Source organism: Pseudoalteromonas sp. B131b (assembly GCF_037162545.1).
Lineage (GTDB): Bacteria > Pseudomonadota > Gammaproteobacteria > Enterobacterales > Alteromonadaceae > Pseudoalteromonas > Pseudoalteromonas fuliginea.
On sequence record NZ_JARLUZ010000002.1, the window covers coordinates 403,701 to 519,043 of the forward strand.

91 protein-coding genes and 16 pseudogenes (2 of these 107 cut by a window edge) are annotated in these 115,343 nt (G+C 38.0%); 59 read left to right on the forward strand and 48 right to left on the reverse strand.

Translation table 11 applies throughout. The features are described 5' to 3' along the window. The 10 genes and pseudogenes from phrB to P4S65_RS19810 all read left to right on the forward strand — a co-directional run. Nucleotides 1–787: pseudogene (phrB, locus tag P4S65_RS19765) on the forward strand (deoxyribodipyrimidine photo-lyase) (it extends 607 nt beyond the left edge of the window). A gap of 1 nt (nt 788) precedes the next feature. Continuing rightward, on the forward strand, nt 789–1,217 hold the full coding sequence (locus P4S65_RS19770) for a nuclear transport factor 2 family protein (RefSeq protein WP_096794583.1): 429 nt from the start codon (nt 789–791) through the stop codon (nt 1,215–1,217). Between the two features lie 2 nt (nt 1,218–1,219). Beyond that, entirely contained in the window at nt 1,220–1,930 is a 711-nt protein-coding gene (locus tag P4S65_RS19775; protein WP_096794584.1) for an SDR family NAD(P)-dependent oxidoreductase, read from the forward strand. Next, on the forward strand, nt 1,927–3,183 hold the full coding sequence (locus P4S65_RS19780; RefSeq protein WP_337121009.1) for an NAD(P)/FAD-dependent oxidoreductase: 1,257 nt from the start codon (nt 1,927–1,929) through the stop codon (nt 3,181–3,183). Before P4S65_RS19775 ends, P4S65_RS19780 begins: the two co-directional genes overlap by 4 nt. Further along, nucleotides 3,176–3,912: pseudogene (locus P4S65_RS19785) on the forward strand (DUF1365 domain-containing protein). Before P4S65_RS19780 ends, P4S65_RS19785 begins: the two are co-directional and overlap by 8 nt. A 39-nt stretch (nt 3,913–3,951) precedes the next feature. After that, nucleotides 3,952–5,213 (forward strand): annotated as a pseudogene (locus P4S65_RS19790) (class I SAM-dependent methyltransferase). Next, nucleotides 5,191–5,689 (forward strand): annotated as a pseudogene (locus P4S65_RS19795) (DUF2878 domain-containing protein). Before P4S65_RS19790 ends, P4S65_RS19795 begins: the two co-directional pseudogenes overlap by 23 nt. 54 nt (nt 5,690–5,743) lie before the next feature. Continuing rightward, nucleotides 5,744–6,231: pseudogene (locus tag P4S65_RS19800) on the forward strand (chalcone isomerase family protein). A 1-nt stretch (nt 6,232) separates the two neighbouring features. Beyond that, on the forward strand, nt 6,233–6,772 hold the full coding sequence (locus P4S65_RS19805) for a DUF3833 domain-containing protein (protein WP_096794590.1): 540 nt from the start codon (nt 6,233–6,235) through the stop codon (nt 6,770–6,772). Between the two features lie 206 nt (nt 6,773–6,978). Next, on the forward strand, nt 6,979–7,254 hold the full coding sequence (locus P4S65_RS19810) for an HU family DNA-binding protein (RefSeq protein ID WP_002962474.1): 276 nt from the start codon (nt 6,979–6,981) through the stop codon (nt 7,252–7,254). A gap of 91 nt (nt 7,255–7,345) precedes the next feature. Here P4S65_RS19810 and ilvN read toward each other — a convergent pair whose 3' ends face one another. Together ilvN and P4S65_RS19820 are read right to left on the reverse strand one after the other, a co-directional pair. Then, nucleotides 7,346–7,843: an acetolactate synthase small subunit gene (gene ilvN / locus P4S65_RS19815; protein ID WP_007376319.1), complete on the reverse strand. Its 498-nt coding sequence runs from the start codon at nt 7,841–7,843 to the stop codon at nt 7,346–7,348. Continuing rightward, complete coding sequence (locus P4S65_RS19820) at nt 7,843–9,567, reverse strand: acetolactate synthase 3 large subunit (RefSeq protein ID WP_337121010.1); 1,725 nt, start codon at nt 9,565–9,567, stop codon at nt 7,843–7,845. The genes ilvN and P4S65_RS19820 overlap by 1 nt, the downstream gene beginning before the upstream one ends. 487 nt (nt 9,568–10,054) lie before the next feature. On the opposite strand from P4S65_RS19820, the gene P4S65_RS19825 reads away from it, so the two are divergent. Continuing rightward, on the forward strand, nt 10,055–13,075 hold the full coding sequence (locus P4S65_RS19825) for an immune inhibitor A domain-containing protein (RefSeq protein ID WP_337121011.1): 3,021 nt from the start codon (nt 10,055–10,057) through the stop codon (nt 13,073–13,075). A gap of 67 nt (nt 13,076–13,142) precedes the next feature. Here P4S65_RS19825 and P4S65_RS19830 read toward each other — a convergent pair whose 3' ends face one another. From P4S65_RS19830 to P4S65_RS19855, 6 genes are all read right to left on the reverse strand, one after another. Next, nucleotides 13,143–14,150, reverse strand: a complete 1,008-nt coding sequence (locus tag P4S65_RS19830; RefSeq protein WP_007376316.1) for an isocitrate dehydrogenase — start codon at nt 14,148–14,150, stop codon at nt 13,143–13,145. 387 nt (nt 14,151–14,537) lie between these two features. Further along, the gene (locus P4S65_RS19835; protein ID WP_337121012.1) at nt 14,538–16,226 is read right to left on the reverse strand and encodes a hypothetical protein; all 1,689 of its coding nucleotides are present in this window, start codon (nt 16,224–16,226) and stop codon (nt 14,538–14,540) included. A gap of 17 nt (nt 16,227–16,243) precedes the next feature. Next, nucleotides 16,244–16,621 (reverse strand): DUF3192 domain-containing protein, encoded by a 378-nt coding sequence (locus P4S65_RS19840; protein ID WP_007376313.1) that lies wholly within the window; start codon nt 16,619–16,621, stop codon nt 16,244–16,246. Between the two features lie 69 nt (nt 16,622–16,690). Continuing rightward, the gene (gene xni, locus P4S65_RS19845) at nt 16,691–17,464 is read right to left on the reverse strand and encodes a flap endonuclease Xni (RefSeq protein ID WP_096794594.1); all 774 of its coding nucleotides are present in this window, start codon (nt 17,462–17,464) and stop codon (nt 16,691–16,693) included. A 10-nt stretch (nt 17,465–17,474) separates the two neighbouring features. Beyond that, nucleotides 17,475–18,818 (reverse strand): nucleotide 5'-monophosphate nucleosidase PpnN, encoded by a 1,344-nt coding sequence (gene ppnN, locus P4S65_RS19850; RefSeq protein ID WP_007376311.1) that lies wholly within the window; start codon nt 18,816–18,818, stop codon nt 17,475–17,477. 74 nt (nt 18,819–18,892) lie between these two features. After that, on the reverse strand, nt 18,893–20,428 hold the full coding sequence (locus P4S65_RS19855; protein ID WP_096794595.1) for a GGDEF domain-containing protein: 1,536 nt from the start codon (nt 20,426–20,428) through the stop codon (nt 18,893–18,895). A gap of 204 nt (nt 20,429–20,632) precedes the next feature. On the opposite strand from P4S65_RS19855, the gene P4S65_RS19860 reads away from it, so the two are divergent. Both P4S65_RS19860 and P4S65_RS19865 read left to right on the forward strand, forming a co-directional pair. Beyond that, complete coding sequence (locus P4S65_RS19860; RefSeq protein ID WP_337121013.1) at nt 20,633–22,420, forward strand: M61 family metallopeptidase; 1,788 nt, start codon at nt 20,633–20,635, stop codon at nt 22,418–22,420. Nucleotides 22,421–22,569: 149 nt separating this feature from the next. Then, nucleotides 22,570–24,741 carry a S46 family peptidase gene (locus P4S65_RS19865; RefSeq protein ID WP_337121014.1) on the forward strand — a complete coding sequence of 724 codons (2,172 nt, stop codon included), beginning with the start codon at nt 22,570–22,572 and terminating at the stop codon, nt 24,739–24,741. Nucleotides 24,742–24,846: 105 nt separating this feature from the next. On the opposite strand, the gene map is transcribed toward P4S65_RS19865, so the two are convergent. After that, nucleotides 24,847–25,623, reverse strand: coding sequence for a type I methionyl aminopeptidase (map, locus tag P4S65_RS19870; protein ID WP_337121015.1), 777 nt, complete (start codon nt 25,621–25,623; stop codon nt 24,847–24,849). Beyond that, on the reverse strand, nt 25,616–25,822 hold the full coding sequence (locus P4S65_RS19875; protein ID WP_024596935.1) for a ParD-like family protein: 207 nt from the start codon (nt 25,820–25,822) through the stop codon (nt 25,616–25,618). Before P4S65_RS19875 ends, map begins: the two co-directional genes overlap by 8 nt. A 210-nt stretch (nt 25,823–26,032) precedes the next feature. On the opposite strand from P4S65_RS19875, the pseudogene P4S65_RS19880 reads away from it, so the two are divergent. Continuing rightward, nucleotides 26,033–26,206 (forward strand): annotated as a pseudogene (locus P4S65_RS19880) (S46 family peptidase); the annotation flags it as partial. Between the two features lie 617 nt (nt 26,207–26,823). Here the strand turns inward: P4S65_RS19880 and P4S65_RS19885 are convergent. Continuing rightward, complete coding sequence (locus P4S65_RS19885) at nt 26,824–26,982, reverse strand: hypothetical protein (protein ID WP_337121016.1); 159 nt, start codon at nt 26,980–26,982, stop codon at nt 26,824–26,826. 866 nt (nt 26,983–27,848) lie between these two features. Here P4S65_RS19885 and P4S65_RS19890 point away from each other — a divergent pair. Beyond that, a complete protein-coding gene (locus P4S65_RS19890; RefSeq protein WP_033029709.1) occupies nt 27,849–29,120 on the forward strand; it encodes an O-acetylhomoserine aminocarboxypropyltransferase/cysteine synthase family protein in 1,272 nt (423 codons plus the stop codon). A 34-nt stretch (nt 29,121–29,154) separates the two neighbouring features. Here the strand turns inward: P4S65_RS19890 and P4S65_RS19895 are convergent. From P4S65_RS19895 to hisG, 10 genes and pseudogenes are all read right to left on the reverse strand, one after another. Next, nucleotides 29,155–29,345: pseudogene (locus P4S65_RS19895) on the reverse strand (DUF1289 domain-containing protein). 2 nt (nt 29,346–29,347) lie between these two features. Continuing rightward, entirely contained in the window at nt 29,348–29,902 is a 555-nt protein-coding gene (locus tag P4S65_RS19900; RefSeq protein WP_096794602.1) for a hypothetical protein, read from the reverse strand. A 119-nt stretch (nt 29,903–30,021) separates the two neighbouring features. Beyond that, nucleotides 30,022–30,636, reverse strand: coding sequence for a bifunctional phosphoribosyl-AMP cyclohydrolase/phosphoribosyl-ATP diphosphatase HisIE (gene hisIE, locus P4S65_RS19905; RefSeq protein WP_096794603.1), 615 nt, complete (start codon nt 30,634–30,636; stop codon nt 30,022–30,024). Further along, nucleotides 30,627–31,406 carry an imidazole glycerol phosphate synthase subunit HisF gene (gene hisF / locus P4S65_RS19910; RefSeq protein WP_007376298.1) on the reverse strand — a complete coding sequence of 260 codons (780 nt, stop codon included), beginning with the start codon at nt 31,404–31,406 and terminating at the stop codon, nt 30,627–30,629. Before hisF ends, hisIE begins: the two co-directional genes overlap by 10 nt. Beyond that, nucleotides 31,388–32,122, reverse strand: coding sequence for a 1-(5-phosphoribosyl)-5-[(5-phosphoribosylamino)methylideneamino] imidazole-4-carboxamide isomerase (locus P4S65_RS19915; protein ID WP_096794604.1), 735 nt, complete (start codon nt 32,120–32,122; stop codon nt 31,388–31,390). The genes hisF and P4S65_RS19915 overlap by 19 nt, the downstream gene beginning before the upstream one ends. Before the next feature lie 33 nt (nt 32,123–32,155). Further along, entirely contained in the window at nt 32,156–32,746 is a 591-nt protein-coding gene (gene hisH, locus P4S65_RS19920) for an imidazole glycerol phosphate synthase subunit HisH (RefSeq protein WP_002960265.1), read from the reverse strand. Beyond that, complete coding sequence (hisB, locus tag P4S65_RS19925; protein WP_008138596.1) at nt 32,743–33,804, reverse strand: bifunctional histidinol-phosphatase/imidazoleglycerol-phosphate dehydratase HisB; 1,062 nt, start codon at nt 33,802–33,804, stop codon at nt 32,743–32,745. Before hisB ends, hisH begins: the two co-directional genes overlap by 4 nt. Further along, the gene (hisC, locus tag P4S65_RS19930) at nt 33,801–34,910 is read right to left on the reverse strand and encodes a histidinol-phosphate transaminase (protein ID WP_096794605.1); all 1,110 of its coding nucleotides are present in this window, start codon (nt 34,908–34,910) and stop codon (nt 33,801–33,803) included. Before hisC ends, hisB begins: the two co-directional genes overlap by 4 nt. Continuing rightward, nucleotides 34,900–36,201: a histidinol dehydrogenase gene (gene hisD, locus P4S65_RS19935; protein WP_008138593.1), complete on the reverse strand. Its 1,302-nt coding sequence runs from the start codon at nt 36,199–36,201 to the stop codon at nt 34,900–34,902. Before hisD ends, hisC begins: the two co-directional genes overlap by 11 nt. Before the next feature lie 5 nt (nt 36,202–36,206). Beyond that, entirely contained in the window at nt 36,207–37,106 is a 900-nt protein-coding gene (gene hisG / locus P4S65_RS19940) for an ATP phosphoribosyltransferase (RefSeq protein WP_007376294.1), read from the reverse strand. 419 nt (nt 37,107–37,525) lie between these two features. Between hisG and P4S65_RS19945 the strand changes: the two are divergent. Next, nucleotides 37,526–37,761, forward strand: a pseudogene (locus P4S65_RS19945) (hypothetical protein). 89 nt (nt 37,762–37,850) lie between these two features. Here P4S65_RS19945 and P4S65_RS19950 read toward each other — a convergent pair. After that, nucleotides 37,851–39,707 (reverse strand): cytochrome c/FTR1 family iron permease, encoded by a 1,857-nt coding sequence (locus P4S65_RS19950; protein ID WP_337121201.1) that lies wholly within the window; start codon nt 39,705–39,707, stop codon nt 37,851–37,853. A 283-nt stretch (nt 39,708–39,990) separates the two neighbouring features. Beyond that, complete coding sequence (locus P4S65_RS19955) at nt 39,991–41,274, reverse strand: cation:proton antiporter (protein ID WP_337121017.1); 1,284 nt, start codon at nt 41,272–41,274, stop codon at nt 39,991–39,993. Between the two features lie 514 nt (nt 41,275–41,788). Here P4S65_RS19955 and P4S65_RS19960 point away from each other — a divergent pair. The 5 genes from P4S65_RS19960 to P4S65_RS19980 all read left to right on the forward strand — a co-directional run bounded on the left by P4S65_RS19960 (nt 41,789) and on the right by P4S65_RS19980 (nt 49,065). After that, on the forward strand, nt 41,789–43,981 hold the full coding sequence (locus tag P4S65_RS19960) for a M4 family metallopeptidase (protein ID WP_008138583.1): 2,193 nt from the start codon (nt 41,789–41,791) through the stop codon (nt 43,979–43,981). A gap of 89 nt (nt 43,982–44,070) precedes the next feature. Beyond that, nucleotides 44,071–45,933: a M28 family metallopeptidase gene (locus P4S65_RS19965; protein ID WP_337121018.1), complete on the forward strand. Its 1,863-nt coding sequence runs from the start codon at nt 44,071–44,073 to the stop codon at nt 45,931–45,933. A 106-nt stretch (nt 45,934–46,039) separates the two neighbouring features. Next, the gene (locus P4S65_RS19970; RefSeq protein ID WP_008138579.1) at nt 46,040–47,956 is read left to right on the forward strand and encodes an ATP-dependent DNA helicase; all 1,917 of its coding nucleotides are present in this window, start codon (nt 46,040–46,042) and stop codon (nt 47,954–47,956) included. Between the two features lie 9 nt (nt 47,957–47,965). Further along, nucleotides 47,966–48,667 carry a tRNA (adenosine(37)-N6)-threonylcarbamoyltransferase complex dimerization subunit type 1 TsaB gene (gene tsaB / locus P4S65_RS19975; protein WP_149606784.1) on the forward strand — a complete coding sequence of 234 codons (702 nt, stop codon included), beginning with the start codon at nt 47,966–47,968 and terminating at the stop codon, nt 48,665–48,667. A gap of 68 nt (nt 48,668–48,735) precedes the next feature. Continuing rightward, a complete protein-coding gene (locus tag P4S65_RS19980; protein ID WP_337121019.1) occupies nt 48,736–49,065 on the forward strand; it encodes a hypothetical protein in 330 nt (109 codons plus the stop codon). Between the two features lie 98 nt (nt 49,066–49,163). Here the strand turns inward: P4S65_RS19980 and P4S65_RS19985 are convergent, their stop codons facing one another. Then, the gene (locus P4S65_RS19985) at nt 49,164–50,453 is read right to left on the reverse strand and encodes an alkaline phosphatase (protein ID WP_337121020.1); all 1,290 of its coding nucleotides are present in this window, start codon (nt 50,451–50,453) and stop codon (nt 49,164–49,166) included. Nucleotides 50,454–50,844: 391 nt separating this feature from the next. On the opposite strand from P4S65_RS19985, the pseudogene P4S65_RS19990 reads away from it, so the two are divergent. The 3 genes and pseudogenes from P4S65_RS19990 to rnd all read left to right on the forward strand — a co-directional run bounded on the left by P4S65_RS19990 (nt 50,845) and on the right by rnd (nt 54,645). Then, a pseudogene (locus P4S65_RS19990) lies at nt 50,845–51,695 on the forward strand (alpha/beta hydrolase). A 115-nt stretch (nt 51,696–51,810) separates the two neighbouring features. Then, a complete protein-coding gene (fadD, locus tag P4S65_RS19995; protein WP_033039982.1) occupies nt 51,811–53,463 on the forward strand; it encodes a long-chain-fatty-acid--CoA ligase FadD in 1,653 nt (550 codons plus the stop codon). Between the two features lie 51 nt (nt 53,464–53,514). Further along, the gene (gene rnd, locus P4S65_RS20000; protein ID WP_007377620.1) at nt 53,515–54,645 is read left to right on the forward strand and encodes a ribonuclease D; all 1,131 of its coding nucleotides are present in this window, start codon (nt 53,515–53,517) and stop codon (nt 54,643–54,645) included. A gap of 155 nt (nt 54,646–54,800) precedes the next feature. Here the strand turns inward: rnd and minE are convergent, their stop codons facing one another. From minE to minC, 3 genes are read right to left on the reverse strand one after another with little or no spacing between them, the layout of a single operon-like run. Continuing rightward, nucleotides 54,801–55,064, reverse strand: a complete 264-nt coding sequence (gene minE, locus P4S65_RS20005) for a cell division topological specificity factor MinE (RefSeq protein ID WP_007377619.1) — start codon at nt 55,062–55,064, stop codon at nt 54,801–54,803. 1 nt (nt 55,065) lies between these two features. After that, nucleotides 55,066–55,875, reverse strand: a complete 810-nt coding sequence (minD, locus tag P4S65_RS20010) for a septum site-determining protein MinD (RefSeq protein WP_007377618.1) — start codon at nt 55,873–55,875, stop codon at nt 55,066–55,068. Nucleotides 55,876–55,880: 5 nt separating this feature from the next. Then, nucleotides 55,881–56,585 carry a septum site-determining protein MinC gene (gene minC / locus P4S65_RS20015; RefSeq protein WP_007377617.1) on the reverse strand — a complete coding sequence of 235 codons (705 nt, stop codon included), beginning with the start codon at nt 56,583–56,585 and terminating at the stop codon, nt 55,881–55,883. A 155-nt stretch (nt 56,586–56,740) separates the two neighbouring features. Here minC and P4S65_RS20020 point away from each other — a divergent pair, with 155 nt between their 5' ends. Together P4S65_RS20020 and P4S65_RS20025 are read left to right on the forward strand one after the other, a co-directional pair. Beyond that, complete coding sequence (locus P4S65_RS20020) at nt 56,741–57,028, forward strand: YcgL domain-containing protein (protein ID WP_008134235.1); 288 nt, start codon at nt 56,741–56,743, stop codon at nt 57,026–57,028. Beyond that, nucleotides 57,021–58,037 (forward strand): lytic murein transglycosylase, encoded by a 1,017-nt coding sequence (locus P4S65_RS20025; protein ID WP_008134237.1) that lies wholly within the window; start codon nt 57,021–57,023, stop codon nt 58,035–58,037. The genes P4S65_RS20020 and P4S65_RS20025 overlap by 8 nt, the downstream gene beginning before the upstream one ends. A 40-nt stretch (nt 58,038–58,077) precedes the next feature. On the opposite strand, the gene P4S65_RS20030 is transcribed toward P4S65_RS20025, so the two are convergent. Then, the gene (locus P4S65_RS20030) at nt 58,078–58,623 is read right to left on the reverse strand and encodes a GbsR/MarR family transcriptional regulator (protein WP_033015088.1); all 546 of its coding nucleotides are present in this window, start codon (nt 58,621–58,623) and stop codon (nt 58,078–58,080) included. A 207-nt stretch (nt 58,624–58,830) separates the two neighbouring features. Between P4S65_RS20030 and adhP the strand changes: the two genes are divergently transcribed. Continuing rightward, nucleotides 58,831–59,841, forward strand: a complete 1,011-nt coding sequence (gene adhP / locus P4S65_RS20035) for an alcohol dehydrogenase AdhP (protein WP_337121021.1) — start codon at nt 58,831–58,833, stop codon at nt 59,839–59,841. A 71-nt stretch (nt 59,842–59,912) separates the two neighbouring features. On the opposite strand, the pseudogene P4S65_RS20040 reads toward adhP, so the two are convergent. Continuing rightward, a pseudogene (locus P4S65_RS20040) lies at nt 59,913–62,332 on the reverse strand (TonB-dependent receptor). Between the two features lie 319 nt (nt 62,333–62,651). Continuing rightward, nucleotides 62,652–63,927 (reverse strand): annotated as a pseudogene (locus P4S65_RS20045) (Xaa-Pro dipeptidase). Nucleotides 63,928–64,081: 154 nt separating this feature from the next. Here P4S65_RS20045 and P4S65_RS20050 point away from each other — a divergent pair. From P4S65_RS20050 to P4S65_RS20120, 15 genes and pseudogenes are all read left to right on the forward strand, one after another. Further along, the gene (locus P4S65_RS20050; protein ID WP_337121022.1) at nt 64,082–65,923 is read left to right on the forward strand and encodes a DUF885 domain-containing protein; all 1,842 of its coding nucleotides are present in this window, start codon (nt 64,082–64,084) and stop codon (nt 65,921–65,923) included. Nucleotides 65,924–66,021: 98 nt separating this feature from the next. Next, the gene (locus P4S65_RS20055) at nt 66,022–66,534 is read left to right on the forward strand and encodes a YcgN family cysteine cluster protein (RefSeq protein ID WP_337121023.1); all 513 of its coding nucleotides are present in this window, start codon (nt 66,022–66,024) and stop codon (nt 66,532–66,534) included. Continuing rightward, complete coding sequence (locus tag P4S65_RS20060; protein WP_337121024.1) at nt 66,534–67,046, forward strand: RNA methyltransferase; 513 nt, start codon at nt 66,534–66,536, stop codon at nt 67,044–67,046. Before P4S65_RS20055 ends, P4S65_RS20060 begins: the two co-directional genes overlap by 1 nt. Before the next feature lie 363 nt (nt 67,047–67,409). After that, nucleotides 67,410–68,302 (forward strand): annotated as a pseudogene (locus tag P4S65_RS20065) (substrate-binding periplasmic protein). 291 nt (nt 68,303–68,593) lie between these two features. After that, nucleotides 68,594–69,846, forward strand: a pseudogene (locus P4S65_RS20070) (sugar MFS transporter). 932 nt (nt 69,847–70,778) lie between these two features. Then, nucleotides 70,779–71,867 (forward strand): GGDEF domain-containing protein, encoded by a 1,089-nt coding sequence (locus P4S65_RS20075; RefSeq protein WP_033029660.1) that lies wholly within the window; start codon nt 70,779–70,781, stop codon nt 71,865–71,867. Nucleotides 71,868–71,875: 8 nt separating this feature from the next. Further along, nucleotides 71,876–72,489 (forward strand): annotated as a pseudogene (locus P4S65_RS20080) (DsbA family protein). A 231-nt stretch (nt 72,490–72,720) separates the two neighbouring features. Then, nucleotides 72,721–73,473 (forward strand): DUF3450 domain-containing protein, encoded by a 753-nt coding sequence (locus tag P4S65_RS20085; RefSeq protein WP_096794623.1) that lies wholly within the window; start codon nt 72,721–72,723, stop codon nt 73,471–73,473. Nucleotides 73,474–73,483: 10 nt separating this feature from the next. Further along, the gene (locus P4S65_RS20090) at nt 73,484–74,851 is read left to right on the forward strand and encodes a MotA/TolQ/ExbB proton channel family protein (protein ID WP_008139039.1); all 1,368 of its coding nucleotides are present in this window, start codon (nt 73,484–73,486) and stop codon (nt 74,849–74,851) included. Between the two features lie 3 nt (nt 74,852–74,854). Continuing rightward, a complete protein-coding gene (locus tag P4S65_RS20095) occupies nt 74,855–75,382 on the forward strand; it encodes a MotA/TolQ/ExbB proton channel family protein (RefSeq protein ID WP_007377600.1) in 528 nt (175 codons plus the stop codon). Nucleotides 75,383–75,433: 51 nt separating this feature from the next. Beyond that, nucleotides 75,434–75,844 (forward strand): ExbD/TolR family protein, encoded by a 411-nt coding sequence (locus tag P4S65_RS20100; RefSeq protein WP_007377599.1) that lies wholly within the window; start codon nt 75,434–75,436, stop codon nt 75,842–75,844. A 9-nt stretch (nt 75,845–75,853) separates the two neighbouring features. Continuing rightward, a pseudogene (locus tag P4S65_RS20105) lies at nt 75,854–76,458 on the forward strand (energy transducer TonB). Between the two features lie 51 nt (nt 76,459–76,509). Beyond that, nucleotides 76,510–77,850: a tetratricopeptide repeat protein gene (locus tag P4S65_RS20110; protein WP_096794624.1), complete on the forward strand. Its 1,341-nt coding sequence runs from the start codon at nt 76,510–76,512 to the stop codon at nt 77,848–77,850. Between the two features lie 304 nt (nt 77,851–78,154). Beyond that, on the forward strand, nt 78,155–80,950 hold the full coding sequence (locus P4S65_RS20115) for a hypothetical protein (RefSeq protein ID WP_337121025.1): 2,796 nt from the start codon (nt 78,155–78,157) through the stop codon (nt 80,948–80,950). 74 nt (nt 80,951–81,024) lie between these two features. After that, nucleotides 81,025–83,658, forward strand: a complete 2,634-nt coding sequence (locus P4S65_RS20120; RefSeq protein WP_007377595.1) for a TonB-dependent receptor domain-containing protein — start codon at nt 81,025–81,027, stop codon at nt 83,656–83,658. A gap of 92 nt (nt 83,659–83,750) precedes the next feature. Here the strand turns inward: P4S65_RS20120 and P4S65_RS20125 are convergent, their stop codons facing one another. Next, on the reverse strand, nt 83,751–84,170 hold the full coding sequence (locus tag P4S65_RS20125; protein ID WP_007377594.1) for a hypothetical protein: 420 nt from the start codon (nt 84,168–84,170) through the stop codon (nt 83,751–83,753). A 267-nt stretch (nt 84,171–84,437) separates the two neighbouring features. Here P4S65_RS20125 and asd point away from each other — a divergent pair, with 267 nt between their 5' ends. Beyond that, nucleotides 84,438–85,577 (forward strand): aspartate-semialdehyde dehydrogenase, encoded by a 1,140-nt coding sequence (gene asd / locus P4S65_RS20130; RefSeq protein ID WP_008139027.1) that lies wholly within the window; start codon nt 84,438–84,440, stop codon nt 85,575–85,577. A gap of 253 nt (nt 85,578–85,830) precedes the next feature. Then, entirely contained in the window at nt 85,831–86,955 is a 1,125-nt protein-coding gene (locus P4S65_RS20135; protein WP_337121026.1) for a DUF748 domain-containing protein, read from the forward strand. Between the two features lie 88 nt (nt 86,956–87,043). On the opposite strand, the gene P4S65_RS20140 is transcribed toward P4S65_RS20135, so the two are convergent. After that, a complete protein-coding gene (locus P4S65_RS20140) occupies nt 87,044–87,853 on the reverse strand; it encodes an ion transporter (RefSeq protein ID WP_007377591.1) in 810 nt (269 codons plus the stop codon). Between the two features lie 100 nt (nt 87,854–87,953). On the opposite strand from P4S65_RS20140, the gene P4S65_RS20145 reads away from it, so the two are divergent. The 5 genes from P4S65_RS20145 to P4S65_RS20165 all read left to right on the forward strand — a co-directional run bounded on the left by P4S65_RS20145 (nt 87,954) and on the right by P4S65_RS20165 (nt 90,156). Beyond that, complete coding sequence (locus tag P4S65_RS20145) at nt 87,954–88,166, forward strand: hypothetical protein (protein ID WP_007377590.1); 213 nt, start codon at nt 87,954–87,956, stop codon at nt 88,164–88,166. Nucleotides 88,167–88,183: 17 nt separating this feature from the next. Beyond that, the gene (locus tag P4S65_RS20150; RefSeq protein ID WP_007377589.1) at nt 88,184–88,465 is read left to right on the forward strand and encodes a hypothetical protein; all 282 of its coding nucleotides are present in this window, start codon (nt 88,184–88,186) and stop codon (nt 88,463–88,465) included. Nucleotides 88,466–88,534: 69 nt separating this feature from the next. After that, complete coding sequence (locus tag P4S65_RS20155) at nt 88,535–88,726, forward strand: YwbE family protein (protein WP_007377588.1); 192 nt, start codon at nt 88,535–88,537, stop codon at nt 88,724–88,726. Next, nucleotides 88,726–89,244 carry a DUF4240 domain-containing protein gene (locus P4S65_RS20160; protein ID WP_007377587.1) on the forward strand — a complete coding sequence of 173 codons (519 nt, stop codon included), beginning with the start codon at nt 88,726–88,728 and terminating at the stop codon, nt 89,242–89,244. The genes P4S65_RS20155 and P4S65_RS20160 overlap by 1 nt, the downstream gene beginning before the upstream one ends. A gap of 441 nt (nt 89,245–89,685) precedes the next feature. Further along, nucleotides 89,686–90,156 (forward strand): hypothetical protein, encoded by a 471-nt coding sequence (locus P4S65_RS20165; RefSeq protein WP_007377586.1) that lies wholly within the window; start codon nt 89,686–89,688, stop codon nt 90,154–90,156. 18 nt (nt 90,157–90,174) lie between these two features. Here the strand turns inward: P4S65_RS20165 and P4S65_RS20170 are convergent, their stop codons facing one another. The 3 genes from P4S65_RS20170 to P4S65_RS20180 all read right to left on the reverse strand — a co-directional run bounded on the left by P4S65_RS20170 (nt 90,175) and on the right by P4S65_RS20180 (nt 92,335). After that, nucleotides 90,175–91,434 carry a Y-family DNA polymerase gene (locus tag P4S65_RS20170; RefSeq protein WP_337121027.1) on the reverse strand — a complete coding sequence of 420 codons (1,260 nt, stop codon included), beginning with the start codon at nt 91,432–91,434 and terminating at the stop codon, nt 90,175–90,177. Further along, the gene (locus P4S65_RS20175; protein ID WP_337121028.1) at nt 91,422–91,835 is read right to left on the reverse strand and encodes a S24 family peptidase; all 414 of its coding nucleotides are present in this window, start codon (nt 91,833–91,835) and stop codon (nt 91,422–91,424) included. The genes P4S65_RS20170 and P4S65_RS20175 overlap by 13 nt, the downstream gene beginning before the upstream one ends. 80 nt (nt 91,836–91,915) lie before the next feature. Next, on the reverse strand, nt 91,916–92,335 hold the full coding sequence (locus P4S65_RS20180) for a MarR family winged helix-turn-helix transcriptional regulator (RefSeq protein ID WP_007377583.1): 420 nt from the start codon (nt 92,333–92,335) through the stop codon (nt 91,916–91,918). A gap of 134 nt (nt 92,336–92,469) precedes the next feature. Between P4S65_RS20180 and P4S65_RS20185 the strand changes: the two genes are divergently transcribed. The 3 genes from P4S65_RS20185 to P4S65_RS20195 all read left to right on the forward strand — a co-directional run bounded on the left by P4S65_RS20185 (nt 92,470) and on the right by P4S65_RS20195 (nt 95,655). Continuing rightward, a complete protein-coding gene (locus P4S65_RS20185; RefSeq protein WP_337121029.1) occupies nt 92,470–93,213 on the forward strand; it encodes a siderophore-interacting protein in 744 nt (247 codons plus the stop codon). A 141-nt stretch (nt 93,214–93,354) separates the two neighbouring features. Continuing rightward, nucleotides 93,355–94,344, forward strand: coding sequence for an LLM class flavin-dependent oxidoreductase (locus P4S65_RS20190; RefSeq protein ID WP_337121030.1), 990 nt, complete (start codon nt 93,355–93,357; stop codon nt 94,342–94,344). A 297-nt stretch (nt 94,345–94,641) separates the two neighbouring features. Beyond that, nucleotides 94,642–95,655, forward strand: a complete 1,014-nt coding sequence (locus tag P4S65_RS20195; protein WP_337121031.1) for a patatin-like phospholipase family protein — start codon at nt 94,642–94,644, stop codon at nt 95,653–95,655. 93 nt (nt 95,656–95,748) lie between these two features. Here the strand turns inward: P4S65_RS20195 and P4S65_RS20200 are convergent, their stop codons facing one another. Beyond that, complete coding sequence (locus P4S65_RS20200) at nt 95,749–96,180, reverse strand: Lrp/AsnC family transcriptional regulator (protein ID WP_007377579.1); 432 nt, start codon at nt 96,178–96,180, stop codon at nt 95,749–95,751. 171 nt (nt 96,181–96,351) lie between these two features. Here P4S65_RS20200 and P4S65_RS20205 point away from each other — a divergent pair, with 171 nt between their 5' ends. The 4 genes from P4S65_RS20205 to P4S65_RS20220 all read left to right on the forward strand — a co-directional run bounded on the left by P4S65_RS20205 (nt 96,352) and on the right by P4S65_RS20220 (nt 101,034). Further along, complete coding sequence (locus tag P4S65_RS20205) at nt 96,352–97,422, forward strand: ornithine cyclodeaminase (protein WP_337121032.1); 1,071 nt, start codon at nt 96,352–96,354, stop codon at nt 97,420–97,422. Beyond that, nucleotides 97,419–98,330 carry a citrulline utilization hydrolase CtlX gene (gene ctlX / locus P4S65_RS20210; protein ID WP_337121033.1) on the forward strand — a complete coding sequence of 304 codons (912 nt, stop codon included), beginning with the start codon at nt 97,419–97,421 and terminating at the stop codon, nt 98,328–98,330. Before P4S65_RS20205 ends, ctlX begins: the two co-directional genes overlap by 4 nt. Nucleotides 98,331–98,451: 121 nt before the next feature. Further along, the gene (locus P4S65_RS20215) at nt 98,452–99,858 is read left to right on the forward strand and encodes an alanine/glycine:cation symporter family protein (protein WP_337121034.1); all 1,407 of its coding nucleotides are present in this window, start codon (nt 98,452–98,454) and stop codon (nt 99,856–99,858) included. A 126-nt stretch (nt 99,859–99,984) separates the two neighbouring features. Further along, nucleotides 99,985–101,034, forward strand: a complete 1,050-nt coding sequence (locus P4S65_RS20220) for a patatin-like phospholipase family protein (protein WP_337121035.1) — start codon at nt 99,985–99,987, stop codon at nt 101,032–101,034. 88 nt (nt 101,035–101,122) lie between these two features. Here the strand turns inward: P4S65_RS20220 and P4S65_RS20225 are convergent, their stop codons facing one another. From P4S65_RS20225 to P4S65_RS20270, 10 genes are all read right to left on the reverse strand, one after another. Then, entirely contained in the window at nt 101,123–101,578 is a 456-nt protein-coding gene (locus tag P4S65_RS20225) for a hypothetical protein (RefSeq protein WP_337121036.1), read from the reverse strand. A gap of 567 nt (nt 101,579–102,145) precedes the next feature. Then, nucleotides 102,146–102,553 (reverse strand): hypothetical protein, encoded by a 408-nt coding sequence (locus tag P4S65_RS20230; protein ID WP_337121037.1) that lies wholly within the window; start codon nt 102,551–102,553, stop codon nt 102,146–102,148. Next, nucleotides 102,554–102,970 (reverse strand): hypothetical protein, encoded by a 417-nt coding sequence (locus P4S65_RS20235; RefSeq protein WP_055012696.1) that lies wholly within the window; start codon nt 102,968–102,970, stop codon nt 102,554–102,556. It abuts the gene before it with no gap. A gap of 191 nt (nt 102,971–103,161) precedes the next feature. Further along, nucleotides 103,162–103,347: a hypothetical protein gene (locus P4S65_RS20240; protein ID WP_337121038.1), complete on the reverse strand. Its 186-nt coding sequence runs from the start codon at nt 103,345–103,347 to the stop codon at nt 103,162–103,164. A gap of 79 nt (nt 103,348–103,426) precedes the next feature. Then, nucleotides 103,427–104,608, reverse strand: coding sequence for a zonular occludens toxin domain-containing protein (locus P4S65_RS20245; RefSeq protein WP_337121039.1), 1,182 nt, complete (start codon nt 104,606–104,608; stop codon nt 103,427–103,429). Between the two features lie 2 nt (nt 104,609–104,610). After that, nucleotides 104,611–104,928, reverse strand: a complete 318-nt coding sequence (locus tag P4S65_RS20250) for a DUF2523 family protein (protein ID WP_337121040.1) — start codon at nt 104,926–104,928, stop codon at nt 104,611–104,613. 1 nt (nt 104,929) lies between these two features. Next, on the reverse strand, nt 104,930–106,507 hold the full coding sequence (locus tag P4S65_RS20255; RefSeq protein WP_337121041.1) for a hypothetical protein: 1,578 nt from the start codon (nt 106,505–106,507) through the stop codon (nt 104,930–104,932). A 112-nt stretch (nt 106,508–106,619) separates the two neighbouring features. After that, nucleotides 106,620–106,754, reverse strand: a complete 135-nt coding sequence (locus tag P4S65_RS20260) for a hypothetical protein (RefSeq protein WP_337121042.1) — start codon at nt 106,752–106,754, stop codon at nt 106,620–106,622. 252 nt (nt 106,755–107,006) lie between these two features. Continuing rightward, nucleotides 107,007–107,330 (reverse strand): hypothetical protein, encoded by a 324-nt coding sequence (locus tag P4S65_RS20265; RefSeq protein ID WP_337121043.1) that lies wholly within the window; start codon nt 107,328–107,330, stop codon nt 107,007–107,009. 39 nt (nt 107,331–107,369) lie between these two features. After that, the gene (locus tag P4S65_RS20270; RefSeq protein ID WP_337121044.1) at nt 107,370–109,361 is read right to left on the reverse strand and encodes a replication endonuclease; all 1,992 of its coding nucleotides are present in this window, start codon (nt 109,359–109,361) and stop codon (nt 107,370–107,372) included. Between the two features lie 374 nt (nt 109,362–109,735). On the opposite strand from P4S65_RS20270, the gene P4S65_RS20275 reads away from it, so the two are divergent. Next, nucleotides 109,736–110,086 carry a DUF3693 domain-containing protein gene (locus tag P4S65_RS20275; RefSeq protein WP_337121045.1) on the forward strand — a complete coding sequence of 117 codons (351 nt, stop codon included), beginning with the start codon at nt 109,736–109,738 and terminating at the stop codon, nt 110,084–110,086. 92 nt (nt 110,087–110,178) lie between these two features. Here the strand turns inward: P4S65_RS20275 and P4S65_RS20280 are convergent, their stop codons facing one another. Further along, nucleotides 110,179–110,742: a YSC84-related protein gene (locus tag P4S65_RS20280; RefSeq protein WP_007583197.1), complete on the reverse strand. Its 564-nt coding sequence runs from the start codon at nt 110,740–110,742 to the stop codon at nt 110,179–110,181. 148 nt (nt 110,743–110,890) lie between these two features. Here P4S65_RS20280 and P4S65_RS20285 point away from each other — a divergent pair. Then, a pseudogene (locus P4S65_RS20285) lies at nt 110,891–112,101 on the forward strand (tyrosine-type recombinase/integrase). Continuing rightward, entirely contained in the window at nt 112,101–113,300 is a 1,200-nt protein-coding gene (locus tag P4S65_RS20290) for a cation:proton antiporter (protein WP_008138990.1), read from the forward strand. The pseudogene P4S65_RS20285 and the gene P4S65_RS20290 overlap by 1 nt, the downstream one beginning before the upstream one ends. A gap of 140 nt (nt 113,301–113,440) precedes the next feature. On the opposite strand, the gene ydiJ is transcribed toward P4S65_RS20290, so the two are convergent. After that, on the reverse strand, nt 113,441–115,343 hold the 3' portion of the coding sequence (gene ydiJ / locus P4S65_RS20295; protein WP_337121046.1) for a D-2-hydroxyglutarate dehydrogenase YdiJ. 1,145 nt of this gene lie beyond the right edge of the window; the window shows 1,903 of its 3,048 coding nt (coding positions 1,146–3,048); the start codon falls outside the window, past its right edge — the gene reads right to left on this strand; the stop codon is at nt 113,441–113,443.

Consider the following 115,343-nt stretch of genomic DNA (forward strand, 5'->3'; position numbering starts at 1 on the left):
TACCGTGGTCGATAACTTTATATGCGACAAACTTACAAGTTACGACGACCAGCGTGATATTCCTAGTGTAAAAGGCACATCGGGTTTAAGCCCGTATTTAGCACTAGGTATTGTAAGCACAAAGCAGCTGCTTATTAATATTCAGCAGCGTTATCCTGATATTTTAACTACATCAAAAAGCAAAACGTTTACGTGGATTAACGAGCTTGTTTGGCGCGAATTTTACAGGCATTTAATTGCTGAATTTCCGAAGCTTTCGCGTGGCGATAACTTTAACGAAAAGTATAACGCTGTAGTGTGGCGTAAAAGCGAAAGCGATTTTAAAGCATGGTGCGAAGGGCGTACAGGTTACCCGTTAGTGGATGCAGCAATGCTACAACTTAAGCAAACCGGTTGGATGCATAATCGTTTACGAATGGTTGTTGCAAGCTTTTTAACTAAGCATTTATTAATAGACTGGCGTGAAGGTGAACGCTTTTTTATGCAGCACTTAATTGATGGCGATTTAGCCTCAAATAATGGTGGTTGGCAGTGGGCTGCAAGTACGGGCTGTGATGCTCAGCCTTATTTTAGAGTTTTTAATCCTATCAGACAAAGCGAGCGCTTTGATCCAACGGGCAAGTTTATCCGTAAGTATTTGCCAGAGCTTGAAAACGTGCCAGATAAACACATTCATTTTCCACACACTTATTTAGCCGCAACAGGCAAAGATAAGGAATGTTACTGGCCAGCAATAGTTGATCATAAAGCGGCACGAGAACGTGCACTTGCTGCATTTAAGGTGTGATATGGATAACCAGTTACCAGTAGATAAATTTGTTGAAATATACCAACAGCTTAATAGCACTAATCTTGATTTATTGAGTGATATTTACTGCGACAACATACAGTTTATAGATCCGATGCATGAAATTAACGGCATTGTAGAATTGCGCAGGTACTTTGCTAATTTATACAGCAATGTTAAGCATTGCCAGTTTGATATTAGTGATTCGTTTAATAGCGGTAACAATGCTTTTATTTATTGGACTATGCATTATGCACATCCAAAGCTCTCATCAGGTAAAACTATTTCGGTAGAAGGTCATAGCAAGCTTATTTTTAAAGATGGCAAAATTATCAAGCACAGAGACTACTTTAATGTGGGCGAGTTGTTATACAAACACATTCCTTTACTTGGTAGCGTTATAAAGCTAATTGATAAAAGGACAGGTTAATTATGATCACACTTATAACGGGTGCTACATCAGGTATTGGCGAGCAGCTAGCAATTAAATATGCGCAGCTAGGAGACACTGTTATAGCTTGCGGACGTAATAGTGAAAAGCTCGCCGAGCTTGCTAAATACGACAATATTCAAGCTTGTAAATTTGATGCAACTAACCTGCAAGATATAAAAGAGTCTACTATTGGCTTTCCTCATTTTGATCGAGTTATCTTAAACGCCGGTAACTGTGAATATATAGATGATGCGCGAAATTTTGATAGTGCATTATTTGAACGTGTAATAAACGTCAATTTACTTTCTATGGGGTATTGCCTTGAGGCGTTACTCCCTAAAATAAATCCAGGCGGCCAGCTTGTTTTAGTTAGCTCAAGTGTTACTTATCTTGCGCTACCTCGTTCAGAAGCTTATGGTGCATCAAAAGCGGGTGTAAGTTATTTAGCAAAAAGCTTAGCTGTTGATTTAAATGATGTTGATGTGACTTTAGTTCATCCAGGTTTTGTAAAAACCCCGCTCACTAGTAAAAATGATTTCCCGATGCCTATGGCCGTTACCGCTGAAAAAGCCGCTGACTACATGATTAAGGGTATTCAAAAACGCCGCAAAGACGTTCATTTCCCTTATCGTTTTACACTTATATTAAAAGCATTACGTATTTTACCACTCCCACTTTGGCTTAGAATCGCAAAAGGATTAGCCCGTTGAAAAAAATAGCAATAATAGGAACTGGTGTATCTGGTTTAACATGTGGGCATTTGCTTCACAAACATTACGATGTAACCGTATTTGAAAAAAATGATTACATAGGTGGCCACACTGCAACAGTTGATGTTGATGTAAGCGGCATCAAATACGCAATAGACACAGGCTTTATTGTGTTTAATGACCGAACTTACCCATACTTTGAAAAACTGCTAAAGCGTATTGGTGTCAATAAACAAAAAACAGAAATGAGCTTTAGTGTTCACAACGAAGCCACTGGTTTTGAATATAATGGCCATACGTTTACAAGTTTGTTTGCACAGCGCCGTAATATTTTTAGACCAAAATTTTGGCGTTTATTGTACGACATTGTTAGGTTTAACAAACTGTGCAAAGCAATGCATGAAAAAGGTGATTACCAGTCTGATCAATCATTAGGACAATTGCTTAACGATAACCAGTTTAACGACTTTTTTAAATACCATTATATTCTTCCTATGGGCGCGGCTATTTGGTCTACCAGTATTAAAGAAATGGAAAACGTAGGCGTTGAGTTTTTTGTTAAGTTTTTCTTTAATCATGGGCTTTTAGATGTAACCAATAGACCACAGTGGTATGTAGTACCAGGAGGCTCTCGTCAGTACATTAAGCCGCTGATCAGAGGCTTTGCCGACAAAATTAACCTCAATACAAATATTAAATCTGTTACGCGTCAAAATGATGAAGTAACAATAGAGTTTGCCAATGGTGAGCAAAGTAAATTTGATAAAGTAATATTTGCTTGTCATTCAGATCAGGCGCTTGCACTACTTGGTGATGCTACGGAGCAAGAAAAGTCAGTATTGGGGGCAATAGCTTACACTGAGAACTCAGTGGTGCTGCACACCGATACAAACCTTTTACCAGATAGAAAAGCGGCATGGGCAAGCTGGAACTACCTACTTAATAACAACACTGATAAAGCAGCTGTTGTTACTTACCAAATGAATATTTTGCAAGGTATACAATCGGATACACAGTTTTGTGTAACGCTTAATCATCTTGAAGGAATAAGCCAAAGTAAAATTTTGCGCGAGTTTACCTATCATCACCCTGTATTTAACCAAGAATCTATTGCTGCTCAAAAATTAAAACACAGTATTGATGGGAACAATAATAGTTATTTTTGTGGTGCTTATTGGTACAATGGCTTCCATGAAGATGGTGTACACAGTGGTGTAGATGTGGCTAAACAGCTTGGGGTCGAATTTGACTAGTGCAGTTTATTTAGGCGATGTAAAACATCGCCGTTTTGCTGTTAAAGAACATCGTTTTAGCTATCCTTTGTATATGATGTGGGTCGATCTAAACAATCCTCAGCAATTAAATGGTGTACATAAAAACTTAGGTACATCAGGCTTAAAAGCCTTAAAGTTTAACGAGGCAGATTACCTTCAAAGTTTATCAGCTTCTGACCAATCTCCCATTATTGAACGTGCTCATAAGCAACTTTCTTCATTAGGTATAAAGGAAACATTTACTCATGTTTATATGCTTGGGCAACTACGCTGTTTAGGGGTTTATTTTAGCCCTGTTAATTTTTACTTTTTTGGTAATAGCGATAATAGCTTTACGTATATGATTGCTGAAGTAAGTAATACACCGTGGAATGAACGCCATTACTATTTAGTCTCCCTAGAAAAAAAGTGAACTTTAAGAAGGTTTTTTCCGTATCACCTTTTATGAATTTAGATATGAACTATCATTGGCATATTCGACAGTCGCCTGATAAAACATTGATACATATTGAAAATAAACGAGATGAAGTATTATTATTTGATGCAACACTTCGTTTGAAACGTGCAGAGCTTACTAATCAAGAAGTCAGTAAGTTACTAAAACGTTTTCCGGCCATGACGTGGTCGATATTTAAAGGTATTTACCATCAAGCGCTAAAGTTATTTATAAAGCGAGTGCCTTTTTTAGGTCACTCAGGTAGGCCATAAAACATATACAGATAGTTAGAACAATAAATAGGTATTTTAATGGATAAAGTGTCGAGCTTAAATTGTGAACAAAGCACTAGTTGGTTAACTAACATATATAAAAAATTAGTAACTAAAGCCTTTTCGTCAATTAAAACTGGTCAAATAGTTTTGATTGAGGGAAACGAAAGAACTATTTTTGGGGATTCATCTTCAGAACTAAAAGCAACTGTTACAGTAAATGATAAAGCAATGTATAAAGCATTTGCTCTGTCAGGCAGTGTTGGCGCAGGCGAAGCGTATATTTTGGGTCACTGGTCTTGTGACAACTTAACTTCATTTATAGAGATATTTGCTATAAACGAAAAGCAACTCGATGAGTTTGAAAAAAATTCGCATTTTTTAGTAATATCGCACACCGATTTAATCACATAAAAAATAAAAATTCAGAATCGGGCTCTAAAAAGAACATTGTTGCTCATTACGACTTAGGTAATGATTTGTACGAATCATTTTTAAGTAAAGAAATGCTTTACTCAAGTGCTGTATATCCTACTAAAGAAGCAACACTTGAAGAGGCGCAGCAATACAAGCTTAAACGCATTTGCGAGCAAGTTGAGCTTCAAAAAAATGATTCAGTAATTGAAATTGGTACAGGGTGGGGGGCTTTTGCTATATATGCAGCCACACATTACGATTGCCATGTAACTACAACAACCATATCTGATGAGCAACATGATTATGTAGCTAACAAGATTGTTGAGCTTGGTCTTGAGAATAAAATAACATTACTCAAGCTCGATTACAGATTACTAAAAGGTAAATACGACAAGCTTGTTTCTATTGAAATGATAGAAGCGGTTGGTCATGACTATTTACCTAGCTTCTTCACTCAGTGTGGTGAGCTCTTAAAAGACGATGGCGCAATGCTCATTCAAGCTATAACTATTGGCGATCAGCGTTATAAGCACTACTTAAAAAATTCTGACTTTATCCAACAGTATATTTTTCCGGGCGGATGTTTGCCATCACTTAACGAAATGAGTGAGCAGATTAAAAATAATACCGACATGGTAATTCATACTGTTAATGATATTGGTGCTCACTACGCACGAACATTAGCAGATTGGCGAACTCGTTTTATAAAAAGCTGGCCAGATTTGGACCGTTCAAAATTTGATGAACGCTTTTATCGCTTGTGGTTATTTTACTTTGCTTATTGCGAAGGTGCGTTTAGAGCTAGAGCTACAAGCACAGTGCATTTAATGGCACGTAAACCGAGGTTTATGAGCGATAACGATGATATTGCGCTCGGTTATTAATTTTTTTATTTCAAGCAGTGTGGTTTTTATCATTGCTGCTTGAGGCTAATTCGCTATTTTTTAGCGGATTAATTATTGTTTTAATGTTTTGTTTGTCAAAGCAGAAAAAACAAGACACCTTACTACTAATTAAAGCCCTACCTTTAGTAATGTTGTTAGAGTTTATAGCGGTAAAGTTAGGCTTGTTAGAATTTAAAGTTTATCCCTTTCCTCTATGGCTCGCCTTTTTATGGGTTGCATTATTACTTTCTTTAAACACCTCAATGATCTTTTTAGGTAGGTTAAAACTTTGGCAGGCCTTTTTAGTATGCATGGCTTTTGCGCCAGCAAGTTATTGGGCTGGAGCACGCTTTGAAGTAATAAGTTTAGGGTTCCCTTTATGGCAATTCTGGCTCGTTTACGGGGCGCTTTGGTCTACAGTGTTTACTGCTATTCTTTTTATAAACCAAAAAATCAAGTTATTTATCAATCGCTGATCTTCCATAATTTCTATTTCGTAACATTACCCATTGACTCAAAGGAAGCTTATTTTGAAATCTTTACTAAAGGCAGTTACTTTTTATTTGCTTACAACTTCAATTGTTTTAGCTAACACACAATTCAATAAAGTAGGCGAAGCACGAATGGAGTATTTATTTTGGGATGTATATGACGCTGTGCTATTTACCCCTTCAGGTAATTACAGCGCAGGAACACATCCTATTAAGTTTAAGCTTACCTATTTACGCGACTTTGAAGCTAAAGGAATAGTTAAAGCAACAAATGAGCAGTGGGAACATCTTGGAAAAAAGAGCTAGCTGATAAATATGACAGTAAATTATTGTCTATTTGGCCTGATATAAAAAAGGGTGACTCACTAACATTAGTGACAAATGAGCAAGGTATGAGCACTTTTTATCATAATGATGAAAAAATGGGTGAAATTGATGAACCTCAATTTTCGAGTGACTTTTTAGCTATTTGGCTTGATGAAAAAACCTCTGAGCCAAAACTACGAAAGCAACTATTAGGGAATTAATATGAATATATTAAACACGTTAAAAACAGCATTGATCTGCTCATCAGCTCTACTTTTAATTAGCTGTTCAGCGCCAAATGTTGAACATTATAAAAACACATCGCCAAATTTCGACTTTAAAACATTTTTTAGTGGAAATTTAAAAGCCTATGGCGTTGTACAAGACTTTAAGGGCGAATTGACCCGCAAGCTGGTTGTTGATATGAATGCAACGTGGGATGGTAACCAGGGCGTTATTGAGGAAGATTTTGTTTACGATGATGGTGAAACACAAAAACGTATTTGGAAAGTAACGCTTAATAACGATAACAGCCTAACGGGCACTGCTGATGATGTTATTGGTGTAGCTAAAGGGAAAAGTAATGGCAGTGTATTTCATTGGAACTATAATGTTGAACTTGCATATGATGACAGCACTTTAAACGTTAATTTTGACGATTGGATGTACTTGGTTACACAAACGCGCTTGATAAACCGCACATCTATTGTTAAGTTTGGTGTCGAGGTCGGGGAAGTGACCTTAGTTATCGAAAAAATATAGTTTATTATGTTGCCTAAGTTGCACCAAAATTGTACTTAAATTAAGTTGTTGTTAACTCAACATGCTGTATTTTACCGAGAATTATTTAAATTTTATGTGTTTTTGAAGATTTTAAACAAAAAATGCAATTTGCTGTTGCTAACTGTTTAAAAATGCATAAAGATAGGATTTGCGAAGGCAAAATAATAACGAATAGGAATCTAACAATGAATAAAGCTCAATTAGTTGAAAAAATTGCTACTGATGCAGAAATCTCTAAAGCTGCCGCTACTCGTGCTCTTGACGCGTTTACCGGTGCTGTAACTTCTTCTTTAAAAGAAGGTGATTCAGTAGCGTTAGTTGGTTTTGGTACTTTCTCAGTAAAAGAACGTGCAGCTCGCACTGGCCGTAACCCACAAACGGGTGCTGAGATCCAAATCGCAGCAGCAACTATCCCAAGCTTTAAAGCAGGTAAAGGTCTTAAAGACCAAGTAAACCCTTAATAGGTTTAACAAATTAAATAAAAAAAGGGCTAATTAGCCCTTTTTTTTATCTATTAAAAAGCCAAATTTCAATGGCTTAATTATAGGTAAGTTATGCTTTTAAGGCTTTATCGCCTCTTCCTATGCCTACAGCACCTGAGCGCACAACTTCAATAATGTCAGTTTCATGTCGCAACGTATCTAAAAATGATTCTATCTTATCTGTGCTACTAACAAGTTGTAGGCTGTAACTTTGACGTCCCATATCTAAAATAGCGCCTTGGAAAACATCGACCACACGGGTTACTGCAGCACGGGTTGATTCATCTTGCGCGAATACTTTAACTAATAAAAGCTCGCGTTCGATGTGACTCATCTCGGTTAAATCTATAATCTTTAATACATCAACAAGTTTATTAACTTGCTTTGTTATTTGCTCAACAACACGGTCATCACCCATGGTGGTAATAGTGATACGCGATAATGATTGATCATCAGTTGTACCTACAGTCAGGCTATCAATATTGTATGCACGTTGTGAAAAAAGCCCAACAATACGTGATAGAGCACCGGGTTCATTTTCTAATAATATAGATAAAATACGACGCATTATGCTTTTACTCCTTTACGTAACCACATCTCATCAATGCCACCTAATTTAATTTGCATTGGATATACATGCTCTTTTTCGTCGACAAGAATATCTAAAAAGACTAAGCGGTCGTTTATGCTCATCGCCCTGTCAATTGCAGGTTGTAGTTCATCAAGCGTATTTACTTGAATACCTACATGTCCGTAGCTTTCAACTAACTTAACAAAATCAGGGAGGGAATCCATGTAAGATGATGAATGGCGTCCGCCGTAAACCATATCTTGCCATTGACGTACCATACCTAAAGAGCGGTTATTAAGTGATACAACTTTTACCGCAAGGTTGTACTGTAAACAGGTAGATAGTTCTTGGATATTCATTTGAATAGAGCCATCACCTGTAATACATACAGATTCTTTATCCGGAAAGGCTAGCTTTACACCCATTGCAGCAGGTAAACCAAAGCCCATAGTGCCTAGGCCGCCTGAATTTATCCACTGACGAGGATGTTTAAATGGGTAGTATTGCGCTGCAAACATTTGGTGCTGACCAACGTCAGAACTTACGTAAGCATCGCCATTAGTGGCTTTATAAACAGCTTCTATAACGGCTTGTGGTTTAATTTTTTCGCTATCAGTGTTGTAGCTTAAACATTTTTGTTCGCGCCAGCTGATAATTTGACGCCACCAATCTTCTTGTGCGCTGCGGTCGATTTTAATTGGGCTTTTATCGATACCTGCTTGTAGTTGCTCCAGCACCGTTGCTAAGCAACCCACAACGGGAATATGCGCTTTGATTGTTTTAGAAATAGAGGTTGGGTCTACATCTACATGTACAATTGTGGCATTAGGGCAAAACTTTTGAACATTATTAGTTACCCTGTCATCAAATCGGGCACCTAATGCCAAAATAACATCGGCGTTAGCCATTGCTTTGTTTGCTTCTAGTGTACCGTGCATGCCTAACATACCGACAAAGTTAGGGTGCACACCTGAAATACCACCCAATCCCATTAGTGTGTTTGTAATTGGCGCATTTAACGATTCAACTAAGTGTGTTAATTGCTCTGACGTGTTTGAAATAACAATGCCGCCACCCGAATAAATAACAAGCTTTTTAGCTTCTAAAATGGCAGTAACAGCTTTTCGAATTTGCTTAGAGTGACCTTTAGTATTAGGACTGTAGGTTCTAAGTTCTGTTGTTTGAGGAAATTCGTATTCAAACTTAATCGCAGGGTTTAGCATGTCTTTAGGGAGTTCAACTACAACTGGGCCTGGACGACCTGTACTGGCTATATAAAAGGCTTTAGCGAGTATTGCAGGGATCTCCTGCGCACTTCTACAATTAAAGCTGTGTTTAACTATAGGGCGAGAACAGCCAACAATATCAGTTTCTTGGAATGCATCGTCACCAATTAAATTTGTAGGTACTTGGCCTGATAATACAACCATAGGAATTGAATCCATGTAGGCCGTTGCAATACCTGTAATACAGTTTGTAGCGCCAGGGCCTGAGGTTGCAAGCACAACACCCACGTCACCAGTTGCTCGTGCATAGCCGTCGGCCATATGCGTAGCAGCTTGCTCGTGACGCACAAGTATGTGTTCAATATCATCTTGTTGAAAAAGTGCATCGTATAAATCTAATACTGAACCACCGGGGTAGCCAAATATGTATTTAACCTTTAAATCTTTTAATGCCTGAACAACTAGTTCAGAACCATTATATTCTTGTTTGCTCATCCTCATTCCTCTGTGCGCTTTTTATGCATAAAAAAACCCCCGCGTAGTGCGAGGGTTTTTAAAAAGCAGTATCACCTTTTAATACATCCCCGCTGGGCTTATAACTAAGACCAGTACGAGTACGACTAAAAGATTAATGTGTGTGTTCATAGTTTTTACTCTACTTAGCAAAACACTGCTTTTAAATTAAAAATTCTGTATAGGTTTATTTTTAAGGGTTTTGAGCCTTTATGTCAACCTTGAAAGCAGTTTTTTGCATTTTAAATTCGTTTTGTGGCTTTTTTTAATTTAAATCTGCAGAAACTCTGTGTTTAACTGAGTTTACTAGCAGAAATTATGCACTTTAGGTTGTGGGTTCGATTTTAGATATAAAAATAGTGAGAGACCATTAACTTTTATTGCATATGTTAACTATATGTTTTTATCGCCTGTTTAAATTCCTATTATTAGGTATGATTACTACATAATTATGTTTGAGGAAGACACAGTGAAAAAAGTGATGTTAATTGCGCTTTTAACTACGCTATTAAGCCCAATAGTGGCAGCTAATAATATAAGTCCGCATGATGTTGGTATAACTAACGAAGAACGTATTTTATATTGGCTTAAAAAAAGAGACCAAATATCTTCAAGTGAGTTAGATAGTTCATTTAAGTCATATATGAGTAATAAAGAAGCTGCCAATCACTCAATTAAAAATGGCTTTAGGCAATTTAAATCCTCCTCCAACGTTTTTTCAAACACAAATAAACAGCAGGTTGCTTTTTCAACGTCACTAGTGCCAGATCAAAGTGTTAATGATGTAAAAGTGTTAGCTATCTTAATTGATTTTCCTGATCTAAAACATGACGACAATCAGCTTGTAGAGCAAGACACCGACATGTTTTACGCTGAATATTCAACTGAGCACTATCAGCAAATGCTTTTTAATACTCAAGGTTATACGGGCCCTGATGGACAAAGCTTAAAAACGGCTGCTGATTATTATAAAGTGGCTTCGGGGAACAGCTTAAACTTTAACGGACAGGTGTATGGCTGGGTAACCGCTGATAGCAATGCAAAAATATATGGTGAGCGCCAAGGCAGTACACGGGATATAAATGCACCCGCTTTAATTAAAGAGGCTGTGGAGAAGGCGGTTGCAAAGTTTAATATTAATTTAGCGGATTATGATTTAACCGATTTAGATGATATTGATGGCGACGGTATTGTTAATGAACCTAATGGCATCATTGACCATGTAATGATTTTTCATTCAAGTATTGGTGAGGAAGCAGGTGGCGGTTACCTAAGCACCGATGCTATTTGGTCGCACCGCTACTATGTGTTTGATGAAAATAGCGGGCCGAGCGAGATTGCAGGCAGCAATATTAAGCTCTTTGGTTATACCATTAACCCTATTGATGCAGGGATTGGTGTGGTAGTGCATGAGTTTGGACATGACTTAGGATTATTGGATGAATACGACTTGCAATCTAACACGGTAGGTGAGCCCGTCGCGTCTTGGTCAGTTATGTCGACAGGAAGTTGGGCTGGTTCGCCAAGAGGCTCAGAGCCGGTTATGTTTAGTCCTTATGCGCTTGAGTATTTACAAAAACGATACCGGGGTAACTGGGTTAACCAGCTTACGCTTGATATGGATGAGATAGAGGCTAACTCACAGCAAACATTAATTAATACTGCGAGTACTTCACAACTGCAAAATCAAATAAAAATAACACTGCCACCAAGGCTCGAAAAATTTAGAGCTCCAGTAGAAGGTGATTTTCAATACTATTCAAATACGGGCGACAATATTAGCAACAGCTTAGCGAATACAATAGCGCTACCAAGCACAACTGAGACACTTACTTTAAGCTTTATTGCTTATTACAGTATTGAGCGCGATTACGATTTAGTTCAAGTAAAAGTAAATGGCGAGCCAATCGCGAGTAATTATACGCAAGCGCTTAATCCATACTACGGTGATATTGGTCCGTATATCTCAGGTGATTCATTTCTTAATAGTGATGCTAAGCAACCTAACGGCTATTTAACCCATAAGTTTGATTTATCAGCTTATGCTGGGCAAACAATTGATTTAAAAATTGAATACATAACAGATGCGAACACACATTATTATGGTTTTATTGTTGATGATATGCGCATTGAGCAAAGTGATACTTTAATTTGGCAAAATAATGCACAGGATCAAGTTAACACTGAGTTTAATGGCTTTGAAAAAATTGGTAATTACACATATGCATCACCATCACATTACTATTTACAATTGCGTTCATACACAGACGTTGACAGTAGCTTACAAGCAGAGCAGTACTCACCGGGGTTATTATTGTGGTACAGCAATGAATCTCAAGCAGATAATAACACTACCGAGCATCCAGGCAGTGGTTTTGCATTAGTGGTAGATGCCGATCAGCGCTCAATAAATAAAGGCAGTACGCAAACTCCGGCTGCTTCAGCAATTCAAATACGTGATGCTGCTTTTAGTCTATACCAACAAAGGGCAGGATTAGGTGATGATGATTTATCAGCTATCACCCAGTTCACTGATAAAAACGATTATAGCTTTTCAGCACAAAAACCATCGGGTGTTATGCTTCCACAGGTTGGTTTTGGGTTTAATATTATAAATCAGTCAGCTGATAGTGAAGACATAGAAGTAGAGCTTAATTACGATGTCACTAAGGGTATTAATTTTACCAAAACAGGTTTAACCGTTAATTTTAATGTAGAAGGTTTTGCACTCACGCCTTCGGATACATTTACGTGGAATTTTGATGATGGTAGCTCAAGCATAGAGTTAACCCCTACTCATGAATACCAAGACTATGGCACTTACAACGTTGAGTTTATGGCAAGTAATGGTACTTCAGATCAAGTAGCTGTAGTTCAAGTTACACTAGCTGAACCATTATCTGTAAATGAAATTGAATATGAAATAAACCAAGGAACTTTAACAGCTGAGGCTTCGCTTACAGGTGGGGTCGCACCGTATACTTATAATTGGCAGCTAGGGGATGGAAGTACTTTAACGACGCAATCGCTTACTTATAATTATTTATACTCTGGTGATTACCAAGTAACGCTTACAGTGACAGATAACGAAGGCACGGAGCAAACTAAAGCGATTGATGTAACTGCAACTGTTCCGCTTAGCATAAACGCAAACGCTACCGTTAGTGATTTAAGCGCACAATTTAATGCCCAAGTAACCGGCGGCTTTAATAGTTATACTTACAGTTGGGATTTTGGTGATGGCAGTGCGTTATCAAATTTACAAAACCCAATACATACTTATCAAACTGACGGGACATATAACGTAACGTTGAATGTTACTGATACTCAAACCAATGATACTTTTACTAAAGAGTTATCTGCTACTGTGCAAAAACAACAAAGTAGTTCGGGTTCAAGTGGCGGATCACTTTCAGGTTTATTAGGATTACTACTTTTGGGCTTATTTAGGTTTAATACTAACTTGCATAAATACACTAGGTTAGTATAAACGTAGTTAGCAAACATAAAAAAGCCCGCTAAATTAGCGGGCTTTTTAAATTAATAACAAATATTAATTATAAACGGTCAATTACTGATTGAGTGAAATCAGTTGTACCGTGGCTGCCACCTAAATCGCGAGTTGTACGGTCGCCTGATTTAATTACATCAGCAACAGCACTACGAATACGCTCTGCTGTATCGCCCATATTTAAATGCTCAAGCATTTGAATAGATGCTAAAATTACAGATGTTGGGTTAGCTAGATTTTTGCCTGCAATATCAGGCGCGCTACCATGTACAGCTTCAAAAATTGCAGCGTCTTCACCAATGTTAGCACCAGGTGCCATACCTAAACCGCCAACTAAACCAGCACAAAGGTCAGATAAAATATCACCAAATAAGTTAGTCGTAACAATTACGTCAAACTCTTCAGGTGTCATTACCAGCTTCATACATGTTGCATCAACAATCATTTCATTTGATTCAATTTGTGGGTAACGCTCTGCTACTTCACGTGCTACTTTTAAAAACAAACCAGATGTTGATTTTAAAATGTTAGCTTTATGAACGGCAGTTACTTTTTTACGACCTTCGCGTACCGCTAGCTCGTATGCAAAAGTTACGATTTTTTCTGCGCCTTCACGCGTAATTATCGATTTTGCTTGTGCTTCATTACCGTCTTCACTTACTACTTGGCCAGCACCTGAGTACATACCTTGGGTGTTTTCACGAATAGTAATGATATCAATATCGTCGTAACGCGCTTTAGTACCAACAAATGATTTAACTGGGCGTACGTTAGCGTATAAACCAAATTGCTTACGAAGCGTTACGTTAATAGACGTAAAACCTTCACCTACAGGCGTAGTTAAAGGACCTTTTAATGTGATTTTATTTCTAGCAATGGTATCAACCGTTTCTTGCGGAAGTAACTCACCTGTTTTTTCAAGTGCTGCAAGGCCTGCATCAACAAATTCATAATCAAAGTCGCAACCTGCGGCTTTTAATATTTCAAGTGCTGAGTCGATAATGCTCGGACCGATGCCGTCGCCTTTGATCACTGTGATGGTTTGTTTGGCCATTGACTTTTCCTTTAAAGATTTTGATTTGCACATAAATTATTACTCTGAGAGAGTAACAGCTTGTTAGGTCATTTATGTGAATGGGATTGAAAATTGTAAGGGCGCATTTATACCAACTTATCGCCCATTTTGCTAGTTTATACTACAAATACTGGGTATAAATTGTATTTATAATGGAAATAAAAAGACTAAATAACCTGAACACAGAACAAGATATTTACTAACATATTGAACCATAATGATATTTAAAATTATTTTTCTAGCCAGAGATTTTCAATGAAAAAAGGCGAATTTGCGCGTCATTAGCTTGCTTATTGCAAGTAGATTAAACGCAGTTAGCGTCAGATTTAATCCCTCAAATTGATTAAGTATTATTACGGATTGGTATTAAATAGTATTAGATAAGGCAAGCTCTTGGAGCTGTTCATTAAATAAGTGATGGTTTTCCCATTTTTGAGTAGTTAATTGCTGATCTAATATTTTCTGTTGCCAAGTGCTTAGCTTTAGCTGCGGTTTAAATACGGTTTGTGTAAGCGCCTTTATTGCTACCCATAGTTTACTGCGTTCGTTGAGCTGCTTTTTTGGAAGATGTTCAGCTTCCAATAATGCGATTGCCCAAGGGTTATCACTTAATAGTAATGTAAGTTGTGCTTTTAGCTGCTCAGTGTCTAATGAACTAACACCAAAAAAGGCACTAATAGGCGTATTCAATGTGGTGTTAAGTGTTTCATCAATCATTATTTTTCTAGATATATGTGTACTGCATTGTGTTAATAAAAAATAAGCATAGCCATAAAGAGGAAGTGCGATATGTTCAAATTGAATCATTTTATTTTTACTAACAAATAGAGCAATAATTTCTACTATGCACTCTAGTCGCGTTAAAACAAATTGTTGTAAAGGGTGAGGAGTTACCTTAACCAGTTGCTCAAATATAACTCGCTGAATAATTGCAGGGGCGTTAAAATAACCAACCATAGATAGACTATGTTTCAAATTTTTAGCTGCTTGATGTTCATTATTATAAGGTTTTACAGCCTCACATAGATTTTCTATTACATTAGGATAAGGCGCCATAATTTGGCTTAACGCTTTGTAGCTGTATTCATGCTGTAACTTAAGACGACTAATTAACTCTATCAAAGCTAGCGACCCATTATTTAGTATATTGGCAGTGGAAGTTATATGCTCACTGTCCCATACACTAATTTGGATACGTGAATCATTTGATTGCCACTGGATAGCGTTGCTGTTTAGCAATGCCTTGACTCTATACCACGCTATTTTATTTTTATTCTCGACGTTTATTAGTATATGACGCTGCTGATTGTCGCTGGCCAAATACACCATTAATTGATCATTATATATAACTCGGCTACCCGGTAATAATGGGCCTATATGTGCGATTAAAAATTTTATTAGCTGTTGCGCAAATAGGTTAGGTGTACGTATATATAAATCGCCAAGAGCTTTAAAAAGACTAATATGTTGTTTAGAAGGGCTATAAGTAATGTTCATTGCAATTATATTAGCGATAGCAACAAGCGTAATGCCACCATCATAAAGCATTATTTTTGGTGTAGTGACTAATGCTTGCTTGTACTTAGTTAGTTTTGCAAGAACTTGCGTTATTGGTTTTGCTGAATCACCGCCAGTTAAGATTATTTTAGCGGTGAGCTGGTGGCGTAATTGCCATATTCTTTTATCACTATCACTAAACTTTAACTGTTTGGAAAGCTTGTTTAGTTGCTCACCCACACATAAGTGATCAACAAGTGCAGCACAGATATATAATTCACTAAGCTGATTATTGTATTGCTGGCTTTTACACAAAGCAGCGGTTAAAACACATTGATTGATAACCAAATTAACAGAATAACTATATTTAGGGTTAAATACAGCACACCTAGCTTGTAAAGCTACAGGGTATTGCTCATATAATTCTCTGTATTGCTCAGAAAGTTTACATACTGCAGGGTAGACTGTCTGCCATTGTTTTTTTACATTATATAAAGTTAAAAATAGTTTTGTATTTTCAAGTAATTGGTTTAGTTTGACAGAAATAGGCTCATTCATTATGCCTTCACCTAGTTTTAATCCTGATATTTTTTATAAGCACTAGGCCCCCACAAAATAAGTTGACCATTTTTAAATAACAGTCCGGTACATTCATCTATGGTTGTTATGCCATCGGACGTTTTATGTTGCGTGCGATAAAAAATGATTTGAAGTACTTCATCACTATTGCGTTTTGCAAAAGTAAGATCTGGGCTGCCTAAGTAGTCAAGTACACTATTAATAGTAGTAGGCTGCTCTAGTGAAAGCTTTTCGATATAACGTTTATTAAATGCTTCGCGGTCTTGCCAAATCATCGCTTGGGGGTCATCTTTATAAAAAGTGATCACCAATGTTGCTATTAGCGCATATAGCCCTAAACCTAGAATTAAATACCTAAAAAACTTTTTCAACATTATTTACTCTGGTCACAGAATCTAATAATAGTATACGTATTGTAATTAGCACACGCTATAAACATGCGACTAACTAAGCCTTAATTGCTTTAAACTAAAACCCAAGTTTATATCCGTGCGTAAACTAACCAGTTGTTTTGAGATTACATACATATCCATATTTGCTTCTAGCTTTTTATGAATACTTGGGCTTAGTAATTTATCTTCTAGCGCTTGCTCAACAGTATTATAATTATTAATAAGTTGTTGAGCCGACTTTATCCCTATGCCTTTTACGCCTGGAATATCATTGGTTTTATCACCAGCGAGTGCCCAAAAGTCTACTAACCTACTTTGTTGAACCCCAAAACGTTCTTTTATACTGTGCTCATCAAGATATTGCTTTTTAAAGTAATCATAAATAGTTATGTATTGACCTAAATGAGGTAAGAAACCTTTGTCAGTAGATACAATTGTGTTGCTTACATTATTCGTTGCAGCTTTGCACGCAAGGGTGGTAATAATGTCGTCAGCTTCGTCATTAATCGGTTCAAATACTACAATACCTGTTTCTTCAATGGCTGTTTTGAAATGTATTAATGCATCTTTCAAAATTTGTGGCATTGGCGAGCGTGAATGTTTGTAATTTTTATAGAAATGGTAACGCCAACTTCTGTCACCATCAAACACAGCAATAGCATGCGTGGCGTTGGTAGTGTTTAGTAGTTTTTTGCATGCATGAGCTACTCTAGCACAACATGCTTCGATCATTTGATCATCACTGTGGTGTTTTTGGTTTACGTCAACCGCGTAAATGCGCCTAATTAGATTAAGCGCATCTATAAGAAGTAAATGTGGTTTCAAATTATTAAACTCATGCTTTTATTTCATAACATGGAGTGTACTTACTACCAGGGAGTTTCATACGTCCTTGGTCAACAAATGCCTGAAGCAGTTTATCCATATCTTTCATCAAAGCGGGTTCACCGCTTAAAATATAACGGCCATTTTGTTTAATCGCTTTTATACCTTCGTCTTTTACATTGCCGGCAACAATTCCTGAAAATGCTCGTCGTAAATTAGCTGCTAATAACTGTTTTGGTTGATTAAGGTGTAAATCAAGACCAGCCATATTTTCATGGGTTGGTGCAAAAGGTTGCTGAAAATCGTTATCAATCTTTAGCGTCCAGTTAAAGTAATACGCATCACCTTCGCTTTTACGATAATTGCGTACATCAGTCATTGCTGACTTTAATGTTTGTCCAACTAATTTAGGGTCATCAATAATTACTTCAAATTTGTTGAGCGCTTCTTTACCTAATGTCATTTCAACAAATTCGCACAGTTCTTTAAAATAAGCTTCGCTTTCTTTTGGGCCCGTTAAAATCACAGGCATGCATTGTTTTGCGTTGTCAGGATGTAACAATATACCTAATAAATACAAAAGCTCTTCTGCGGTGCCAGCTCCACCAGGAAAAATAATTATAGCGTGAGCGGTGCGTATAAATGCCTCTAAACGCTTTTCTATATCAGGTAAAATTACCAGCTCATTTACAATTGGGTTCGGTGGTTCAGCAGCAATAATACTTGGTTCAGTCAAGCCTAAGTAACGATTATCTTTAATGCGTTGTTTCGCGTGGCCAATGGTGGCTCCTTTCATAGGGCCTTTCATTGCGCCAGGTCCACAGCCTGTGCAAATATTTAAACCGCGTAAGCCTAATTCGTATCCCACTTGCTTAGTATATTTGTATTCTACTTCATTAATAGAATGTCCGCCCCAACAAACTACCATGCTAGGCTCGCTATTTACGCGCAATGCATCGGCATTTCTTAGCATGTCAAACACCATATGAGTAATGGCTTTTTGTTCTTTAAGATTTTTTTCGTATTTTTGACATATAAATAAAATATCGCGGATAACAGAGAAAATATGTTCGTGAATACCGGTGATGATCTCACCATCTACAAAAGCAGTTAAGGGTGGATTTTCAAGCTCAATTTTAATCCCGCGTTCACGGCTCAATAGGCGTATATCAAAATCTTGATACTTATCATAAATTTCGTTGCTGGCGTCCGTATGACTCCCTACGTTTAGCACAGCAAGTGCACAATTTCTAAATAGTTTATAGCGCTCGCTAGTGGATGATTGCTCTAATAAATCAACTTCTAGTTGTGACAATAAATCTAAAACCCCAGTTGGGTTTAATTGTATTAGCATCGGCGTTCTCCTTACTATTCTTTTATGTAAATTACCACTTCGTGATATCTTTTATTTAAAATAAAAATATCACATTATTTACTTATACAAAGACGATCCCGACCTGTATTTTTCGCTTCATAAAGAGCATCATCTGCTCGGTCAAAAGCGATTATAGGTGTATCGCCTTTCTTTAACTGAGTAACACCTAGAGAAATAGTTATTTCAATTTGTTTATCTTTAAATTTAAAAGGAATACTTTTAATTATCTTCCTCAGTTTATCAAGAGGGGCCGTAGCATTTATGAGCGAAGTACTAGGCATAAGTAAAACAAACTCTTCACCGCCATAACGGGCAATAAAATCTGATTTTCTAACAGATTTTTGTAGTGCTTTGGCTATAACTTGTAGTGTTATATCCCCAGCAGTATGACCAAATCTATCATTAATGGATTTAAAATGGTCAACATCAATCACCGCAAGAGTGACATCCGATGACTGAACATTAAATAGGTGTATTTCATGGTTGTAACGTTCATCAAATGCAGCACGATTAGGCAGTTTTGTTAAACTATCCAATAGACTTTTAAAACGTTGTTCGTTTAAGCGTTTTTTATATTTTGTTAGTTTGCTTTCAAGGCTACCAATACGACCATTAATTTCATCAAAGCTAGAAACCAGCATTTCTCTGTCAGTGCGTTCAAGTTTTTCTTTTGCAATAAAGTCTTTACTAAGCGATTTTAATTCGTTATCAACCAACTCTTTTAAAGATGATATAGAAGTTGCATTTTGTGTTTGCACATTAAGATTTTTAATTTTACTTTCAATGTTTTTATTTAAAATATCAAACTCAACTCCCATCGATTTTGAGTGTTTACTTGTTGATACAATCGAATGATGTAAATCTTCAAGTGTTTGGTTTAAAGAAGATAAAAAGCTTTGTGCCGATTTACGCTCTTTATTAATATTCTTTACAATAACACTAATTATATTAATAGAAGCCTTTAACAGTGCATCTAACGTGTCGCTTTCTGTAATACAATTTTTTATGTATTTAATTTCTTCAGTTGCTTCGTCTTCCAACACTAATTCGTTAGCTAATTTTAGTAATTCTTGTGCAAGCTCAGGTGTTGCAGTACATTCATCGTCAGACGCAGGTTCTAGTTTGAGACTTAATGTTTGATGATAAAAAGAAATTAGTTGGTCAAGTAAAGGTATAAAATCATGGGTAGAGTGCACTTGATTAATTTCGTGATCTAATAAATGGCGAAGTGTTCTACGTGTATCCTCTGGTAACCCTTTTGTTTTTTGCAGTTGTTTACCAGCATTCTGTACGCTGCTATACAAATCTCGTTGTTGGGAGAGTTGCACTGATTCTTGGTTTTTTAATAAAACAATTGTTTCACTTATCAATGGCGATAGATCTTCAAAGCTGACACCTTTAATGAGTGCAGCCCTGAACTTAGCAAGCCTATTGTCTAATTCAGTATCAAGGCCTTTACAACTCAATGATAATTTAGCTGAGAAATCAGAAAGAGTGTCCACCTGATATTTACGCGCGTCTTCAACAGCCATTCGGGCGTCAATTGCTTGTTTTAGTTTCTTATCTGTAGCGTTAGATTTATCAGACACCTAAGCTTACCGCCATCGTATTAGTTATATTATCTTCAGTTTACAACAAATTTTTGTTATGTGTAGTTATCTAACTAAAAACTTAGTAATTTTAGTAAGCTAATGCGTATAAACTCATGTACAAGACTCTTTATCGTATTTAATTCACATTTAAATCCGAGCTTGTTAATCTAGCTAATAATTAAGTTTCTATTAAGAGTTTTTATGAAAAAGTTATTAGCTTTATCGATTGTAGCTGCATGTTCTACTTCAGCTTTTGCTGATGTAAATTACGAATTAAAAATATCTGAACCACAGCATCATTTGGGTAATGTAAGTGTTGAATTTCCAAAATCAGCACAATCTCATATCGATGTAAAACTTCCTGCTTGGCGTACCGGGCGATACGAAATTTTAAACTTAGCCAATGGCGTACGTTACTTCAATGCAAAAGATGAAGATGGCAAAGAGTTAACGTGGGAAAAAATTGACCATAGTACATGGCGTGTACATCTTAATAAGCCAACAGAAGTTAATGTTGATTATCAAGTGTATGCAAATGAACTAGGCAAACGCGCCCGTCATATTGACGACAGCCATGCATTTATTGATGCATCAGGCTTTTTTATGTTTAGCGAGTCGTTTCGTCAAGAGCCAGTAACAGTCAATTTAGATATACCTAAAAAATGGCGTTCTGTATCAGGTATGGATAATTTAGAGGGTAAAAATTCATTCAAAGCAGCTAACTACGATGTGCTTGTTGATTCGCCAATAGAAACAGGTATAAATCAATTACACACATTTGAAGTAGATGACCGCGAATATGACTTAGTTGTATGGGGCGATGGTAACTACGATGTAGATTTAATGCTTACAGATCTGAAAAAGCTAGTAGCGACAGGTAATGTAATTTGGGATGGCTATCCGTATGAACGTTATGTATTTATGGTACATGCAACGTCGGGAGCGGGTGGTGCAACTGAGCATTTAAACTCTACTATTATACAACGCCCACGCGATCGATTTGGTAGCCGAGAAGATTACTTAGGTTTTATAAGCACAGCCGCACACGAATTTATTCATACATGGAATGTAAAAGCATACCGCCCACAGGGGTTAGTGCCGTACGATTACACGAATATGAATTACTCTAAACTACTTTGGATCGCAGAAGGTTCAACAAGTTACTTTGAAGATCATTTATTAGTGCGCTCAGGCATTCAAACAACAGATGAATTTTTTAAAGTAATGAGTAAAACAATCAACCGTCATTTACAAACACCGGGCCGTGAAGTGCAAAGCGCAAGTGAAACAAGTTTTGATAAATGGATTAATCAAGGTGGCGATCACGCACGTAACTACAGCACCAATATATATTCAGAAGGTTCGTTACTTTCACTTGCTTTAGATATCGACTTACTAGAAAAAAGCCAAGGTAAAATAAGCTACCGCGATGTGCACAAAGCACTTTATAACAATCATAAAATGCCAGCAGGGTTTACAGACGTAGATGTGCTTAACATTTTAAAAGATTTAACAGGGCGTGATTACTCAAGCTGGTGGCAAAAAAATGTAGAATCGCCTGCAAGTATCAACTTTGATGAGTTACTTGCTAAAGTGGGCTTAAAATATGAACGACCAGAAAAAGCAAAAGCGCTTGCGAGTATTGACGCCACCGCTAAAAATACCGGTGAGTTACTAACACTAAGTTACGTTCGTCGTGGCGGAAGTGCATGGGAAGCGGGTTTAACTACCGATGATAAAATTGTTGCTATAAATAAGCATCATGTAGGTAAAGATTTAAAAACGAGCCTAGAAACATTTAAAGCAGGCGAGAAAGTAACCGTTGACTATATTCGTCGCGATGCTCTTGATAGCTTAACATTAGTATTATCAGAAGATTTTGATAAACCTAAAAAAGTGGTTGCTAATAAAGACGCTACGCTTGAACAAAAAGCGCTATTTAAAGCGTGGATAGGTGTAGAACACCCTGCAGATGTAAAAAAAGACTAAAAGTGATTTAAATCTAGTTTAAATACATTAATTTAAAGTAAGGGAGTGTGTGCTCCCTTTACTTTGTTATTTATCCATCTTAGTAATGGCTCAATTATTTAATAAGTAAATCGGTTACTATCGAACAAACAAATAAAAAGGATTCTATAATGCGTTTAAAACCTATTGTAGCTACATTAGCAGCCACATTTTCTTTATCACTTGCAAGTAGTGCCATAGCCGACGAAGGCATGTGGCAACCACACCAACTTCCAGAATTAGAATCAATTTTAAAAGCCAAAGGGCTTGAAATTGATGTTGAATCTATTTCTAAATTAACCGAATTCCCAATGAATGCGGTAATTAGCCTAGGTGGCTGTACAGCATCGTTTGTATCGCCTAAGGGTTTAGTTGTGTCAAACCATCACTGTGTTTATGGCTCGGTGCAATACAATTCAACACCTGAAAACAACATATTAGAAAATGGCTTTTTAGCTAAAAGCCCTGCTGAGGACTTACCAGCAGCGCCGGGTTCACGCGTATACGTCACAGAAACAGTTACTAATGTGACTGACAAAGTTAGTAAAGGTATTGAAGAACTAAGCGGTAAAGCACGCTACGACGCAATAGTAAAAAACGAAAAAGCGCTAGTAGCCCAGTGTGAAGCCGACGAAAGCTACCGTTGTAACGTGTATTCGTTTCATGGTGGTTTAGAGTTTTACCTAATTAAGTCACTTGAAATTAAAGACGTACGTTTATCTTACGCACCAGCTATGGGCGTAGGTAAATACGGTGGCGATATAGATAACTGGATGTGGCCGCGCCACACAGGAGACTTTGGTTTTTACCGAGCTTATGTAGGCAAAGATGGAAAACCAGCTGAGTACAGCGAAGACAACGTACCTTACGTACCTGACTCTTACCTAAAAGTAAGTGCCAAAGGCGTGCAAGAAGGCGACTTTGTAATGGTTACAGGCTACCCAGGGCGTACTAACCGCTACCGCATAGCAACAGAGGTAGATAACGTATTTAACGACAGCTACCCTAAAGCACGCGTTCATAACTCAAAATACGTGTCGCTTATTGAAGAAAACTCAGAAGACGGCAGTAAAGCGCGTATTGCTTACGAAAGCACCATTGCAAGTTATAACAACTATATTAAAAACTATGGTTCGATGATCGAAAGCTTCAAAAAAGGTACTATGCTTGAGCGCAAAAAACAGTTTGAGCAAGACCTAACACAATGGATCAATAGCGATAGTGAGCGTAAAGAGCAATACGGAAGCGTATTAGGTGAGCTATCTGAGCTAATTGCACAATCACAAGAGCACAGTGAACGCGACCGAATGTTAGGTTATGTACATCGCTCACAAATGATCAGCACAGCACGACGTTTATACCGCCTAGCTTACGAAAAACAAAAGCCAAATAGCGAACGTGAATCTGGTTATCAAGAACGTGATTTACCTCGCATTAAAGCGGGGCTTGAGCGTATGAGCCGCCGTTATGATAGCAAAGTAGATAAAGCTATTTTACTGCACTTTTTAGAGCTGTATGCAGCACTTCCAAAAGAAGAGCGTTTTAGCGAAGTTGATAACGTATTTAAAGTACAAAATGGGTTTGATAAAGCAACTCAAAGCGCGTTACTTGATAGCATGTATGAGCAGTCAAGACTCGATAATGCCACTGTTCGCAATTCATTATTTGAGCAATCGTTTAGCCAGCTAAATCAAAGCCAAGACCCATTTGTGCAGTATGCTAAAGCCATATTTAAAGTAATGAAAGCACAGGAAGATAAATCAAAAGCACTTGCAGGTAAATTACAAGCAGCTCGCCCAGAGCTAATGAGCGCAATCATTGCGTTTAACAAAGCTAAAAACAAACCTGTATACGCCGATGCCAACAGCACACTCCGTGTTACCTATGGCACCGTAGGCGGCTACTCACCTCAAGACGGCTTGGTAGCAACACCTTTTACCTCGCTTGAAGGATTACTAGCTAAAAACACCGATGTTGAACCATTTAATGCACCTAAAAAGTTACAAGAGCAAATTAAAGCCAAGCTTTACGGTGATTACACGGGCGGCATGAATACAGTACCAGTAAACTTTTTATCAAATGTAGACACTACCGGTGGTAACTCAGGTTCGCCAACACTTAACGGCAAAGCAGAGCTTGTTGGTTTACTGTTTGACGGTGTTTACGAAAGTATTATTGGTGACTGGGATTACAACCCTGAGCTTAATCGCTCAATCCACGTTGATTCACGCTACATGCTGTGGGTAATGGATAAAGTAGATAATGCACAAAACTTATTAGACGAAATGACAATCGTAAAATAAGTAATTAGTGAGATAACAGAAGGGCGCTTACTGTAAAGGAAGCGCCTTTTTTATTAATCATAATGGGTTACGGTTTGTATACGTCAGTAGCATAACTTAGTTTTGCTAAGCACGCTTCTCTTCATCGCGAAGTGTTAAAACTTCGAAGCCCGTTTCTGTTACTAGAACGGTATGTTCCCACTGAGCAGAAAGTTTCTTGTCTTTTGTTACGACTGTCCATCCATCTTTTTTAGTTTTTACCTTCTTGGAACCTTGGTTGATCATAGGCTCTATAGTAAAGGTCATACCTGCTTCAAGCACTAACCCTGTATGAGGTTTACCATAATGCAAAACTTGCGGCTCTTCATGCATTTCTTTACCAATACCATGACCGCAATATTCACGTACTACACTATAACCAGAAGATTCAGCGTGCTTTTGAATAGCATAGCCAATATCACCAAGCTTTGCTTTTGGCTTTACCACCTTAATACCTTCCCACATAGCATCATAAGTCGTTTTAACCAATCGTTTGGCTTCTGAGCTTGTCGCTGCAAAAGTATACATTTTACTTGAATCACTGATATAACCATTTTTCTCTAAGGTAATATCAATATTTAAAATATCTTTGTTTTTTAATTTATAAATATTATTGGGTACACCATGGCACACTACGTCATTAACAGATGAGTTCAATGAATACCGATAGCCATATTGGCCTTTACTGGCAGGACGAGCATGTAACACATTGGTAATATAGCTTTCTACTTTAGTGTCTATATCTAACGTAGTTATGCCCTCGCAAATAAAATCATCAAGCATTTTAAATACCTGAGCTAAAAGCTTTCCTGACTCTCTCATGAGCTCAATTTCTGCATCAGTCTTTATTGTTGCTTTACTCATGCAAAAGATCCTGAATAGTAAGCTTTTCTTTTATGAGTTGTTTTTTAATTATTTCATGGTAGGTAAGTGTCGGATTTAACTCAGCAAGCATGCCTATTTTAATCCAAAACTCTGCTTGTGAATTGATAGATCTGGACATGATATTACTCGATTTTCTAATTTCTTCATGCAGCCCATCTGATATTTTCACTATTCCCATTATATATACCGTATATGATTTATATGCAAATCGTATACATTGAGGGTTGTTATGTCAACATAGATCTTTTACAGTATGTTTTTGCTCACTACCCTTTGTGTTTATATTTAATTATACGGCTAGCACTTTTAAACTGTATTTTTAGGTTAATGAATTTAATGATTATAGTATGCCTGTAGGCAGGAGTTTACTTCGCTCAAAATAATGATTGTTAACTTTTTATTAAATGATGACCCAACAGGTGGTAACTCAGGTTCGCCAACACTTAACGGTAAAGTAGAGCTTAATCGCTCAATCCACGTTGATTCACGCTACATGCTGTGGGTAATTGATAAAGTAGATAATGCACAAAACTTGTTAGACGAAATGACAATCGTAAAATAAGTAATTAGTGAGATAAGAGAAGGGCGCTTACCGTAAAGGAAGCGCCTTTTTTGTTAGGGCTGGATTAAAACCGATTAATAAATTTTTCTTCTTTATACAGGAGTTTAACTCGCACAAATATAGTAAAACCGTAAAGCGCGGCATAAAGCACTGCCCACCAATATAACGTCAGCCCTGTAGGCTGGAGTTTAACTCGCACAAATATAGTAAAACCGTAAAGCGCGGCATAAAGCCCCGCCCACCAATATAACGTCAGCCCTGCAGGTGGGAGTTTACCTCGCGCGCAGTAAAGCAGAAACGCAAAAACTCGGTATAAAGCAGCGGCTACGAGGGCGTTCAAAATTCTGTGTCATCCTAATTCTTTTGTTTGGCATTCTATCTAAAATAACTGAAAATCTAAGTTAAGATTTTCCATGACTCTTAGCGAGAGACTGCCGCTGAAATACAAGCTGTCTTTCGCCAATGTTATAAGTCATGATGCCGCAATTTCTAACAGATGCTTATAGATAGATGTCCTATGTTCACATTGAGTTTTTAGTCTTGCAATCCATGCATCCAACTGTTTTGTAGGTTGAGTTTTAAAGTTTACCTCAATATGTAAGTTCGAAAGAGGCTGATTAAATATTAGAAATAGGTTTACTATTTTTTAACTCTTCATCTAAGATATAAAGCTCATCAAAATAATTACGATAAGCTTCTGCAAGTAGTCTATGCTGGTCATCCAGCGATCTAAATTGAGATGTCACCCCATCGGTCAGAAATTCTGATCTTTTCAACGTGCCATCTTTTACAAATCTTTCTTTTTTATCAAGCAGAATGTTTAGCTCTACTGTGGCTTTGATACATTGATTGTTTTGTTCTTTGACTTTTTCGAGAACTTCGATTGCTAATTTGAATTTTATTTTAAAGCGCTCTGCCTTTTTCCAACTTTGTAATCCTATACAGGCGACGATTAATGTAGATAAGGGAAATAATACTTCACATAGAAGCTTTAAGTTTGCAAGTATATTTGTCGCTGACCAAATACTGTTACCAAGAAAAAACGGTAATCAATACCAGCATGTAAGAAAGGGTGATTTGCCAGTTTTTGTCATTTTTACTACCAAGTGCGTCATGATGTATTAGGGTCTGTTGATCTTTGCGGATTAAAATTTGTTCAAATTAGGGGCTGTTTAATCGCGGCGCGAGGTTTGTAACCTAGTGGGCTAAGTAAGAACCGAGCAACAAGGAGTAAATAGCCCCTAGGAAGAACCCTTTGGGCAGCGCCTGTTTGGCATTAATGCTGCGTTATCGCCCATTTATGGGGAATAGCCACACTACATAGGCTCTGCCTTGCCTAAATACCAAACAGACTGCTGCAAATTTAACCTTGAAAGATCAACAGACCCTAGTCTCTTGTCAAAATAAATTTGGCTATAAGCCACTAAGTTACTTTATACATTTTTTCATTGAGCTAAGATTCTTTACTCAATGCGAATAAATGGATTCACATCTTGCATTTTGCACACTGCTGCGTGCTTTCGCCCGCTAATCACCGCCTTTAACTTAAATCAAACCACCTCAACACCCTTTAATATATTTCATGTGCATTTTATAACCAAGAAGTGCTAGGTTAGTGGTAAATTAATTGAAGGAAATAATTATGAAATTAGAGTCATTAGCACTGCACCACGGTTACGAATCTGAGGCTACGACCAAATCGGCAGCCGTGCCTATTTATCACACTTCTTCTTATACATTTGACAATACGCAGCATGGTGCTGATTTATTCGATTTAAAAGTACCTGGGAATATTTATACCCGCATAATGAACCCAACCAATGCCGTACTTGAACAACGTATTGCCGCGATGGAAGGGGGCATTGGTGGGCTGGCTGTTGCCTCTGGGATGGCTGCTATTACGTATGCTATTCAATGCTTGTGCGAAGTAGGCACTAATATTGTAAGCACCAGCCAAGTATATGGTGGCACGTATAACTTATTTGCACATACCTTACCTAGGCAAGGTATTGAAGCACGCATGATTAAAGCCGATGACTTTACCGCGTTCGATAATGCAATTGACGACAACACTCGCGCTGTTTTTTGTGAATCTATTGGTAACCCGGCAGGTAATATTGTTGATATTGAACGTTTAGCACGTATTGCACACAGCAAAGGTGTGCCGCTTATTGTTGATAATACCGTGGCTACGCCGTATTTATGCCGCCCATTTGAGCTGGGCGCCGATATAGTGGTTCACTCACTGACAAAGTATATAAACGGGCACGGTACTGCTATTGGCGGCATGATTGTCGACTCAGGTAAATTTGATTGGAAAGCGAATGCCACGCGCTTTACAATGATGAACGAGCCCGATCCGTCGTATCACAATGTGGTTTATACCGAAGCTTTTGCTGAAGCTGCATTTATTGGACGTTGTAGAGTAGTGCCACTTAGAAATACCGGCGCAGCGCTTGCCCCTAAAAACGCATCTGACATTTTAATCGGCCTTGAAACCTTAGGCTTAAGAATGGATCGCCACTGCGAAAATGCACAGCACCTGGCTGAGTATTTAGAAAATCATCCAAAAGTGCTTTGGGTTAATTACGCAGGGCTTAAATCAAGCCCGTATAACGAAATGAGTCAAAAAATTACCAGTGGTAAAGCATCGGGTATTTTAAGCTTTGGTATTACGGGTGGCCTAGAAGCGGGTACTCGTTTTATTGATGCGCTAAACATGATTTTACGCTTAGTTAATATTGGCGATGCCAAGTCGCTTGCGTGCCATCCTGCGTCAACTACACACCGCCAACTAAATGATGAAGAGCTTGCTAATGCGGGTGTAAGTCGCGATTTAATCCGTTTGTCAGTCGGTATTGAAAACATTGCAGACATAATTGCCGATGTAAGCCAAGCGCTCGATAAAGCATAACGTTAATTTAAAGCCTTGAGGTATCGAGGCTTTATTATGTTTTTCTTATATCAACTCGTGGTGTTTCTAAAATCGCTTTTTTTCATCTTCAGATAATATTATCCAATCAAATATTTCTTCGTTGGTACGCCCACAACCGGTGCAGTAACCGCTGCGCCTTTCGCATATTCCTAGGCAATCAGTTTTAAATTTAGACGATTTTTTGTTTTGATTTAATTGGCGCATTGTTAAAGTCCTAATGGTGGTGCAATTTCAAAGCGAGAAGAAAACCCATTACCTTCTTGATTAGTAGCAAGTGTAATGACAGGGGTTTTAGTATCAAGGACAAAGGTGCTGTAAATTGAACTTGCTGTTTCTTTTTGGCTTTCAAACCAGCCTGCTTTGGTTAAGCATTGGCGTAATTGCTTAGCCAGTTTTTGATGTGACTTTATTGTTTGCGTTTGTGTTTTAACAGGTGTTTGGCATTGGTAGCTTGCTTGCCCTGACTTATTTAAAGTAACCGTACAGTTTGCTCCAATCATATGAGTATTAGTACGCCATTGATTAGTAAACTGGTTATTTACTTTATCTGTTTTGATTGAATTAAAACCAGACTCATAACCATTTAATAGGTTATTTATGGTGCTGCATTCACCGGGTGTTACTGTGGTTTTTACAGACTGATTCGTTGTAGTAGTGGTTGTTGTAGTTGTAGTCTGATCAGTTTTGCTTGTACAGCCCGCTAAAATAAACGCGGTAACTAAAATAAATGCGACGAAGGAAGGAGTAATATAGTTTTTCATAGTTCACAGTAACCGATTAATTGAGCCTTGCACTATACCATATATAATTTACTCAACTAAAAGCGAAAAACAAAAAGGCCCATAAAATATGGGCCTTTTGTAATTTGCTTTAGCAAGTGCTATTTATGGCGACCTTGCAAGCATTTAACTACATCTTCAAGGGCTAAGCCTTGGCGTTGTAGTAATACTGTCAGGTGATAAATTAAATCAGCAGATTCGTTTGTTAGCTCATCGTTATCGTGTTTCATAGCGGCAAGGGCAACTTCTACGCCTTCTTCACCTACTTTTTGACAACTACGGCTTAAGTCTTTTGCAAATAATGAGGCAGTGTAGCTTTTTGATGGGTCGTCATTTTTACGCGCTACAATCACATCTTCTAATTGTGCTAAAAAGCTTAAACTTGGTTTTGCTTCATCACCAAAACAGCTTTGTGTGCCTAAGTGGCACGTTGGGCCTTCTGGATTGGCAAGTACTAAAATTGAATCGTAGTCACAATCTGTATGCACAGATACTACGTTTAAGTAGTTTTCTGATGATTCACCTTTAGTCCATAAACGCGATTTTGAACGCGAGTAAAACGTTACCTTATTGGTATCAAGCGTAACAGCGAGTGCTTCGCTGTTCATAAAGCCTTGCATTAAAATAACACCCGAGCGGGCATCTTGAATAATAGCAGGGATCATGTCACTTTTAGCGAAATCGACTTGAGCTTGGTTTTGTTGTGTTACTTGCATAATCTTGCTGCCACTTGGTTATCTGTTAAAAATTGTTTTAGTTCGCCAATGTTAATCACATTTTTATGAAAAACGCTGGCGGCTAATGCACCATCTACTTTGCTTTGTTTAAATACATCAACAAAATCTTGCATACTACCCGCACCGCCAGAGGCGATTAAAGGAATATCACACAGCTCGCGAATTTTACTTAGTTGCTCGTTGTCGTAACCGTTACGAACGCCATCTTGGTTCATACAGTTTAATACAATTTCGCCTGCGCCTAGGTCTTGTACGCGTTTAACCCATTCTTGTGTTTTATAGCGCGTACGGCTTGATGCATTAGGATCGCCGGTTAATTGATACACTAAATACTCGCCGGTAATTTCATCAAAAAAGCTGTCAATGCCGACTACAACACATTGCTTACCAAACTCATCGTGTAATTCTTTAATAAGTTCAGGGCGCGCAATAGCAGGGCTGTTGATGCTTATTTTATCAGCACCGCGTTCTAAAACACGCGCTGCATCAGCCACTGATTTAATACCGCCCGCTACACAAAATGGAATATCGATATTTCGTGCAATACTTTCTACCCAATTTACATCAAGTAGGCGTTTTTCAACGCTTGCACTGATTTCGTAAAAAACCAGTTCATCGGCGCCAGCTTCGCTGTAGGCTTTAGCCATTGTTAAAATGTCGCCAACAACTTCATGGCCTTTAAACTTAACGCCTTTAACTACTTGGCCGTCTTTAACGTCTAAACACGGGATTATGCGTTTTGATAACATGCCAGTGCCTCCTCAACGCTAAATGCACCATCAAGCAATGATTTACCTAAAATAACGCCGCCCACACCGAGCTCTTTAAGCTTTTTAATGTCATCTAGTGAGCTTACGCCACCTGAAGCTTGCACTTTGATTGTGCTGTTATGGCGAGTTAAATCTTCATATAATTCAAACGATGGACCCGTCATAGTGCCGTCTTTACTGATGTCCGTGCATAAAAAATCGATAACACCTAAGCTCACATAAAAATCTACCAGCTCAAGTAAACCAAATTCAGATTCACTTAACCAACCGTGCGTAGCAGGTGCCCAGCCCGTGGATGTTTTATTTACATCAAGAGCAATTACAAAATGCTCTGCGCCAAATTGTTCAATCCAGACTTTTACTTGTTCGCGTTTTTCTACTGCCATTGAACCAATAACCACTTGGTTTGCACCGGCTTTAAGCCAATCACTTACATCTTGCTCTGAGCGAATACCGCCGCCCACTTGGTACGGTACGTTAAGTGCTTTGGTCGCAGCTTGAATATGTTTCCACTGCTTTTTACTTGGATCGCGTGCACCTTCTAAATCAACAAGGTGTAGTTTACCTGCGCCACTGTCGGCGTATTCTTTTAAACGCGAGCCAAGTTCGAAAGGGTAAAACTGTGCTGTGTCGTATTTTCCTTGGTACAAGCGCACAATTTGATTTTGTAATACGTCTAATGCTGGAATAATCACAAATAATCTCTTTTTTGTTAGTTAATGGGCAGCTTACAACTGCCAATCAACAAAATTTTGTAATAAACGTGCGCCAACTTTTGCGCTGCGCTCTGGGTGAAATTGCATGCCTGCGTAATTGTCTTTAGCAACAATGGCTGAAAAGGTTTGACCATATTCGCCGCTCACTAATGTGGCGTCGTTTACGGTGTGCGCAAAGCTGTGAACAAAATACACTTGCTCATCGAGCGTCAGCCCTTTAGTTAATGCATGCTCTTTGTTAACGCTTAAGTTATTCCAACCCATATGCGGCGACGTTAAATTGCCTACATCAAGCGCTTTTACTTGCCCTGGTATTTTACCCAAGCACTGTACGTTACCTTCTTCGGTACTTTCGCACAGTAACTGCATACCTAAACAAATGCCCATAAGCGGGCGCTGGTATTCATTTATAGCTTGTTGCCAGCCGTTATCTACTAGGCGTTTCATAGCAACCGACGCGTGACCTACACCTGGCAATATAGCGCGCTCAAAACCCGCTAATTGCTCTGGTGATGTAATTACTGTTGGCGTTTGGCCTAAGCGTTCAAACGCAAAGCGTACTGAATTAATATTGGCACAACCGGTATTAATTATGGCAATCATAAACATCCCTTAGAGCTGGCTGTTTGTTGGGTCGTGTCTTGTGCCACTGCCATACGAAGAGCACGTGAAAACGCTTTAAATAAGCCTTCTACTTGGTGATGACAGTTACCATCGCTTACCGATAAAATAAGGCTAATGGCGGCGTTATCACTTAAGCTTTTGAAAAAGTGCTCAACCATTTGCACGTCTAAATCGCCTGCTTTTTCGCGGCTAAAGTTAGCGTTTAATACAAATGATGCACGACCCGATAAATCAATTTGTGCTTCAGCTTTACATTCATCCATAGGAAGCGCAAAACCATAGCGCGCAATTTGCGATTTAGTACCGAGGGCTTGTTTTAGTGCAACACCGAGTGCAATACCAATGTCTTCAACAAGGTGGTGCTCATCTATGTGTAAATCGCCTTTGGCTTTAATATTTAAACCAATGTTTGCGTGAGTACGGATTTGATCAAGCATGTGATCAAAAAAGCCAAGGCCGGTGTCTATGCTGCCATTTTTAGTTTGATCTAAGTTTATGGCTACATCAATTTGGGTTTCTTTGGTGTTGCGTGTAACACGACCTTCGCGGTTTGCGGTGGTCAATTTAGTTACTATGGCACTCCAATCGCCGTCGTATAAAATACCTTCACAACATAAGTTTTGTGCAAGGCCAATATCGGTCTGGCGATCGCCAATAACAAAAGAGCGCGCTAAGTCTACTTTGCCAGAGCGCATAAGCTCGGTAAGTAAGCCCGTTTTAGGTTTACGGCAATCACAGTTTTGCTCGTCAAAGTGTGGGCAAATTAATACTTCGTCAAAGCTAATGCCTTGGCTTTGCATTATGTCCATCATTTTGTCTTGTGCTATGTCAAAATCAGCAGTAGGAAAGCTATCTGTGCCTAAACCATCTTGGTTAGACACCATTACTAAACGGTAACCTGCCGCTTGTAATTGTAATAACGCAGGAATAACACCAGGTAAAAATGCTAGCTTTTCAAGGCTATCTACCTGTTTGTCGGTAATTGGCTCTTCAATAATAGTGCCGTCGCGGTCTATAAATAAATAGGGGTTACTCATGATACTTCGTTTCCTGCTAAAGATGCTGCGGTAGCCGGCGTTTGTAAGCCATCTAACCAAATTTTTACTTGTTCAAGTTCTTGTTCACTGCCAATTGAAATTCGTAGCCAGTCGTCTTCACCGTATAGTGTAAAAGCGCGCATAACCAAACCTTGCTCAAGTGCAATTTTAAAATAGTTTTTATCGGCTAATTTTAAAGTAACAAAGTTACCTTCACCAGTGAGAATTTTTAATGCAGCAGGGGAGGCGTTTAGCCAATCTACCAACTTAGCTTTTAAGCTATTTAAAATAGTAACTTGGCGGCGCATTGATGTAATTACATCGGGTGCAATTGCTTGCGCTGCAATACTTGCTACAACACCAGATACCGGATACGGCGCAATGACTTTACGAATTGGCGCTAGTGTTGCTGCTTGTGCAAGCGTAAAGCCCGTTCTGAGCCCTGCTAGCGCAAAGGCTTTAGAAAGCGTGCGCAAAACCACTACATTACTAAACTCATTAATAAGTTTTGTGGCGCTTTGCTCTGGGCAGAACTCTATATAGGCTTCGTCAACAATAACCAGTGCTTTACCCATAAGTGCTGTTGCAATCGCTTTTACTTTATCAAGTGGTGTTAGGCTGCCCGTTGGATTATTTGGGTTACAAATAAATACCAGTTTTGAGTTGCCCACTGCCTCAACTATTTCATCAACACTGCCACTTAATAATAATTCTTGGGTAAGCGCGTTAATACTAACGTTGTGTGTATCGGCGGTAACTTTGTACATACCGTAGGTTGGTAAAAATAGCGCAATACTATCTTTAGCTGGCTCACAGTATGTGCGCACTAAAAGCTCAATGCCTTCATCTGCGCCGCGCGTCATTAATACATTTTCGCTTTCAAGCTCTGTATAAGCGGCGTAACGGTCAATAACCAGTTGCGGTTGTGGGTCGGGGTAGCGATTTAAATCCTCAATACTCAGTTCAAGATTTTTAGCATACGGGCTTTCGTTAGCATTTAGCCACGTAGTACCGGTTAGCTTTTCACTTTTTGCAGAGCTGTATGCAGCAAGGGCTGCAATATTCTTAGGTAATAAGCTAGACGCTTGTGCGCTCTCATTGCTCATTTTTAATTGCCTCTAAACGAATTGAAACCGCATTAGCGTGGGCATCAAGGCCTTCTGCATCTGCAAGTGGTAAAATTGCTTTTGAAAGCTGCGTTAAACCACTTTTAGTAATTGTTTGCACTGTGTATGTACGGAAAAAATCAAGCAAATTTAAACTCGAGTAAGTTGCACTGTAACCATATGTTGGTAACACGTGGTTAGTACCCGATGCGTAATCGCCTGCAGATTCTGGTGTGTAGTCACCTACAAATACTGAGCCTGCATTTTTAACTTTATCTAGGTAAGGTGTTGCAGCGCCTAGTTGTAAAATCAAGTGCTCTGGGCCGTATTGCGCCGATACGTCAAATGCTTGCTCAACTGAATCAACCAAAATAAGTGAAGAATTAGCGAGCGCTTGCTCGGCTGTTTCTTTGCGGCTCAAATTAGCTAACTGGCGTGTAAGTGCCTGCTGAGTTTGTTCTATAATACTTTCGCTGTTACATAGTAAAATAACTTGCGAGTCTGCCCCGTGCTCTGCTTGAGAGAGTAAATCGGCGGCTATAAATTCTGGGTTTGCACGTTCATCTGCAATAACTAATACTTCAGAAGGACCTGCTGGCATATCAATTGCCATACCTGGGATAGTTTGCGCAACGAGCTGTTTAGCCATTGTTACGAAGCTATTACCTGGGCCAAAAATTTTGTTTACTTTAGGAACTGATTCGGTGCCATAAGCCATTGCTGCAATTGCGCCTGCGCCACCACTTTCTATCAAAGTAGTAATGCCACATAACTTAGCTGCATATAAAATAGCAGGGTTAATTGCTTTGTCACCTTGTACCGGCGTAGCTAGTACAACGGTTTTAGCGCCGCTTAACTGTGCTAATACACCTTGCATAATAACCGACGATGGCAGTGGAGCACTGCCACCGGGTACATAAATACCGACTGCTTCGATGGCTTGATATTTCAGTTCACATACAACGCCTGGTTGGGTCGATAATTTAATATCTTTTGGCAACTGCGCTTCGTGAAAACGTTTAACGTTTGCATAAGCGGTATCAATTGCGTATTTAAGCTCTGCACTTAGTGCTTGCTCTGATGCGTTAATTTCATCTAGCGGTACACGCAAACGTGGGTTAGCTCTATTATCAAACTCTTTGGCCATGCTAAGTAAGGCCTCATCGCCTTGCTCTTTTACATTAGCTAAAATAGTTTTGCATATTGCTTCAACCTTTGCGCTTACAGAAACTGCAGGGCGCATTAGCGCCGCGGCTTGTACTTGTGAAGATTCCTCATTCCAACGAAGCATGGTACTTACTCCATCATTTTTTCAATTGGCATAACTAAAATAGAGTTAGCGCCTAGGGCTTTTAACTGCTCCATTGTTTCCCAAAATAATGTTTCGCTGCTTACCATGTGCAGTGCTACGTATTCTTCATTACCAGCAAGGGCAAGTAGAGTAGGTTGACCAGAACCAGGTAAAATTTCACAAATTTCATCAAGTTTATTTTTTGGTGCGTGTAGCATGATGTATTTGCTTTCTTTAGCTTGTCTAACACCACGTAGGCGCGGCATAAGCTTATTGATTAGTGCTAGTTTGTCAGCGTCTTGCAGATCTTTATTTTGAATTAAACATGCGTTTGATTCTAAAATTGTATCACCTTGAATTAAGCCGTTAGCTTCAAGTGTTGCGCCAGTAGATACTAAATCACAAATTGCATCAGATAAACCTGCACGTGGTGCTACTTCAACAGAGCCAGTAAGCATTACTGTACTTGCGTTGATGCCTTCGCGCTTTAACCACTGAGTTAAAATTTCAGGGTAGGTAGTTGCAATACGTTTGCCTTCAAACCAGCTCTTATCGCGAGCGCCTAGCTCTTGTGGCCATGCAAGTGCAAGACGACAGTAACCAAAATCTAGTTTTGAAAGTTTGTTTACTTCGCTGGGAACACCTTGACGTTCACGTTCTGCTTGAACTTCTACTAGTACGTTTTCGCCAACTATACCTAAGTCACATACACCGTCCATTACTAAACCCGGAATATCGTCATCGCGCACACGTAGTACGTCAATTGGCATATTAGTTGAGTGTGCAATTAAGCGTTGTTCACGAAGGTTAAGTTTAACACCTAACTGTTTTAGTAGATCTTGACAATCTTTAGATAGGCGGCCGCCTTTTTGGATGGCGATACGTAGACGATTACTGTTGTTCATTATTCATTTTCCTTTAATTTAAAAACTAAAAACCCCGAGAGGAACCTCAGGGCGAAAATGAATCAATGTTATTTGAATCGCCAGAGGTTCCTTTTAGGAATAACCTCTCAGCGAAAGACCTGACAGGTTATTCCGGTGAATGGTGGTGATGATGTACTGTTGTCAGGTTTAAGCGCATTTTTTGTCCTATGTAACTGCCCGTAAGTTCGCAAACGTGCAGTTGTTATTTGTTTAAATAAATTTCGCATTCATAAAAACATAAACGGCCATATTATGGCAAGTTTTTTTTAGCTTAATTAAAGCATATGTTATAACTGTCGATAATATTAAGATAATAAGCGCAATTTTAGCGAATAATTGTTTGTTTATCATTCAAATTTAGCATTTTGATAATCAAACAGTTAAATAAGGAAGTACGTATGGATATCATGATCCCTTATTTAGGAAGAATCACCAGGCTAGAAGTTGAGTCAAAAGGCGCTTTCCATATTGCGGGTGTGCAAAGTGGATCGGCTACTGAAAAAGTTGAACTAGAGAATAAAAAAAGGCGTGAGTTACAGAAAAAGAAAAAGCTCAATATGCTTGATGATCAAAGTAGTAAAAAAAGTCTAACGTAGACGATGACGAAAACCCCCATTTAGATACATGGGCATAGGTTACAGTTAATAGGTAACAGTTACTTATATATTGCTAGAGTTTAAAAAGGGAAGTCTATAAATAGGCTTCCCTTTTCTGTTGAACTAATTAGTTTTGACTTTTACTTTTTAATAGATAAAAGCTAAATATTGCAAACACACATACCTGAGCCACAATACCTTGCCATGTCGATTTTATACCAAGCCATGCTATATCAAAGCTTATTGGTAGCGACGCAATACCTATTATATCGGCCTCTTGTAATGCAATAACGGCTTTGCCCATAAGCACAAACGAGAGTGCAAATAGTAGGTAAGTGGTAATGGCAAAAAACTTAGCCACCGGTAATTTAATTGAGTATTTAATTAATACCCACGTAATAATAGCCAGTATTGCTATAGCTATCGCAAAACCCGATGCAATAGATGAATATTGAGCAGGTGAGCTTTGCGTTAATAAAGACTGATAAAACAATACGGTTTCGAATACTTCACGGTATACGGCAATAAAAGAAAGCCCCGCTAATCCCCATAATGTACCCGACTCAAGGCGCTTATCTATATTGTCTTTTATGTATTTTTGCCATTGCTGCGCACTTGTTTTACTGTGCATCCATACGCCAACATACAGTAAAATTACAGCGGCAAACAATGCGCCAACACCTTCCATTACTTCGCGGCTCGCACCACTTATTTCTATTAATGTTTGCGCAGCAGCCCACGTTAAACCACCAGCAATAAGTGCTGTTATCCAACCAATATGTACATATTTTAGCGCATCTTTGCGTTTAGTTTTAATAAGCACAGTCATAAGGGCAATGATAACTAAGAGTGCTTCTAAGCCTTCTCGCAGTAATATAACTAAACTTGCTGAGAGTAGCGCGCCGTCAGTTAGCTTAGTTTCGTTTAGCATGCTATCTGCTTTAGCGAGTTGAGTTAGTGCGGCACTTACTTTTTCGGCAACAACAGCCGTATCTTTTTCGTTTTTGAATGTTTGGCGCAGGTTCATCAGTTGTACTTCGATGTTTTTACGCAGTGTTTCATCGTAGGCATTTAAGTTGTTTTCAACAAGCTCAAAGCCATCTAAGTATGCGCTAATTGCTAAATCACTTGCTTGTGAGTAATTGCCTTTAGCATGTGCGGCTTGCGCTGCAAGTAACTGCGTGCGAGTAACTGTTATCGGATTTTTGTTAGCGCTAAATAATTGCTCTGGATTACCACGAAGCCATTTAACGTAATGTGCTTGTGCTTCACTTTGACCTGCCGATAATTGTGCGGGGTTTAGGTTTACAATCTGCGAAGCGGTAATGTTTTGTTCTACAGTTTGTGGTTTTTGAACATCTTTAAATGCCAAGCTACCTACATAAAAAGCTAAAGACCATCGTTGTTGTTCATTAAATTGGGTAAAAGCAACCATAGGTGTGTCGTCAATGCCGTTACTTACAGCGTCAAACAACCCCATTAAAGAGCGGTTTGTTGCGCGTTCTTCATCGGTAAAGTTGGTAGGCTCTGGCGATAAGTTTTTTGCAAGCGGGCCGTCGCCTTGACCATTTGGGCCGTGGCACATTGAACAGTTAGCAGCAAAAAGCGCTTTGGTTTGCTCAACGGGAAGTAGTGATGTAGGTAACGATAGTTGCGGCATAAAGGTAAGTAGTGACTCACGAAGTGCTGAGCTTGCTGCACGTACATCTACAACACTCGATTTATTAGCAATCGCTGTATGCAGTGCTTTAGCTTGTGCCTTTACTGTATCAAACTCATTGGTTTGGCTTGATAGTTGTCCAGCTTGCTCAATAATGACGTGCGAAAATTCAGTCATTTCTTGATATTCGTCAGGGTCAAGTATTTCACCATTTCCAACAGCTGCCACGTAATCTACACCTACATACTCTGCAAGCTGTGCAATTTGTTTTATTTTTGTTTGCTCATTAGGTGAGGCCGACACATTAAAGCTTGCCATAGCCATTATAAAAAGCACAAAAAAACAATGAAATTGATGTTTGCCCAGAGATACAAAATTAAAAAACACGTGAGAATTATTTTTGGACATTGAAAAGCCCTACAGAGGAAAAGCCAAAATTATAATTGTTTTCATTTGTATTTCAAGCGGATTAATTTAAACAAAGCAGATAAATAAAAAGGATAACAATTTATAGAACTTTAAAGTGTTTTTGTAACACGAGAGTAACAGTAACCAAGTGATTTATATAATAACTTGGTTACTGATTTGATTGCTCACAAAGCATTTATTACTTTGCTTGCTCAGCTGACTTAATGCTGCTTTGAATAAGCGGCGAGATAGTTAAACCTTGTACAATAATAGAAAATATAACCACAACGTAAGTAACAATAACAATAAGGTTGTGTAAGTCAGAGCCGCCTACAAAAACTTGCTCGCGAGGGATTGCTGCCGCCATTGCAAGTGCAAGTCCGCCACGTAAACCACCCCAAGTTAATATTTTAACACTGTGCTTGTCGTAAGTTCTAAAGCGTTTAAAGATAATAAACGGTGCTCCAATACTTATAAAACGCGCTAGTAATACAGCCGGTACCATTAACAACCCTAAGCCAATTTCCCCGATTGTAATAGGCATAGTCACAATTAGCATACCTATTATTAAAAACAGTAGGGCATTTAAAAAGCTATCGGTTGCATGCCAAAAATCTTTTACGTAACGAGTATCTTCAGGCCCCGTGCGCTCGGTTGCTTTAGTACGAGTAATGTTACCCATTAATATGCCGCTCGTTACCATGGCAAGTGCGCCTGATATTTCCCAAATATTTGCAGCAGCAAAACCTGCAGTAGGAATAGTTAAGGTTATCAATAAACGAATATTTACATCGCGGCTGTTAATAATTAAAAAGTGGCCAACCAAAGCGATAACCAAACCAAACGCAATACCGCCTAGGGCGTCTACAAAAAAGAGTGCTGCTATATCGCCAAATTGTGCATCGGTGCCATAAAAAGCAACCGAAAAAATGGTCGTAAATATTACTAAACCAATACCGTCGTTAAATAGCGACTCACCTTCTACTTGAATTGAGATTCCTTCTGGCGCTCGCATTTGTTTAATAATAGCAAGTACAGCAATAGGGTCGGTTGGGCTAATAAGCGCACCAAATAATAAACAATAAATAAAAGGCACTGGCCAGCCAAGAAAAGCAAATAAGTAAAAGCTTAAGTAGCCAACAATAAAAGTAGAAACAAGAGTGGAAAACAGTACCAACACCGTTATTTCCCAGCGTTGTTTTCTAAGTGCTAACAGGTTTATTTCCAGTGCACCTGCATAAAGCAAGAAACCTAACATACCTTTGAGGAGTAATTCGTTAAAGTTAATACTCGAGACGATTTTTGTCATTTCTAGTGCGTTTTGATCGCCTAATAATTTTACTGCAACAATCAAAAGTAAAGAAATAACAACCGAGCCTGTAGTTATTGCAATAGTAGTTTGCATTTTGAGGATGTACTGATTTGCAAAAGCAATAAAAATAGCAAGTGCAGAGAGAAAACAAATGAGGTACCAAGCATTCATTTAATAACCTTAATTAACGAGAAAAACATATTGTTAAGCGGAATCTAAACATGCCTATGTTACTCCCGAGATATAGCTATGTCACAGTGTTTGTTAGACAATTTGTATTTTTAATAAAAATAGTTTTGGTAAATAAGAAATTAAAGATGTTAAAGCTTCAGCCGCGCCTTTAAAAATAGGTTTGTTTTTTAGGCCCTTTGTTAAATTTAATAGTGTTTGTATTGTAAAAATCACTTTATTAAATTTATACACTTAATTGTATTATTTTTATTTCAATATGTTACTCAAAGTAAATAAATGTTTACATTGTGTTAATTAAATGTTTTTAATATTTGGTGGGTTTTTATTAAGCTGTTGAATTAAAGGCTTTTAATTTATTTTTTAATACTTTAATTGTAAATTTTTTGTTTCATTTTCAATTGTATGATTTGTAGCCTAGGATTGCTTTAATCGGGAACAAGATGTACCGATTAATAAAAGTATATTCAAACAAATAAACAAATGGAGCGTAAACGTGAATTTATCAAAAATCACAATAGCAACACTTGCTGCCTTTACTTTGGTACAAGCAACAAGCGCAGTAGCTGCAAATAAAAAATATTTAAATCAACAAGCAAATATAAATAATTCAGCACAAAATGGTGTGTCTTCTGTATTGATGGTTAGCCCTGATCAGTTAGTAGGTTTAGAGGCAGGAAATGAGCTGGTTGTATTAAAAGAAATAAAAAGTAATAACGGTGATACAACTCGTCGTTATCAACAAGTATATAATGGATTACCGGTAATTGGAGATACGGTGAGCTTGACGTTTAACAATAATGGGCAACTTAAACGTGCTCATGGTGCTGCTGTATATGATATATCAAGCGATATTGACACAGTTACTCCAAAGTTAAATCAAAAATTGGCAGTAGCTAAGGGATTGCAAAAATCATCTGCAGCGATAAAGTCTGTTGGCTTAGAAAAACATAATGAAAAATCACAATTAGCCATTTGGGTTGATGAGCAAGGTGAAGCGCATTTGGTTTATGAAGTGTCTTATGTTACTTACGGAAGTAACCCATCACGTCCATATCAAATCATAGATGCAAATTCTGGAGATGTACTTTTTAGCTTTGATAACCTTCAACATGCTGATGCGACAGGCCCAGGTGGTAATCTAAAAACTGGGAAATACATTTATGGCACTGATTTTGATAGCTTAAATGTAAGTCAGACAGGCAATAACTGTTCAATGAATACCACAAATGTAAAAACCATTAACCTAAATGGTGGTACTAGTGGCTCAAGTGCATATTCATTTACATGTCCTGAAAACACCTTTAAAGAAATTAATGGTGCCTATTCGCCACTTAATGATGCACATTATTTTGGTAACGTAATTTTTAATATGTATAACGATTGGATTGGTACGCCGCCGCTTTCATTCCAACTGCAAATGCGAGTTCACTATAGTAGTAACTATGAAAATGCATTTTGGGATGGCAGTGCGATGACCTTTGGTGATGGCCAAAATACGTTTTATCCACTTGTTAGCCTAGACGTATCAGCTCATGAAGTAAGCCACGGCTTTACTGAGCAAAACTCAGGTTTAGTTTACAGTGGAAAGTCAGGTGGTTTAAACGAAGCATTCTCTGATATGGCTGGTGAAGCGGCTGAATTTTACATGAAAGGCACAAACGATTGGTTAGTTGGTAAAGATATATTTAAAGGCAACGGTGCTCTTCGTTACATGAATAATCCAACACAAGATGGTAGATCAATTGATAATCAATCAAGCTACTCTTCAGGAATGGATGTTCATTATAGTTCTGGGGTGTTTAATAAAGCATTTTATAACTTAGCAACTACATCTGGTTGGGATACTGAAAAGGCATTTAAAGTGATGGCACGTGCAAACCAATTATATTGGACTGCAAGCACTAACTGGGATCTTGCTGGTAACGGCGTTATGGATGCAGCTTGTGATTTAAATTACGATCCAAGTGCTGTTAAAGCAGCTCTAAGTGCTGTTGGCGTAAACTCTAATTTAAGTTCGGGTAGTTCATGTGGCACAACCACTCCGCCAGCGGAAGATGAAGCGTTATCTAATGGCGTTACTCGTACTGGTATAAGTGGCTCAGCTAAAGAGCAGTTGTTTTTTACACTTGATGTACCAGCGGGTGCTAGCAATTTAGTATTTAATACTAATGGCGGCTCTGGTGATGCAGATTTATACGTACGATTTGGAAGCAAACCGACACTTAGCACTTATGATTGCAACAGTACAACTTCTACAAGTACTGAAAGCTGCTCTATAGGTAGTGCTCAAGCGGGTACATACTACGTTATGGTAGAGGCATGGAATGCTATTTCAGGCGTTTCATTAACAGGTAGTTATGACGGGTCTACTGGCGGAGGTGTTTCGCCAATTAACCGTACAGAAAGCAATGTGAGCGTTGCTTCAGGTGGTTGGACACGCTTTACGCAAAATTTAGATGCAGGGTATTCTTCACTCGATATTTCAATGGCCGGTGGTTCTGGTGATGCTGATTTATATGTAAATTTTGGTTCAGCATCTAGTACTAGCTCTTATGAGTGCCGCCCATATAAAAATGGAAACGTTGAAACGTGTACGATAGAAAATCCTCAAGCAGGTACATGGTATATAGACTTACAAGGTTATAGCGCGGCAAGCGGTATAACATTAAGTATTTCAGCCAATTAAGTTAATTTCTAGGGAGCATTCGCTCCCTTTTTTATTTTTCAAAACTCCCTCGTCTCAAAGGCATTACTCGACTTAAAAGGTATCAATTAATGAAACACGCGATAAAAATTATGCTATTCAGTGCTAGTACTTTATTACTTACCCAACCCTCATACGCACAAGACACTGAAAGTGTTTGGGTAACGATAGATCCCGTTGCAGCCAAACATTATAAACAGGTTCAAAACTCGCTTAAACCAAATGATGAATTATTGAGTATACAAGATACAACATTACAAACAGTGAATTTGTTAAAAATAAGGCCTGCAAATATTGCTCATTTAAGTGAGTTTATGCATGATAATTATCATCGCTGTGGAGGGTTTGTTGCTCATGATTCGTTAATCGAGGCTAATGAATACACTCAGCAGTTAGCTGCCGTTCAAAATCAAAATCTAAGTGCGTTAGCTGCTACATATAGCATTGACAATCCGCAAACAACTCAGCAATTAATAAATAGTATTAGTCCAAATAATTTGACGAACACAGTTAATTCGATGAGTAGCTTTTATAATCGCTATTACACGGCTCAAACTGGGGTAGATGCCTCACAATGGCTAAAAGATTACTGGCAACAGTTAGCAGCTACGCGTAATGATATAAATGTTGATTACTTTACTCATAGCTGGGCGCAGTCGTCGGTCATTGTTACTATTGCAGGAGATGAAGAGGCTGATGAAATTGTCATTATTGGTGGGCATTTAGACTCAATTAATCAATCAAATCCAAGCAACGGTCGCTCACCAGGGGCTGATGATAATGCATCGGGGATTGCTGTATTATCTGAAGTGTTAAGATCGATTGTTGAAAATGATTATAAACCGCAAAAAACAATTCATATAATGGCTTTTGCTGCAGAGGAAGTTGGTTTAAGAGGTTCAAAAGATATTGCTTCATCTTATAAATCACAAGGAAAAAATGTGATCGGCATGGTGCAATTTGATATGACTGGAAACAATGGCAGTAGCGAAGATATTGTAATGATGACTGATTACACTACAAATGCTCAAAACCAATTTTTAGGTCAGTTAATTGATACCTACTTACCTAACATTACCTATGGTTTTGACCAATGTGGGTATGGGTGTTCTGATCATGCATCATGGTATCAAAAAGGCTTTGCAGCATCAATGCCATTTGAATCTAGGATGGCTGATATTAATCCGCTAATTCATACACAGAATGACGCTAATTTTGATGCTGACCACGCTAGTAAATTTGCAAAACTTGCTGTGAGTTATTTAGCTGAAATGGCAAAAAATGCTGGTGATATAGTGCCACCAGCTAATAATGAGTTACAAAATGGTGTTGCAGTTTCTGGCCTTGCAGGTGATGCTAAAGCGCAGCTTATCTATACGCTACAGGTACCTAATAATGCAAGTAACTTAAACTTTACTACCTCAGGTGGCAGCGGTGATGCAGACCTATATGTTAAATTTAATACAGCGCCTACATTAGAAAATTTTGATTGTAAAAGTACAACATCATCGAGCAATGAAAGTTGTGATATTGCGAGTGCCCAAAACGGTATTTATTACGTTATGGTAGAAGCATGGAACGCTATTGCTAATGTTTCTCTTATTGCCAGTTATAGTGAAACAACAGCGATTGAACCCATTAATCGAACAGAAACTGATATTAGTGTTGCTACGGGAGATTGGGGGCGGTTTACACAAGACTTAGAAGCTGGGTATTCCTCTTTAAATATAACTATGGCTGGTGGCTCAGGCGATGCCGATTTATATGTAAATTTTGCCAGTCAATCAACTGAATCTGTATATCAATGTAGACCGTATAAAAATGGTAATGCTGAAACGTGTAGTATTACCAACCCACAAGCGGGCAAGTGGTATATTGACTTAAAGGGGTACAGCGCAGCTAGTGGAATAACCTTAACCATAAATGCGCAATAATAACTAATGGGAGCTCTGCTCCCTTATTTATATACTCAAACCGATTACTTAATTACTTGCCCTTGATGTTTAGCTTACGTAAAATCCCGCTATTATTTATTGTAAAGTGATTGGTATTATCAAACAACTGTTTAGCGCAACCGGGCCTTTGGCGTTGTCTTTAGATGGATACACTCCTCGCCAACCTCAAATAGATATGGCTGTCGCCGTTGCTGATGCATTAAAAAACAGTTCGCAATTGGTCGTTGAAGCCGGTACTGGTACGGGTAAAACGTTTGCATATTTAGCCCCAGCACTTAAATCAAAAGGTCGAACGATAATATCGACAGGCTCTAAAGCCCTACAAGAGCAGCTGTACCATCGCGATTTACCTCAATTAGTTAAAGCGCTCAGCGCCTCTAAAAAAACGGCCCTATTAAAAGGTCGTGCAAACTATCTATGTACATACAGGCTTAATCAGCATGTTGCACATGTACCTACGGACGACTCTGATGTTATGCATCAACTAGCCATGGTTGCTAAATTTGCCAGCGAAACGCAATCAGGCGATTTAGCTGATTGTATTGGTATAGAGGATGATGCCAAAGTACTGCCTTATGTAAATTCAACAGCCGATAATTGTTTAGGTAAAGAATGCCCAGACTTTCAAAGTTGTTATATACGCAAAGCACGTTTAACTGCGGCCGATGCCGATGTTGTCGTGATTAACCATCATTTGTTTTTTGCCGACATGGCCGTAAAAGAAAGCGGCTTTGCCGAGCTTATGCCAAAAGCAGATGCTTACATATTTGATGAAGCCCATCAGTTAAGCGAAATTGCCAGCGATTACTTTGGTGAAAGTGTTAGCACTAAAAAGCTGGTGGACTTAATTAATGACTTACGTGCTATTTATAGAGCCGAAATTCCCGATATGCTGCAGCTCGGTAAAAGCTTAAATAAGCTTGAGACAAGCGTTGCTGATTTACGATTACAGTTTGGCGTTGATGGCAGCCGTGGCGATTGGCGTGAAAAGCTCAGTGATAAACAAATATGCGCAGCACTTCATCGTGTGATCAGTGATTTAGATTTTGTTTACCAAGTACTTAAGCTTTGCCTAGATAGAAGCGACAAAATTGAGCATCCATTTGAACGTGCACTTGCGTTTAAAGGGCAGTTAGAGCGGGTTTTTGATACAGCCCAAACCGGCTTTAGTTATTGGTATGAAACAACGCGCCGTTATTTAACAATTAATATAACGCCATTAAATGTATCAGCTAAGTTTGCTCAAATGATGCAAGACACGGGCGCAGGTTTTGTATTCACTTCAGCAACACTTTCGGTTGACAACAAACTAGCGCATTTTAATGCAAGCCTAGGTTTAAAACCAAAACAAAGCATGATGGTAGATAGCCCATTTGATTACCCTAATCAGGCGCTGCTGTGTTTACCTCGCTACTTACCCGAATCACACGCTGATAATATGCCCCATGCAATTGTAAAATTAACGCTTGAGCTTATAAAATCAGCACAAGGGCGTTGTTTTGTATTATTTACTAGCTATCGAATGATGCATTTGGTAGCCGAAGGGCTAACTACACAAATAGACTACCCAGTTTATATGCAAGGGCAAATGTCTAAGCGTATTATTTTAGAGAAATTTACCCGCCATGGTAATGCGGTATTACTCGGCACGGCTTCTTTTTGGGAAGGTGTTGATGTACGCGGCAGTACGTTAAGTTGTGTTATTATTGATAAATTGCCATTTGCAGCACCCGATGACCCATTATTACAAGCTAAAATGCAAGATTGCCAAATGCAGGGGAAAGACCCTTTTGCGCATATACAATTGCCACAAGCTGTTATTGCACTTAAACAAGGTGTTGGGCGTTTAATACGCGATAGCAAAGATAAAGGTGTACTTGTCATATGTGATAATCGCTTAGTTACACGACAATATGGCCAAGTATTTTTAAAAAGCTTACCGCCAATGCGCCGAACACGAAGTTTAGAAGATGCCAATAAATTTTTACAACAAATTAATTAGAGTAATAAAATGATAAAAAGTAACATTCTAGCCCTTGATGCTTCTACTGAGGCGCTTTCAATTGTTTTACATTTTCAGGGCCAAACATTTCATCATTTTGAAGAGTGTCCGCAGCAGCACAGCCAAAAAATACTTCCACTCGTGGATGAGCTGTTAACTAAAGCAAACTGCAAATTAAAAGATTTAGATGTAATCGGTTTTGGCCAAGGGCCAGGTAGTTTCACCGGTGTACGTATTAGTGTAGCAATAGCGCAGGGTTTAGCGTACTCAACTAACTTACCGCTAGTAGGTGTTTCGACACTGGCTATTATGGCGCAACAAGCGTTTGAACAAAACGGCAGTCTTAGTGTTTACCCAAGTATAGATGCGCGTATGGGGGAGATATACTTTGCCCATTACCAAGCGCAAAATAATTTAATGCTTTTAGTTAACCAAGAATGCGTTATAAAACCTGATTTACTAAATAATGATTATATAGCAACCACTGAGCCATCTGTAGCGGTGGGCACGGGTTTTAAAACCTATCCTGATGCGCTTAATGACTTTGAAAATGTGACAATTAATAGTGAAATTACATTACCCGATGCACGTTATATGCTAGCGCATGTTGAAGCCGCGTTTTTAGCGGGTGATGTTGTAAAAGCGAGCGACGCTCAACCTAAATATGTGCGCGATACGGTGACTTGGAAAAAGCTACCAGGACGTGAGTAATCATATTATTTGCAAATTGGTTGTTTTTAAATCATAATTTTATGCATTATTAAGGTTGGAGACGCGTAATGACGCTGCCTATTGGTTCAGGTTTTTTTACCGGAGATATTCCGGGTAGGGTTAGCTCTACCAAAGTTGTTACTAATAAACCACAGAGCTTATTAGACCAACCGGCTGCTAAAAAAACGAATACCGATTATGTAAAAAGCAGTGTCGAGGGTGTTGAACTGGCTAATCAGCTGTTTGAAAGCAGTGCTAAAAGCAATGAGTACAGGCAAACAATTTACGACCAACCGACAGCTCAAGTAAGCAAAGCGATTTCTACTTATACTGAATTTGCTAATTTAGAACGCAGAGCAGAAGTACAAAATTTAATAGGCGTTGATATATACGCTTAAAGTGCATTACCGCGCTTTACTTGAATATAGCTATAAGATTTAATAAAAAGCCCGAACATGTGTTCGGGCTTTTTGTCATTCAAAATGAAATACAATTTTTATTTTTCAATAAAGCCGATTAGTTTATCAGCAATATCGGTATTGTTTTGCGATCCAATAAATTGTTCACTGCCTTTACCATAAGCAAATACCTGCACGTCTACAGCGGTGTGTCCGCCGGTTGTCCAGCCGGTAAAGCTAGTATCACTAATAATGCTTTTAACAGCTAAATTAAGCGCTTTTTCACCCATTTTTTTAGCTTGCTCAAGTTTTATTTGGTTTTCAGTTGTAAATTCAATATTGGTGTTAGCAGTCCATACTGGCTTTAAATCATCAGCATCCAGTAAAAGTTGAGTTAATTTACCAGCAGTTGCTTTAACACCTTTTACTACATCAGTTTCCCATTTGTATTGACCATGTGCGCCAAGGGTTAACCCGCCTGTTGAATGATCGGCCGTTATGACTAATATAGTGTCTTTGTTTTTATCAACATACGCTTTTGCTTGTTCTATTGATTTAGCAAAATCATCCATCTCAGCCATTGCACAGGCTATATCGTTTGCGTGACCACACCAATCAATTTGGCTGCCTTCAATCATTACAAAAAAACCATTCTTGTTTTGGTCATCTAGCAAATTGAGCGCTTTAGATGTGAGCTGAGTTAGGCGAGTTGGATTTTCATCAAGTGCGAAAGGCAGTCCTTTAGGTGCGTATAAGCCAATGGCTGGTATTTTTGTTATCTGGCCAAGGTTTTTAATATCGTCACCGTATTGATAACCAGCAGCTTTAAACTCATCAACTAAATTACGATCGTCTCTAATAAAGTATTGAGTACCACCACCGAGCATTAAATCGACAGGTAATTTACCTACAATTTTATTATCAATATAATCGTTGGCAATATCGTCGTAGTTATTACGCGATTCATTATGTGCAGCAAAGCTTGCTGGAGTGGCATGATTTATTTGTGATGTTGCTACAAGCGCTGTTGTCATACTGCGCTCTTTTGCTATTTCAAGCATGGTTTTAACTGATTTTTTGTCTGTATCTACTGCAATTGCGCCATTGTAACTTTTATGACCGCTACTCAGTGCTGTTGCACCTGCTGCGCTGTCGGTTACATAAGTATGATCGTCAGGGTAAGTATGTGCCATACCTTTCAAAATTGTATCGAAAACAGTTCCTTCAATCTCTTTAGTCGCAGGGTCATCTTTAAAATAGCGATAAGCAGTGGTGTAAGCCGGACCCATGCCGTCACCAATCATATAAATTACATTTTTAGGTGCTGATTCTGCGTAAACACCCGATGTGGCGCATAAAAGTGCCAATAAGCTGATCTGTTTTTTCATGGTTGTACCTTATGAGTGTACCTTATTTAATAGCCGCTTTTATTGTATAGACTTAGTATGATAAATAAATGAATATTTGTAAGAAACCATTTCGGTAGGTGGATTATTTAAGCCGATAGGTTATAAATAGTAATTAAAGTTGTCATTCACAGTATTTATACTTGTTATTATTTATAAAAACATGCAATAGATTAAAACGCTGTTTAGTTTTTAGAAAATTGATCTTTTCTTAAATTTAGGGTTTATTTAACTTATTGAAAATTAATGGTTACTTTGTTTTTTATTTATTGAGTGAAAGTCTCATCAAGGCTGAACAAATAGGGAGATGTTAGTGGTCTGACAACTTGTATGCTATAAATGACAATGCATTAAAAACAACAAGAGGTTTGGTATGCAGCCATTTAATATTCAAACCAACAATTTAAATATTCGTGGTCAAAAGAAAGGGTCGGGCGCTGATGTTGTAATTGCACTGCACGGTTGGCTCGATAATAGTAATAGCTTTGCTCCTATGCTTGATGGCGTTGAACCTGAGCATACTTGGTACTGTATTGACTTTGCAGGCCACGGTTTGTCATCTTGGCGAAGTCAAGATGCTCACTATTATTTTGTTGATTATATTGATGATTTATACCAGTTTATAAATGCGCTTGGTGTAAAAAAAGTACATTTAGTTGGTCACTCGATGGGAGCCATGGTGGCAGGACTTTTGCTAGCTGTTTTAACGATTATGTTAAGTCGGTTACCTTTATTGAAGGCATTGGCTGCGTTACAACCCCTAGCCAAGATGTATGCGAACAGTTAAAAAATGCGGTATTAAATAGAGCAAGATTAAAAAATAAGAAATCGAGAATTTATAAATCGAAAACGCTAATTTATGAAGCACGCTCACAAACTACCGATTTGAATAATGAACTAATTATGCTTTTAATGAATCGAAACATAAAAGCAATCGATGGAGGGTTTGAATTAACGACTGACCCAAAGCTTAAAAATCACTCAGGTTTTAGGTTTGATGAAGCGCAATGTATTGGTGCAATAAAAGATTTAATTGCACCATGTCAATTAATTATAGGTAATGAAGGTTATACGTTTGTAAAACAGAATTTAGCTAAGTATATTAGTTATTACAGTGACTTAAGTGTAATTAATGTTGGTGGTGGACATCATTGTCATATGCAAAGTAGTAACGAATGTTTTGAATATATTCAAGCATTTATGGTGCAAAGTGGTGCACGTTAATTGTATATTGTCGATAAATGTGGGATTATTCCCGCATTAGAGTATTTGCTCAATTGTTAAAGTGCCTTACTTAGATTAAGGTTAATAAAAATATAATTATAAACAGGGGCTAAGAGTGGAAAAAATCTGGCTTAAGCGCTACCCAGAGGGTATGCCTGAAACAATCGATCCTGAGCATTACAACTCGTTACTCGAAGTGTTCGAAAAAAGTTTTAGTGACTACAAAGATTTACCTGCATTTACTAATATGGGTAAAACATTGTCTTATGACGAAATTGATACAGCAACCAAAAAAGTTGCTTCTTACATTCAAAATAATTTAGGTCTCAAAAAAGGCGACAAAGTCGCTGTTATGATGCCCAATTTATTGCAAACGCCGATATCAATTTTAGGTATTTTACGTGCGGGTTGTGTGGTTGTTAACGTTAATCCACTTTATACCGTGCGTGAGTTAGAGCATCAATTAAAAGACTCTGATACCACCGCAATTTTTATTCTTGCAAACTTTGCAGATACGCTTGAAAAATCACTTGCACATACTGATGTTAAACATATCGTAGTTACGCAAGTAGGCGATTTGGTTGGTGGCCTTAAAAAACACATAGTAAACTTTGTTGTTAAGCACGTTAAAAAAATGGTGCCTACATACAATTTACCTAATACGATTAAGTTTTCTGACTTGTTAGAAGCAGATGCAGATGCATATAAACGCCCGGAAATGAACTTAAGCGATTTAGCTTTTTTACAATACACTGGTGGTACAACGGGTGTATCTAAAGGAGCAATGCTGAGCCACGGTAATATGGTGGGGAATCTTGAGCAAGTATCGGGCTGTTTAGATAAAGTATTGGAACGAGGTAAAGAAGTTGTTGTTACCGCATTGCCGCTTTATCATATTTTTGCATTAACGGCTAACTGCTTAACCTTTATGAAATATGGTGGTTTAAACTTATTAATTACTAATCCGCGCGATATGCCCGGGTTTGTTAAAGAATTAGGACAAACAAAATTTACTGCCATTACGGGTGTTAATACGTTATTTAATGGCTTGTTAAATACTCCAGGTTTTGCTGAACTTGATTTTAGCCATTTGAAAATGTCATTAGGCGGCGGTATGGCCGTTCAACGTCCAGTCGCTGAAAAATGGCAAAAAGTAACTGGCTCAAAATTAATGGAAGGCTACGGCCTTACTGAATGTGCTCCTTTAGTGACTATCAGTCCTTACGATTTGAAAGCGTACAACGGTTCTATTGGCTTACCAGCGCCAAATACTGATATAAAGTTAATTCTTGATAATGGTGAAGAGGCTGCACAAGGTGAGCCTGGTGAGCTATGCGTTAAGGGACCTCAGGTAATGCTTGGTTACTACAAGCGACCAGATGCAACCGCTGAATGTTTAAAAGATGGTTGGTTTGCAACAGGTGATATTGCAACCTATGATGAGGAAGGTTTCTTTTTTATCGTCGATCGTAAAAAAGACATGATTATTGTTTCTGGTTTCAATGTTTTCCCAAATGAAATTGAAGAAGTTATCGCTATGCACGAAGGTGTGCTTGAAGTAGCAGCTATTGGTATTCCACATGATGCAAGCGGTGAACAAGTTAAAGTTTTTGTTGTAAAAAAAGACCCTTCTTTGACTGAAAAAGATATAATAAATCACTGTCGTGATAATTTAACTAATTATAAGGTTCCCAAGCTCGTTGAGTTTAGGGATGAATTACCTAAAACTAATGTAGGTAAAATACTCAGAAGAGCCTTGAAAGATTAGCAACCTATAAAAAAGCCGGCAATAGCCGGCTTTTTTATTGTAGGAGACTAAGTGCAATATCAATTAATCGAAACACAAAATCAACTGAACACTTTTGTTGAACAAATAAAAAACAAGCCTATTTTAGCTATTGATACCGAGTTTATGCGTCGTCGCACTTTGTATCCAGAAGTTGCACTTATCCAAGTATTTGATGGCGAGCATTTAGCTTTGATTGATCCACTGGCTGAACTTTCTTTGTTTGATTTTTGGCAAATATTAAAAGACCCCACCGTACTAAAAGTATTACATTCACCTTCAGAGGATATTGAAGTATTTCAAAAATACGCAGGCTTTGTCCCTGCGCCGTTATTTGATACACAATTTGCACTGCAATTGCTAGGTGAAGGCAACTGTATGGGTTTTGCGCTTATGGTAAAAGAGCTGCTGGGTATTGAAATAGATAAAAGTGAATCGCGTACTAATTGGTTGCAACGTCCGTTAACGACTAAACAACTTGATTATGCAGCAGCTGACACATTTCATTTGCTGCCGTGTTTTAAATTAATTATTGAGCGTATTAAAGCAGCTGATTTATTTGATATTGTTATTAATGAAAGCGAATTAATTGCTAATAAACGTGCGTTTCAAACACCCGATGAACTTTTATATAAAGATATTAAAAATGCATGGCAACTTAAACCACATGAGCTGGCTGTATTAAAAGAGCTTGCTGTATGGCGACGAAATAAAGCAATTAGAAAAAATTTAGCGCTTAATTTTGTTTTAAAAGAACATAACATGACTGAAATTGCAAAACGTGGCCCTTCTAGTCTAAATGCTCTTCGTCAAATTCCTGGTGTTGAAGCTATAGAAGTTAATCGTTCTGGTGTTGAGGTACTAAAATGTATTGAAGCAGCTAAAGCAATACCTGAGAGCGAGCACCCCGAAGTACTTAAGCGCTTAATTGATTTTCCTACTTACAAAAAAGTTGCTAAAGATATAAAGCAAAAAATCACCAAAGTAGCTAAAGAGCACAATATACCAGAAGACGTTATGGCTTCTAAAAAGCAAATTAATCAATTGATCAGTTGGAATTGGAAGCTTACTAATGAGCAAAAAAGGAGTCATATAAAGCCTGACTTACTTAGCTCTTGGCGTTATTCATATGTTCAAGATGCGCTAAAAGAGTGGGATACTTAAGATTAAATATACCCTTTAATTGTGTGACATTTATCTGTTGATTTGCATGGTGAAAAACTTTTAGTTCAGCGCAGAGGATCAAAGCATAGGTATTTAGAGCCGCTATTACAAAGCAGATATAAATAAAATGGGCGCTTTAAGCGCCCATTTTATATTTACTTCTTTTCTTCATCAGGTAACGTAACGTTTAGCTCAAGAACAGCTAGATCATCTTCGTTTTGATCGAATTGAACTTGTACCGCATCGCTACTTACGTTCACGTATTTACGGATCACATCTAAAATATCTTGTTTTAATTGTGGTAAGTAATCCGGCGTTCCTCGTTGAGAACGCTCGTGCGCGACAATGATCTGCAATCGCTCTTTTGCTAATGACGCACTGTTTTTCTTTTCTGAGCGGAAGTAGTCAAGTAAAGACACGTTAACCTCCAAAAATCCGTTTAAATAAGCCTTTTTTCTCTACATCTAAGAAGCGAAAATCGACGGTTTCACCGAGTAAGCGGTTAATAGCATCTGCATAAGCTTGCCCAGCGTCAGATTCACTGTCTAATATAACTGGCTGACCTGAGTTAGATGCACTTAGTACCGCTTGAGATTCTGGAATAACACCTAATAAATCAATAGCTAAAATGTCTTGTACGTCTTCGACTGATAACATTTCACCTTTAGCAACTCGATCAGGATTGTAGCGTGTTAATAGTAAGTGTTCTTTAATGTTTTCTAGGCCTTCTTCAGCACGTTTCGATTTGCTGTGTAAAATACCTAAAATACGATCCGAATCTCGAACTGACGACACTTCTGGATTAGTTGTCACAATTGCTTCGTCAGCAAAATACATTGCCATCATTGCACCGGCTTCAATACCAGCTGGCGAGTCACAAACAATGTAATCAAAGTCTTCTTTTAATTCGTTTAGTACGCGTTCAACACCTTCACGTGTTAATGCGTCTTTATCACGCGTTTGCGATGCAGGGAGTAAAAACAATTTATCAACACGCTTGTCTTTAATAAGCGCCTGATTAAGTTTTGCTTCACCGTTGATTACGTTTACAAAGTCATAAACCACACGGCGTTCACAACCCATAATTAAGTCTAGGTTACGTAAACCAATATCAAAATCTATAATAACAGTTTTATAGCCTTTTAGTGCTAAGCCTGTGCCGATTGCAGCACTTGATGTTGTTTTTCCAACACCGCCTTTACCTGAGGTAACGACAATTACTTTTGCCATGAGATTTATCCTTTAACCAAAGCTGAAATTTCTAATGATTCATTTTTTTGTTGTATTTGCACGGCGTTTCCCCAATGCTCACCTTGGAGTGAATCACTGATCCAATAATTACCATTAATGGAAACAAGCTCTGCCTCTAATTTTTGGCAGAATATATGTGCATTTTTTAATCCTTTTGCACCGGCGATAGCCCGCCCGCGAAGAGTTCCGTATATATGCACATTACCATCGGCAATAACTTCGGCGCCATGACTTACAGCACCTAACACAATTAGGTCTCTGTCTTTTGCATAAACTTGCTGTCCCGAACGTACAGCACCATTGATAATTTGTGCTGGTAAAATTACATTTTTTTCAATGATAGACGTATTAGTTTCCTGTTTAACAGGTTCACTCTTAACGTCTTGTGAATAATTTAAAACAGAGAGCCCAGCAGCTTTCGCATCTATGTGTTGTTCATCAGAACCATTACACACACCAACAGCATTAAAACTCATCCGCTCGATTAATGATTTTAAGTGAACAAAATCGAGTGAACTATTTTTTATCTCAATTAAGTTAACAACAATAGGTGCACCCTCAAAAAACTTAGGTGCTTGGGCAATTTTTATATACAGTTGTTCTGCTAAAAGGTTTATATCAGTAGTATAGAGATGCAAAACTGATAACGTAAAAAGATTCCCTTTTAACTCAAAAATTTGGTCCGACATACACGCTCAATTGAATTGTCTGATCAGAAATTAATCTTAGATAAACATAGGCTGAATAAGGCCTTTAATGAAATTTCTAATCTAATTTTTCTAACTTATTATTACTCTCATGTTATAGTGTGCGGCATTGTTAAGCAAGAATTTATAGGGCCATAATGCTCACTGCAGTATATAAAAGTAAGAAAAAAGCGGATACGTTCTTATTTGTTGAAAAAAGAGATGATTTTAGTAAAGTTCCGGAACCTTTGATGACTATGTTTGGTCAACCTGTTTATGTGATGATCATCAATTTAGCAAAACGTGAGCATTTAGGTGGGGCAGATTTAGAAACTGTAAAAGCAGCGTTATCAAACCCTGATAAAGGCTACTACTTACAAATTCCACCACCTGAGCAAAATTTGCTAAGCCAATTACGAAAAGACAATGGAGTTGATAGTGATTAAAAAACTTATCGTTATATTATGTGGTGTATGTTTAAGCTCACCTGTGATTGCAAAAACTCAGGCTGATTTTCAAGATTATTTAGCTAATTTAAAGCAAGAAGCTATTGCAAAAGGTTATGAGGCCAAACTTATTGACGATGCGTTTGCAACAGCAACGTATAAAGAAAAAGTGGTTTCGGCTGACAAAAACCAGCCAGAAGTAAAAGAAACCCTTGAAACGTATTTACCAAAACGTGTACCACAATGGAAAATTGACCGCGCACGTAAGCTTTACGCAGAAAACAAAGAGGTACTTGAAAAAGTAGCGAAAGAGTTTGGCGTACAATCACGCTTTATAGTCGCGCTTTGGGGACTTGAAAGTAACTTTGGCACTATACAAGGTGGTCATAACGTTATTTCATCATTAGTGACGCTTGCTTTTGATGGACGCCGAGAAGCACTTTATAAACGCCAGCTTTGGGCTGCACTGGATATTTTAAAATCAGGTCACATAACGCTTGATAAATTTAAAGGCTCATGGGCAGGCGCAATGGGGCAAACACAATTTATGCCTACTTCATTTAATGCCTACGCGGTTGATTACAACAACGATGGCCGCAAAGATATTTGGACTACAAAGGAAGATGCATTTGCTTCAATTGCTAATTATTTAAAGCAAGAGGGTTGGAATGACTCACTTACTTGGGGTCGCCAAGTTCAGTTACCTGAAAATTTTGATAGTAAATATGTTTTAGTTCGTGGAACAAAAACACGCAAGCAGTGGTTAGAATATTGGAACGACTCAGAGCGCTCATTAGCTGATTGGCAAGCACTGGGTGTCCGTAAAGCTGATGGTTCTGATTTACCTAATGTAGACGTACGTGCTGCGCTGGTTATGCCTGATGATATAAATGGCCGTATGTACTTAGCGTACGATAACTACAAAGTGTTTATGCATTGGAATCGCTCGTATTACTTTGCTACTAGCGTAGGTTACTTGTCGGATAGAATTGGTTATCCAAAAATCTAATTTTTGAAATATACCTATAAATAAAGCCGCAATTGCGGCTTTATTCTTTTTTGAATATCTTATCTTTTAGGTCAATAACTTTACCAATTCCAGAACCTAGCTTCATCAGCTTATTAAGTTGCTCTGGCGTTAAACGTTGCAGCTCTGATGACCATTTAGTGACGGTTTCAAGTAGGTTGTGAATTTCCCCCATTTGTTTTTGCGCGTAAAGTTCATCGTCATTACTGGCTTCGTCTAACAAGTTATCGCGTAGTAGCGTTAAGGTGGGCTCAATTTCGCGCTTTTTACGCTCTTCAAATACTCGATTTGCCATATCCCAAATCTCACCTGCAGGGGCGTAGTATTCTTTTCGATCTCCAGGTATATGTTGCACCTTAATTAACTGCCACGATTGCAGCTCTTTAATACCCATACTTACATTACCGCGAGAAATACTAAGCGCATCTGCAATCTCATTGGCTGTCATTGGGTTTTTAGTAATAATCAGCAAACCACACATTTGTCCGATGGTACGATTGAATCCCCAGCGGCTGCCCATCTCACCACAATGCATTACAAAGGCAAAATTCTTTTCGGATAAACTCATAGCTTATTAACTTTCAATAATTTCAGAAAGTAAATGCTAGCACGCTGATTTTGGATAGCAAGATCTTACGCAGTGTAAAATTTGTTTTTCGCTACTAAAGTTTGATTTAGATTAACTTGTATCCGCCTATATTAGGTTATGTTATTTAAATAACCTGACGAAAATACTTTTTTTAACTTACGACTTCTTACATACGATGGAATGATTATGAAAGCTGCAATAAATAATGAATATAAAGGTAAATTAGAAATTACTGACCTGCCAATTCCTGAGGTTGGAACTAACGATGTACTAGTAAAAATAGCAGCCTGTGGTGTTTGCCATACTGATTTACATGCCTGTCATGGTGATTGGCCTGTAAAACCCAAAATGCCACTAGTACCAGGGCATGAAGGGGTTGGTGTTATTGAAAAGCTAGGCAGTAACATAAAACACCTTAAAGTTGGCGATAGAGTGGGTATTCCTTGGTTATACAGTGCATGTGGGCATTGTGAGTTTTGTTTAGATGGTAAAGAAACACTGTGCTTATCGCAGCACAATACTGGTTATTCTATTGATGGTAGTTATGCAGAGTATTGCTTGGCCCATGGCGATTACGTTGTAAAAATACCAGAGGGGTTAGGATTTTCTGAGGCCGCTCCATTATTTTGTGCAGGCGTTACAACCTATAAAGCATTAAAAGTATCCGGTGCTAAACCAGGGCAGTGGGTTGCTATTGTTGGCGTCGGTGGTCTTGGGCACCTAGCGGTTCAATACGCCAAAGCAATGGGTTTTAATGTAATAGCTGTTGACACAGGCAAAGAAAAACTCACGCTTGCTAAAGAGCTTGGCGCAGATATAACACTCGATTTTAAAGACGTGGTTCCGAGTGAAGCTATTTTCGAACAAGTAGGTGGCGCGCATGGTGTTGTGTGTACTGCGGTCTCTAAAGCGGGGTTTGAACAAGCTTATAAAAGTGTACGCCGTGGCGGTAAATGTGTATTAGTGGGATTACCTCCAGAGGATATGCCACTTCCTATTTTTGATACAGTGCTCAATGGCGTGTCAGTAGTGGGCTCTATTGTTGGTACACGTAAAGATTTGCAAGAATGTTTAGAATTTGCTGCTCAAGGTAAAGTAAAAGCAATTATTGAAGAAAAGCGCTTAGAGGACATTAACGAAATTTTTGACGATATGCTCAAAGGTGAAATTAACGGTCGCATAGTGGTTACTATCTGACCTAAATTAAGCGCTCATCAAACAAAAAAGCACGGTTTCTAAAAAACCGTGCTTTTTAAGTATTTAACTAGTTAAAGTGTGTAACTAAAACTTAGTTTTGCATTACGCTCTTCCCCTGGCATACCACCTAAAAACATCGCTTTTGAGTAATACTTTTTGTTGAACAAGTTATTTAAGTTTAACTGCATATGCCATTTATCGGTGGTGTACGATACCGCTGTATCGTAAATCGTGTAGCTTGGTACATAACCATCAGGGATCGAGAACGAACTTGAATTAGTACTGCGGTTATCTACAAACGTAATACCACCACTTATATTCACAGCTTCAGGTAAGTTAAACATATCTGCGTAGTAGGTTACCCACGTACTTGCTGTTACGTAAGGCACACCTTTTTGGCGTGTGTCGTAACTGCTGCTGTTAGGATTACTTTTGTCACGTGCATCTTGATAAATACCGTTTACGTTTACTTTCCATTTATCGTTCAAGTAAGCGTTTAAATCAAGCTCAACACCTTTTGTTTGCTCTTTACCATCATAATAGCTTTCAGGTACATCTGAGCTTGATGTTAAAGCGTCATAAAGTGGATTTGCATATTCTAAATTTGTACGAGCGCTTTCAAATATAACAACAGATGCCAGTAGTTGGTCATCAAATGCTTTAAATCTAAAGCCTAGGTCGTTACTTATAGACTCTGAATCTTCTCGGTCAGCTTCATTACCTGCCACTGAGCCTAATACACTATACGCTGTACGGCCTTTTGAATGATTTACAAATACAGATAAATCTTCAGATGGCTGATAAGTTGCACCAAGGTTATATGTTAAGCCAGAATCTGATGTACTCGCTTCAGGAGTTGGCTCTGCACGGCTAGAGCTGTAACGCTCATCAACACCAAAGTGCTCGTAAGTTTGCTCAATTCGGTTATATGCCACGCCAATACGCGTTGTAAGCTCTTCCGTTAGATAACCTACATGTTGAATACCTAAGCCCCATGCTTGTACTTTTTTATTATAGTTGCTTGTTTTAAGCGGATCGTAATCATCAAAGCTACCCGATGGCCAATTTGGTTCTCTGATGTCGTAAATATATGGCAATGAACCTTGGTACGTTACATCACCATCATTGTTTGTGAGTACGTAATCTTGATCCCATATTGAGAATTGTTTAAAACGAATATCTCTATCTTCGTAGTTTGCGTTAACAAGTAGCTCGTTATCTACGTCGCCTAGCATAAAGTCATAGCGTAAATCTAAAAAGTACTGCCATGATTTTTCATCGGCTTCTACTTGGCGGTATTCTTGGCGGCGTGCTGCAAACGGGTAAAGTACGCCGTCTTCAACTAAAGGTGCACGAGGGTCATTATTAATAATGTTACTGCGCGTTGAATAAACGTAGTTATAAGCACCGGTTTGGCGTGCAAAACTTGATGTGTAGTTGCGGTACTGTAGCTGCTGGTTTAAAAACAAATCGTCAGTAATATAATAGTTATGCGTTAATTTAAAACGCAGTTCTTCACCTTCATTAGCATCTGCCATTGGCGAAATTATACCATTTGTGCCAAAGCTGTAAGGTGTTAAACCATCAGATGCCGATAGTGAATTAGCAAGTTGGTCGCGTTGTGCATCACTTAACTGTACGCCGCTTCCTGTCGGATCGCTTACTAAATCGGCACCAGTTACTTCACCCGCGCTTAAGCCGTTTGCAGTTTCTGCATTGTAAATACGAATAGGGTGACCAATAGAATCAACCGCTATTTCATCTTTTATATAGGCTGCAGAAAGTATGATGTTTTGTCTGTCATTAAGCACGTATTTAAGTGAGGTATAAATTTCATCGCGATCTTCTTTTAAATCACGAAAGCCGTCACTTGACGCTGTTTTAGCCATTACACGATAAGCTAAATCATCTGTTATAGCGTTAGTGCTATCAAATGATAATGAATAGCTATCCCACTGGCCAAGCTCAGCCGCTACTTTGTGTTTTTCTTCAAACTCCGGTTTTTTTCAATTAGGTTAATTACGCCACCTGCACTACCAATGCCATATAAACCTGTTGCAGGGCCTTTTAAAACCTCAACAGATTCAACATTTGTAAGTGAACGAGTTGGGTTAAATGTATTGCCTAAACCTGCGCCACCGTACATGCCATCGTAGGTGTAGTTTGCGTCTAAACCACGAATTACTAAATTATCACCAATACCATAGTTATTGCCAGCCTGCGTTAAGCCACTTACGTTCCTTACTAAATCTTGAAGGCTATCAACGCCCTGAGATTCAATTAATTCACGGTCAATAACTACAACCGGTGCGGGTGTTTGCATTAAAGACATGTCTGACTTAGTAGCAAGACCAGAGCTCATTACAACGCGGTTTTGTTTTTCGTATACGCTGATGCGTTCAATATCGTCTACAACAGAGGTTGTCGCTGCGATTGTTGCGTGCGCGTTCAAGCAAGCTAAGGTAAGTAATGAGTATTTAAATTTTTTCATAAGGTGATAAGCATTCGTATTTAACTATTTGCGCGAATGATAATGGTTATTGTTTTTAAAGTGAATAAAAAATTCAATAATTTTTATTTAATAGAGTTGATTGCTTTATATTTGAGCTTTAAGTGATTTTTTATAAACATTAATGCAAATTTGTTAACATTTAGTTTGGGAGCAGTTTGGTAAAATAGAAAATGTATATGTTAAAAAATAATTAAGGCTGAGTTTTAATTATTCAGCCTTTTATTAGGTTTTGTGGCCTATGGTAAGTAAGTTCAACACAGTTAGCGCTGAAAATAGCGGCTTTACCCAAAGCTCGGTATTATTTTTTAGCTCTATACACAACACCTGCTTTCATAACAAAAGGGATTTGCTCTAAAAGGGATATGTTTGTTAATGGATTGCCTTTAACGGCAATTATATCTGCGGCAAAGCCTGCTTTAATTTGTCCTAACTGATCATCCACTTTTAATAGTTTCGCGCTATTAATCGTTGATGCTTGGATTGCTTGCAGCTCTGTCATGCCAAACTTAACCATGCGGCTAAACTGTTTTGCATTATCTCCGTGCGGGTAAATTGCTGCATCAGTACCGAACACCATTTTCACACCCGCTTTTACAGCACGGCTAAAGCTATCTCGTTGCCTTTTAGATACTTGGCGTTCTTTATTTAGGTTTTCTTCGTCTACGCCGTTTTGCTCGCCATAAGTTAGCGTGTATTCGGTATTATAAATATCCATAGAAAGCCAAGTACCATGCTTTTTGGCAAGCGCTATGGCCTCGTCATCTAAAAAGCTGGCGTGTTCAACACTATCAACACCTGCTTTAATGGCTGTTTTAATCCCGCTTGTACCGTGTGCATGAGCTGCAACAGGTAAATCTCGCATATGGGCTTCATCAACGATGGCTTTCATTTCTTCAAAAGAATACTGCTGTGCACCTACTTTAGTCCCTTTCGAAAATACTCCACCTGTGGCGCAAAACTTAATAGCGTTTGCCCCATATTTAATGTTTTCGCGTACTTTTATACGTGCAGCCCATGGACCGTCTGCGACGCCACTTGAAGTATATTTAAGCTCAGGAGGTAGTCGGTTGTTATCACAGTGCCCGCCAGTAATTCCGAGTGATGGCCCCGCAGCCCAAATACGAGGGCCAACTATGTCACCCGCATTTATGCCGTCACGCACCGCTATAACGCTGTAACCTTCTGCGCCAACATTACGTACAGTTGTAAATCCGGCTTCTAAGGTTTTTTGCAAAATGAGCCGCTTTAATCGCCATTCTAGGAACTGACTGGCCTAAACGTTCGCTGCGCGGCACCGTAGGATCGCTCGTTAAATGCACATGCATATCCATTAAACCTGGCATAAGGGTTAAATCAGGTAGTTGAATATGTTTATCATCTTTAGTCAGCGTTGGTTTTTTATTTTGTTCAATATTAGTGATCACGCCATCATCAATAGTAATTAAGGGGGATTTAATGAGCTTGCCATCTTTAACATCAACCATGGCTTTAGCTGATAGGTATGTAACTGCATAGGTATTAAAAGTGGTTAAGCAAAGTAAGGCAATAGAGGTGCTGAGTAGTTGTTTTTTCATTTTATTTTTCTTTTAAATCATATTTGAATTAATAGAAATGTAACAAGTTCAGATAAAAGTGCAAATTTAATACGATGAATGCAATCTATCGTAATTTCTTTATTAAGCACGGTTTAATGCGCATAATTGAACAACGATATTAAAAAGGATTATCATGAAATCAATTAAATTAGCATTAGTTGCCAGCGGCGTTATGTTTGCTTTAAGTGGCTGTATGAATACTGGGTTTAGTACACACACTAATACCAGTGCGCAGTTAAACACCGTTAACGCATCGGCAGGTATTGTTTCAGAGCTTTCGGCAGAGCAACAACTCGATGTACTTGTTGCGCAGTATTACGATGAATCGCTCACATACAGCCCTATCAGCGCAACGTACAATGGTCGTAATGAGTTTAACGACCAATTTACGCCTGCGATTTCAAAAGAAAATAGAGTTAAAAAAGCGGCTTTTTATAAAAAATATCAACAGCACTTAAACTTTATAGATAAAGCACAGTTAACAGGGCAGTCGCTTTTAAGTTTTGAAATATTAGAGCGCGACCTCGCACTTAAATTAGAAGGCATGCAGTTTCCTGATTATTTACTACCAATAAATCAAATGGCGGGTGCGCATAACACCTTTGCAGGTTTTGGTTCAGGCCAAAGTGCTCAGCCGTTTAATACCGCTGAAGATTACACGGCTTTTATCTCGCGTAGCGAAGGTTTTGTTAAGTGGCTTACCAGTGTAGAGCGCTCAATGGCACAAGGCATTAAACTAGGTATTACGTTACCAAAACCACTTGCCGAAAAACTGCAGCCACAATTTGCAGCTCATGTAGTTAAAAATTCTGAAGACTCACTATTTTGGGGACCAATTAAAAAATTACCAGAATCGTTTAGCGCACAGCAAAAGCAAAAAATTACAGCGCAGTATCGTCAATTGATTATGAAGCACTTAGTACCGGCTTATAAAAGCATGAGTGACTTTTTAGCTAATCAGTATATTCCTAATAGTCGAGAAAGCGTAGGTTACAGTGATTTACCTAACGGTAAAGCGTGGTACGAATACCAAATTAAGAAAAACACGACGCTTAGCTTATCTGCAGACGAAATTCATGACATTGGTTTAAGTGAAGTGTCGCGCATTTTAAGCGAAATGAAAAAAGTAAAAGAAACCGTAGGCTTTAAAGGCGAGCTATCTGAATTTTTTGACCATTTACGTGATTCAGATGAATTTTACTACGACACGCCTGAGGAGTTAATTGCAGCATATGAAAACGTTAAGAAAAAAATAGACGCGCGTTTGCCTCTGCTTTTTAACATCTCACCCAAAGCCCCTTACGTTGTAAAAGCGGTTGAAGCATACAGAGCCCAGTCTGCAGCAGGTGCATCATATGCATCTCCGGCACCTGATGGCTCTCGCCCAGGTATTTTTTATATCAATGCTTATAACTTAAAAGCGCAGCCTAAATTTTTACTCGAAACTTTATCAATTCACGAAGCAGCCCCAGGTCATCACTTTCAAATAGCACTTCAGCAAGAAATAGAGGGCTTACCTGATTTTCGTAAGTTTGGTGGTTACACTGTGTTTGCAGAAGGTTGGGCGCTTTACGCAGAAAGCTTAGGCAAAGAGCTAGGTTTATTTACCGACCCTTACATGTGGTACGGGCGTTTATCGGATGAGCAATTACGTGCAATGCGTTTAGTGCTTGATACCGGTTTTCATGCAAAAGGGTGGACGCGTCAGCAGGGAATAGATTACATGCTTACAAATTCGTCTATGGCAAAGAGCGATGTAATTGCAGAGGTTGAGCGATATATTGCATGGCCAGGACAAGCGCTTTCTTACAAGTTAGGGCAATTTAAAATTCAAGAGTTACGTGATCTTTCTAAAAAACAACTGGGTGATAAATTTGATATTAAAGCGTTTCACACGCAAATATTAATTGATGGCGCATTACCAATGCCAATCCTAGAGGAAAAAATTAAGCGTTGGGTTAAATCTCAAAGCTAATTTGTTGCGCAAAGCCATTACTTTGAAAAGGGTATTGGCTTTGCGCCATTTACAGCAATACGGTAGAATGCGCGCTCTTTAGGGGGCACGAGTAAACTATGTTTGATCAACAATTAGCAAATACACAATTTTGGCTTAAAAAAAGCTTAAGCGACATGAGTCAAAACGAATGGGAAGCCATTTGTGATGGATGCGGAAAATGTTGTTTAAATACGTTTATTGATAGCGAAGATGAAGACGAATTTACCGCCACCGATCAGTTACGCGAAGGTGAGCAATTAATATTTACTAATATTGTATGTCAGTATCTTGATAACAACACCTGTGGTTGTAGCGAGTACGAAAACCGCCAAACGCTTGTTCCTTCTTGTGTAAAACTCACAAAAGAAAACCTTAAAGACATCTTTTTTATGCCACAAAGCTGCAGTTACCGTCGTTCACACGAAGGTCGTGGTTTGGCTTCTTGGCACCCGTTATTAAATAATGGCGATAAAACGAGTATGCATGAGTTAGGTGTTTCTGTAAAAGACAAAACAGTTAAAGATTGTGATGTTAAGCTCGATGACTTTGATTTGTACATTGCAGAATGGCCAACAAAGGACGTAGATTAATGAGTAAGCAACAAGCCGTAATTGGTTTAATCAATCCTAAAAGCCCGACTAATGTTGGCGGTGTATTGCGTGCAGCAGGTTGTTACGATGCTAAACAAGTTTTTTTTACAGGCAATCGTTACTTAAATGCTAAAAAATTTCATACAGATACAAAAAATGTGGTTGAACGTATCCCTTTAACTGAAACCGACAGTTTAGAGACGGTAAAACCAGAGGGCGCTACCGTTGTTGTTATTGAGCTTATTGAAGGTGCAACACCTTTACCTGAGTTTAAACACCCTGAAAATGCATTTTATGTATTTGGCCCCGAAGATGGCTCTGTATCAAAAGACGTTCTAAAGTGGTGTGATGAAGTTGTGTATATTCCAACTATTGGCTGCATGAACTTAGCGGCTACTTGTAATGTGGTTTTGTACGACCGCTTAGCTAAATTAGGTGGTGTTGAGAGCAGCGATACAACAATTATAAGCTCACGTGATACCAACAATAAAATGAAATGGGTGAAATCTTAGCTCATCTTTTTTCTTACGCAAATCATTGTAAGTCATTTAATTTACTGGCTTTTTAATCTTTCCGCATCTAAATGGGTTGGTGTTTTTTTTGCCTATTTAAAATGATAACCCTAATTCAGCATGCCGCAGTTAATATATTTGTGCTTAAAAGATTTGGACATAGAGTAAACGAATTACACTTGCTTGCTCTCACTTGCGTAGAAGTTGGCTTCGATGATTTAAGTAAGCTGGTAAGTATTAAGTAAAGTCGTGTTTAACATTATTAACTTTTTAATTAGGCTAATTAAAGAGAATATAAATACACAAGGCTAAATTTTCTCCTACACTTATTGCTATTAATACTATTTTTTTAATAGGTATGCCATGCGATTTTTGTTTATTCTCCTTTTGATCTTTACTGCGGAGACGGCTGCTGAAATACCGATTACTTATCAAAGTAGCGGTAATAATATTATGCTGCACGGTGAACCTTATAAATCAGGGACGCTCTATAAAGCAAATAACAGTAAACAAACGCTTCATATTGCGACATTAGATTGGCCCCCGTACATTGGTGATAAATTATGCAATAAAGGGTGGGTGTACCAATTTGCAGTTTCACTACTTAATAGTCAAGGTTATAGCGTCCATATTGAATTTTTACCTTGGGCACGAGCGGTAAGAAATGTTGAGTTAGGCAAAGCAGATATTTTAATGCCTGAATATTTTATTGAAGACACAGCACCTTCTGATTATGTATTAGGAAAAACTCGCAGCGACTTATTAGGTTTATCAAATTCATTTAAAGGGGGCGAAATTGCGTTTCTAAAAGAAAGCATGAGGCTGACCGCTTTTCTGGCAATTTGAAATCACTCAAAGGTCAACGGATTGGTGTGGTCCGTGGCTATCAAAATACGCCTGAGTTTGATGCAATGATGGACAATAATGAATTTCAAATAATGCATTCAGTTGATGACTTACAGCTTGTTCAGCTATTAGTGGCGAAAAGAGTTGATTTAATTATTGGCGATCCGACAGTGTTAAAGTTTTCAGTACAATACTCATCGTTAAGTCATTCACAAAAACAACTTTTATTAAATTCAATCGAAGAAGAAAGTATCCCACTACAAAATAACCCTCTGTATTTTGCAATAAGTAAATTGAGCCATAATTGGCTTGGTGTTTTGGAGGATATTAATAAGGGATTATATAAATTTAATAATAGCGGCGAAACTCAACGTTTAATTGATAGCCTTAATTCTGAGTGTGGATACTAGTTAACCTGAACTGTGAATAATAAATCTATCTCGAGCAGCTATTTTCAGCGCTAACTGCGTTGGGTTACTGCAATAGGTCAGCTATTGACGCGTAAATTCGCCTTGTCCCCACTTAAAATCTCCGGTTAGAGAAAATAAATTTAATCATAATTCAATACGTTAGTAAATCTCTTTACCAGAGTTTAGGTTAGTAACAATAAATGTTGTAGTGGAACGTTCCTAGTAGGTGGCGTATTATTCACAAATAAACATGTAAAATCGTTTTCAATTTGTTAATGGAGTGAAAACGACGTGAGTGAAATAAATACAAAACAATCATTTTCGGTCAACGAACAGCAAAAGAAAAATTATCTGTTTCCGCTGACTGCAATGACAACCCTATTTTTTTATGGGGTTTTATAACGGTATTAAATGATGTACTAATACCCCGCTTAAAGAGCGTATTTGATTTAAGCTACTTTGAAGCAATGCTTGTGCAATTTTGCTTTTTTGGTGCTTATTTTATTGTATCGTTACCCGCTGGAATTTTAGTTAAACAACTAGGCTATAAAAAAGGTATTTTAACTGGCTTAGTTGTGGCATCGATTGGGTGCATGTTATTTTATCCTGCTGTGGTTGTGCATGAATATTGGCTTTTTTTAAGTGCGCTATTTGTCCTTGCTTCAGGTATTACAGTTTTACAGGTATCTGCAAACCCTTATGTGGCCGCTCTTGGTCCTGAAAAAACAGCCTCGTCGCGCTTAAACTTAGCACAAGCTCTTAATGCATTAGGTACCACCGTTGGTCCTTATGTTGGTGGGTTATTGTTTTTTGGCGCTGCAGGTAGCCTTGCTGTCTCAGCAGTTTCTGCAGAATCAGTGAAAATTCCTTACTTACTGCTAGCAGCAGCTCTGTTGTCAATTGCTATTATTTTTGCCTTTATTAAATTACCAGAAATAGAAGCGCATAAAGACAATAACGATCAACAAACTCAAACTCGCTCATTAACTCAAGCGCCTCATTTAACAATGGGTGTGTTAGCTATATTTTGTTATGTAGGAGGAGAGGTTGCTATAGGAAGCTTCTTAGTTAATTACTTTGGCGAGGCACATATTGCAGGTCTTGAAGAACACTCAGCAGCTAAACTCATTAGTTATTACTGGGGAGGTGCCATGGTCGGTCGCTTTATTGGTTCTGCACTTTTACAAAAAATTGCACCATCTAAAGCTATTGCTTTTAATGCATGCAGTGTCATTGTTTTATTATTGATAACAATATTTAGCGACGGCGACGTTGCATTATATTCAGTATTAGCAGTTGGTTTATTTAATTCTATTATGTTTCCAACCATCTTTTCTGTTGCAATAGAACGATTAGGCTCATTAACGAGTAAAGGATCTGGTTGGTTGTGTCTTGCAATTGTCGGTGGCGCGTTGATCCCTCTGATACAAGGGTACTTTGCTGACACGGTTAATATACAAGCTAGTTTCTTTGTCCCAATGTTGTGTTATGTATTTATTGCTTGGTACGGTTTGAACGTAGTTAAACTAGCAAAAAAATGGTGATTGAGCCGTTGTACTTAATCTTTTTAATTTCATAAGTTTAAGTTTTTATCATATTTGGTTTAAATAATACCAATCTGCTTAGATATGAGGTAATTTAATTTGTTAAGTTGTCCAAATACCTATACAGATTGGTACAAGTAAACTAGATCAGCTTGTTGCCTTTATAAAAGGCGATTGAAGATTTTATTAGGGCTTACTAACTTTTACAATTCGAAAGTTGCTCTAACGAGTAAATTTAATTACCGCGCTGCGCATGGTTGACGTCTACACTGTATTCTCGGTTACTTACGGGAAATAACGACGCCACATAGGTCTGCCTGAAAATAAGCCGACCATAGTAAATACTCCTCTGCAATGATTAAGCCTTATTTAGTTAGCGTACATTCATCCCTTAATGCACAATGTTTTTAGTGATTGAATACGTATTCAATTACTAATCAAGCTGTTACTTTATGGAACGTTCCAATTTATGTTTAACTCATCACACAGATAATCCACGTTCTGTCAGTTAGTCCTTTACTCTTATTTTTAACGAAATCGCAGCTTACAGGGGTTATTAAGTAAGAAAACTTTCTAAATTTTGCTAAAATTAACAGGCTAACGAATATAAGAATAATGCATTTATGTCCCCTAAGCCTGAACTTTATAGCAAGGTGACTATTGCAGTGTTATGCATTTAAGCTTTCGTATTTTAGCCGTATTCGATTAATTACATGTATGTGAATAAATTTAGTCAGTTATTTTTACTAAATGATGAAGCGGTTTTATTTTTGATAGGCTATACGTATAAATAAGTTGAAGAAAAATTAAAAATGGCTTTCGCTTTACTTTATACCAGTATGATGACGAGTGAAAACCCTCCTTGTCGACGTATTCTTATTGAAATACAAGGCATTTAACAACTCTCATAAAGTATTTAAAGTAATAAAATAATGGTGAATAAAATTTCTAACAAACAAAGCTGGCTAAACTTAATTAACATTGACAGTGTTTATAGTTCTGACAAACAACGTCAAGCGTTTTCTTTATTCACTATGATTGCTATATCTATTGTTGTTATTAGCATTCTAATTTTTTTGAATTATGATGTTTACTCACCAATATTAACAAGTGCATTAATTGCAGTTAATGTAACCATTATTTGTAGTATGTTTTACTTTATAAAAACTGGGGAATTAGAAACTGTCGCATTAATTTGTATGAGTATTGTTTTTATATTGTGTATTGTCCTTACTTATACTGGAGGAAAAGAAAATACTGCATTGTATTGGCTCATGTTTTATCCTGTTGTTACCTTTTCTTCTCTAGGTGTAAGACTGGGCACATGGCTAGGTTTAACTTTATTACTGTGTTGTATCGCCATTTTATATGGTCCAAATTTCGGTCAAGTTGTTTATGGTGATATTGAAAAAACACGATTTATAGCATCGTTTACCTTAGTGTACATATTCTCATTTATTGGTGAGTTTTTTAGGTATCGAAGTCATATGGCAATTGCTGATATTACACTGGAACAAAAACAAGATGCTTATACCGATCAACTTACAGGGATTGCTAATAGACGCTTTATTACTTCTCATTTTTTAAAGCTTGTTGATAGTCGACCGAATGAATACCTTCCATTTTCATTATTATTACTGGATTTAGATCATTTTAAACGACTTAACGATACGTACGGCCATGATTTTGGTGATATTGTGTTAATTGAATTTACCAAAATACTCGAATCACAATTTCCTACATCAGCAGTAAAAGCACGGTACGGCGGTGAAGAATTTGTTGTTATTTTACCAAAAGAAACAAGTGCGAATGCTGTTGATATTGCTAACCGTTTTCGTGAACACGTAGCAGCACAAGTGTTATTAGCTGAAGATAACCTACAAATATCACTTACCTGTAGTATTGGTGTGGTACAAGTTGATAAAGTAGGCGATTATAATAGTGCGCTAAAACAAGCTGATGAGTATCTTTATAACGCCAAAGCGCTTGGTCGTAACAAGGTTGTTTCTACAAAAGATTAAGGATTAATATGAATCAATGTAAACTTATTTATATCCATGACCCAATGTGCAGCTGGTGTTGGGGCTACACACCAACCTGGCTTAAATTAAAAGCTGAGCTTGAAAATAAACTGACGGTTGAATATAAAGTAGGTGGTTTAGCCCCTGATAGCCAAACTGCAATGACGCAAAATATGAAAGAGCGGCTTGAAAGTATATGGCATAAAATAGAGAGCGAATTAGGTACACAATTTAATTTCGAATTTTGGCAGAAAAACCAACCAAGACGTTCAACATACCCAGCATGTAGAGCTGCATTAATTGCACGAAAAAAAATAAAGAAAGTGAAATGATCGAAGCAATTCAAAATGCTTATTATTTAAATGCACAAAACCCGTCAGATGATAGCGTTTTAATTTGTTTAGCTGAACAAATAGGTTTAAATAAAAATGAATTTACCGTCGCTTTCCTATCAGATGAAGTTAATAATGAACTCAAAGCTGAATTACAATATACACGGAGTTTACCTATTCATGGATTCCCATCTTTAGTATTTCTTCGTGAGGATAAGCTGTATTCAATTGAGATTAATTATAAAGACTGGCGCCACACGTATAATCAAATTATTAAACTGTTAGATTAATTTATCTCTTTATTGTGAGTGTTTGCTCAACAAATACTCACTCCTTCCTTTTAAGTCTTAATTGTTTCAGTTGTCATAAAATAGACTTTTTTGCGCAACATCCCTGTCATGTTTTATCTATAAACTTCTGCTCATTGGAAATCTCAAGCCATAAATTATTTGTCTAACAAAGTTTTTGGCCTTGAAAAATAAACTAGCAAATCTGCTAATTAACGAGTGAAGGTGTATGCGATGAAAGGCGTTAAACCATTAATCTTAGCTGGTATTGTGGCCGCAAGTGCAGCAGTACAGGCAAACGATTTAAATAAGATTATTGATAAAAGCAGTGAAATTAATATATCCGCTGCGCAATCACAAACAAAAATAGACAAGATTGCAGATTCAATGCAGGGACGTTTACAGCAATTTAAAACCCTAAATAAAGAAATTGACGGCTTAGCTGTTTACAACTCTCAGCTAACTAAGCAATTAAATAATCAAATCGAAGAAATGGAATCATTGAATTTATCAATGGATCAGGTTTCGATTATTGAACGTCAAATAACACCTTTAATGATGCGCATGATCACTGGTCTTGAACAGTTCATATCTCTTGATGTGCCATTTTTACAAGATGAACGTGCAAAACGTTTAACGTCTTTAAAAACGATGATGGATCGTGCTGATATTACTTCAAGCGAAAAGTTTCGTCGTGTTCTCGAAGCGTACCAAGTAGAAGTTGATTACGGCCGTACAATCGAAGCGTACACCGCTTTGTTAGAAGTTAGTGGCAAAGAACGTGAAGTTGATTTCTTACGCATAGGCCGTTTAGAACTTATTTACTTAACACGTGATGGCAAACAAGCAGGTAGCTGGAATATAGAAACGAAATCGTTTGCAGCACTGCCTGATTCGACAATAAGTCAAATTAACAAAGGTTTGCGCATAGCGCGTAAACAACTTGCCCCAGATATGCTAACTCTGCCAGTACATGCAGCAGAATAAGAGGTTGAAAATGAAATTGTTTACTCAAATGACAAAAATGGCTTTATTCGTTGCAAGCCTTAGCTTTACCGGTTCGAGTTTAGCCGCTGAGCCAATGAACCTTGATTCATTACTTAAAACGTTAGAGGAGGGGAAATCAGCCCAAAGCGTACAAAACCAACAACGAGAGCAAGCGTTTGCAACGCGTCAAAATGAACAAGTGCAGATGTTAAAAAACACACAAGCAAAACGTAATCAAATGCTTGTTGAGTCAGAGCGACTGGAAACGCAGTTTGAAGAAAATGAAGTTAAATTAGCCAATTTAACGGATACCTTATCAAAGCGTATGGGCTCACTTAAAGAACTATTTGGTGTATTACAGCAGGTTGCTGGTGATTCGAGTAATAAATTTGCGACATCTGTCGTATCGGCGCAAATCCCTGGTCGCAGCGCATTTATGGATGAGTTAGCCCAAAAAATGGGGTCGACGTCTAAACTTGCATCAATCGAAGATATTGAAAAAGTATGGTACGAATTACAACGTGAAATGACTGAGCAGGGCAAAGTAAGTCGCTTTAATACCACCGTCATAGTCGAAGGTGGTAACAAGGCTGAGCAAGAAGTACTTCGTGTTGGTGCATTTAATTTAATCTCAAATGGTAAATACTTAGAGTACAATCCAGGTACAAACACGTTAAGTGAACTTACTCGTCAGCCTGTTTCACGTTTTACCGCAACAGCGAGTGATCTACAAAATGCTAAAAGTGGTGCAGTTCAGTTTGCACTTGACCCAACAGGCGGTTCAATTTTAGGTTTATTAGTACAAGCCCCAGATACTGCCGAGCAAGTACACCAAGGTGGTGCGGTTGGTTATGTTATTTTAGGTGTAGGTTTACTTGCACTGTTGATTGCGATAGAACGCTTTGTATCTTTATTACTTGTTGGTGGCAAAATTCGTCGTCAGCTAAAAGATAATGTAGCGCGAGATGACAATCCTCTGGGTCGTGTTATGAAAGTAAAAGACGACTATCCAAATGTGGCCTACGACACGCTTGAACTAAAATTAAGCGAAGCTATTCTACGTGAAATGCCAAAAATAACACGTAACCTTACTCTCATTAAAATCATCTCTGTTGTTGCACCGTTATTGGGTTTATTAGGTACGGTAACCGGTATGATTAATACTTTCCAAGCAATTACTTTATTTGGCACAGGCGACCCAAAACTCATGGCGGGTGGTATTTCACAAGCACTAGTAACAACGGTCCTAGGTTTAGTTGTCGCGATTCCTACTGTGTTCATATATACGCTGCTTAATACACGTTCAAAAGGGTTACTGCTTATTTTACAAGAGCAGAGCGCAGGTATTATCGCAGAGCGAAGCGAGAAGGGAGCATAAACCATGGTGCTATTGATTGATTCAATCAATGCTATCCGTGATTTTCTCGACACCGGTGGCCAAGTTTTGTTGGTCATCGGGGTGTTAATCTTCGCGATGTGGTTATTGATACTCGAGCGATTTATTTACTTTTTCAATGGTTTTCGCAGTTATAAAAAAGGTGTTAAAAGCACATGGACTATTCGTGATGAGCGTAATAGCTGGAATGCTGAACAAATACGTCAAGCTATGATCTCGCGAGCAAGTATGCGCCTTAATACCAATTTGCCTTTAATTAATGTGATGGTGGCGTTATGCCCGCTACTCGGTTTATTAGGAACGGTAACCGGAATGATAGAAGTATTTGATGTTATGGCAATTACAGGTACCGGTAGTGCTCGTTCAATGGCGTCAGGTGTATCTAAAGCAACTATTCCAACAATGGCAGGTATGGTAGGTGCGTTATCAGGAGTGTTTGCCTCAACGTACTTACAACGTAAAGCTAAGCGCGAAGTAGAGCTTCTTGAAGACAGCATGGTGTTAGACCATTAAATAAATTTTGATAAGCGCCTTACAAGTTCGCTTATCCTAGGAGAATAAAAAATGAGAGCCCCTTTAGGTAATTTAATGCAAGAAGATGAAGCAGAAGAAATAAACATGACACCTATGTTAGATGTTGTTTTTATAATGCTTATTTTCTTTATTGTGACAGCATCGTTTGTCAAAGAAGCTGGTATTGATGTAAATCGTCCAGAAGCTGCAACAGCTGTAAAAAAGGAACGTGCAAACATATTAGTGGCTATTTCAGACAAAGGTGAGATTTGGATCAATAAACGTCAAATTGATATACGAGCTGTTCAAGCAAACATTGAGCGTTTAAAAGCTGAAAATCCTCAAGGCAGTGTTGTAATTCAGGCAGACAAAAAATCTACAACAGATACATTGATAAAGGTAATGGATGCAGCACGTGCCGCAGGTGTGTTTGATGTGTCGATTGCAGCTCAAGAAGCATAAGGGTTAGCAATGCGTTATTTAGTAGCATTAATTATAGCTGGTGTAGTGACTTTCATGCTTTTTTTAGGCATGCAAGCACTTATAACTGGCGGCGATGGAGCGATGAGTGAACCCGCTAAAGGGAACGTACTTGATTTTGTAAGGCTTAAAAAAGAAGAAAGCGTACAAAAAAAGAACGTAAACCACAAAAGCCACCCACACCAAAAGAACCGCCTCCACCAATGGAGTCACCGCAAATGCAAAGTAGTGATGCTAATGCAAATGCTAACAACTTTGACTTTGGTGCCAATGTTGATGCGGATGTCAATTTATCAGGTGGCTTATCGCTGGACTCAAGTGATGGCGAATATTTACCGATAGTAAAAGTGGCTCCAGTTTACCCGCGCCGTGCATTGTCACGTGGTATTGAGGGTTACGTTATTGTTGAATTCACTGTAACTAAACAAGGTACTGTGCGTGAGCCCCACGTTTTAAAAGCAGAGCCTGAGTCACTATTTGATAAAGCTGCAATGGATGCAGCCCTTAAATTTAAATACAAACCGCGCGTAGTTAATGGCGAAGCTGTTGAAGTTGCGGGTGTTCAGAACAAAATTTCTTTCCAGATCAGTGGTTAATTTAGCGATTAATTAAACCTACGAGTAAATGGTTCGAAAAGCGAGGCGATTATGAAATCAATGACAACATTACAACCTGTGGCAAAACTTTTAAAATTAACACTGTTTTGTACCGCAGCGATAAGTACAAGTATTATTACTCCTAGTGCACTGAGCATTTTACCCAGTGTAGATGTAGCTACAGCCAATGCGGCGCAAGAGCAAAAAACTAAACGTGTGCCAGCTTTACGTGAAAAAGTATACAGCCAGCTGGCACGTGCACAAAAGCTCGCCGATGATGGCGATGTTAAGGCAGGACTTGAAGCACTTGATAGCATAAATGAGCGCTCATCGAGTATGAACTCGTACGAAATTGCGATGATGCATAATTTTTATGGTTTCATATATTACAATGAAAATGACTTACCAAAAGCTATTGCAGCGTTTGAAAAAGTAGTTGCTGAGGAAGGTATCCCAGAATCACTGCGTGTGAGCACGACGTTCAGTTTAGCTCAATTGGCAATGGCTAATAGTGACTATGAAAAAGTGATTGCATTTTTAGACCAATGGGATGCTATTAATACTAAACCGATTACTGATGGTTATTATGTATTGCGAGCACAAACCTATTATCAGTTAAAAGATTTTAAGCAAGGCCTTAATTATATTACCCAAGCAATTACTCTAAGCGATAGTGAAGGTAAAACACCTAAAGAAAATTGGCTAGTTTTACAGCGTGCAATGTATTACTCGCTTAACCAAACAGATAAAGTGGTTGATGTATTGGAACGTATGGTAAAGCTTTACAACAAACCTGAATACTGGGTTCAGTTATCGGGTATGTATGGTGAATTAGGGAAAGAAAGGCAACAGCTTAGTGTTATTGAAGCCGCGTATCAGCAAGGTTTTTTAACCTCTAAATCTGATTTACGCCAATTGGCTCAGGTGTATTTATATAATGGCTTAGCGTATAAAGCCGCCACTGTTATGAGTAAAGCTATAGATGCTGGAATTGCAGAGCAAACTGCAAAAAATTATGCTTTTGTTGCTGAGGCGATGATCCAGGCAAAAGAAGATGAAAAATCAATCACGTATTTTGCTAAGGCGGCTGATTTATCGCCAAGTGGTAAGTACGACCAACGTTTAGCCGAAGTGTATGTAAATACTGAGCAGTTTGAAGAAGCTGCCGATGCTGCGCGTAAAGCGCTTGATAAAGGTGACCTTGATTTTGAATCAAACGCTTTTGTTGCTTTGGGAATGGCGCAGTACAATTTACAAAATTTTGATGCATCAATTTTAGCGTTTGAACAAGCCCAAAAGCATAAAAAGTCACAGCGTTTAGCACAGCAATGGATCAAATATGTGAAGCGTGAAAAAGTACATGCAGAAACACTCAGAACAGCGTTACTTTAACTTTTAACTAGCGTGATTATTTGGTAACAGGTATACACGTCAAGCTATTTCATAATCGCACTATGCAAACCGCCTTAAATTTATTTTTGGCGGTTTTTTTGTTTTTTTAATTAACCATTTGAAATTTATGAGAATAACTTTGTCATCTTATGTTTATTAAAGTGTAACGGCTCTGTCATACAGCTCCCGTAAGGTAGTCGCAGCTAAGAACTCAAGTGACCTTAATGCATTAAAAAGTGCCTTAAGGTGACTTGAGTTTAATAAAGCGCTAACAAAATAATTAAATACTTTAACGGAGTGAACAATGAAATTATCTGACTTATTCAAGGTCAGCCTTGTGGCTACTGCAATTACATTAGCCGGCTGTGGCGGTGATATAAATCTAAATGTTGAAGAAACGGTTGAACAACCAACTTCACCTACAAATCCAACACCACCAACAGCTGAAGAGTTACCCGGTACATTTAGCCAAAGTTTATCAACTGAGGTATCTACTGCCTTAGGTCGTTCTGTTACTGTTCAGGTTCTTTCTGGTGTAATAACACAAGATACAACACTTTCAACTGATGCAATTTGGGCACTTGATGGCGCTGTTTTTGTTGGTAAAGATAAATCAGAAAGTGCAACGCTTACTATTGAGCCAGGCGCTGTCGTCTTTGGTAATAATGGAGGCGATTACATTGTTGTTAGTCGCGACTCAAAAATTGAAGCGTCAGGAACTAAAAACGACCCAATTATCTTTACATCTAAGCAAGATGTTTTAGGTGAAACAACTGCTGCAGGTCAATGGGGCGGTATGGTGTTATTAGGCAATGGTATTTCAAATAAATGTCCTGCTGAAGGCGATTGTGCACTTCAAGTAGAAGGTGTTGAGTCTGGTGCTGTGTTTGGCGGTACTGATAACACTGATAGTTCAGGTACTCTTAAATACGTAGTCGTTAAAAATGCGGGTTTTGAACTTTCTGTTGGTAATGAGTTAAACGGCATTACATTTGGTGCGGTAGGCTCTGGTACAACAGTTGATTACTTACAAGTTCATAATAATGCGGATGATGGCGTTGAATTTTTTGGTGGCGCGGTTAATTTAAAACACGTTGTTTTAACAAGTATCGATGATGATAGCATTGACTGGGATAATGGCTTCCAAGGAAAAATGCAGTTTGTTTACGTCGAGCAAGATAAAAACTCTACTGATGCAAACCGAGGAATTGAAGCTGATAACGACGGTAAAATCCCTTCTAAAGATCCAAAATCGTTGCCTATGATTTCTAATTTAACCATTGTTGGTAATAACTTTAATGGTGAAGACGATGCTGAAGGTATTTACTTACGTGAAGGCACGGGTTTACACCTATACAACTCAGTGATCACAGGCTCTAATGAAATGGGTGAGTGTTTAGAGCTTGAAGGTATTGCATTGGCAGATGATGGCACGGCTTTATTTTCTGATAGCGAAACAGTAAATAATGCTAACGATGGCACTATATTAATGCAAAACACTTTTATGTCTTGTACTAATGGTGAAAACTTTAAAGACCCTAAAGGTGCAGATGGTTCAGTACTTTTAGCGTTAGAAGGGTGGTTTGCGGCGCAATCTGGTAACGTTATTAATGACAAACCTATGCTAGGTGTTAATGGTCAGCCTATTGCCGGCTCTCCTTTGTTAGGTGCTGGTCAGGATGTTGCTAATACCGTTGACGCATTTTTCGACACAGTTGATTTTGCGGGTGCATTGAATGATTCTGATGATTGGCGTGAAGGCTGGGCATTTGGTTATGGTGGCGGAATTGTTACCGCACCTGAAGCCGTTGCAGGTTGCCCTACAGGAACAACTTCAATTTCACCAGGTGATGGCACAACGACAACGTGTGAAATATCGGGTCGTATTACAGCTGATTTAACACTAACCGCTGGTAACCTTTATGCACTTGACGGCGCTGTATTCGTTGGGGGTGATAAAACAGACTCAGCTACTTTGACAATTGAACCTGGTGTTACCGTTTATGGTAGAAACGGTAAAGATTATTTAGTTGTTGGTCGTGATTCTAAAATAGAAGCTAACGGCACAAAAGATAAGCCTATTTCGTTTACATCTAGTCAAGATGTAGCTGGCGAAGCAACAGCTGCAGGACAATGGGGTGGTTTAGTGCTTCTTGGTAATGCCCCGTCTAATAAATGCCCAGATACTGGTGATTGTGCTCTTCAAGTAGAAGGCGTAGAAAGTGGAGCGGTATTTGGTGGTACAGAGACGACTGATAACTCAGGTACTTTGCGTTATGTTCGCGTAATGAATGGTGGCTACTTACTTTCACCGGGTAATGAAATAAACGGTATTACTTTTGGCGGTGTTGGCTCTGGTACAACCGTTGAATACTTACAGGTTCACCAAAATGCAGATGATGGAATAGAGTTTTTTGGTGGTAACGTTCAAGCAAAATACGTTGTGCTTACAAGTATTCAAGATGACAGTATTGACTGGGATAATGGATTCCAAGGTAAATTACAACATGTACTTGTAAAGCAAGCTGCTGATAATTCGGATGCAAACCGTGGAATTGAATCAGATAACGATGGTAAATCACCGTCAAAATTACCTAAATCAAATCCGACTATTGCTAACTTAACTATCATAGGTAATACCTTTGATGGTGAAGATGATAGTGAAGGTATGTATTTCCGTGAAGGCACAGGCGCTCAAATCTATAACACTATTGTTACCGGTCCAGTAGGGATGGGTGAGTGTTTAGAAATTGAAGGTATTGCAAAAGATGACTCTGGAACCCCGTTATTTACTGAAAGCGAAACAGTGAATAATGCCAACGACGGAACTTTATTGATTAAGTCTTCAGTTATTGCTTGCTCAGAAAACTTTAAAGACCCAAGTGGCGTTACTTTTGATACGCAAAACTGGTGGACGACAACCTTAGGTAATCTAGTTGCAACAGGACAACCTGATGTTGTAAATGGTATTTTTACAATAGATACAACAGTTCCAACAGACGTAAAGGCAATCGATAGCTTCTTTGATACTACTGACCATATAGGTGCAGTTTCAAGTACTAATGATTGGACCGCTGGTTGGACTGTAGGTCTGGAATAACACAGTAAGAACAGGTGTTAAATTTGTTTAACACCTTTTTATAACTTTCTGTTTTATATCAGATAGAGGTAAACATGAAACAATTTTCCAAACATTTTAGTTTATCAGCTTTAAGTACCGCAATTTTATGTAGTCTAAGCATGTCAGTTAATGCTGCTGAAGTTGATGATGAAGCTGTACTCGAAGAAGTTGTGGTGAGTGCTAGTCGTTTAAAAGGCACTGCAACGGCTGTACTTGAAGAGCGTAAGCAACAAGCATTTGTTGCCGATATCATGGGAGCAGAGCAAATATCCCGTAGTGGTGACAGCGATGCTGCGGGCGCTTTGCGCCGTGTAACGGGTCTTACATTAGTTGACGGTAAGTTTATATATGTACGGGGTTTAGGCGAGCGCTATTCGAGTACGCAATTAAATAGTGCTGCTGTGCCAAGTCCTGATCCAACACGTTCAGTTATCCCTTTGGATTTATTTCCAGCAGGTATAATCGAGAGCTTATCAGTACAAAAATCTTATTCACCATCAATGCCTGCTTCATTTGGTGGTGGTAATGTAGATATAAGATTAAAAAGTATTCCGAATCAGTTTGTTTTTGATGTTACAGGTCAGTTAGGTTACAACAGCAACAATTTTGATGATGGCCTTGAATACAATGGCGGTTCTGATGATTGGTATGGTTTTGATGACGGCACACGTGAAATGCCCGATTCTATTAAAGCTATTTATAAATCAGGTCAATCAATTGATGATGTTACACCTGAGCAAAGTCGTGCATTAGCACTTGATTTAAATAGAGATTATGACCCAACTGAAACAAGTTTAGACCCAAATACTAAATTTACTGTAACACTGGGTAATAGCTTTGAGTCAGGTGATTGGCGTTATGGGTTTTTATCTGCTGTAAGTTACGATAATAAATATTTTGTAGGTGAAGAATACCAAGGGCAAGATTTCCGTCTAGGGGAGTCTACTGCTGCGCTTACGCGAGGTTATGACAAAGTGACCTCTAGTGAGCATAACGTAAAGCTTTCTGGGATGTTTAATTTTGGTATTGAGTACGATAAGTCTCATCGTATTGATATTAGTTCGCTGATACTTCGTGATACTGAAGACAAAGTTAGAGACCGGTTAGGTATTGATGAGAACAACAATCAATCGGATAACAAACGCATTCGTTCTTACGATATTAGCTACGAAGAGCGTGAGTTAATTGTAAATCAGATTAAAGGCACGCATACGTTTGATTGGTTAAACTTTGCAGGCTTTGATTGGAAATACTCTAATGGTCGTTCAAATCGTTATGCACCAGGTAACTTAACAACGCGATTTATTGTTACTGATGAAAACGAAGATGGTAATTATGATGTTCAAAATGAAATCGCTTTAACTAATGCAACAACGGCAGCACGCTATACGTATCAAGATTTAAATGATGAAGTAGAGAATTACGGGTTTAACTTCACGTTCCCTATTATGCTTGATGGCGTTGATATTGAATTAAAATCAGGTGCTGATTTTATATCAAAAGAACGCTCAGCGTCTAATCGTCGTTTTGACATTAATACGCGTGCCTTTAGCGGTGTAGATTTAAATGGCAATAAATTAAACAGCATTTTATCTGACGATGTAATTGCTAATGCTCAGCTTAATTTACCTATTTTAAATGATACGACTGTTTCCGGTGATGATTATAGGTCGGCTCAAAAAACGGATGCTTATTATTTTGAAGCAGATTTTTTCTTTAATAATAAATGGCGTATAAGTGGTGGTATTCGTTGGGAAGACTTTAGGCAAGTGTCTGTCCCTTTAGATCCATTTACAGGGGGTCTTGACTCATCAATTGAGTACGACGAGCTTGCAGATTTAGCTTTTCAAGAAGATGATGTTTATGGTGCGTTAGCATTTACATATGTTTATGATGATGAAACCCAATATCGTTTAAGCTATGGTGAAACAGTTGTACGCCCTGATTTACGTGAGATTTCAGAATCAACATATATTGATCCACTTACAGAATATCCAGTAGGGGGAACACCGGGCCTGCGTACAACACAAATCAAAAACTATGATTTCCGATGGGAAAATTACTACGATACAGGTGAAAACTTTTCAGTAGGTTTATTTTATAAAGATATGACTGACCCTATTGAATCAGTGCAATCACCTTCTCAAGACGGTCCTCCATTAGTACGAATAGCGAATGCTGAGGAAGGTTATGTAGCAGGCATTGAATTTGATTACCTAAAAGATTTTACTTTTTTAGGTGGTATCGGCCAAGATATCTTTTTAAGTGGTAATGTTACATTAAGTGATTCTGAAATAAAGTTAGATCGACAAGCAATTGTGGATCAAACAGGGGTTTCAGCTGCTGTAACAAATACAAAGAGACGTTTAACCGGACACTCTAAATACGTGGTAAATATGCAGTTAGGCTACGATGCGCCAAGTGGAGAGCATGCTGCGACAATTATTTATAATGTATTTGGTGAACGTATCATTATACCGGGTATTGAAGGTCAAGAGGATTGGATGGAGCAGCCATTTCATTCTGTAGACTTAAACTATACTTACTTCCCTGATTTCAATTCGAGCATTAAGTTTAAAGTGTTGAATATTTTAGGCCAAGATCAAAAAATTGAAGCGGATGGAGTATTAACTCGTTCTAAGGAAAAAGGAACTGAGTTTTCGGTTGAGTATAAGTATCAATTTTAACGCATAGCTTTGCCCAAGGAAGGGAATTATAATAACCATAGTTACCGATTAGCCCCGTTATTTAACGGGGCTTTTTTGTGTCAATATTTTTTCTATTTGCACTTTATAGTTGCATAGAGCTGATAACATTGGTTTTTACTACCAGTACTTTTCATGCCCCATGATTGGTTATACCAATCGAAGTCTCCGTAGGCGCTTTCATCCTCTCCGCAGGTAATTGTGCTTCCAGAAATTTCTTGATTGTGACCACGCTCTTCACAAAATTGATTTCCATTTGTAGAACCCACAAAAAACAGCTCTAAGCGCCCATTTATCCAAACCTGTGGTGCGTAATAGGTTGTTGCAGTATTTACCAATATACCTTGTTGCTGTTCCATATTTATTTCTGCGCGCTCAAAGGATACTTTTTCATTTTCTTTTAGCGTTATTGTGCTTGCTGAAAGCGTAGTATCTGCAAATACATTAAGTGATACTGAACTTAAAGTAAGTAGAGCAAGAGTGAATGTCTTCATTATCTTTTCCTTTAGTTGAATGTAGAATTACACAAAACATCTTTATTCAATGTGTCTATTAAGCGTGGTAAATATAAGTTTCAACAAGGTTAAGCTTTTATTAAAGTTTAAAATAAGCACTGCATGCTTTGCATTTTTTACACTATGAAAAAAATTTGAGTTCTACTTTATTCACTAGTTTTAGGGGGCTGGTGGTGTTATTTTGACGTTAATGAAAATTAAATCTCACGCAATGAATTTAATTTTTAATGTATTAAGGCATCTTTTATGAACAAAACAGTGGAAAAAACAATGAAAAAAGTAGGATTAGTCGGTTGGCGTGGCATGGTAGGCTCCGTGTTATTAGAACGTATGCAGCAACAAAGTGATTTTGCCCATATCGACACTACCTTCTTCACCACCTCGCAAGCGGGTCAGTTAGGACCGGACATTGCAGGCGATGCAAAACCATTGCTTGATGCAAGTGACATTAGCGAACTTGCTAAAATGGATATTATTGTTACTTGCCAAGGCGGCGATTACACCAATTCCGTATATCCAAAACTTAGAGAATCTGGTTGGGATGGCTACTGGATTGATGCCGCTTCAGCACTGCGAATGAGTGACGATAGCATTATAGTGCTGGATCCTGTAAACAAAGATGTTATTGAACAAGGCTTAGCGCAAGGCGTTAAAACGTTTGTGGGCGGTAACTGTACAGTATCGCTAATGCTACTTGCATTAGGTGGTTTATTTGAGCAAGACCTAATTGAATGGGTAAGCCCAATGACTTACCAAGCGGCGTCGGGCGCCGGTGCACGAAATATGAAAGAGCTTATTGCACAAATGGGCGCTATTCATGCAAGTGTCGCAGATAAACTAGATAACCCAAGCTCTGCTATTTTAGAAATTGATAAGATAGTAAGCGAAAAAATGGCTTCAAGTGATTTGCCACAAGACCAGTTTGGTGTGCCATTAGCAGGCAGTTTAATTCCGTGGATTGACGTACCTATGCCAAGCGGTCAGTCTAAAGAAGAATGGAAAGCGCAGGTTGAAGCCAATAAAATTTTAGGCTCTTCTAAGCAACCAGTGCCAATTGATGGTTTATGTGTACGTATTGGTGCAATGCGCTGTCATAGCCAAGCAATGACCATCAAACTACGTGAAGATATTAGCGTAGACAAAATTGAAGAAATTTTAGCCTCGCATAATGAATGGGTTAAAGTTATTCCAAATGAGCGCGAAATTAGCGCTACTGACTTAACCCCAGTTAAAGTAACGGGGACATTAAGTATTCCTGTTGGCCGTATTCGTAAATTAGCCATGGGCCCTAAATACATAAGCGCGTTTACAGTGGGAGATCAGCTCTTATGGGGTGCCGCAGAGCCATTGCGCCGCATGTTACGCATTATTATTGATGATGAGTAAACATTGTTAGTAAATTTTATTTTTCAGGGTTAGCAATTTGCTAACCCTTTTTATTTAACCCGCTTTACCAGTTTATAAATCGGGCTTTATAAACTGGTACATCATTTGCTGTAATTCCCATGTTAACCATCTAACTACAACAAACCTTATAGAATACGTATTTTACTCGCATTATATGTACTGCTATTACAAAATTGCGTAGTTTTTACATGTTTAAAATACTGCTTTGTAGGTGTAAATAAAGGAAATTACAATGCGTTCATTTTTAAATTCATTACACCGTAAATGGTTCAACTTTCTTGTCGTAATTGTATTACTGCTAATTACCCTCAGAATAGCCGCGCCTTATGCAGTGCAGCAGTATGTAAATTACCAGCTAAAACATACGCAAGGTATAACGGGACATATAGGTGATGTAGATTTGTTTTTATATCGTGGCGCTTATGCCATTGACGATGTAGAAATTTACGCTACTAACGCAACCACAGCACCTAGACCTTTACTTGCGGTAAAAACACTTGATTTTTCACTTGCATGGTCGGCGCTTTTAAAAGGGAATCTGGTAACAAATATTGCTTTTATGCGCCCCGAAATTGTTATTTATGATAAAAACCCAAACGCAGCAGAGCAAAATCAACGTGTAAAAGATGAAACAACTTGGATCGGACTCGCCAACGATTTAGTGTTGTTCTCAATCGATACCTTAACTATCGAACAAGGTAAGTTGTCCCTAGTTAATGCAACTAGTCAGGGTGAAAAACCCACTTTTATATCAAATATTAATGCCAGAATTGAAAACATAACGAATGCGCAAAACCTATCAAAAACACTTGTGACTACTCTAAACGTAGAAGGTGCGTTAATGGGGGAGGCGGCATTAAGGCTTAATGGCAAATTAGACCCTTTTAGCAAGCACGCTAATTTTGATTTTAACGCAGAGGTACAGCGCTTCTCAGTTAAAAATCTCGACACTGTATTTAAAGTGTATACACCGTTTGATATTGAAGCGGGGGGCATTGATGGCGCAATGGAACTTGTGGCTAAAGATAATAACTTAAATGGTTATGTAAAAGCGGGTGTTCAAAACTTGCGTGTTTTTTCGTGGCGCGAAGATATAGAAAAAGATGATGACGGCATATTTACTGCCATATTTGAAGGCAGTGTTGATTTACTCGGCTCTATACTCGAAAACGATGAATCTAAACTTGTTGCTGCACGCATTCCTATTGAAGGTCAACTAGATAATACGGATGTTTCGACTTTCCAAGCCGTTATTTCTGTACTAAAAAACGCATTTTTTGATGCGTTTAAAATGAAAGTAGATAACATCATTTCTTTTGAAGATACGGATAACAAATCTAATAACGAGGAAAATTAAAGCATTTTGGGAATGCATGTTTTAGTTGAATGCCTAAGCTACACCCACTTTTTAAACTTTAAGTGGGTGCTTTAGTACTCTTATCAGATTAGTTTTTGCGGTTACTCAATAGCGCTTTAAGCTCAGCAATTTGGGATTGTAGTTCGTTTACTTGTCCTTGCGTTGCAGGTAATGAGCTGTCGTCTGCAAGCTCTTCTCGCGCTTTTCGGTGCTCCTCGCTCATAACTTCTAAAATGGCACCTACCATCATATTTAAAAATACAAATGCGGTTAAAAATATAAATGTAAGGTAGTAAATCCAGCTTAATTCGTACACCGCCATTGTTTCGTACATTATGTCGGTCCAATCTTCAAATGTTGCTACCCTAAACAAGGTAAGCATTGATATTGAGACGTCTTGCCAAAGTACGGGGTTTATTTCAGCAAACATCATGCTGCCCATAGCGGCGTAAATATAAAAAATAACAAACATTAATAAAGCGATATAACCCATTTGCGGAATAGCTTTAAGCAGAGAGTTAACCAATAAGCGCAGCTCTGGGATCATCGAAACCAATCGCAGTACTCTAAATATGCGCAGTAATCGTGCAATTAGCATCGTAGAACCTGCTGCTGGGTATAAGCTACCTAGTACTATAATTGTATCGAATATATTCCATCCCTTAGAAAAGAAATCTTTTATACCTTTACTTGCAATAAAGCGGATTATTAGTTCAATTAAAAAGAATGCGGTAATGCCAACGTCCATCCAATTTAGAGCAAGCTCTACCGTTGGATGCAGTGAGTAAGTGTGCGCACCTACTGTCAGGGCAGAAACAATAATTACAGCTATAACAAATGATTGAAATATCTTGCTTTTGTCTATACGCTGAAACAACTTTTGTAACTGCGACATCATAATAATGGGTCCTGTGAGTATTAAGGTTTAATGGCGCTAATATACAATAATATTGTAATAATTTAACGCTTTTTCGATATCGAAAGTGTAAGGAAATTTAATGTTTATCAATAAACTAAAAAACAGCGCATTACTTATTATCGGATTTTGTATTTTGGCTGGTTGCAGCTCTGATGCACGTTTTCACGAAGTTCAATCTGCACGTCTTGATGAGTGCAACTATAAAGCGGATAAAGAATATTACGAATGCTTAAATAAACAGGACTCTAATTACGAAGAGTTTAAAAAGCAGCAGCAAGCCCAGACTAAATAAGTAGCGCTAGTACATTTATGACTAAAACTCAAAAACAACGCGATAAGCAAATTCGCTCAGTATTGACTATTGCGTGTGAAACAATAAAAGAAACCGTATTTGGCTTTCACTATTTAACGCATTCAGTGGATTTAAATAACGAAACAAACACGTTAAAAGTGCAGTGCTTTTTTAATGATGATATAGCTCTTGAAAGTGCAAAACCCCAGCTTGACGAATTAAAAGATATTATACTAAATCAGCTAGCAAGTATTAAACTGAATATTAAACCAGCACATATCTTATTTTTCGCCAATTAATAGTGGTTTAGTTGGTTTGACAGCACAGTGATGTTTATAATTACATAAATTACTTTAAAGGTTTCAATTATGGCCGTTCCTACGCGTTCGCAAATTTCACCAGGCATAACAGTAAATATTGTATTAAAAGAAGATCAACGCAGCGGTACATTAACCGAAGGTGTTGTTGAGCGTCTTTTAACAAAATCACCTAATCACCCGCACGGTATTAAAGTACGTTTAGAAGATGGTCAAGTTGGCCGAGTAAAAGAGATTTTATAATGGCAGCGTTAACAGAACAGGCTTTTTGGGAATTAGTAACCACGCCTGATTTAGGGCTCGATCCGCAAAGTGTGAGCGATAACCTAAAAACTAAACTTAATGATTTAAGCGATCAACACCTTATTGATTTTGATAAGCACTTTGGCATACATATGCGCAAATGCTTTACCTGGGATTTGTTTGGCGCTGCCTTTGTGATGGCTGGGTGTAATGACGATTACGGTTTTAGCGAGTTTAGATGTTGGTTAATTTCGCGCGGTAAAACAGTTTTCGAAAACGCCTTAGAAAATGCTGATTCTATAGCGCAGTGTACACCTGTTTATTACTTAAACGAGCAGCCTTATCCGTACATTGATGAGTACGACTTAATAGCCGGTTTATTATTTGAAGAACGCAGCGAAGACGAATTGCCGTTTATTCCATCAGGCAGCGATGAACCCAAAGGTAAACGTTTTAAAGACAAACCTAAGTTTTTAAAGCAAAGCTACCCTTTATTATTTGCAAAGTACTGGCAATAAAATAAACAGTAACTTTTGTACTACCTAAACAATTTAATGAGTCCAATGTCTCCTTACAGGTAAGTGCATTGATATAAATCGTTTTGTTGTTTAAGTACGTATTAACTAAAGTACTTAACAGCAAAATGGTTTGTAATGCAGTATCTAGGAGGAATCTTTGTTGTTTTAAACGTATTTAATCTAGAGGGATTTAATCGCGGCACGAGGTGTGTAACCTAGTGAGCTCGGTAATTGCTTCTGCGTTACCTTACTGGCTTACACATGTAAGAATAAGTAATAGTCGAGCAAAGCTTCCGCTAGCTGCTCACGCCTTGGTTCCTGAATACGACTTCTCTCCTTTTATAGTAAATCTCTGTTATAGTTGTTAAAAGTTATAAAAGCTAAGTGATTAGGCATTTTGCTATTATTTAACACGCTGACTCACGAGGATACACCCACGAAATGAAATATTTAACACTCGCTTTATTAACTGTCGCTTTTACAAGTGCAAATGCTTTTTCTGAGCCGAGTAATAAAACACGATTTATACCGCTTTTAAAGTCAAAATTGGGAGCCTACGAAGTTGTGTCGGCCAATTCTGGATTATGTGTTAATAGTAATTTGAGTTTGACAGATGAAAGTGATGCAAGTGCGGGTTTTAAACTAGGTAAGCAAATTATATTTGGATCGCTCCACAATGGTACCCGAACCATTAAAAAACCAAACTTTTGTTTTATAACCAGCACGCTTAAATATAAAAGTGATGGCCTTGAAAACGGTTTAAGAATGAGCCGTTGTGAAGATGCAATAAACGAAAAAACAATTAGCCAAAGTATCCGATTTTTAGCTGATAACACACTAAAGTACACATTGAGCAAACCCAGTGTAGAGTGCACATTTAAAAAAGCAGATGAAAGTAAACAAAGTATCTAGTAAGTAGTAAGTAGTAAATCATTCGCAGTATATTTTAGGTATATCGCGCCAACGCGTGGTGTACTGCGGCGACAAAAAATCACGGTTCATGTGCCACCGGTCATTTAATTTACTACTAGCTAAACTAAGCATTCCTTTCCCATACCGTGTATTTATAGCATCTAGGCAACTCATTAATTGTGGGTTGTCAGTACGTTGGTTAAACAAATCACTTTGTTGAAATTGCTGTGACGTAAGTTCTAAAGCGCCTACACCACACTTGTAAAACCTAACTGCAGGTTGGTATATTTGATCAAATACCTCAGATACAGCATTAGCCATCACGCAGGTATCGTTAGTGGGTGAGGGGAACTTATACACAAACGACTTTTTATAATATCTATTTTCGTGCGCGCCACTGGCTGCAAAAATATAAAGCTGGTGAGTGAGCGAACGTTGCGCTCTTAGTTTATTAGCCACTGTGGTTACATGGTTAATTAGCGCCGTTTTAAGGGCTGTTGGCTCACATATGCGCTCTCCAAAACTACGGGTCGAATAAATTTCCCGCTTGTCTTGTCGTACATCATCCCAGTTTAAACATGTTATCCCGTTAAGCTCGCTTACTGTACGTTCAACAACCACACTAAATGCACGGCGCATTGCTTTAGGGTTTTGCTGAGCAAGATCCCAGGCGGTGTGTATATTCATTATTTTAAGCTTTTTAGCTAGTCGCCGGCCTATTCCCCATACATCTTCGCAGCTCATTCTCTGTAAAATAGCTTGGCGAGTTTGTTCGCTATTTATGACTGCTACACCATTAAAACCACTGAGTTTTTTAGCGGCGTGGTTAGCGGCTTTTGCTAAAGTAGGGGTTGGGCCAAAACCTACACCTACAGGAAGCTTCGTTTCGCGCCACACTGTGCGCCTTATTGTATGGCCGTATTCGTGCCAGTCTTTAATTAATGATGTGTAGCCATTAAAGTGCAAAAACGATTCATCAATACTGTATATGTGTTGTGTATCGCAAAAGCGGCCAATAATATTCATCATCTTGTCGCTTAAATCAGCATAAAGCGCGTAATTGCTAGAACGAATAACAACGTTGTTTTGCTCAAGTAAATGTTTAACTTTAAAGTACGGGCCAAATTTAGGAATATTTAAGCGCCGAGCAATAGGGCAAATAGCGCATACACAGCCATCGTTATTAGTAAGTACAACCACGGGTTTGGATCGAATAGCAGGGTCGAATACTTTTTCTGCACTGGCATAAAATGACACAGCATCAACTAAGGCATACATTTTAGTAACTCTGGGCTTTGCCTGTGCATTCTTATTGATAGCGTTACTACGCCTTCGAGCTGAAACTCGTCTGCAGAGGTGAGTTGTACAGGCTTATGTAAAGAGGAAGCTGAAAGCAGCCGCGCATTGGTTTTATCAAGCAGTTTGCATACAAAAAGACCATTTAAGTTAGCAACAATAACGTCACCATTTTTTACCGGCTCTGCACGGTCGATAACTAATAAGTCACCTTCAAAAATTCCGACTTCTTGCATAGAGTTACCCGATGCAATACCAATAAACGTAGCATCTGGATGCTTTATTAAAAGCTTATCAAGGGTTACACCTAGCTCGGTGTATTGCGCTGCGGGTGATTCAAAACCACACACGCCTGCTTCTATATAAATGGGAATGACAAACATAACACAACCTAAAACGCATATACTGTATAAGTGTACAGTATATGCGTTTTGTGTAAGTTATGCCAAGAATGTATGGCTGATCAATCCATGTTTTTGATCATTTGTTGTGCGGTATCTAAAAAGTCTTTGATTTGTTGAGGGTTTAAGTTTTTACACATTTGATTATTTATTTTTTGCTCTGAGGCTAATAACTTATCAAAAAGAACTTTACCTTGCTCTGTGAGCGATAAAATAAAGCAGCGTTTATCGTGCTCACTCGCCTGTTTATTAATTAAATTTAAGCTAATAAGATCTTTAATTAAACGTGCTATTTGCGCTTTATCGCGCTGCGTTTTAGTAACAATATCGTTAGCCGTACAGTTATTTACGTTCGCGATAATATGTATGCAGCGTACGTGCATAGCATTAATACCAAGTTCGCCTGCGTTAATTGCTTCACGAATTGTTACACGGTAATTTTGCATTAATTCAAACAGCGTATTTGATAAAGGTGTATTCATAGAATTCTCAATATAGTTGACAAAGTCAATTAACTTGTTATAGTTGATTTTATCAACCAATGGGGCGTTGTGCAATGCCTGCTTTTTATAGCAGGTTGGTATTAAAGTCTAAGTTTTGTAAAACGAGGTAATACATGAGTAAACAAGTTCGCAAAGCCAACGTATTAAGTACAGAGCAAATCACACCGCATTTACAGCGCATTGTTGTAGGCTCTGAAGATTTTAACGACTTAACCTCACAGTACATTGGTAACTATGTAAAAGTACTATTTCCAAAAGATGGTGAAGTAGATTTTAACTTAAAAACAGCCTGTATGCGATCATACACAATAAGGCATGTAGATGCACAAACAGGCGCGCTAACGCTTGATTTTGTTATAAATATGCACCAAGGTCCGGCAACTGACTGGGCTAAAATTGCAAAAGTAGGCGACGAGTTAGGTATTGCAGGTCCTGGCCCTAAAAAGCTAGATAATTATGCGCATTCGCATTATGTATTGCTCGGCGATTTAACATCGGTAAATGCAATAAAAGGGTATGTGCAGCAATTACCTTTAATTTCAAAAATTGATGCCTTTGTACATGTACCCACCGAAAAAGATATTATTGATTTAGAAACAAGCCGCGATGTTAATTGGCTTGTTACCGACAATGCTGACGAAGCGCTACTTAGCGCGCTTCAAAATTTGCACATTACAGCAGAGCCTCCCATTGTATTTATGGCATTGGAAGCTGGGCTTGTGCGTAAAGCAAAGACATTGTTAACAGAGCAATTTAATATACCACGCGGTAATATTGTATCCTCAGGGTATTGGAAAAAAGGCGTGGATTCAGAAGGCTATAAAAAGCTGCGCCAACGTGATGCACAGCTTGCTTGAATACCTTAGAGCAAAATAACATATACCTATTTTGCTCTAATACCACTGCGTAACTTGAATTGACCTAATAGCAGACCCATTTAAGTGTTTTATGCTAATGATGTAATCCATTATTAGCATGCATTTTTAGGAGCTGCTATTTTGTTAAATTCCATTCCTTTTTCGTTATTAGAACTTGCCCCCATGATCAAAGGGGACAGCGTAACTAACACTCTTCATAAAAGTACTAAATACGCTCAACGCGCAGATGAGCTTGGCTTTAACCGTTTTTGGCTTGCTGAGCATCATAATATGCCAGGTATAATTTGTGCGGCCACTTCAATTTTGGTTGGTCACATTGCAGGTAATACCAAAAAGATACGCGTTGGATCGGGCGGTATTATGCTGCCAAACCACTCCCCATTAGTTGTTGCTGAACAATTTGGTACATTAGAGAGTTTATATCCAGGGCGAATAGATTTAGGACTCGGGCGTGCCCCAGGTAGCGACCCTGTAACGAGTCGTGCATTAAACAACGATATGAGCCGTGCAGAAAACTTCCCTGGTGAAGTAACTGAGCTGCAAACATTGTTAGGTCCTTACAATGGTACGCATCCTATACGTGCTATACCGGGGGAGGACACAAACGTGCCTATTTGGTTATTAGGTTCGAGTTTATTTAGCGCGCAACTAGCGGCGCAAAAAGGGTTACCGTACGTATTTGCAGGGCATTTTGCACCGCGCTTCGTGCACGATGCAATAGCGCTGTATAAGCGCGAATTTAAAGCATCAAGCGTAATTGATAAGCCATACGTAATGCTTGCACTGCCTTTAGTGGCTGCAGATACCGACGATGAAGCGCAATACTTGTCGACTACTTCTAAGCAACGTGTACTCGAACTTATACGCGGTAATGAGCTGTGGCTAAAACCACCTGTTGAAAGCATGGACGGGTTATGGAGCGAACAAGAACGCGCTCATGTAGAGAACTTTTTAAGCCTAAGCGTAGTAGGAGGACATGTAAGTATTAAACACAAGTTAGAGATGATAGCGAAACAGCTAGAAGTAGATGAGTTTATATTTACCAATGATGTATTCGATAGTGAAAAACGCCACCGTGCACTCGAAATTTTAATGGAAATAAAACATTAGCTCAAAAACTATTAGTTTAGATAGTGTAGTTAAGCAAGCGTACACCTTGCCTCTGTTAATGTTGCAGGCATCAATTAAAGAACATTCATTTATACATTGAATTAATTTATGTGATGTCTGCAAAGTTTAAAACCAGTCTTTTTTTAAATAACTAGCTTATAGTAAGTGGATTTAGTAACTATATAGCGTTCTGTTTTATCAATCGAACTGATTTAAACAATCCGTTTTAAGATATCACTTTTATTTTTTATAATGTATGTGTTAAACCAAACATCATTAAATAAAGGTAGGTTCACCGTGAAGTCTCTAAATAGCGCAACAGCTAATTCAGTTAACAAAACAGCGCAACCAAAAGTTGCACTGGTTGCTGAAGGTGGCGGGCAGCGAGGGATCTTCACAGCGGGCGTACTTGATGCGTGGTTAGAGCAAAGCTATGACCCTTTTGATTTATTTATTGGTACTTCAGCGGGTTCGCAAAACTTAACTAGCTACTTAGCGCGTCAAAAAGGCTACGCTAAACGCCTGATCAGAGGGCTTTCGCGTAATAAGCGTTTTTTTCAGCTTGGTCGCGGATTAGTGGGTAAACATATAGTTGATTTAGATTGGTACTTTGACAAAACCACTGAAGTAAACAGAGCTATAGATTTCAAAACAGCTAAAACTAGTTTAGGTGAGCGTGAACTACTTATAACAGCTACAAATGCACGAGACAGAAAAGCTTATTACTTATCGCCAACTGGTGATAGTGGTCAATGGCGTGATTTGTTAAAGGCTTCTAGCGCACTGCCGTTTTTATACAAACAAGGTGTAAAGTTAACACCTTGGTTAAACGCAAAAGCAGCGAATGAAACACATCTTGTTGAAGAACAAGCACAGAGCGATTTTTATCTAGACGGCGGTTTAGCCGCACCACTACCCGTGCGTGAAGCTTACAACCGAGGCGCTCGTAAAATTGTTGTAATAAGAACAGTTGACGCTAATTTTCAAGCGCAATCTGCATGGGTGCAAAAGCTAAGAACATTTGCTATTGCATCAGGTTATTGTCCAAAAACATTGGACTACTTAATACAGCACGAAAAAGCGTATTTAGATGAGCTTGAGTTTATTGCAAATCCACCAAGTGATGTGGAAATAATACAAATTTTTGCAGACGAAAAACTGCATAGCAAATTATTAGGTAGTTCAAATAACGATTTACGTTTTGATCATAAATTAGGCTTGGCTGCAGGTCGATCTTATTTAGCGCAGCAAAGCCAATTTGAGATCAGCAATACGCATAACTACTCACAAAGCGAGTATCGTTACAATTAAGCCAATCGGATACCCAAATCATGAATAATACTGGAACTTGAAGTTGCAGTATTATTCATTCAAAAATTTTTCAATTAAAATATTAAAAATAACTTAAGTTGATGAAAGCAATATGCTTGTTTCACTATTTAAAATACCGTCAATTTCGCGTACTTGCCTTAACACTCCATCAAACTCACTTAAGTTTGCAGCTTGAAGCTCTGCAACTAAATCCCATGCACCATTGGTGGTGTGTAATTTTATAAGCTCGGGTATTCCGCGCATTGTTTTAATTACTTGTGAGGTAGATTTACCAACGACTTCTATCATCATAATTGCGCGCACGGCTTCTGTTTCTATGTGTTCGTGAACGCGTACAGTAAACCCTAATATAGCGCCTGAGCTAACTAATCTGTCTAACCTATTTTGCACTGTCCCGCGTGATACATTTAAAGAACCGGCTAAAGCTGAAATAGAAGCGCGGCCGTCTTTTCGTAATTCTGCTATTAAAGCATTATCAAGAGAGTCATAAATATAGGGAGTCATAAATCAAACCTTTAAAAGAAGTTACTGACCAAAATACATAAATTGTACATAACTACATAGCAAAATGATAAAAATCAGTACTATTTGTGTAATTAATTGCCATATTAAATAGCACGTAGCCTCGCTAAACTTGTTTTAAATTAACTAATACATTATTCAAGAGGTTTCAGCATGAGTCATTTTATAGCACAGCCAAAACAAGGCGTTCCATTTATTAGCGTTCAGGCAATGGCTAAGCATATAAATAGCTTAGGGGTCGAAAACGTTTTGCTAGATCTAACACATAAATTAGAAACCGACTTTGCCCGTTGGACGGAGTTTGATAAGTCACCTCGCTATGCAGCACACTCACCAGAGGGTGTAATAGAGCTAATGCCAGTGAGTGATGGCCAAATGTTCAGCTGTAAATATGTAAATGGTCACCCAAAAAACACCTTAAGAGAACTTCAAACAGTCGCTGCATTTGGTATTTTAGCCGATGTAGATAGTGGCTATCCGGTTATGATAAGCGAAATGTGTTTACTAACAGCACTACGTACAGCCGCAACTTCTGCAATGGTAGCTAAATATTTAGCACCTAAAAACTCAACAACCCTTACTTTAATAGGCAATGGCGCTCAATCAGAGTTTCAGGCACTCGCTTTTAAAGCGGTACTAGGTATTACGCATATTCGTTTATACGATATAGATAAAAGCGCCTCTAAAAAAGCATTTGCTAATTTAAGTGCATGCGGATTAAACGTGGCTATTTGTAATAGTGTACAAGAGGCAGTAAAAGGGGCTGATATTATCACTACCTGTACTGCTGATAAAACTAACGCTACTATTTTAACAAACGACATGATCCCACAAGGTGTGCACATTAATGCCATAGGTGGTGATTGCCCAGGTAAAACAGAGTTAGATGCTAGATTGCTTGAGCGTGCTAATGTATTTGTTGAGTACGAGCCGCAAACTCGAATAGAGGGCGAAATTCAACAAATGAGTCCAAGCTTTACAGTAACTGAGTTTCATAAAGTTATTAATAAGCAGTCGCTTGGTCGTACTAGCCAAGATGAATTAACCATTTTTGACGGCGTTGGCTTTGCGAGCGAAGACTTTACAGCACTGGTATTTATACGTGATGAGTTAATTAAAACGGGCGAGTTTGCTTTGCTTGATTTAATTACACAACAAGCGGACCCTCGTAATTTATTTTCAGTGCTTAGTGATCAACCATTAGTAAAAGAGCACGTGGCATGAGCGAAGTAAACCAAGCCCCCAGAGCTGTAGTGATGGTAAGACCGCATCACTTTACATCTAACCCACACACAATGCTCGATAACGCATTTCAAAGTGAATGCTTAGCACAAAATCAAAGTGAACAAGCATTTAAAGAAGTGACTAATGCCGTACAAATATTAAAAAATGAAGGGGTAACAGTTCACCTTTTTGAAGATGAGCAAACACGCACTCCCGATTCAGTTTTTCCTAACAATTGGTTTTCAACTCATCAAAGTGGCCAATTAATAATCTATCCAATGTTTGTAGAAAACAGAAGGTTAGAATATCGAAAAGATATTATTGATTTTTTAACGGATCACTATAAAGTGTCTTTAGTGACTGATTATTCATTTTTATCGAAAGAAAATTCATTCCTTGAAGGCACTGGTTCACTGGTTATCGATCATCAAAATAAACTCGCTTACGCGGTAGAATCAAAAAGAACTACCAAGTCGGTGGTTAATACAATATGTGAGCAATTAAAACTATCACCCATAGTGTTTAACGCATATGACGAACAAGGAACTGCGGTTTATCACACTAATGTTTTAATGTGTATTGCTACAAAATTTGTAATGATCAGTTTAAATATGGTGCCAATTAATCAACGTGCACAGTTAGCTAAACATTTTTTAAAAAGCCATCATCAAGTTATCGATTTAACGCTTGAGCAAATTAATAACTTTTGTGGCAATGCTATTGAGCTACAAGGTAAAAATGGTCGTATTTTAGCCTTATCGCAAACTGCGTTTAATGCACTTAAACCGGCACAAATAACAGTTATACAAAAAACGGCTAAGCTTGTGCCATTACCAATACCGACTATTGAGTCGGCTGGTGGCTCAGTTAGGTGCATGATTGCAGGAGTTCATTTGCAAAATAAATAATGTATAGTTTTAAGGCAGCTTAGCTGCCTTATTTGCATTAAATTTTTAGTCGATGTCGTAAGCAAATGCCGTTATACCCAAAAAAGGGTATTAATATAAAAAATATAAGAAGGAATTAGCAATGTTCGATACCGTCGTCAAAAGCGTAAACAACCTTTTATGGGGAGAAGGGCAAGTACTTATTTATATACTCTTGTTTACGGGGGTATGGTTTTCAGTACGACTAAAAGCAATTCAAATACTTAAATTTAAACATATGTTTAGCCTTTTAAAAGGCAGTAGCAAATGTAAAAAAAACGACATTTCATCATTCCAAGCATTGTGTACAGGGCTTTGCGCACGAGTAGGTACTGGTAATTTAGCCGGTGTGGCGGTTGCAATTTCACTTGGCGGCAGCGGCGCTATATTTTGGATGTGGGTAATAGCCATATTGGGTATGGCTACAGGCTTTGCCGAAAGTGTACTTGGGCAAGTATATAAAGTGCGTGATAGTGGCGGCGAGTTTAGAGGCGGCCCTGCGTATTATATTCAACAAGGTTTGGGTAGCCGGGCGTTTGCCATTATGTTTGCCGCGTGTTTGTTTTTAGGTTACGGCTTTACGTTTAGCGCAATGCAAACTAACACAATTACCGACGCACTTAACTACGCGTTTGAAGTTCCTACATTTTATTCAGGTCTGGTTATTACAGTACTAGCAGGCTCAATTATACTCGGTGGCTTTAAAGCAATTGCCCGATTTGCAGAGCGCGTTGTACCAATAATGGGCATTGTATTTGTACTTGCTGCGGTAATTATTACGATTATAAATTTCACGCAAGTACCCGCCATGCTTAAAGATATATTTTTATCAGCGTTTGGTTTACAAGAAGCTGGCGCCGGTGCAATGGGCGCTGCGATTAAAAACGGTATTCAACGTGGTTTATATTCTAATGAGGCCGGTGCAGGTAGTGTGCCGCATGCTTCAGCAAGTGCCAGCCCAATTCCTAATCACCCTGTAACGCAAGGTTACATACAAATGCTAGGCGTATTTTTCGATACAATCGTACTGTGTAGCTGTACCGCGGTGATCATTTTATTAGCCGATATAGACATAAGCGGTGAAATGGAAGGCATTCGTTTAACACAAAGCGCGATGACTGCTCATTTAGCACAAGGTGGTGTTTACTTTGTAGCAGCCGCTATAACCTTATTTGCTTTTACATCGGTAGTGGCAAACTACGCCTATGCAGAGAGCAACTTGCACTTATTTAAACTCGACAACAAAGTAGGGCGCGGTATTTACACTTTGCTGTATTTATCAATGATGTTGTGGGGCGCATCGGCCACATTAAAAGAAGTCTGGGATTTAGCCGATATTGCCTTAGGGTTAATGACAGTGGTTAACGTTATCGCTATTATACTGTTAACGCCGACTATTTTGTCTGTTACGAGCGATTACCACGCACAAATAGACAAAGGTTTAGAGCCCGAATTTAAAGTAAAAGATGTAAAAGTACAGGGTAAATGCGAAGACGGCATTTGGGACTAATTCAGCACACTTAACTACAAAAAGCGGTTTTATGGCAACATAAAGTCGCTTTTTGATTTGCATAAATATTCACTTTCAGTATTGTAAGAAAACTATAGCAACCAAAATAAAGGCACAATTTTTTAGATGATCGAGATTCACGCAGGGAAAACAGCGGCTAAAATTATTAACGAACAGGGCTTTAAACCAGAACTTTTCACCTCATTTTTAGGTGCAAGTGGCGGTCCTAAATGGTTTACATTATTTGGCTTAGATAAATATATTTTTGGTGAATTTTTTAAAAGCCGTACCCAACCACTTAATTTAATTGGCTCATCTGCTGGCGCTTTTCGCTCTGCGTGTTTTGCACAAAACGATCCTGTTGCTGCGATTGAGCGCTTAGCAAAATCGTATTCGCAAACGCGATATTCAAGTAATAAACCTACACCAAGTGAAATCACAATAAAAGCGCGCGCATTACTTGAAGATGTTTTTGGCGATAACGGCGTAACCGAAATTATAAATAACCCAATATTTAAAGCGCACTTTATAGTAGCAAAATCGAATGGCTTTATTGCCAGCGAAAATAAACTTATACAACTTATGGGCTTGTCAAAAAGTTATATGTTAAACCGCGTTAACCGAAAATTATTAGGTTCGCAGTATGAGCGTTTTATATTTGGCCCAGCAACAAGTGACTTATCAATTACCGATAGCTACAATTTTAAAACGCAAAACATAGCGCTTACTCAAAATAATTTAAAAGACGCGTTACTTGCATCGGGCTCTATACCACTTATCATGCAAGGCATAAAAGATATTGCAGGCTCGCCGCAAGGAATATATCGCGATGGCGGAATAATTGATTACCACTTTGATTTAAAAATTAATAACCCAGGCTTAATTTTATATCCGCATTTTAATAGTGAGCCAAAAGCAGGGTGGTTCGATAAAAATTTAAAACGTAAAGTGTCACCACTTAATTACGATAACGTAGTGATGATCACCCCATCAAAAGAATTTGTAGCAAGCTTACCCTACGGAAAAATTCCAGACAGAAACGACTTTACCGATCTTGATGCAGATACACGCATTAAATATTGGAATACCGTTTTTAGTGAAACTGAAAAATTGGCTGAGACATTTGACGAGAAATTAAATAACTTAAATTTTGATATTAAATCATTAATATCATGACGACTAAAAAATATCCTATGTTATAAATTAAAAAAAGGGTGATAAACCCTTTTATTTTCAGCGCTTAAGCATCTTATAAATAATAAGTTTAACCAAAAACAGTCATGTGTTTATTTTTATAATCTTCTAACTCTAAGCAAATTACATGATATTTGTAAAAATCATTAAGAAGAAAATTCATACCTGAATTATTGACCATTTGTACGAAAGCAGGACTCTTTAGGTTATCGGAAGTTTTTAATAGCGAACAGGATTCTAATTTTAAGATGATATGTGCATATTCACTTTGCAAAAAAAGTGTTAAAGAAATTATTTTTTCAATTGAAGATCGAGTTTCCTCGCATCTAAAAATAATATATTCTCTCCAATTTGTATTTCTATTTTCTGTAGCGAGTAATAAAGGCGCTTCATCAGCTAGTGCTAAATTAGAAAGTATTTTATATAAGTCTTCTTCTCTTAGTTGAGGGGCCGTGGCCGTATCATAATTTTTATTACCAGTTAACCTTTGATCTAAAGAAATCATTAGGCTTTTATGTTCAGACAATACTTTATCTGTTAGACCAGATATATATGGCAAAGTATATTGAAAATCTTTCCTTTCTTTTAAATGAACAACAATGAAGTAGAATATATAACTGGAAATAAATGAAACAGATAAATTGAAATGTAAATCTTCATATTTTTGACCCCAGCTTACTATTGAGGGAATATTCGAAGAAAATAACCCAACCAAAATAACAGATGAAATAGAGAATATTAAAGCTAAATTTAGGTATATATTTTGGGGGAATATTTTTTTGGTATCATTCTAACTTCCTAGTTTTTGTGATAATTCATTAATTATATCTAGTAATTGGCATTGTAGCTAAGATAAATAAAATTTTATGTCTTATTTTATGTTTTAAATATTTTTTACATAGTTAGGTTTTTTACCATTTATATCTATGTTTATTTAAGCATTGGGAAATTTAGATTTATATACAAGATTAGGTGTGCTGGTATTATACATTACAAAACAACCCATAAATTACGGTACGTAATACATAAAAAAAGGGCGAAAAGCCCTTTATTATTAATAGTTTAGTTTTTATTTTAAGTGTGACAGTTTGACTTAGTTATAACCTTTAAGATTAATAGTCGTGGCAGACATGCTTGGCGGTTTTGAAGCTCTTTCACATGCGCCTTCCATCATTAATTTATTTCTGTCGGTATTTGAAGAGTTATATTGTCCTCTCCAGAATGAGCAAATTTCATTGTTAGTTCTCTGGGCATTCCTTATCACTGCTTCTCTTTGTGAGTTTTGCTTACTGATAATTTGATTACGGTTTTTTTCTTTTAAAGCTTGTGTTTGAACTCTAATTGATGCACTTTTAGACTCTAACCTAGATTGTTTCATTGCTGAACTTGCAGCATCAGCAACAAGCTTTAGTTTATATAAATCAACGGCTTCATCGACTCCCCAAATTGTTAAACCAGCAAGAGTAAGTGAGAAGTATAATTTAAGATAATTGAGTTCCATTTAGCTTCCTGTCCTTTCAGATATTTCACCAATAATATTAAGTAATTGGTCTTGTAAGTCAGATAAATAATTATCCTGTGTTTTGTGATTTTCCTTCAGGGTTTTGTACATAGACTCTGATTTTCTAGCAGACCATTTATAACGATGAACGAGCTGAACATCAGAGGGTTTAACTTCGCCCCAAGGTGTACTCATTGTATGATCATCTACAGAAATTTTACAGTCTGCCCATGCTCCAGTAGCAGGTAAATAACCTCGATAAATAATAGCTGTTAGTTTTTCTACTGGGAGACTGGCTTTACCTGATTTCACATAGCGCCTTACTTGCCTTTCGCTTACCCCCAGTTCTTTAGCACCTTTTGCATAATCATAGCCAAATAAAGAAAGAAACTGTTTATGAAATTCTGATTTAAACATTGTGATTTTTACTCCTTTTAAAAAAATCACAATGGTTAATCATTATCTAACTCCGAATAGGTTTATCAGGGGCGCAAGCGCGGTATCGAGTAACTAAGGGCAGGGGTTGCGCTTCGCTTAGTTACGACCGATTTACGGTAATGCTAAATTAAAATTTGTGTGCGGTCTACATGGCTAAAGCCATCGGTGTATTAAACAGCCTTTTTCATACGGCCAGTTGTAATGCTGCGAGCCATAAAAGGTATATGGTCAGGATTATCAATTAAAAACTCTACCATCTGCTTTATCTCGATTTCTGAGTTGTCAGGTATCCAAAGGGTTACTTTTTTTAACCCTTTGCCTTTTTGCTTTTGTTCGTACTTTTCATTTCTAGTCATAGTGTCACCAGTGACGGGGTTGTTATGTATGTAATTGACTGTGTAGCAAGGACACCTCCCGCAAGCGGGCCCCTCCTCACTACTCTGTCAATTCATTGGTTTCATCAAATACTTTTACTGTTGGTGAATCACACGTTAAAAAGTCATGGAATCTCTTATAACTAATTTCAATAACACAGCTGGAAAGAACAGATACTGAATAGCCAGCTAATAGTAAATCTCTTAATGATAAATTAAAAATATGCTGACCATTTTGACTGGCGCTTAAATAATAATTTTTTGTAAGCTTGCCCAGTTCTGTGTATTCACCCCATCCGACAATATGAAGACCGACTTTGTAAAATGGATGGTTTTTTTGAATTTCGTTATCATCAGGTTTAGGTTCTTCAGATTTAGTTTGTACAGGTTTATTAACACTATTAACTGAAGCGACTTGAGCAGGTAAAACATTAGATGATTGCTGAGTGTTATTAACAGGCTTAACATCGATTTTAGATGCTTTTTGGTTTGCATTTTTTGCTTTTTCTTCGAGACTTTCACCACCAGTTAAAGCACCAATAATTATAAACAAACCGATGGGTAAACAAATTATAGCTCCCCAAATACTCCAATGGTTATACCATTTTTGAACGTCTTTGGTTGCTGCTTCCTGAACTGATTTATTGTTCTTTGTGTGGCTTGTATAAAAAGGAAAATAACGACTTTCATAAACCCGTTCATCAGTTCTAAAAACAGAAGCGTTGGTCGTTCCAACACCATCATGAACTTTTAAAATATATTTATCATCTTGACCCATGTGAGATTTTTTTATGCAGCGATATGACATTTGTATCATATCCCTTATATCTCTATTTACTTTCCTAAAGTTCTGAGTAATTAACATGATGTCAAAACCATAATGACGATGCATACTAAAAAACTCAGTCAGCTCTTTTTCAGTGCCAGTGCTGGGCATGGCCAAGTGGCACTCATCTATAAAAAAGTAAACTTTTTGACCTTGTTCGTTTTGCCAGTCCTCATATTGTATGAAATGGTCTTTTTTTGAAAATGGCCTTTCACCCCCATAATTATGAAATTGACCATCAATTACTTCGATGAGTTCCCTGCAATATTCGCCATAAACATCGCAAAATTTATCGACGTTAAGAGGTAGATTCGTTACTACCTTTCGCTTTTCTTTTGTAACAGTTGGTATTATGTGAGTGACAACGGCTTCGTAGCTTTTGCCCCCTCCTGGTTTGCCTTGAATGCCGTTAATCATTGTTAACTACCTAGTCTAGTAAATGGAATTAATTGTAATAGAACACGAATTGTTAAAGACGTAATTATCATTGTTAAAGCCTGAGGAACGCCAATGGAAGACATAAACCACTGCAAACCGGATGGCATAGTAGAAATATAAGCAGTAAAATTAAGTGAATCAAAATACGAATCAACGCCCGTAAGTGCCAAGTGTGACAAATCTAAAAATTGTTCAAACATCCAAATAGATAAATCTTTATGCATTTCTTGAACAGATAAAACAATACTCCAAAGAAACTGTTTAAATTCATTCCACGTTTCTGCTAACCAATCCAACATATTAACCTCCAAAAATTATACGACGACAAACAAAAGCGGCAGTTATAAAAATACAAAGCTTTAAAAATGGCATTAGCAATTGCCAATCAGGGTCTAGCGTTTGACAACCTAAATTAACGGTTGAGTCAAAACAAATTTGCATATCTGGTGATGAACCACCTGAACTAAGTTTGAATTGATCTAAAAAAGTAAAAAAGCCAGTCTGTTTTATTAATGCGCTCTTTTCATCCCAGACGCCTTGAAATCCATCCTCATAAACAGACTCATAAAAACTAGATGATGCATCTTGATTGAATTGTGAATCAATATCAGTTTCGCCAAAACCTTCGGCAAATTCATCAAAACTATCAGATAATGCTTGTGTATTTTTTGAAGTATTCAAAGTGTTTTTTTCAATACCACCAAGCGCTTTGTTGCCCTCCCCTTGAATTTTTTTAAGCCCTTCAACGCCAGAATTAATACCATTTAAAGTGCTATTTGTTTTATCAATTTTACCACCAATAAAACCAAGCTCGCCTTTGATGCCATCCAAACGCTCATTAGTTTTTGTCATATCTGGTGCTTCAGGGGTTGGGGTTGTAGGTGGTTCACCATCAGTAGGTGGTTTAGGTTTACAGCGACCATTAACACAAACTTCATCTTTGTCAGGAACACCATTACCATTTTTGTCGTCAGGAATACCATCTTCGTCTTTATCGTCATAAGCACAGAAATAAACACCATCCATTGAACCGCAGCCGGATGGGCATTGATATTGAAGCTCACCATGAACTTGTAAAGGGTTGCAACCTTCATTGGGGTCAACATCACAAATCAAAATTTGACCAAGAGAGCCGTAATTATAACAATTAGGGTCGCCGTCATCTTTTGGGGGTTCAGGAGTGGGCTTATCACCATAGTCATTTTCATCACCTGTACATTCTTTACCAGTTGCTGTGAAATTATCACCACCCTGAACATATTGACAACTCAGGCCATTGGAAGGATTTGTATAACATGCATTTTGCCCTTGAGAACCAACACCGGATTTATGAGGGAGCATTGAGTCATTACCAAATTCAGAGCATTCATTATCTGATTGAACAAGAGGTTTAGCACACATGAAGCTGGGATTAGTTCTATCTTTAACTGGAACTGTAATAGTATGTTCAGGACTAATATCTGGGGGACATGAGTACTGTGGAGTACCATCTTTAAAACCCATATGGAGAGTAACTTTAGATGATGAATACTGTCTACAATATTTTTCGCCAGTCCATTGGCTTGTTTCTTCGACAAGTAAATCACGTGTAGACTCAATATAATTATCATAAAGAGAGGTTCGTGGGTCGGAGGGGCAATTAGCATGAGAAGGTTCAAGTAAAGACTCTGCAATATCTGAACAAGTTTGATGCAAAATAGTTAAGTCATTAGAAAATTGTTCTGTTTCATAATGAACAACAATACTTCCAGATGATGTAAAACATGAAAGAATATAAGAGTTCTTAAGCTGTGGTGATTTTAAATCACTCATATCAGGCTCAACAGCAGAAACAAAAAAAGCGCTGATAAGCGCCATTATTAAAATTAAGTATTTCATGGCTGTTATCCCCAACCGAAATTTTTACACACTATAAAACCAGCTAAAGCCCCTATCATCGCAACAATTGTGAGGATAAGGACGACAATTAAGCCGCCCATATTTAACTCCTTTAAACCGCTTTAATGGCGCGTTTACCTAAAATGCCACCTTTAAATGCCATTGCTACACCAATAACAATAACCATTGCACCTGTAACAAATGCTGCTACTGTTGTTAAATCTACTGCCGCGAATATTGCGTCCATTTTTAATTCCTTAACTAAAGTTGTTTTATAACCATTTTGGCGACCTTCGCTTTGTAAGAAAGAAAACCAAAAAATATAATAAGGCCAAAGCCCCAAGTGAATGACCCCCAATTTCGAGAGCCGTTATCTGAATGCTGTTAACATACGCAGCCGCATCATGGCTAGGCACTAAAACGTATCCTGAGCATTGTACTAGTGTTTCGCTTGTTGGGCTTAATGTGCCGTCAGCATTCAAATAAATACATTGCATAACTAGCTTTTAACCTGCTTTGTTTCTGTAGGTAAGCTATGTAAGCGGAAACCTTTCCAATCCATTTGACGTGCTACGTTAGCACCTTCGTAATATTCAATATTGAGTAACACAGGCTTTAAGCCCCAGCCGTTAGGGTCTGACTGTAAGTGCTCAATTTGCTGGTATGTACCATCGTTAAATTGGTCAGCAGATACCTTTACAGATAAAATTTGAGCGGGGTTTTTTGTGTGAAGCTTAAATTCGCCAGTTGTAGGCAGGGGAGCGCCTTTATCATCTGTACGATTAACTTTTACTAGGTCTGTAATAGCGCCTTCAATATTCATAATTTCTCCAATAGGGTTTAGTTTTATTAATAGTTACAGTTAATGACACAAGTCCAAGCTCGCGACTTCGTCGCTCGAAATGTTGCCAGCCAGAGCTTCGTAATCCATGAATAAGCACATGTTTTGATAATCCTCAAGAACGCACGCTTCAAGGAACTGCATATCTTCATCACTAGGTGCGAATAAGCGGCCGTCATCGTGCCAACCTTGTATTTGTTCAGACACACCGCACATGATTTTACGTTGTGATTTAATATCTTTTTCAGTGAGTATCTGGGTAGTACCGCGTCGAGTAATTACTACAACAGCATCCCAAGCAACGCCTAAAATTCGGTTGGCTGGTTGGTCGCCATATTTAGTGGCAAAGTAGGGTGATTTAGATTCACTGCGGCTAACTTCGCCAGTAATTCTGTCTACAATATCGGGAACCTGGTAGTGAATGCGTAAAGTTTGGTCTTTACGTTTAACTTGTACACCACCCATTGCAAGGCAAAATGCTTTCCAGTCTGATGAATCAGCAGCTTGGCGTACCTTTTCAAGTGCGTATTTTGAAACTGTGTCTAGTGTTGTATTCATTGCGTTTGCAACCTCACATTTGCCAGTATCACCTTGGCCTAATCGTCTAAGTTCACGCCAAAGGGTGACTGATGGGCCACCAATTTGCTGAAAACGTCTAATATCAAAAGTGCTTGCCCAAGTAGATGCACGTTCTGCGGCATCCGCTGGAAGTATTTTCATTACACCCGCCTGAGAGCAAATTACTTTATCTATGCTGTCACCAGTCACGGCTTTAGTGATGTATTTAGCAATGTAACCAGCAGCAGAGCCTTTACTTTTATTAATCGTAATAGCCTTAAAGCGGGTGGTGCTTGTTCTAAATTCGGTTGGTGTATCTTCGGTACAAAGCTTTTTAAGGATTGCGCGAACTTGTATCGCTTCACCTTTTTCCATGAATAAAAGCATGTGCCAGTGTGGGCAACCGTCATGATGTGGTTCAACAACACGGAATCCATAAGGGCGTAAATTTTGTTTTGAGAATAGGGCGCGGGCACGTTTCCAAATTCCGTTAAAATATTCCTGTGCATCTTGAGGTGTTGAGCCATCATATTTATTGTTTGGTCGGCCTGTATGATGAACTGCATGAAAACGACTAGGCGCAGACAAAGTATAAAACTCGCCACGATGACCATGCATGTCTGCTAGTTCTTCAAAACCACGAATACGTACCATTAATTCAGCCGCTTGTTGTTTGCCTGATGTGTGCGAACGCTCAATAATTGATTGCAGTGTTTCGAATTCATCAAACGGGTTTGCATCGTTTGGAACAACATATAAATCAGACATTATTTCGGCAGATTTGCGTTTACGTTCTCGACGGTTCTGGATGGTTGGTTGTGACACATAAGCACTTGCTTTTTTATGTACGAGTCTTAAATCTCGGGCTAGTTGCTCAATAGTAAACGCTTGGATTTTACGTAATTTACGACGCCAAAAAATTGGGTCAGCAAAGCGATTTAAAATACCTGTTAAAGAGTCTGCTGCAAAGTGTGTGCAATACGGTGCAGCTAATTCAGGCTCTTGAATATCAAAGGAATTTAAGTATTTAACCAACATGTTAAATACAGATAAAGTATGACCGTTTTTACTTATTTTCAGCTCACAATAACGGGCTTTTTGCTCAGAAATTTCGCATAATTCATCGTCTGAGCATGATAAATTTATATGACCGTGTTTAAAGTTTCCAAGGGTTAAAACAGTATCAGCAGACTTTAAACGCTTGTTTGCTTCTGCTAAATTGTTGAATTTTTCAGCCAAAAAGTAACCGGTACTAAGCATATGAGCAAGGTTTGAATGACGTTCAAAAATACGATTTCGCCATGATTCAAAGTCGAAAAAACGTTCTTTCATTGGCTTAGAAAGGTTTGCAAAAACGTCTTTTGCAGTGCATGCAGGACGTAAATTTGCCGTTAAATTCATTGCTTTTTTTAGCGGGAAAACTTGAGCATATTGGGCGTTAGATAGTGCGTTCATTGGTTAGCCTTTACTTTTTTATAAATAGGAGTGCGAACTAATATGAAGTTTGAAATTATGAAAATAACAGGGAATAAAGAAGTAATTAAAATCTCAATTGCTAAATTATAATATTGATATGCAATTGCAATAATCCCATTCACTAGAAATGCGAATTGAATAATTGCAACAAAAAAAATGCGATTTGAACTAAAAAACTAAATTCGTGCTTAACTGAATTTAATATGTTTTTATCAGAACTCATATCCGTATTTCCCTGTTAAAATGACTAACTTTCACAATTGAACGTCGTGAGTCTAGCGTTCAGATGTGAAAGATGTCAACTTTTATTTTTCAAGAATGAAAGTTATAATGAATTAAGCGAGGAGAAAACTATGAATTTTAGTTACGAACTAATTGAAAAGTATAAAATTTCCAAAGGTTATAGTCAGGATAAACAAGTGATAGCTGATTTTTCAGAATTTACATCTGGGAATATGTCACAGATTAAAAAAGGCACACGTCACTTAACAGCGAATCAATGTATCTTTATGGCTAACACTATTGGAATGGACCAAAAGGAAGCTTTACTAAAACTTGCTATCGAAAAATCAAAATCGAAGGAAGAAGGTCAAATCTGGTCTGATATTGTAAAAAAGATTAGCGCTGCCTGCATTGTGGGAATTCTTGCAGCCGCGAGCTTAACTGGTCAAGTAGTGACCCCGCCTTTGCGGTATCGCAGATAGCCCATAAATTACGTTATGTTAAATTGCATTGGTTTTAATAAAGCGAGCGTGATTATACAAACCACCTCGCTTTTAGGAGAGTAATTTGGTGGTTAATTAAGCTCTGAATCAACCCAAAACTTAGTACCTTTTAATACAGCTTGTAGTGCAAGGCCGTTTTCGGTTACAGAATATACAGTAACTTGATCTGCAATCGCTTCGGCAACCAATGCACCACCTTTATCTTCATATTTAGCTGCTGCATCAGCGTTTCCGCCAAAAGCCCAACCATGTTCAATAAATCTATTTAGTGCAGCTTGGTTATGAAAAACCATTACAACGTTAAAATCTTTAACGCCTAAACCAAGTCCTAAACCGGCTTCACCCATATTCATGTAAGTTGATTTACCTGTAAGATTATTTCTAACAACACCGTAACCACCGCCAAAGCTAGCAAGCACTACATTTACATTCGCGTTATCGAATACAGCATAACCAGCAGAGTTAGCAATTTGTTTTTTAACATCAGGTTTTTCAGCGTATAATTTATCTAATGTGTTTGCTTTCATACTTTGTACAAGTGAACGTTTTTCGCTTGGCGATGCACTACCTGTAGTAGCACACCCAGTTAACGCAACAGTTAAAGCAAGTACACTTAGTATAATTAGTTTTTTCATGATTTTTCCTTAATAAGATATAGCAACCAACAACCATAGAATAATCACGGTATTAAAATAATTAGACCTTTACTATGTCCAATACTAGACAGTATCGGACTTTAACGTTATTCTGTAAGTCTATTATTTAATTGAATATTTATAAATTATGCTTGTTGCTTTGGTTGATACGTTAAAACAATTAAGATATCAAATTGCCCATCTAGATGACGGTACTCTAAATTCAGAATACCCAGAACTTGCATCCTTTATACAGGAAATTGGCTTGACTGTAACTGAATCAAAAGCCGATCTGACATTCTTGTATCAGTTTTTATATGTTTATGGCCGCAAGTCAGAAGCCACTTATAGTCGTTTTCGAAATGAGCTTGAACGCTTTTATTTATGGTCGTGGTTAATAGCAGAAAAATCAGTATTCGATTTAAAACGTGAAGATATTGAAGCTTACGTTGATTTTATGGTCGAACCCGATAAAGCATGGGCTGCAACTTCAGTGCAATGGCGTTATAAAGATGAACAAGGAATTCGTCGATTAAACCAAAACTGGCGCCCTTTTATGCTTAAAGAATCCATTGCTAGTCAGCAAACTTTATCGTCTATGTTTACTGCCTTAAATGTATTTTATAAGTTTGCCCTACTAGAAGAAAAAACATTTGCTAACTTTGTCCCTGTTGTTAAAAAAATAGTCCGTACTTAGTTGTTCAATCACAAATTCAAATTCCTGATACATTAAGCGATATTCAATGGGAATACGTTTTTGGTGTAACGCGTGATTTATGCGAACATAACCCTGATTTAGAGCGAAACTTATTTACGCTTGCCTGCTTAAAAGGTCTTTATTTACGAATTTCAGAATTATCTGAGCGCCCACAATGGTCGCCGGTGATGTCTCATTTTTGGCAAGATAATGATGGTTTTTGGTTTTTACGTATAATGGGAAAAGGTAATAAATTACGAGATGTAACCTTAAGCGATGATTTTGTTGAATATTTAAAACGTTATAGACTATACAGAGGTTTACCTGCCCTTCCCCGTGTTGATGAGTCAGATCCTTTGGTTCATAAAATTCGCGGGCAAGGTGGTATGACCGTAAGGCAAATTAGGCGTTTAGTTCAACAAAGTTTTGATTATGCACAGCAATCATTACTCGATGATGGTTTTAAAGATGATGCTGAACAACTTGGCGCTGCAACTGCGCATTGGCTTCGTCATACTGGTGCAACTCATGATGCGCAAACCAGACCGCTCAAACATTTATCAGAAGATTTAGGTCATTCTAAAATTGCGACTACCGATCAAATTTATATTCAAACAAATATTAAAGAGCGAGCAAAGTCAGGACTTAAAAGGAAAATTTAATGGAGTATTTAGTAATAGCATTTATAGGCGGATTATTTTTAATTTATTCTTTAACACTTCGCCAGTTAGAAAAAACAGAAGTAACAGGCCCAATGTTTTTTGTTGTTGGCGGAATATGTTTAGCTTCAATGCTACCCAACGAAGGGGATAAAATAAAAGAAGGCGTTGATCTTTTATTACCATTTATAGAGCTTACGCTAAGTATATTTTTATTTTCAGATGCAGCTAAATCAAAGCTAAGTGTATTAAGGCATAGTTTTCAGTATCCTAGTTTACTGTTGTTTGTTGCCCTACCCTTAACTTTGTTACTTGGTATTGCTGTTGCTTTATTTTTCTTTGCTGAGCTTTCACTTATTCAAGCAGCGTTGCTCGCAATTATTTTAACACCTACCGATGCGGCGTTAAGTAAAGGGTTACTAGCAAGTACACAAGTGCCTGAAAAAATACGTGAAGGGATAAATACTGAAAGTGGTTTGAACGATGGATTATGTGTGCCCATATTTTTAATATTTATATTACTCGCTAAAAATCCTGATTCAGCTATTACCGCAAAACAAACATTAAGTGTGTTTGGCCGAGAGCTTGGCTTGGCTTTATTAATAGCTATTACAAGTATCGCTGTTTTTATACCGAGTTTAAACTTTGCAATGAAACGTCATTACTTTGCACAAAATACCAGTCCATTTTTATTACTCGGTTTTGCTATGGCTGTTTTTTCTGTCACTCAGTATTTTCATGGCAGTGGATTTATTGCGGTGTTTATTGCCGGTTTATTATTTGATAAATTTTCGACTGAAGAAGTTAGAACAGAATTAATTGAAGACTCAGAGCACATTGCAGATTTTACATCGCTAATGATTTGGTGCTTGTTCGGGTTTGTTTGTGCTTACTTAGTTATTCCGAAATTAAATACTGAAATTATAATTTACGCTTTGTTAAGTACAACATTGATTAGAATAATTCCTGTTATGTTGTCATTGCAGTTTACGGCATTGAATATTAAAGAGCGTTTTACATTTGCGTGGTTTGGACCAAGAGGATTAGCATCAATTGTTTTTACATTGATGGTGATTGATACGCAAATAGAAAACAAATATCAAATAGCGACAATAGCAATGACGACTATTTTGTTTAGTGTATTTATTCACGGTATAAGTACAAAGCCAATTGCAGACAGTTTCGCTAAAAAATCTAAATAGCTTTTATAAAAATTAGTGAATTTTTTGCCGAGGTATCAAGGCGTTTTTCCAGCCTCAAAAACGATCATTTAATTAAGCGAATGGGTATAAATAAAAAAAGGCGTAACTTATTTTTAAGTTACGCCTTTTTTTAACTTTTATTAGCTAAGTACCTGTGCGAGTAATTCAATTGGGTGTTTTGGTTTAAACTTTTCAAAACGTTTAACTTGGCTACGACAAGAAAAGCCCGTAGATAAAAGTTGCTCTGGTTTATTTTTATCTACAATTGGTTTCCAACTCATTTCGTAAAGTGCACGTGAGTTATCCTGATTTTGTGCTTCGTGACCATAAGTTCCCGCCATTCCACAGCAACCTGTATTTGTTGTTTTTAATGTTAAACCAATATCACTGAAAATTGTTTGCCAAACATTTGCCGCTTTTGGCAGTGCAGTTGTTTCAGTACAGTGACTCAGTAATGTAAATTCGGTATCTGTATTATGCTTTGCGCTTAGTGATTTGAACGATTGTGTTTCTAACCATTCATGGGCAAGTTGCACATTAAATTGACCACGGTTATTTTCTAAAATTGTATTATATTCATCGCGGTAGCACATAACGAGTGACGCATCTAAACCGACTAGCGGTGCATTAATATCATTTAATTTATTTAAAAACTCAGCTGCATTTTTAGCTGTAACTTTAAATTCATGCAAAAAACCTTTTACGTGTTGCGGTTTACCATTTGGTTTAAAAGGTAATAGCATTGGTTTTTTGCCAAGTTGGGTTATTAAAGTAATAAAACTTTCTACTAGTTCGGCTTCGTAAAAGCTCGTAAATGGGTCTTGTACTATTAATACATATTCACTTTGTTGCTCTGCATTTAATTTATTTAATAAATCAAAATCAAATTTTTGTGTTTTAGTAACACGCTTTGAAAGTGCAGGAATACTTAACTGTGGTGTATCAACATAGCCAACTGTTTTTTTAATAACATTGCTTACTAATGATGTTTTAACAATTGGATTTATGACTTTAGCGAACTTTGCCATTAATGGCGCGCTGTTTTCTATGTTACCAACAAGGTAATCTTTTAGCGGACGTGCATAATAACTATGATAATAATTTAAAAAGCGCGAACGAAAAGTGGGTACATCTACTTTAATTGGGCATGCTGTTGTACATGCCTTACATGCTAAACATTCATCCATTGACGCTTTTACTTCGTGAGAAAAGTCGTAAATACCTTTTCGTTTTTCGCGGCTATGAACAAAACGTTCCCACCAGGTGATTACTTCACCTTTGTTAAGTTGCTTTTCTACTTCGAGCAAATCTACATTTTTTGACTCTTGTAGACGAAGCCATTCGCGCATTAAACTTGCGCGTCCTTTTGGTGAATTACGGCGATCGCCAGTTACTTTATACGATGGACACATAGGTGAATTTTCATCGTAATTAAAGCATATGCCATTACCATTACAGGTCATTGCATTGTTAAAACTGGTTTTAACTTCTATTGATATTTGCTTATCGAAGTGTGATCTCTTTTGTCCATCCACACTAACTAGTGAGTCTTCACTATCGATAGGAGTACATATTTTACCGGGGTTAATACGATTATTAGGATCGAAAGCTGTTTTTATTTTTCGAAGTTGCGTATATAAATGCTCACCAAAAAATTCAGGACTATATTCACTTCGGTAACCTTTACCGTGCTCGCCCCACATTAAACCGCCGTACTTAGCGGTTAGTTTTACTACCTGATCTGAAATAGTTCTAAGTAGTTTTTCTTGTTCTGGGTCGCACATATCAAGTGCTGGGCGTACATGTAAAACCCCCGCATCAACATGGCCAAACATACCATACTGTAAATTATGACTGTCGAGTAATGCTCTAAATTCGACAATATAATCTGCTAAATTTTCAGGCGGTACAGCGGTGTCTTCCGCAAAGGCGAGCGGTTTTTGGCTGCCTTTTACATTACCTAATAAACCCACTGACTTTTTACGCATTGCGTAAATTTTTAGTATGTCGCTTTTATCACTGGTTAACTGATAACCAATAACG

Excerpts from the sequence above, each read along its gene's own strand:
- P4S65_RS20030 (WP_033015088.1), bottom strand. The coding sequence starts at position 58,623 with ATGAGTTTATCCGAAAAGAATTTTGCCTTTGTAATGCATTGTGGTGAG.
- P4S65_RS20050 (WP_337121022.1), top strand. The coding sequence starts at position 64,082 with ATGAAATCAATTAAATTAGCATTAGTTGCCAGCGGCGTTATGTTTGCT.
- P4S65_RS20205 (WP_337121032.1), top strand. The coding sequence starts at position 96,352 with ATGAGTCATTTTATAGCACAGCCAAAACAAGGCGTTCCATTTATTAGC.
- P4S65_RS20250 (WP_337121040.1), bottom strand. The coding sequence starts at position 104,928 with ATGTTGGATTGGTTAGCAGAAACGTGGAATGAATTTAAACAGTTTCTT.
- P4S65_RS20180 (WP_007377583.1), bottom strand. The coding sequence starts at position 92,335 with ATGAATACACCTTTATCAAATACGCTGTTTGAATTAATGCAAAATTAC.
- hisIE (WP_096794603.1), bottom strand. The coding sequence starts at position 30,636 with ATGCAAGTAACACAACAAAACCAAGCTCAAGTCGATTTCGCTAAAAGT.
- P4S65_RS20095 (WP_007377600.1), top strand. The coding sequence starts at position 74,855 with ATGGTGCTATTGATTGATTCAATCAATGCTATCCGTGATTTTCTCGAC.
- P4S65_RS20150 (WP_007377589.1), top strand. The coding sequence starts at position 88,184 with ATGACTAAAACTCAAAAACAACGCGATAAGCAAATTCGCTCAGTATTG.
- P4S65_RS20240 (WP_337121038.1), bottom strand. The coding sequence starts at position 103,347 with ATGACTAGAAATGAAAAGTACGAACAAAAGCAAAAAGGCAAAGGGTTA.
- P4S65_RS20120 (WP_007377595.1), top strand. The coding sequence starts at position 81,025 with ATGAAACAATTTTCCAAACATTTTAGTTTATCAGCTTTAAGTACCGCA.
- P4S65_RS19875 (WP_024596935.1), bottom strand. The coding sequence starts at position 25,822 with ATGGGAATAGTGAAAATATCAGATGGGCTGCATGAAGAAATTAGAAAA.
- P4S65_RS19775 (WP_096794584.1), top strand. The coding sequence starts at position 1,220 with ATGATCACACTTATAACGGGTGCTACATCAGGTATTGGCGAGCAGCTA.
- P4S65_RS20200 (WP_007377579.1), bottom strand. The coding sequence starts at position 96,180 with ATGACTCCCTATATTTATGACTCTCTTGATAATGCTTTAATAGCAGAA.
- P4S65_RS20290 (WP_008138990.1), top strand. The coding sequence starts at position 112,101 with ATGGAGTATTTAGTAATAGCATTTATAGGCGGATTATTTTTAATTTAT.
- hisG (WP_007376294.1), bottom strand. The coding sequence starts at position 37,106 with ATGAACAACAGTAATCGTCTACGTATCGCCATCCAAAAAGGCGGCCGC.
- P4S65_RS20255 (WP_337121041.1), bottom strand. The coding sequence starts at position 106,507 with ATGAAATACTTAATTTTAATAATGGCGCTTATCAGCGCTTTTTTTGTT.
- P4S65_RS19890 (WP_033029709.1), top strand. The coding sequence starts at position 27,849 with ATGAAATTAGAGTCATTAGCACTGCACCACGGTTACGAATCTGAGGCT.
- P4S65_RS19865 (WP_337121014.1), top strand. The coding sequence starts at position 22,570 with ATGCGTTTAAAACCTATTGTAGCTACATTAGCAGCCACATTTTCTTTA.
- ilvN (WP_007376319.1), bottom strand. The coding sequence starts at position 7,843 with ATGCGTCGTATTTTATCTATATTATTAGAAAATGAACCCGGTGCTCTA.
- P4S65_RS20160 (WP_007377587.1), top strand. The coding sequence starts at position 88,726 with ATGGCAGCGTTAACAGAACAGGCTTTTTGGGAATTAGTAACCACGCCT.
- P4S65_RS19985 (WP_337121020.1), bottom strand. The coding sequence starts at position 50,453 with ATGAAAAAACAGATCAGCTTATTGGCACTTTTATGCGCCACATCGGGT.
- P4S65_RS20155 (WP_007377588.1), top strand. The coding sequence starts at position 88,535 with ATGGCCGTTCCTACGCGTTCGCAAATTTCACCAGGCATAACAGTAAAT.
- asd (WP_008139027.1), top strand. The coding sequence starts at position 84,438 with ATGAACAAAACAGTGGAAAAAACAATGAAAAAAGTAGGATTAGTCGGT.
- P4S65_RS20020 (WP_008134235.1), top strand. The coding sequence starts at position 56,741 with ATGCTCACTGCAGTATATAAAAGTAAGAAAAAAGCGGATACGTTCTTA.
- P4S65_RS19835 (WP_337121012.1), bottom strand. The coding sequence starts at position 16,226 with ATGAATGAGCCTATTTCTGTCAAACTAAACCAATTACTTGAAAATACA.
- P4S65_RS19980 (WP_337121019.1), top strand. The coding sequence starts at position 48,736 with ATGACGCTGCCTATTGGTTCAGGTTTTTTTACCGGAGATATTCCGGGT.
- P4S65_RS19805 (WP_096794590.1), top strand. The coding sequence starts at position 6,233 with ATGAATATATTAAACACGTTAAAAACAGCATTGATCTGCTCATCAGCT.
- P4S65_RS20170 (WP_337121027.1), bottom strand. The coding sequence starts at position 91,434 with ATGTATGCCTTAGTTGATGCTGTGTCATTTTATGCCAGTGCAGAAAAA.
- P4S65_RS20260 (WP_337121042.1), bottom strand. The coding sequence starts at position 106,754 with ATGGACGCAATATTCGCGGCAGTAGATTTAACAACAGTAGCAGCATTT.
- P4S65_RS20280 (WP_007583197.1), bottom strand. The coding sequence starts at position 110,742 with ATGAAAAAACTAATTATACTAAGTGTACTTGCTTTAACTGTTGCGTTA.
- P4S65_RS20175 (WP_337121028.1), bottom strand. The coding sequence starts at position 91,835 with ATGTTTGTCATTCCCATTTATATAGAAGCAGGCGTGTGTGGTTTTGAA.
- P4S65_RS20215 (WP_337121034.1), top strand. The coding sequence starts at position 98,452 with ATGTTCGATACCGTCGTCAAAAGCGTAAACAACCTTTTATGGGGAGAA.
- P4S65_RS20270 (WP_337121044.1), bottom strand. The coding sequence starts at position 109,361 with ATGAACGCACTATCTAACGCCCAATATGCTCAAGTTTTCCCGCTAAAA.
- P4S65_RS20265 (WP_337121043.1), bottom strand. The coding sequence starts at position 107,330 with ATGAATATTGAAGGCGCTATTACAGACCTAGTAAAAGTTAATCGTACA.
- minC (WP_007377617.1), bottom strand. The coding sequence starts at position 56,585 with ATGTCGGACCAAATTTTTGAGTTAAAAGGGAATCTTTTTACGTTATCA.
- P4S65_RS20115 (WP_337121025.1), top strand. The coding sequence starts at position 78,155 with ATGAAATTATCTGACTTATTCAAGGTCAGCCTTGTGGCTACTGCAATT.
- P4S65_RS20140 (WP_007377591.1), bottom strand. The coding sequence starts at position 87,853 with ATGATGTCGCAGTTACAAAAGTTGTTTCAGCGTATAGACAAAAGCAAG.
- minD (WP_007377618.1), bottom strand. The coding sequence starts at position 55,875 with ATGGCAAAAGTAATTGTCGTTACCTCAGGTAAAGGCGGTGTTGGAAAA.
- hisF (WP_007376298.1), bottom strand. The coding sequence starts at position 31,406 with ATGTTATCAAAACGCATAATCCCGTGTTTAGACGTTAAAGACGGCCAA.
- P4S65_RS20245 (WP_337121039.1), bottom strand. The coding sequence starts at position 104,608 with ATGATTAACGGCATTCAAGGCAAACCAGGAGGGGGCAAAAGCTACGAA.
- P4S65_RS20110 (WP_096794624.1), top strand. The coding sequence starts at position 76,510 with ATGAAATCAATGACAACATTACAACCTGTGGCAAAACTTTTAAAATTA.
- P4S65_RS20165 (WP_007377586.1), top strand. The coding sequence starts at position 89,686 with ATGAAATATTTAACACTCGCTTTATTAACTGTCGCTTTTACAAGTGCA.
- P4S65_RS19830 (WP_007376316.1), bottom strand. The coding sequence starts at position 14,150 with ATGGCCAAACAAACCATCACAGTGATCAAAGGCGACGGCATCGGTCCG.
- map (WP_337121015.1), bottom strand. The coding sequence starts at position 25,623 with ATGAGTAAAGCAACAATAAAGACTGATGCAGAAATTGAGCTCATGAGA.
- hisB (WP_008138596.1), bottom strand. The coding sequence starts at position 33,804 with ATGAGTAACCCCTATTTATTTATAGACCGCGACGGCACTATTATTGAA.
- tsaB (WP_149606784.1), top strand. The coding sequence starts at position 47,966 with ATGATAAAAAGTAACATTCTAGCCCTTGATGCTTCTACTGAGGCGCTT.
- P4S65_RS19965 (WP_337121018.1), top strand. The coding sequence starts at position 44,071 with ATGAAACACGCGATAAAAATTATGCTATTCAGTGCTAGTACTTTATTA.
- P4S65_RS20230 (WP_337121037.1), bottom strand. The coding sequence starts at position 102,553 with ATGGAACTCAATTATCTTAAATTATACTTCTCACTTACTCTTGCTGGT.
- P4S65_RS20055 (WP_337121023.1), top strand. The coding sequence starts at position 66,022 with ATGTTTGATCAACAATTAGCAAATACACAATTTTGGCTTAAAAAAAGC.
- P4S65_RS20275 (WP_337121045.1), top strand. The coding sequence starts at position 109,736 with ATGAATTTTAGTTACGAACTAATTGAAAAGTATAAAATTTCCAAAGGT.
- P4S65_RS20125 (WP_007377594.1), bottom strand. The coding sequence starts at position 84,170 with ATGAAGACATTCACTCTTGCTCTACTTACTTTAAGTTCAGTATCACTT.
- P4S65_RS19810 (WP_002962474.1), top strand. The coding sequence starts at position 6,979 with ATGAATAAAGCTCAATTAGTTGAAAAAATTGCTACTGATGCAGAAATC.
- P4S65_RS20185 (WP_337121029.1), top strand. The coding sequence starts at position 92,470 with ATGAGTAAACAAGTTCGCAAAGCCAACGTATTAAGTACAGAGCAAATC.
- P4S65_RS19840 (WP_007376313.1), bottom strand. The coding sequence starts at position 16,621 with ATGTTGAAAAAGTTTTTTAGGTATTTAATTCTAGGTTTAGGGCTATAT.
- P4S65_RS19860 (WP_337121013.1), top strand. The coding sequence starts at position 20,633 with ATGAAAAAGTTATTAGCTTTATCGATTGTAGCTGCATGTTCTACTTCA.
- P4S65_RS20145 (WP_007377590.1), top strand. The coding sequence starts at position 87,954 with ATGTTTATCAATAAACTAAAAAACAGCGCATTACTTATTATCGGATTT.
- P4S65_RS20100 (WP_007377599.1), top strand. The coding sequence starts at position 75,434 with ATGAGAGCCCCTTTAGGTAATTTAATGCAAGAAGATGAAGCAGAAGAA.
- P4S65_RS20060 (WP_337121024.1), top strand. The coding sequence starts at position 66,534 with ATGAGTAAGCAACAAGCCGTAATTGGTTTAATCAATCCTAAAAGCCCG.
- P4S65_RS20075 (WP_033029660.1), top strand. The coding sequence starts at position 70,779 with ATGGTGAATAAAATTTCTAACAAACAAAGCTGGCTAAACTTAATTAAC.
- hisC (WP_096794605.1), bottom strand. The coding sequence starts at position 34,910 with ATGAGCAATGAGAGCGCACAAGCGTCTAGCTTATTACCTAAGAATATT.
- P4S65_RS20135 (WP_337121026.1), top strand. The coding sequence starts at position 85,831 with ATGCGTTCATTTTTAAATTCATTACACCGTAAATGGTTCAACTTTCTT.
- P4S65_RS19955 (WP_337121017.1), bottom strand. The coding sequence starts at position 41,274 with ATGAATGCTTGGTACCTCATTTGTTTTCTCTCTGCACTTGCTATTTTT.
- P4S65_RS19950 (WP_337121201.1), bottom strand. The coding sequence starts at position 39,707 with ATGGCTATGGCAAGCTTTAATGTGTCGGCCTCACCTAATGAGCAAACA.
- P4S65_RS20235 (WP_055012696.1), bottom strand. The coding sequence starts at position 102,970 with ATGTTTAAATCAGAATTTCATAAACAGTTTCTTTCTTTATTTGGCTAT.
- P4S65_RS20090 (WP_008139039.1), top strand. The coding sequence starts at position 73,484 with ATGAAATTGTTTACTCAAATGACAAAAATGGCTTTATTCGTTGCAAGC.
- ppnN (WP_007376311.1), bottom strand. The coding sequence starts at position 18,818 with ATGCTAATACAATTAAACCCAACTGGGGTTTTAGATTTATTGTCACAA.
- P4S65_RS20085 (WP_096794623.1), top strand. The coding sequence starts at position 72,721 with ATGAAAGGCGTTAAACCATTAATCTTAGCTGGTATTGTGGCCGCAAGT.
- P4S65_RS20220 (WP_337121035.1), top strand. The coding sequence starts at position 99,985 with ATGATCGAGATTCACGCAGGGAAAACAGCGGCTAAAATTATTAACGAA.
- hisH (WP_002960265.1), bottom strand. The coding sequence starts at position 32,746 with ATGATTGCCATAATTAATACCGGTTGTGCCAATATTAATTCAGTACGC.
- ctlX (WP_337121033.1), top strand. The coding sequence starts at position 97,419 with ATGAGCGAAGTAAACCAAGCCCCCAGAGCTGTAGTGATGGTAAGACCG.
- adhP (WP_337121021.1), top strand. The coding sequence starts at position 58,831 with ATGAAAGCTGCAATAAATAATGAATATAAAGGTAAATTAGAAATTACT.
- P4S65_RS19900 (WP_096794602.1), bottom strand. The coding sequence starts at position 29,902 with ATGAAAAACTATATTACTCCTTCCTTCGTCGCATTTATTTTAGTTACC.
- hisD (WP_008138593.1), bottom strand. The coding sequence starts at position 36,201 with ATGCTTCGTTGGAATGAGGAATCTTCACAAGTACAAGCCGCGGCGCTA.
- P4S65_RS19770 (WP_096794583.1), top strand. The coding sequence starts at position 789 with ATGGATAACCAGTTACCAGTAGATAAATTTGTTGAAATATACCAACAG.
- P4S65_RS19820 (WP_337121010.1), bottom strand. The coding sequence starts at position 9,567 with ATGAGCAAACAAGAATATAATGGTTCTGAACTAGTTGTTCAGGCATTA.